Genomic DNA, 81,346 nt, shown 5'->3' with positions numbered 1-81,346 from the left:
TTGCTCAGCAGGCCGGCGTCGGCCACCAGCTTGTTGACCGCTTCGATGCAGGTGTTGAGGTTGTTCTTGATGGTGTTGAAGTCGCCGTTGTAGGAGTCGGTGATCTTCGGCGGAATGTCGCCCTTGGAGATGCGATCGACGTAGTTGGCCGCCACATTGAGGGGGCCGATGACGGCATCCAGGGTCTCATTGACGCCTTCAACGATGGCACGGAAATCGCCTTGGTGCTGGGTGGCGTCGGCGCGGGTGGCCAGGCGGCCATCCACAGCCGCCTTGGACAGTTTGGCGGCATCGTCAATCATCGACTTGATCGCCTTCTGCATGGCCTGGATGGCGCGGCTCAACTCACCGGTTTCATCCTTGGCCTCGGCATTCTTGAGATCGAAACCGAAGTTGCCCTTGGCCATCTGGTTGGCGGCCTGGAGAACTTCGCCCAGCGGCCGGGTGATGCTGCGGGTGATGAGGAAGCCCAGCAGCACGGCCAGTGCGGTCGCCACCGCCGCCAGGGCAATGAGCAGGTTGCGGGTGGATTCGACAATCTCCTCGGTTTCCTTGCCGGTCTGGGTCATCAGGTCGGTCTGGAAGGAAATTAGCTCGTTGGCGCTGTCCAGATAGGTGCTCTGCAGACGACGAATGTCTGTCAGCAGGTAATTGGTCGCGTCGTCCCGCTTGCCGGACTTGAGCAGCTCCTGGAACTTGTCCTGGGCCGTGATGTAGGCCGTGCGGGCGGCCTTGAGCTTGGCCAGTTTTTCCTTGCCGGCTTCGGTGGTGATGGTCTTTTCCAGCTTGCCCACATTGTCCAGGATCACCGTGCGTGCTTCCTGGAGGCGATCCAGTTCCTTGCGGGCTTCTTCGTCAGTTTTGACGAGCAGGGAGTTCCGCATGGCCCGGGCCACGATATTGACCTGATCGATGATGTTGTTGGCCCAGACCGTTTTTGGGAAGCGGTCATTGACCAGGGTTTTGACCTCCCCTTCGATGACCGATGCGCGGTTGATGCCGAGAATCGCCACTACCAGCAGGAAAATGGCCATAACGGCATAGCCGATTCCCAGTCTGACGCCGATTTTTAGGTTTTGCATCGTGACTCCCTCCAGGATTACTTTTCTATGTTGGGTTTTACTTGGGGTAACACTTGGGTTCAGGTCCCGGCCCGCAAGGGCAGGGCATAGCCGGTTTCTTGTTCTTCGTGTTGTGCGGAGTACTTCACCAGGGCCTGCACGTCGAGAATCAGGGCCACATCACCACTACCGAGGATGGTGGAGCCGCCGATGCCGCGCAGGTGCTTGAAAAGATTGCCCAGGGGCTTGATGACGGTCTGGAATTCCCCCAGCAGGGTATCCACGACGATCCCCGCCTTTTGTCCGGCGCATTTGATGACCACCACGTTTTCCCGCTTTGGCGGTTCGCCTGGAATCTCGAACAGGTCCCGCAGGCGGATGAAGGGCAGCACCTCGCCCCGCAGGTTGAGGTAATTCCGGTCCCCGGTGCCGGCGGCATGGGCCTGCAATTCCAGGCATTCCACCACCATGTCCAGGGGCACCACGTAGGCTGCCGGACCGGCCCCTACCAGGAAGCCGTCGATAATGGCCAGGGTGAGGGGCAGGCGGATGGCAAAGCGGGTGCCCTGGCCTTCCACCGAACTCACTTCCACCCGGCCGCGCAGGCTCTGGATGTTGCGCTTGACCACGTCCATGCCGACTCCCCGGCCCGACAGGTTGGAGACCTGGTCGGCGGTGGAGAAGCCCGGCTCGAAAATGAGGTTGGCGATTTCCTGGTCGGAGAGGTACTGGCCGGCCTGCACCAATCCCTTGTCCACGGCCTTCTTGAGGATTTTTTCCCGGTTCAGGCCGCCGCCGTCGTCTGCCACTTCGATGACGATGCTGCCGGAATCGTGGTAGGCGTTAAGCTCCAAGCGGCCGCGGGGATTCTTGCCATTGGCGGCGCGTACTTCGCCGGGCTCGATGCCGTGGTCCATGGCGTTGCGTACGAGGTGCATCAGGGGGTCGCCGATCTTTTCCACCACCGACTTGTCCAGTTCGGTGTCGGCACCGGAGATGGCCAGCTCGATTTCTTTGCCCAGTTCCTTGGAAACGTCTCGTACCACGCGCTGGAAGCGGTTGAAGGTTTCGCCGATCTGCACCATGCGCAGCTGCAGGGCCGAATCGCGAATCTGCTCCACCAGCCGGCTGAGCAGGGAGGTGGCTTCGGTCAGCTCACCCTGGCCGGAGCGGCTGGCCAGCAGGTTGGCGCTGGCCCCGGCAATCACCAGTTCGCCCACCAGATCGATGAGGCGATCCAGCTTGTCGGCCTGGATGCGGATCAGTCGGGCTTCAGCGGCCTTCTTGTCGGAAACCTGCTTCTGCTTGATGACAGCCGCTTCCACCAGCTCGGGCTGGACAACGCGCTGCTCCACCAGAATCTCGCCCAGGTGGGGCGGCGGCGGGCTGAGGGTGTCTGCTTCACCGTCGCTGGCCAGGGAGCTTTGCTGGGCCTGCAGGCCTTCATCCAGCTCGCTGGGGGTGAGGGCGCCGATTTTGACCAGGATTTCGCCCAGCCGCATGATGTTTTCCGGCAGGGCTTGCAGCAGGGTGACGTAGTCGGTCAGCTTGCTGTGGGGCGGCAGGATGTGCAGGCTGCATTCATCCCGCACGAAATCGAAGACGCCTTCGATGGCGGCTTTGTCCACATCGCTCTTGAACTTGATCTCGAAGCCCAGGTAGCAGGATTCCGGATCCATCTGCTCCGCATCGGGCATGGCATCCGGGAGGGTTTCGATATTGACGATCTGCCCCAGGGTGGCCAGGTAGCGCAGGAAGGACAGGGGGTCCATGCCGTTGCGCAGCACGTTCTGGCCAAAACGCAGGGAAATGTGCCAGGAATCGGTTTCCACTTCGCCGCCCCCGCTGGCGTGAACCTGGTCCACCTTGATGACCGGTGGCCGGGAATCTTCCGCACCGGCACCGGACTTGGCCGGTTCGTCCAGCCAGTCCCGCTGCAGCCGGGAAAGCAGGGAATCGCCCTCGGCCTTCAGGTCCGCATCGGGTTCGGGGGCGCCGGCTTCGAGCACGGAGAGCAGGTTGCCAATGTGGTCGCCGCATCCCAGAAGGACGGCAACCAGGTCGCTGCTGACGCTGATTTCGCCATTACGCAGCTTGTCCAGGGCGTTCTCCACCACGTGGGTGAAGGAGACGATGAAGTTGCATTCGATGACGCCGGCGCCCCCTTTGATGGTGTGGGCGGGACGGAAGACGGTATTGATCAGGTCGGCATCACCGGGGGAGGTTTCCAGCTGCAGTAGGGCCTCCTCCATGGCGGCCAGCTGCTCGCGGCTTTCCGTGACAAAGACCGAAGTGAGTTCGTCCATGATGTCTCCTTAGGCCTGTTCGCGGGCGGGAATGACCAGGGGGTCGCCGAAGCCGGCCGCCATGTTGAAGAAGTCCAGGACTTCCCGGACGGCGGGGCTGTGGGCGACGATGCGGGCCTTCTTGTTCTGCTGGGCCGCTTCCCGCTTGGTCAGCAGCAGCAGCTGGAAGCCGGCGGTATCGATTTCAGCCACGTGGGAGAGGTCGATTTCCAGCTCCTGGCACTCCTGGAGGGCTTCCATGAAGTTGGCCTTCTGGGCCAGGGCGTTGTAGATCGTCATGTCTTCCAGAATGGCAATGCGGTGGGTTCCGGTAGTCACGGCTGTCCCCTTTAGAAGAGTTCCACCTGGGGCAGGTCCGGTTCGGCGGTGCGGCCGGACTGGTGCAGGGCCTGATGGTGGGTGGTGCGTTGTTGTTTCATGACGTAGCGGCTGTAGAGCTCATCCAGATGCTCGGACAGCGGCTGGTAGTGGAAGTCGGGGTTCTCCACCTGAATCAGGCGGTCGGCCAGGGTGGCGGCGTGGGTTTGCAGCCGTTGCAGGGCGTCGATGGTGGTTTCCAGCTGCTGCCGGGTGACATCCTGGAACTGCACGCTGGCCACCGCATCCATGAACATCTGGGCCAGTTCCTGGCTGCTGGCCTGAATGGTACCGATCACCGTGCTCTGGTGCTGCATCACCTGTTCGTAGCTTTCGCCCAGGGTGGTGAGCTGGCTGGCGAACTGTTGCAGGGCGGCCCGTTCCCGGTCCAGGTTGCTGTGGGAGAGCTTCTCCTGGAACTGCTGCTCGATGGTGGCGGCAACGCCGACGATGCCCTGGTTGATCTTGGTTACGGCGGTCTCGGTTTCTGCCGAGAGCTTGCGCACTTCGTCGGCCACCACGGCAAAGCCGCGGCCTGCCTCGCCGGCTCGGGCTGCCTCGATGGCGGCATTGAGGGCCAGCAGGTTGGTCTGGCTGGCGATGCCCTTGATCAGCTGGGTCAGGGATTCGAGGGAGTGGGCTTCGTCCACCACCTGGGCAATGCGTGCCTGGTCGGTCTGGGCTTCCTGGATGCGGTTCTCGATGTATTGGCCCATTTCGACGATGAGCTTCTGGTTGTTGGCGATCCGGGTTTCGGACTCGTTCACCATCTGGCTCGATTCGCTGGAACTCTGGCTGACGAAATCGTTGAGGCGGGTGACTACGCCATCCACCGCCTGCAAACGCTCGGTGATCTGGTAGGCCGCCTGTTCGGTTTCCTGAATGATGCTGTGCAACTGGCCGCAGAGTACCTCGTTGTAGGCCGGAACGCCGGCCAGTTCCTTGGAAACTTCTTCCGCCACCGTCTGGTAGTTGTCGTTGGTGCTGGAGAAGGCCTCCTGGTTGCGGGCCAGGCCGAACATCATGTCCCGGTAGAAGGCGATGGACACCAGCCGCTGGGCCAGGTAGGCCACGACGACGATGATCACGGTTCCCACGGCGTCGCCGAAGGGCTGGGCGATATCGAAGGAGGCGAGGAACTCGTTATGGAACCAGTCGTGCAGGAAGAAGACCGTCAGGCCGGCCCCAAGCGCAACGATGGCGAAGACGAGGGTGGCTCGCCGCAGCAGTTGTCCGAAATCCATGGGATTAGCGCAGTACCAGTTTGATGGTGTTGAGCAGCTGATCGGCCGTAGCCGGCTTGACGATCCAGCCGGAGGCCCCTGCGGCCTTGGCTTCGGTCCGTTTTTCCTGCTGGGATTCGGTGGTCAGGAAGAGAATCGGCATGAATTTGTAGCTGGGCAGCTTGCGCACTTCCCGGATGAACTGGATGCCGTTCATGCCCGGCATGTTCAGATCGGTAATCAGCAGGTCGACTTTGACGCCAGCCTGGAATTTCTTCATCCCTTCTTCGGCATTCCCTGCCTTTTCAACGGCGTAGCCGGCTTTTGCGAGAATGTTGGAAATGGAGAGCAGGATAGTGGCGGAATCGTCCACCAGAAAAATGGTTTTCATGAAAGGCTGTTCCTCTGTTTTGGACTTTGTTTTGAATGATGGCGGATGGGTCGGGGGGCGGTCAATTCTTTCTATCGGCCAACCCCTTAATCCCCCATAAACGGCCAATAAATGCCAAATTTTTGGCAAAAAAGCCAGAAGTTTCCCTTTTTTTACGGGGAACTTCTGGCCTCAAGGGGCGTTCTCCCCAAATTGTCAGAGCGGGCGCTTGTCGATGACGCGCTTGGCCTTGCCGACCGAGCGTTCGATGCCGCCCACCTCAATGATGCGCACCTGGGTGGAAATGCCGATGTAGGACTTGATGTGGTGCTGCAGCTCATGGGCCACGTATTCCTTTTCCGCGGCCGTTGTGATGGCAAACTCTGGCTTTAGTTCCACATTCACCGTCATGGTATCCAGGTGGCCGTCCCGCGCCACTTCCAGCAGATAGTGGCCCGACAGCTTGGGCTGCTTGAGGATCAGCTCCTCGATCTGGCTGGGGAAGACGTTCACGCCGCGGATGATCAGCATGTCATCGGAGCGGCCGGTGATCTTGCCGATGCGGCGGAAACTGCGGGAAGTGGGGGCCAGCAGCCGGGTCAGGTCCCGGGTGCGGTAGCGGATCACCGGCAGGGCCTCCTTGGAAAGGGAGGTGAACACCAGTTCGCCCTGGCTGCCTTCGGGCAGCACTTCGCCGGTGCTGGGGTCGATGATTTCGGGGTAGAAGTGGTCTTCCCAGATCACCGGACCGTCCTTGGATTCGATGCACTCGTTGGCGACGCCCGGGCCCATGACTTCGGAGAGGCCGTAGATATCCACTGCGTCGATGCCCAGCAGGTTTTCGATTTCCTGGCGCATGCCGTCGGTCCACGGCTCGGCGCCGTGGATGCCGATCTTCAGGGAGGTGCCGCGGGGATCCAGGCCCTGACGCTTGAATTCATCGGCGATATTGAGCATGTAGGACGGCGTGCACATGATGATGCGCGGGGTGAAGTCGGTGATCAGCTGCACCTGCTTCTCGGTCTGCCCGCCGGACATGGGAATGACCGTGCAGCCCAGGGCCTCGGCTCCGTAGTGGGCGCCCAGGCCGCCGGTGAACAGGCCGTAGCCGTAGGCCACGTGGATGATGTCGCCGGGGCGGCCGCCTGCCGCGTAGATGGAGCGGGCCATCAGTTGGGCCCAGGTGGCGATGTCCTGCTGGGTGTAGCCCACCACGGTGGGTTTGCCGGTGGTGCCGCTGGAGGCGTGTACCCGCACCACCTGTTCCCGGGGCACGGCGAACATCTTGAAGGGGTAGTTGTCCCGCAGGTCCTGCTTGGTGGTGAAGGGAAATTTCTTCAGATCGTCGAGGCTGTTGAAGTCCTCGGGGCGGACACCGTGGGCGTCGAATTTGGCCCGGTAGTGGGGCACATTGTCGTATGCATGCTTCAGTGACCAGCGCAGACGCTCCACCTGGAGTGCGGTGATTTCGTCGCGGCTGGCGTTTTCGATGGCGTTGAGGCCGATCTTTGCTGCCGTCATTTTTTTATATTCCTTGTCATGGCCCCCTCCTCCCTACGGCTGGGGCAAGCCTCGCATTTTCCTGGATTTTTCCCCCTCACTCAATGCGTTCGGCAAGCTCCGGGCGTATAACGCTGCCCTGAATGCGGCAGGAGCGACCGCGGCAGAGGGCGATCAGCCGTTCCTCCTGGTTGCGCACTTCCATGTCATAGACCCCGAGGCGCCCGGCCTGGGCGCTTTCCCGGGCGGTGGCCGTGAGCATGTCGCCGGGGTGGGCCGGGGCGAGAAAGTCGATGTCGGCGCCGGCGGCCACGGTGCTGTGGTTGGCGCTGTTGCAGGCGTAGGCGAAGGCCATGTCGGCCAGGGTGAAAATTACCCCGCCGTGGCAGGTGCCGTGGGCATTGACCATGTCCGGGCGCACCGTCATACGTACCTGGGCGAAGCCCGGGGCGATCCGTTCCAGGATGATGCCGAGGGCTTGGCCGGCCCGGTCACCGGCGGCAATGGTCTGGCCGACAGCCTCGGCCATCGTTTGGGGAGTCAAGGCAGGCATGGGTTGGGGGACTCCGGAAAGGAAAGGTGAGGGGCGTCCTGACAATGGTGGGGGAGCATACCCGATATACTGCGCGGTCCATGTCGACACCCTCCGCACCTCTCTCATCGCCCGGTCTGGGCAGGGAAATCCGCCTCATTGCCGGCCAGGCCTGGCCCATTCTCGTCGCCCAGCTGGCCTCCATGGGCCTGATGCTGATCGACACGGCCCTGCTGGGCCATTTTGGCGCCGAGGATCTGGCCGCCGTGGCCATCGGCGGCGGTATCTATATTGCGGTGATCATGGGCTGTGCCGGCATTCTCCAGGCGGTGGCCCCGGTGGTGGCCCATCTGCAGGGCGCCGGGCGGCCGGCGGCAATCGCCCCGGCCCTGCAGCAGGCCTTCTGGGTGGCCCTGGCGCTGGCTTTGCCGGCCTGTCTGTTGTTGCTGTTTCCCGGCCCCATCCTGGCGCTGACCACCATGACGCCGGTGGTGGAGGCGAAAACCCGGGCCTATCTGGGCCTGCTGGCCTGGGGGCTGCCCCTGGTGCTGCTCTATCGCACCTTCTACGCCTTCGTGAATGCCCTGGGCCACTCCCGGCCCCTGATGCTGATTAGCCTGGTCACCACCTCCCTGCATCTGCCTTTGTCCTGGGCGCTGATCTACGGCCATCTCGGGGGCGAGCCCCTGGGGGTGGTGGGCACCGGGCTGTCCACCGTGGCCATCGTCGTGGTGGGCTTTCTCGGTGGTGTGCTGTATCTCGTGAATTCCCGGGCCCTGCGGCCCCTTGGCCTGTTCAGTCGCCTGCATCCGCCCCGCTGGGCTTTGCTGCGGGAGCAGCTGCATCTGGGGCTGCCCATGGGCTTTTCCAATCTGGTGGAAATCAGCGCCTTCACCCTCATTGCCCTGTTCATTGCCCGCCAGGGGGCGGAGGTGGTGGCCGGCCACCGCATCGTCGCCAGCCTGGCGGCCCTGCTGTACATGCTGCCCCTGGCCGTGGCCATCGCTACCCTGGCCCGGGTGGGGCGGGGCGCCGGTGCCCGGGATTGGGCAGCCGCCCGCCGGGCGGCGGGGGCGGGCATGGTGCTGGCTGCGGTGCTTTCCCTGGTGCTGGGCGGGCTCCTGTGGCTGACGGCGGAGCCGCTGGTGGCGGCCTATACCCGCGATGCCCGGGTGGCGGCGGTGGCCCTGGGGCTGATCGGTTATCTGGCGGCGTACCAATTGTTCGATGCCATTCAGACCCTGGCGGGCTTTTCCCTGCGGGGCTGCAAGGTGACTTTTTTGCCGATGCTGATCCATACCGTCAGCTTCTGGGGCGTCGGCCTCGGCGGTGGCTGGTGGCTGGCCTATGGCCCGCCGGCCATGGGCGTGGCGGGCTATTGGGCTGCGTCCACCGCCAGCCTGGTGCTGGCGGCGGTGTTGCTGGGCGGTTTGCTGTGGCGGGTACTGGCCGCCACCCGGCTGGAGAAGCAATAGGGGCGCGGACATGCCTGGAGATTGGCGTCCTGCGTGCCTCTCCGAGGTGGTGCGAGGAAGAATGGCGTCCCTATTGCCTTCCAGGGCAGTCTTTTGCGTCAGGTGCCGGAACGGGGGCGTTTATCCACCACCCGCTTGGCCTTGCCGCCTTCACCCCGGTCGATGCTGCCCACCGCTTCCACCCGTACCCGGGTAGAAATACCGATGTAGGACTTGATGTGGTGCTGCAGCTCCCGGGCGGCCATTTCCGAGACGTGGATGCCGGCGTTGGCGTGCTCGGGCTTCAGTTCGACGTGGATATCCAGCTTGTCCAGATGCCCTTCCCGCCACACTTCCAGCTGGTAGTGGGGCGAGAGCTGGGGCTGCTTCAGCACGAATTCCTCGATCTGGCTGGGGAAGACGTTGACGCCGCGGATGATCAGCATGTCGTCGGAACGGCCAGTGATCTTGCCGATGCGGCGGAAGCTGCGGGCCGTGGGCGGCAGCAGGGTGGTGAGGTCCCGGGTGCGGTAGCGCACCACCGGCATGCCTTCCTTGGTCAGGGAGGTGAATACCAGTTCGCCGTGGGCGCCGTCGGGTAGCACTTCGCCGCTGACGGGGTCGATGATTTCCGGGTAGAAGTGGTCTTCCCAGATGGTGGGGCCGTCCCGGGATTCGATACATTCGCTGGCCACGCCGGGGCCCATGACTTCAGAGAGGCCGTAGAGGTCCATGGCGGTGATGCCGAAGCGCCGCTCGATCTCCGCCCGCATGCTTTCGCCCCAGGGCTCGGCGCCGAAGAGGCCGATGCGCAGGCTGGAGCCGGCCAGGTTGAAGCCCTGGCGCTCGCATTCATCCGCGAGGTTGAGGGCGTAGGAGGGGGTGACCACCATCACCGTGGGCTTGAAATCGGCGATCAACTGCACCTGACGCTCGGTCTGGCCGCCGGAGACGGGCACCGCCGTGGCCCCCAGGCGCTCGACGCCATAATGGACGCCCAAGCCGCCGGTGAACAGGCCGTAACCGTGGGCCACATGGACGATATCTTCCGGCCCGGCGCCGGCGGCGCGCAGGGCCCGGGCCATGATGTCGGCCCAGCGGTCGATGTCGCCGGCGGTGTAGCCCACCACCGTGGGCTTGCCGGTGGTGCCGCTGGAGGCGTGGACCCGCACGATGTCCCGCATGGGCACGGCGAAAAGGCCGTAGGGATAGTTGTCCCGCAGGTCCTGCTTGCCGGTGAAGGGGAATTTGGCCAGGTCCGCCAGGGTCTTCAGGTCGTCCGGATGAACGCCGTGGGCCTCGAATTTGGCCCGGGTATGGGGTACCCGTTCATAGGCGTGGCGCAGGGTCTGTTGCAGGCGCTTGAGCTGCAGGGCGGCAATTTCATCCCGGCTGGCGCGGGCAATGCGTTCACCCTCCAGGGCGGCGGCAGGCTCCCGGTTCATGATTCTCTCCCTTGGTGTTTGTCGTTGTAATAATGCTCGGGGGATTGTGGGGGAGGGCGTAGCGGGGAGGCTTAATCTGGATCAAATGCGGGCCGGCGGCGGGCCTGGATTTGCACTCATAATTATGAATGCAAAACATCGAAGAGCCCTTTTTTCTTGTGTTAATATTGGCGGACTAACAATAAGATAGCGCTCCGCTGCTGTAATCCGTTTCTTAAAAGAATCCGGCCTCCCCATGCCACTTTCCCCCGCCCCCGTTGCCCGGCAACGCTTGCATGTCCGCAGCATCCAGCTTAGCGGCTTCAAGCGGGAGGATGGTTTGTGGGACGTGGAGGCGCGTCTCACCGACGTCAAGGACCAGGACTATCCGCTCTCTTCCGGGCTGCGCCCGGCCGGCGAGCCGGTGCACGACATGTGGATCCGGGTCACCATCGACCGGGATTTCAACATTCATGATGCCGAGGCCAAGACCGACGGTATGCCCTACGTGGGCCATTGTGACCAGATCAATACGGACTATCAGCGGCTGAAAGGCTTGAACCTGTTTCACGGCTTCCGCAGGGCGGTCAAGGAGCGTTTTGACGGTGTCAAAGGTTGCTCCCATCTGACCGAGCTGGTCATGGTGCTGCCGACGGCGGCGATCCAGACCTTTGCCAGTGAAATGAAAGATAACGAGGACCATGGCCCCAAGCCTTATCAGCTTGACCGCTGCCATGCCCTCGAATCCACTTCGGAAGTGGTCCAGCGCTATTACCCGCGCTGGTACCGCGGCCAGAAAATGGGGTAGGGGAGACACTCCTGCCTTTTGCTCGCAACTTCAACCAAGCAAGGAAAGCGCATGAAAATTCATGAATATCAGGGTAAGGAGATCCTGAGAAAGTTCGGCGTGACGACGCCGCGCGGCAAGCCTGCCTTCTCCGTCGACGAAGCTGTCAAGGTCGCCGAGGAACTGGGCGGCAAGGTGTGGGTCGTCAAGGCCCAGATTCACGCTGGTGGCCGCGGCAAGGGCGGCGGCGTGAAGGTCGCCAAGTCCCTGGATGAAGTGCGCCAATACGCCTCCCAGATCCTGGGCATGCAGCTCAAGACCCACCAGACCGGCCCCGAAGGCCAGAAGGTCAATCGCCTGCTGATTGAAGAAGGCGCCGACATCAAGAAGGAATACTACCTGGCCGTGCTGACCGACCGCGCGACCCAGAAGGTGGCTGTCATGGCTTCCTCCGAAGGTGGTATGGACATCGAAGAAGTGGCCCACGCCACTCCCGAGAAGATCCTCAAGGAATTCGTGGATCCCCTGGTTGGCATCACCGACCAGCAGACCCTGACTCTGGCCCAAGGCATCGGCGTTCCTGCCGACTCCGTGGCCAAGGCCCAGGCCGAGATCAAGAAGCTGTATCAGTGCTACATGGAAACCGATGCTTCCCTGGCGGAAATCAACCCGCTGATCCTGGAAGGCAACGGCAACATCAAGGCCCTGGACGCCAAGTTCAACTTCGACTCCAACGCCCTCTTCCGTCACCCCGAAATCGTCGAATACCGCGATCTGGATGAAGAAGACGCCGACGAAATCGAAGCCTCCAAGTTCGACCTGGCCTACATCTCCCTGGACGGCAACATCGGCTGTCTGGTGAACGGTGCCGGCCTGGCCATGGCCACCATGGACACCATCAAGCTGTTCGGCGCCGAGCCGGCCAACTTCCTGGACGTGGGCGGCGGTGCCACCACCGAGAAGGTCACCGAAGCTTTCAAGATCATGCTCAAGAACCCCAAGGTAAAGGGCATTCTGGTCAACATCTTCGGCGGCATCATGAAGTGCGACACCATCGCTACCGGCGTGGTGACCGCGGCCAAGGAAGTGAACCTGTCCGTGCCGCTGGTGGTCCGCATGAAGGGCACCAACGAAGACCTGGGCAAGCAGATCCTGAAGGATTCCGGTCTGCCGATCATTTCCGCCGATACCATGGCCGAAGCGGCCCAGAAGATCGTCGACGCGGTCAAGTAAGGAGTTATTGAATGTCCATCCTGATCAACAAAGACACCAAGGTCATCACCCAGGGCATCACCGGCAAGACCGGCCAGTTCCACACTGAAAAGTGCCAGGAATACGCCAACGGCAAGAACTGCTTCGTGGCTGGCGTGAACCCCAAGAAGGCTGGCGAAAAGATTTTCGACATCCCCATCTACGCCACCGTCAAGGAAGCTGCCCAGGATACCGGTGCCACCGTGTCCGTGATCTATGTGCCGCCCGCCGGCGCCGCTGCCGCGATCTGGGAAGCCGTTGAAGCCGACCTGGACCTGGCCATCTGCATCACCGAAGGCATTCCCGTGCGGGACATGCTGGAAGTGCGCAACAAGATGAAGGAAAAGGAAGCCAAGGGCGGCAAGAAGACCCTGCTGCTGGGCCCCAACTGCCCTGGCCTGATCACCCCCGATGAAATCAAGATCGGCATCATGCCCGGTCACATCCATCGCAAGGGTCGTATCGGCGTGGTTTCCCGCTCCGGTACCCTGACCTACGAAGCTGTTGCCCAGCTGACCGAAATCGGTCTGGGCCAGTCTTCCGCCGTCGGTATCGGTGGTGACCCCATCAACGGTCTGAAGCACATCGACGTCATGCGCATGTTCAATGACGATCCCGACACCGACGCCGTCATCATGATCGGCGAAATCGGCGGTCCCGATGAAGCCGAAGCTGCCCAGTGGTGCAAGGCCAACATGAAGAAGCCCATCGTCGGCTTCATCGCCGGTGTTACCGCTCCTCCCGGAAAGCGCATGGGCCATGCTGGCGCCCTGATTTCCGGCGGTGCCGATACCGCTGATGCCAAGCTCGCCATCATGGAAGAGTGTGGCTTTACCGTGACTCGCAACCCGTCCGAAATGGGTCGGCTGCTCAAGGGCCTGCTGAAGTAATTCAGCCGGGTACCTACAAAAAGGCGGGCTGCGGCCCGCCTTTTTCTTTTTTCTTCCCTCTTTCCCGGCGCTGCCGGCGGCTTCCTTGGGAAGCGCCTGGCAGGGCTGTACAATCCGCCCCCATGGCTCTCGAACTTACCTCCCCCGCATTCTGGCTGGCCGTTTTCCAGATCATCGCCATCGACGTGGTGCTTTCCGGCGACAACGCCGTGGTGATCGCCCTGGCCTGTCGCAACCTGCCTCCTGCCCAACGCAAGAAGGGCATTTTCTGGGGCGTCGCCGGCGCTGTCAGCCTGCGCGTTGCCCTGACCGCTTTTGCCGCCCTGGTGATGAATCTCCCCTGGCTGAAGCTGGTGGGCGGCCTGCTGCTGCTGTGGATTGGTGTCAAGCTGCTGTTGCCCGAGGAGGATGACGGCCACGACATCAACGCAGCCGACCACCTCTGGGGGGCGGTAAAGACCATCATCGTCGCCGACTTCGTCATGAGTCTGGACAACGTCATCGGTGTCGCCGGTGCGGCCCAGGGCAGCATGTTCCTGTTGCTCTTCGGCCTGGCCGTAAGCATTCCCCTCATCGTCTGGTCCAGCCAGCTGATCCTCAAACTGATGGAGCGCTGGCCTGTCGTAGTGACCCTCGGCGCGGCCCTGCTTGGTTTTGTCGCCGGGGAAATGATCGTTTCCGACCCCGGTCTGGCGGCCTTCGTCGCCGATGCTCCGGCCTGGCTGCCCAAGGCGGTTGGCCTGACCGGCGCTGTGCTGGTGGTGGCCATTGGCAAGGTACTGGAAGCCCGCCACCCGGCACCCGCCGACATTACCGTGGAGTAACGCATGGCCCTCTATCTCAGCGAAGACGACGTCAAAGCCGTATTGACGATGCCCCTGGCCCTGGAGGCGGTGACAGCCGCCCATCAGGAATTGTCCCGGGAAGGCGCTCAGGCGGCCCAAGACACGCCCCGGGCCCGTACCCGCCTGCCCCAGACGGCCCTGCACCTGCTACAGGGCGGGCTGCCGGGGTTGGGCATCCTGGGCTACAAGGCCTATACCAGCAACCGCAGCGGCAACCGTTTCAATGTTTTTCTTTTCGACGCCGCCAGCGGTGTTCTGCAGGCCGTGGTGTCGGCCGACTTTCTCGGCATGATGCGTACCGGTGCGGCTTCCGGCGTCGCCGCCAAGTGGCTGGCCCGGCCGGAATCCGAAGTGGCCGGCGTCTTCGGCACCGGCTGGCAGGCCCGGGGACACGTGGAGGCCATCTGCACGGCCCTGCCGCTGCGTCGCGTCCAGGTCTATGGCCGCAAGCGGGACAAGCTCGAGACTTTCTGCGCCGAGATGGGCGCACGTCTGCCTGGCGTAGAGATAGTCGCCGCAGAGACTCCTGAAACTACCGTACGGGGTGCCGATGTTATCGGTACTGTGACCACAGCAGCCCAGCCCGTATTCGAGGCAGACTGGCTGACCCCGGGTGTGCACATCAATGCCGCCGGCTCCAACGCCATCATCCGTCAGGAACTCTCCGAGGCCACGGTGCGTCGCTGCGACCTGGTGGTGGTGGATACCGTGGAAACAGCGCTGAAAGAGGCGGGGGATCTGCTGCCGCTGCTGGAAAAGGGCCGCCTTTCCGCCCGCCAGCTGGTGGAGCTGGGGGATGTGATGCTTGGGCGTCGCCCCGGACGCACCGGGCCGGAGCAGATTACCCTTTTTGAATCCCAGGGCCTGGCGGTCCAGGATCTGGCCCTGGCGGCCCGGGTGGTGGCCCTGGCTCAGGCGCGCGGGTTGGGTCAGGAGTTGCCGTTCGGCGCCTGAAAAGTGCCTTTGGCACCCGTGGCCAGCCGTGAGCGTGAAAAATGCCGCGTCCATAGGTCTCCGGGTGCCGCAGAATCCCATTTGACTGAGTTAATGCAGCACTGTAAGAATACGAAATACGCTGCTGATTAATGGACTTGCACAGACTTGTAGCCCCTCTCGCGGGATGGCAGGTTCGTGGATAGCCGGCCCCGGGGGGGATTTCCGGCGCGCCATAAAGACAAAAACTAATCAATTTGGCATTGGAGGCCTGCGCCATGCGCAACGCCGGATTCTGGAAAACCGACTGGTTCCTCGGCCTGGTACTGACGCTGGTGCTGCTGCTGGCAGGCAACGGGGACCTGCTGCAAAGCCTGGAGCGCAAGGCCTACGACATGGGTGTGACGGCCTCCAGTCGTCATCCTTCCGACCGGGTGGCGGTCATCGCCATCGACGATCAGAGCATCGCCAACATCGGCCGCTGGCCTTGGCCGCGGGATGTACATGGCAAGATCACCGACCTGCTGGCCGGCGCCAAGGCCAAGGTGATCGGTAATACCGTCTTCTTCTCCGAGCCCCAGATCGACCCGGGCTATGCCTACATCAGCAAGCTGCTGGAAATGTCCCGTCACGGCGGCTTGTCCCAGGAGGCTGCCGGGCTGGTGGAAGAGGCGGAGGTGGCCCTGAACACCGACCGCAAACTGGCCGAGAGCTACGGTGCCGCCCATAACGTGCTGCTCCCCATGCTGTTCCAGCTGGGCGACCCCCGCGGCCGGCCGGACCAGCCCCTGCCCGAGTTCGCCACCCGCAACCAGCTCACCCGCGTTGCTTCCCGAGGCGGTTTTGCCTTGCCGACGGCGGCGGTGCAACTGCCGGTCGCCGGTATCGGCGAGAAGGCCGCTGCCATCGGCCATCTCAATGCCAACGTGGATGTGGACGGCGGCATCCGTAGCGAACCACTGGTGCTTGGCTACTACGACCAGTTCTATCCCTCCCTTTCGCTCATGCTGGCGGCCCGCAGCCTTAATCTGACGCCGGCGGACATCCAGGTGGTGTTGGGAGAATCGGTGCAACTGGGCAAGCTGCGCATTCCCACCGACCCGGCCACCCAGATGCTGACCTTCTTCTATAAGGACGGCGAGGGCAAGCCGGCCTTCCCGGTGGATTCCTTCTACGACGTGCTGTCCGGCAAGATTCCCGCCAGCAAGTACCAGGACAAGATCGTCCTCATCGGTGCCACGGCGGCCGGTGTCGGGACCAGCCAGGTGACGCCGGTGTCACCGGCTATGCCGCCGGTGCTGACCCTGGCCCATTCCGTCTCCAGCATCCTGCAGGAGCATTTCTTCATTGCGCCGGCCTGGGGCTTCTGGGCCGAGAAGGGGGGGTTCCTGTTGGTGGCCCTTTACCTGATGCTGCTCCTTCCCCGCCTGTCTGCCGGTGTGGCAGCCCTGGCCACGGCCGTGCTGCTGGCCGTGCTGGTCGGCGCCCACTTCGGCCTGATGGTAGGGGCCGGGTTGTGGCTGCAGTTGATGGGGGCGGCGGTGCTGCTCCTGGTGGGGCACCTGTTGCTGACCACCAAGCGCTTCCTGGTGACCGAGCGGGGCAAGCAGAAATCCGATCTGGAGTCGGCCGAGTCTAACCGCATGCTGGGCCTGGCCTTCCAGGGGCAAGGCCAGCTGGACATGGCCTTCGACAAGCTGCGCAAATGCCCCCTTGATGACCAGTTGATGGAAAACCTCTACAACCTGGCCCTGGATTTCGAGCGCAAGCGCCAGTTCAACAAGGCGGAAGCAGTCTTCCGCTACATGGCGGACTACAACCCCAAGTTCCGGGATCTGGAACAGCGCCTCTCCCGGGCCAAGGCCATGTCGGAGACGGTGATGCTGGGGGGTAGCAATGGGCGCGGCAATGCCAGCACCCTGATCCTTGAAGGCGGCCAGGTGGAAAAACCGATGCTCGGCCGTTACCAGGTGGAAAAGGAGCTGGGCAAGGGCGCCATGGGGGTGGTCTATCAAGGGCGCGACCCGAAGATCAACCGGGTGGTCGCCATCAAGACCATGGCCCTCTCCCAGGAATTCGAGCCGGATGAACTGGCCGATGTGAAGGAGCGCTTCTTCCGGGAAGCGGAAACGGCCGGCCGCCTCAACCACCCGAATATCGTCACCATGTACGACGCCGGCGAAGAGCACGACCTCGCCTACATCGCCATGGAATTCCTCAAGGGCAAGGATCTGGTGCCCTACACCAAGCCGGATCATCTGCTGCCCCTGCCCCAGGCCGTGAGCATCGTGGCCCGTGTGGCGGAGGCACTGGACTACGCACACAAGAATCACGTGGTGCACCGGGATATCAAGCCGGCCAACGTCATGTACGAACCCGAGTCCGACCAGGTCAAGGTCACCGACTTTGGCATTGCCCGCATTACCGATTCTTCCCGTACCAAGACTGGCATGGTGCTTGGCACGCCTTCCTACATGTCGCCGGAACAACTGGCGGGCAAGAAGATTGACGGCCGTTCCGACCTTTTCTCCCTGGGCGTTACCCTGTACCAGCTGTGCTCCGGCAAGCTGCCGTTCCAGGGCGACTCCATGGCCCAGCTCATGTTCAAGATTGCCAACGAAGCCCAGCCCGACGTCCGCGAAGTGAATCCAGAAGTCCCGGTGGGAGTGGCTGAAGTCATCAATAAAGCCCTGGTGAAGGACGCCGATCAGCGTTACCAGACCGGGGCAGAAATGGCCCACGACCTGCGCGCCGCCCTTAGGGCCGGTGGTGGCGACGTGGATGTGACGCTCTGAGGGGGAGATACCGAGTGCATAAGAGCCTGAGCGACGTTCTGGAAATCGTCGTCAAGACCGACCCGGGCATGGTGCGGGGACACAACGAGGATGCAGTTTTCGCCAACCCCCACCTGGGCCTGGCCATCCTGGCCGACGGCATGGGCGGCTACAACGCCGGAGAAGTCGCCAGCGGCATGGCGACCACCCTGTTGTCTGCCGATATCGAGGAAGGGCTGGCGCTGAAAGGCGCCTGGGAGCTGGAGCCGGATGGCGAGCCCTACGCCAACGTGCTGTTGCGGGAGCGTATCGCCACCGCCAATTCCTCCATCTTCCATGCCGCCCAAAGCCAGCCCCAGTATTCCGGCATGGGCACGACCCTGGTGCTGGGGCTGTTCGCCGACGATCTGCTGACTGTTGCCCATATCGGCGATTCCCGACTCTACCGCCTGCGGGAGGGGGAATTCGTTCAGGTTACCCGTGATCACTCCCTGCTGCAGGAACAGATTGATAGCGGCATGTTGACGCCGGAGCAGGCCCGGCAGTCGATGAACAAGAACCTGGTGACCCGGGCCCTGGGGGTGGACCCCGAGGTGACGCCGGAGATCCGTTCCTACCCGGTGCAGGCCGGCGACCTCTTCCTTTTCTGTTCAGACGGCCTCAACGACATGGTCGAGGACGAGGAAATCGGCATGACCCTGCAAATGCTCTCCGCCAATCTGGAGCTGGCGGCAAACCAGCTCATCCAGATGGCCAACGACAACGGCGGCCGCGACAACGTGTCCGTCATCCTGGTCAAGGTAAAGCGCGAGTTCCCGGCCCCGAAGGGCTGGTGGTCCCGCTTCCTGGCCTGGCTGAAATAGAAATCTCGCGAAGGAATTGCATCATGGCAAAGCTGATCCTCTCCATGGACGGACTGGTCCTCAAGGAAATCCCGCTCACCAAGGAGCGGATGACCATCGGCCGCAAGCCCCACAACGACATCCAGATCGACAACCTGGCCATCAGCGGGGAACACGCAGCCCTGGTAACCATCCTCAATGACTCCTTCCTGGAAGACTTGAACAGCACCAACGGCACCCTGGTTAATGGCCAGCCCATCAAGAAGCACTTCCTGCAGAACGGCGATGTCATCGAGCTGGGCAAGTACAAGCTCAAGTACATCGGCGAGCTGCCTGCCGCCAAGGATGGTGCCGCCGATTTCGAGAAGACCATGGTGCTGCGCCCCGGTGCCATGCGCCCGCCGGAGCTGGCTGCCGCTCCCGATGTGCCGGCTGCGGCTCAGTCGTTTGGTGATACCCACGCCAACATGGTGGCAACGCCTGTGTCGCCTGCACCGGCTGCTGCCGCACCGATTCTTGGGGCCATTCAGATTCTTAGCGGCGCCAACGCCGGCAAGGAGCTGGAGTTGGTGAAAACCCTCACCACCCTGGGCAAGCCCGGTGTGCAGGTCGCGGTGATCACCCGTCGTCCCCATGGCTATTTCATCACCCATGTGGAAGGGGGGCAGTTCCCTGTCGTCAATGGCAAGACCCTGGATGCCCAGGCCCATCCCCTGGGGGACCATGACGTGATTGAAATCGCCGGGGTGAAGATGGAGTTCTTCCTCAAGAACTGACCCTCCGGGGCCTCAGTGACTGGCTTTATTCCGGGGGCGATTTGAAAAAACATCTTGTCAGGATTGCCCTCGGTCTGGGGCTGGTGCTGTTCATCCTGGGCCATGGGGCCCGCTTTTATCAGGTGGGACTGCTCTCCCACCTGGATGCCATCGTTTTCGATACCCGGCTGCGTCTGACCCAGCCCGGTGGTCAGGACGAGCGGATCGTCATCGTCGATATCGACGAAAAGAGCCTCTCCGAAGTCGGTCGCTGGCCCTGGGGGCGGGACAAGGTGGCCCGCCTGGTGGAGCAGCTGACCGACCATTACGGCGTCAAGTTGATCGGTTTCGACATCGTTTTCGCCGAGCCGGACGAGAGTTCCGGCCTCAAGGTGCTGGAGCGTATCGCCACCCGGGAATTGCGCGGTGACAGCGGTTTTCAGAATTCCCTGCAGTCCCTGCGCGGCTCCCTGGATTACGACCAGCGCTTTGCCGACACGCTGAAGGGGCGGCCTACCGTTCTCGGTTTCTACGTCTCCAATGTAGCCGGCGCCGAAACCATTGGCGCCTTGCCGCCGCCAGTGCTGCCGGCGGGCACCTTCAAAGGCAAGGACATCGCCTTCACCTCCTGGAGCGGTTATGGCGGCAACCTCAAGGCCTTCCAGGAAGCAGCAGCGGGGGGCGGTCATTTCAACCCCCTGGTGGATTTCGACGGTATTTCACGGCGTGTTCCCATGCTGGTGGAGCACGGTGGGCAATATTACGAATCCCTCTCCCTGGCCATGGTGCGACAGCTCCTGGCGGCCCCCAGCATCACCCCTGGCTATCCGGAGGACAGTCTGCTGTCCAGTCGCAGCTATACCGGCCTGGAGTGGCTGGACCTGGCAACCTCTCGCGGCATCCTGCGCATTCCGGTGGATGAAAATGTTGCCAGCCTGATTCCCTATCGCGGTGGTCAGGGGAGTTTTCCCTATCTCTCGGCGGCGGCTGTTCTGAATGGGCGGTTGCCCGTGGAGGCCCTGCGGGGCAAGATCGTTCTTGTTGGCACCACGGCCCCCGGCCTGCTCGACTTGCGGGCAACGCCCGTGGGCGCCGCCTATCCCGGGGTGGAAATCCATGCCAACCTGATTGCCGGTATGCTGGATGGTCAGCTCAAGCAGAAGCCCCCTTACGTGCTGGGGGCCGATGTGCTGCAGATCCTGCTGGCCGGCCTATTGTTGACCCTGCTGCTGCCGGTACTCTCTCCCTTGCGCGCTACCCTGCTGACGGCCGGAGTGCTGGCCTCCCTGGTCGGCCTCAACCTGGGCCTGTGGCAAGCCGGGCTGGCCATGCCTTTGGCGGGCGTGCTGCTGCTGGCGCTGGCCTTGTACGCCCTGAACATGTCCTGGGGCTATTTCGTCGAATCCCAGAGCAAGCGCCAGCTGACCGAGCTGTTCGGCCAGTATGTGCCGCCGGAGCTGGTGGACGAGATGGCGCGGGACCCGGAGCGCTACAGCATGGAGGGGCGGAACGAGGAACTGACCGTCCTCTTTTCCGACATCCGCGGCTTCACCACCATTTCCGAAGGCCTGGACCCGAAGGACCTAGCCCACCTCATCAACGAGTATCTGGGGGCGATGACGGCGGTGATCCGCCGGCATCGCGGCACCCTGGACAAGTACATCGGCGATGCCATCATGGCCTTCTGGGGCGCACCGGTGGCCGATCCCGAGCATGCCCGGCATGCCTTGCAGGCAGCCCTGGAAATGCAGGTGGAATTGCGTCGGTTGGATGCGCCTTTCGCCGCCAAAGGCTGGCCGCCCCTGCAGATCGGCATCGGCATCAACACCGGCATCATGACGGTGGGCGACATGGGCTCTCCCTTGCGCCAGGCCTATACAGTCATGGGGGATGCGGTTAACCTGGGTTCCCGGCTGGAAGGCATCACCAAGCAGTACGGTGTCGGCATCATCGTCGGCGAATCCACCCGCGGGGCGGTCAAGGATGCGGTTTTCCGCGAACTGGACCGGGTCCGGGTCAAGGGCAAGGACGAACCGGTGGCCATCTATGAACCCTTGGGCTTCAGCGGTGCCGTAACCAAGGAGACCCTGGATGCCCTGAAACTCTGGCACCAGGTGCTGCGTCTCTACCGGGCCCAGGACTGGGATCAGGCGGAGCTGCAGTTGATGAATCTCACCCGTCTGGCCCCGGAAGCCAAGCTCTACAAACTCTACGCCGAGCGCATCAACCATTTGCGCCAGCACCCGCCCGGTGAGGGCTGGGACGGCGTGACCACATTCGAAACCAAATAAGCGGCCGACAAATCATGAAAATCAGGGTTCTCGGTTGTAGCGGCGGTATCGGCGGCAGGCATCTGCGCACGACTTCCATTCTGGTGGACCACGACGTGCTGATCGATGCGGGCACCGGCGTGGCGGATCTCTCCCTGGCGGAACTGGGGGCGATCGATCATGTCTTCATCACCCATTCCCATCTCGACCACATTACCTGTCTGCCCCTCCTCATCGATACGGTGATGGACATGCGGGGCGGCCGGCCGGTGACGGTGCATGCCACCGATGCCACCCTTTCGATCCTCAAGACCCATATCTTCAATTGGTCGGTGTGGCCGGATTTCAGTCAGATTCCCAGCCCGGAGGCTCCCAGCCTGCGCTTCAAGACCCTGCGCCTGGGGCAGAAAATTGCCCTGGATGGCGGCCGCAGCATCACCGCCCTGCCAGCCGAGCACACCGTGCCGGCCGTGGGCTACCACCTGGATTCGGGGCGGACCAGCCTGGTGTTCACCGGCGACACCACCGTCAACGATGCGTTCTGGCCCAAGGTCAACAAGATCGCCAACCTGCGCTACCTCATCATTGAGACCGCTTTTTCCAACCGGGAGCGGCAACTGGCTATCGCCTCCAAGCACCTTTGTCCCAGCATGCTGGCCGAGGAGCTTGCCAAGCTGGCCCGCCCGGCGGATATCTTCATTACCCACCTGAAGCCCGGGCAGATCGAACTGACCATGCAGGAAATCGAGGAGTGCGTTGGCGACTTCAAACCCCGCATGTTGCAGAACAACCAGGTCTTCGAGTTGTGAGGCGGTCATGGGCAAGCTGAATGCCGAACTGTTGAGCCGCCTTTCTCCCCTGGAGAACCTGTCTGCAGAGCGCCTGGCCGAGTTGGCCAATTGCTGCCGCAGTGAGCGGGTGGCTCGGGGCGGTGACCCCCTGCGCCTGCACTCCAGTGCCGATCAGGCCATCTATCTGCTGCAGGGCGAACTGCAACTGCGTTATGGCGACGGTAGCAGTACCGTGCTGGTGGGCGGCACCGAAGCCGCGGCTTGGCCCCTGGCACGGCGGGAGCCCCTGCCGGTGGAGGTGGTGGCCATTACCGATGTGGACCTGGTTTATATCGACGATCAGCTCCTCGATATCCTGCTCACCTGGGACCAGCTGGCGGCGAATGCGACTGCCCTTCCGGTGGCTGGTACCGCCAAGGTGGATACAGAGGCCACCGACTGGCGCCTGATGTCCGGCGCCTTCAATGTCCAAGTACTGACCGCCAGCGCCCTGGCCCAATTGCCGCCGGCCCATATCGATGTGCTGTTGCAACGTTTTGCCCGCCAGCGGGTAGCGGCCGGCGAGGTGGTCATCCGCGAGGGGGATGCCGGTGATGCCTATTACCTGATCGAATCCGGCTGCGCCATTGTTACTCGGCGGGTGGCCGGCAGCGACATGCCCCTGGCCGAACTGCGCCCAGGAGATGCCTTCGGGGAGGAGGCGCTGGTGGCCAATGCGCGCCGCAATGCCTCGGTGACCATGAAGACCGCTGGGGTACTGTTGAAGCTGGGGCAGGCGGATTTCGACGCCCTGCTGCGGGCCCCCCTGCTCAAGGGCTTGCCCCTGGCGGAAGCCCGGCAGCGTATCGACGGTGGCGAGGCGGTCTGGCTGGATGTTCGCTACCCCGCCGAATTCCGCTACGACGGTTTGGCCGGGGCCCTCAACATTCCGGTCAATGAGATTCGCAACGCCTTCGGCGTGCTGGACCTCCAGCGCAAATACATTGTCTATTGCCAAAGCGGCCGGCGTAGCTCGGCTGCCGCATTTCTGCTGACCCAGCACGGCTATCAGGCCTGGTGGCTGGAAGGGGGGCTCTGGGGCTCCCAACTGCCGCAAACTAAGGATCAAGAATGATGACTGCCGCAACTGTTGGCGCCCATAGCGATAGTGCTTCCCAAGGGGATGTGGATAGCCGCCTGCTCTTTTTCAAAAATCTGCAGGCGGTCACCAACAAGATTCACGCCACCAGCAACATTGACGAGATCATGCTGGAGCTGTCCCAGGACATCTGCAACCTGTTCAACGCCGACCGCCTGACCATCTATGCCGTCAGCGAAGACAAGACCAGCATCGTCTCCAAGGTGAAGACTGGCCTCAATTCCTTTCGCGACCTGAAGCTGCCCATCGCCGAGCAGAGCGTGGCCGGCTACGTGGCGATGACGCGAAAGATGGCCAACATCTGCGACGTCTACGACGATGTGGAGCTGAAGGCCTATTCGCCGAAGATGAACTTCCTCCAGGAAGTGGACAAGCGCACCGGCTATCGCACCAAGCAAATGCTGGTGGTGCCGATCATCGACGCCCAGAGCGAACTGCTCGGCGTCGTGCAGATCATCAACAACAAGGCGGATGCGCCGTTCTCCTCCGTGGCCGAGGAGGGCGCCCACGGCCTGGCCCAGACCCTGGCCATTGCCTTTACCCAACGGCAGAAGCCGGTGCAGGGCGCGGTGCGCTCCAAATACGACTGCCTGGTGACCGATGCCGTGATTTCCGGTGCCGAGTTCGACCTGGCCCAGCGTTCGGCCCGGCGCAAGAGCCTGGATCTGGAAGAAGTCCTGGTGAAGGAATTCCAGGTCAAGCCGGCTGCCATCGGCCAAGCCCTGGCCAAGTTCTTCGGCGATCCCTACGAGCCCTTCAAGGCTGAGCGGGTCAAGCCCATCGACCTGCTGCGCAACCTGAAGCGGGACTATCTGGAATCCCAGCAATGGGTACCGGCTGAGGACACCAAGGAAGGGCTGGTCATCGTCGCCACCGACCCGGAGCGGGTGCGCAATTCCCGGGTGGTGAACAACATCTTCCCGAAGAGCAAGGTGGTCTACCGGGTGACCACCAACCGGGAATTCTCCCAGCTGCTGGATCAGTTCTACGGCGCTCTGGCCGATGTGGCCTCTGTTGGCGACCTCCTGTCCGACCTCGGCGAAGGGGAGGATGATGCCGGCGACATCATGTCGGACGATGTTTCCGCTGCCGCCGAGAACGAGCTGGTCAAGCTGGTGAACAAGATCATCATCGAGGCTTTCCAGCAGGGGGCCTCCGATATCCACATCGAGCCCCGTCCCGGCAAGGAAAAGACCCTGATCCGCTTCCGCAAGGACGGCTCCTTGGTCCCCTATATCGAGATTCCGGCCTCCTACCGCAATGCCCTGGTCGCCCGCCTGAAAATCATGTGCGATCTGGATATCTCGGAAAAGCGCAAACCCCAGGACGGCAAGATCAAGTTCAAGAAATTCGGCCCCCTGGATATCGAACTCCGGGTAGCCACCATCCCCACCGCCGGGGGCATGGAAGACGTGGTGATGCGTATACTGGCAGCCGGCGAGCCCATCCCCCTGGACAACCTGGGCCTGACGCCCCATAACCTGACGACGCTGAAGAGCATCATCAGCAAGCCCTATGGCCTGTTCTTTGTCTGCGGCCCCACCGGTTCCGGCAAGACCACCACCCTGCATTCCATCCTCAACTACATCAATACCCCGGACACCAAGATCTGGACGGCGGAAGATCCGGTGGAAATCACCCAGAGAGGGCTGCGCCAAGTTCAGGTGAACAAGAAGGCCGGGCTGGATTTCGCCACGGTGATGCGCTCGTTCCTGCGGGCTGACCCGGATGTGATCATGGTGGGGGAAATGCGCGATGCCGAAACCACGGGCATCGGTATCGAGGCCTCTCTCACCGGCCACCTGGTATTTGCCACCCTGCACACCAACAGCGCCCCGGAATCCATCATCCGCCTGCTGGATATGGGCATGGATCCTTTCAACTTTGCCGATGCCCTGCTCGGCATCCTGGCCCAGCGCCTGGCCAAGCGGCTGTGCAAGGACTGCAAGGAGGCGTATCAGCCGACCCCTGACGAAATCAAGCGCCTGCTGACGGAGTACAGCACCGAGCTGACCAATACGGAACGCTGGAAGCAGGACCCTCAGGGTTCCTTTGAGGCCATCTACAAGGATTGGGTGAGCCGCTATTCCAAGGACGGGAAATTCACCCTCTACCGGCCCAAGGGCTGTGCGACCTGCAACGATACCGGCTATAAAGGACGGGTGGGTCTGCATGAACTGATGGCAGGCACCGACGGTGCCAAGAAGCTGATCCAGGAACATGCGCGGGTTGCCGAACTGGTGGCCTGCGCCCTCAATGACGGTATGCGGACCCTGAAGATGGACGGTGTGGAAAAGGTCCTGCAGGGCATTACCGACATGAAGCAGGTGCACGCCGTCTGTATCAAATAGGAGAAGGGCCATGGATACCCTGGAGGACCTCTTCCGCCGACTGGAGCAGCTCAACGAGATCGGCGCGGCACTCTCCTACGAACGGAATCTGGATCGGCTTCTCGAGCGCATCCTGCTCGCCGCCAAGCAGATTACCCATGCCGATGGGGGGACCCTCTACCGGGTGACGGAAGACGGCCGCCACCTGCGCTTCGAGATTTTGCGCACGGATTCCCTGAAGATCGCCTTCGGCGGCAGCAGCGGTGAACCGCTGTCCTCCAAATTTCCTGACCTGCCTCTCTACAACGACCGGGGCGAGCCCAATAACTCCATGGTGGCGGCCTATAGCGCCCTCACCCTGGAGACGGTGAACATTGCAGATGCCTATACCGCAGAAGGGTTCGACTTTTCCGGTACCCGGGCATTCGATGCTCGTACCGGCTACCGTTCCCAGTCCTTCCTCACGGTTCCCATGAAGAACCATGAGAATGAAATCATCGGTGTCCTGCAGCTGATCAATGCCTTGGCGCCGGAGACCGGCACCGTCCGTGCTTTTTCTTACGCCGACCAGCGTCTGGCGGAGTCTCTGGCTTCCCAGGCGGCCATTGCTTTGACTAACCGCCAGTTGATTTCCCAGCTGGAAGGACTCTTCGAGTCCTTCATTCAGCTCATCAACATGGCCATTGACGAGAAGTCACCTTATACCGGTGGCCACTGCCAGCGGGTACCTGAGCTCACCATGATGCTGGCCGAGGCGGTGAATGCCACGGAGGATGGGCCGCTGGCCAGCTTTAGCATGACCGACAAGGACCGCTACGAGCTCAAGATTGCCGGTCTGCTGCACGATTGCGGCAAGGTGACCACTCCGGTCCACGTGGTGGACAAGGCCACCAAGCTACAGACCCTGTTTGATCGTATCCATCTGGTGGATACCCGCTTTGAAGTGCTCAAGCGGGATGCCGAAGTACGCTGTTGGCAGTCGGTAGCTGCGGGAAATGAGCGTCGAGCCGCCCAGGCTGACCTGGCCGAGGCGTTGGCCAGGATTGAAGCCGACCGGGATTTCATCCGGCGCTGCAACACCGGCGGCGAAGCCATGCAGCCGGAAGATCAGGAGCGGGTACGGCAAATTGCCCAGACTTACCGCTGGCGTGACGAAACCGGGCAGGAGGTGGATTTTCTCAGCGCAGACGAAGTGGAAAATCTCACCATCCGCGCCGGCACCCTGACCGCCACCGAGCGGGAGGTCATCAATCACCACATCGTCGCCACCATCCGCATGCTTGAAGCCCTGCCCTGGCCGAAACATCTCAAGAATGTTCCGGAATACGCCGGTGGCCACCATGAACGCATGGACGGCAAGGGCTACCCCAAGGGCCTGACCCGCGAGCAGATGAGCATCCAGGCCCGCATCATGGGCATCGCCGATATCTTCGAAGCCCTGACTGCCCGGGATCGTCCCTATAAGGAAGGAATGAAGCTATCCCAGGCCCTGGAAATTCTCGGCAAATTCCGGGACAACGGCCATATCGATCCCGACCTGTTCGAGGTTTTTATGACCCAGCAGGTCTATCTCAAGTACGCCCGAAAGTGTCTGGCACCGGCGCAGATTGATATTGAGAGGATGGAATAGGGTTTGACGATGGAGCGAAGTGACGCGGTATGACGGTCAACTGACAAAAAGTGTCAGTTGCAGAGGCTTTTAAAGTTATATAATTTCGCAATTAATTGATTTTGTGTTGTTTTATTTTCTGGCACGGAGTCTGCCTAGTAAAAGCCAAGCGTAATCCCACGCTTCGATTCAACCCCAAGGAGATTGCCATGCAAAACGTGCAAAAAGGTTTCACCCTGATCGAACTGATGGTCGTGGTTGCCATTATCGGTATCCTGGCTGCTGTCGCTCTGCCCGCCTATTCCGACTACCAGGCTAAGGCCAAGGTTGCTGCCGGTCTGGCAGAAATTTCCGCCGGTAAGACTGCCTTCGAAGGCCGCATCAATGACGGTCAAACCGTTGCGGGTCCTGCTGACATCGGTTTGTCTACCACCCCCACTGGAAACTGCACTATTGGTGCTTCTGCCACGACCATCACTTGCGCCCTGCTGAACGCCCCCACCCAAGTTAACGGCAAGATTCTGACCTGGACTCGTGATGCTACCACCGGTGTGTGGGCTTGCAGCTCCGACATCGCTGACAAGCCAAAATACGCGCCCAAGACCTGCCAAGGCTAATAGGGTCGTACTCTTAAAACCCCGCTTCGGCGGGGTTTTTTTCGTATATTTTTTGGGAAATACGCAGATGGGAGGTGATTCGCGCTGCTTGAAACTGTGCCTATTGAGTAGCGAAGCTGAAGGACCTACGATCAGACAAGTAACTCCGGCACCATGGCCACCCGCAAGACCGTCTGCGACTCTCCCTGCCGTACCCGGTTGCTGAACCACCAGACGGCCCCTTTCTTGATGCTCCAGTCGGATTCGCTACCGGAGAGGAGGAGGGAGGCCAGGCGGCCGAGGGCGGGTTGGTGGCCGATGATCAGGACGGCACCAGCGCCGTCGGGCCAGCCGGTGGCGGCGAGGAGGTCGGCGACCCCGGCCTCGGGTGCCAGCTTGCGGCTGGTTTCGAAGGGGAGTTCCAGTGCCTTGGCGGTTTGCTGGGTGCGTACTGCAGGGCTGGCAATGATGCGCAATTCCTTCGGCAGACGTTCGTGCAACCAAGCCGCCATTTGACGGGCCTGCTTCTCGCCCCGATGGGTGAGGCGGCGGGCCATGTCGTTTTCGCCGACTTCGGCTTCGGCGTGGCGCCAAAGAATCAGGTCCATGGATAGCTCCGGAAAAAGCTGCCTATCCTAGCGGTGCTGCTTTACAACTTTGTTGCGGCGAGGGGATTCCCAGGGCGGGAGGAGCGCCAGGAATTCATGGAGTTGTGGTGCCAGTACCGCTTGTAGCAGATCGCCACGGCCGGCCAGCCAGCCATGTACGAGACCTGGGCGGGCTGGCAGCATGGCGGTGATCAGTTCTCCGGCAGTGGCCAAGTCGTTGATGTAGCCGAGCGTTTCCTGCAGCTGGGCAAGGGCCTGCTGATAGCGTTGGGCTCGTCGGCTACCGGTGGGGGGGGCGAGAAACTCAATGGCGTAACGCAGCTTCTTGAAGGCCAGACGCAGCTGGTGCTGGCCCGCATCATCCAGGGTCGCCAGCGTTTTGGCCAGGCGCCTGGCTTGTTGGGCGCGGCGGCTCAGGCGACGGCTGGCGAAGTCCGGCAGGGTTTCGGTCTTCGGGCCGGGGGCGCCTTCCAGGGCGAAGAGTGCGGCAGTGAATTCAAGGATCAGTCGGGAATAGGCAGCACTGGCGAACGTTCGCTGGGCCAGTTGCTGGGCGGCCTTGCGGCGGCCCTCCGCCTGGCGGGCCAGACGGGCCGGCTCGATAGCCTGGGGGAAGGCCGCGACCAGAGGCGGCAGGGTGTCGTGGAGGAAAACATCCCAGTTGCGCGTTTCTCCGAGTATCTGGCCGAGCTGTCGCCAGGGAGGAGCCCAGGCGGCCAGGAATGCCGGGGGCAGGGCCGGGGCAAAGAGCTTGAAGAGGGAGCGCAGGCGGCGGATGGCGATGCGCGCCTGGTGCAGGTACTCGGGATGTTTCCCCGCCTGGGCGCCGGCTTCATTGGCCTGGAGGTGCTGCAGACAATTCAGGGCAGCGTCGCGAAACACCTCCCAGTGGGGCAGATAGGGCGGTTCTCCCTGGATCAGGCAGGTGGGGCGGGCTTTGACTGGCGGACTGGTACGGCCGGTGAACAGGGCATATCCCCGCTCGGCCTTGCTGGCGGCCACCGGGTGCAGGGCCTGCTTCGGCCCCAGGGCGGTAGCTAACTCCATGGCCAGGGCAAAGAGTGCGCTTTCCGGCCCCGACAACAATTCCAGCTCCAGTTCCGCGAGGGCCTCCTTCTTGCCCTGGCTCTGGATGGAGCCCCGATCCAGGGCGATTTCGACGCGGGTGCCCGGTGTCGGTTCGACGATCCAGGCCAGGCGGGTGAAATCGGTGGTGAAGGCCGCCTGCAGGCGTGGGGTACGCTTTTCCAGCCAGCGCCGCAGATCGGCATCATCCACATGGGCGAAATCGAAATGGCCGGGCGCTACCGGCGCTTCCCACTCATTACGACGGGCCAGGCCGCCGCTGGCCGGGTTGGCGGTCTTTACCGTCAGCAGCCAGTCCCAGCCCTTGCGGCGATGGCGCAGGGCCATGCGCCGGCCGAGCAATTCCAGGTCGGGCGTGTCGTAATAGGTATTGAGGAGGCGCTGGCGCTCAGGCGTGCTGCCGGCCAGCAGGGGGTGCTGCAACAGGCGGGCGGCCGCCCCGGGAGGCAGGCGCAGCTTGAGTTCGGTTTCGAGGGCCATGGTCCCCGGATTCTACACCGGGGATTTGACAGGGGAATGACCGGGAGCGCAGTGGAAAAGCAAGGCTTGCAAGCGCTGGTGCCGCCGAAGTGGCGGTGAGGCATGGTGCCTCTGGGGAATGCTTCGCCCGGGGTGGCCCGGGCCGAGTATCAGAGGTCGAAGGTACGCAGCTTTTCCACGTCGGGGATGTGAATCTTGCGGCCTTCCACCCGGATCAGGCCCCGTTCCGACAGTTCGTGCAGGATGCGTGAGAAGTGTTCCTGGGTGAGATTGAGGCGGGAGGCGATGATGCCCTTGTTGGTGGGCAGGTTGACGGTGGTTTCCTTGGGCAGGTTTTCTTCGTCCGGCAGATCCCGCAGCAGGTAGCCGATGATGCGCTGGCGGCCGGAGTGCAGGGAATAGGATTCCACGTCGGTGATGATCTGATGCAGGCGCATGGAGAGGCCGGCGATCATCTTGCGACCTAGCTTCGGGTCCCGCTCCAGCTCCTCGAATAGCACGGCCTTGGAAATGTGCAGCAGCTGGGAATCGGTGAGGGCCTGGGCGTAGACGATGTAGGGCTTGTCCATGAACATCAGGGCTTCGCCGAAGGTCTGGCCCTGGCCGAGGATTTCCACCACTTTTTCGCCGCCCTGGGCAGAAGTGAAGGCCAGCTTCACCTGACCATAGACCACCAGGTGCATGCCCTGGCAGATATCGCCCTTGTGGAACAGGATGTCGCCGCGGGCAGCGTGAATTTCCCGGGTGCCGCGGGCGATACGGGCAATTTCATCCGGAGCCAGTCCGTTGAACATGGGCACATAGGACAGCAGGGCGTCGATGTTCAAGTTACTGGTGGTCACGGAGGGTGCTCCTCAAGGGATCGAAAAATAGGCGCCATGGTCGCATTCCCCAGGTTTGCTGACAAGTCCGGCAAATCCCCGTTCCGCGTGGGGATTTCCACAGCTTGCAGAACATTGGGATTTTCTGTGCCGGTCGGCGGAGGCGAAAGGCAGGCCAGTTATAATCCCTTACCCCATTTGCAAGAACTGCCGCCATCAGCGGCTTCCTCCTCCAGCCATGAGCGAAACCGACCTCTCCCGCCTCCGTCTTGACCGTAGCGCCGCCCCCGCCGCATCGGCTCGGGCGTCCCGTTTTTCGCGCTTCCGTCGCCGGCCCTGGCTGATTGCCGCAGCGGCGGTGCTGGGTGGCGGCCTTCTGCTACTACCCTGGCTGAATCGTGAGGTGGAGGTGGAAACAGTTTCCGTCACCACGGCTTACCCCTACCAAGGAGCGACGCTGCTCAACGCCGCTGGCTACGTGGTGGCCAGCCGCAAGGCCTCGGTGGCCTCCAAGGCCACCGGCCGGCTGGAATGGCTGGGCGTGCTGGAAGGTAGTCGGGTCAAGGCCGGCGATATCCTGGCCCGGTTGGAAAACCGGGACGTCCAGGCCCAGGCCGACCAGGCCGGTGCCGGCGTGGTGTCCGCCCAGGCGGAATTGAAGGATGCCGCCGCCGCCCTGGAACGGGCGAAGGACCTGGCCCAGAAGAAATTCCTTTCCGGCGCCTCCCTCGATACCGCCCAGGCCCGCTTCGACAAGGCGCGGGCGGCCGTGGCCGTGGCTCGGGCCAATCAGCGGGCGGCGGAAGTGACCGTGGAACAGACCCTCATCCGCGCCCCCTTCGACGGTGTGGTGCTGACCAAGACCGCCAATATCGGTGACGTCATCACGCCCTTCTCCTCCGCCACCGAGAGCAAGGGCGCCGTGGTCACCATGGCCGACATGGAGAGCCTGGAAGTGGAGGCCGATGTGGCCGAATCCAACCTTTCCAAGATCAAGGTGGGGCAGCCCTGCGAGATCCAGCTGGATGCCTTCCCCGACCTGCGCTTCCGTGGCGAAGTCAGCCGCCTGGTGCCGACGGTGGATCGTTCCAAGGCCACGGTGCTGACCAAGGTTCGCTTTGTGGACCGGGACGAGCGCATCCTCCCTGAAATGAGCGCCAAAGTCGCTTTTCTCGAGAAAGCCATGGCCGATGGCGAGCGCCAGCCCCTCATCGCCGTGCATAAGGACGCCCTGGCCGCCGACGGCAAGCACCTTTTCCTCATTGAATCCGGCCGGGTGAAGCAGCTGGCGGTCACCGCCGGGCGCAAGATCAACGATCTGGTGGAAATCACCTCCGAGCCGCCCCTGGCGCCCGGCGCCAAGGTGGTGGCCCGGCCCGGCGAACGTCTGGGCGATGGCGCCAAGGTCAAGGTGGTAAGTAAGTGAGCGGCCCGGCCAGCGGCGGCGTGCCCCTCATCGTTCTCGACCGCCTGACCAAGACCTATCGCCGGGGCCAGCAGGTGGTGCCGGTGCTGGAAAGCATCAGTTTTGCCATCGATGCCGGCGAGTTCCTGGCGCTCATGGGGCCTTCCGGCTCCGGCAAGAGCACCCTGCTCAATCTCATTGCCGGGATTGACCGGCCCGACTCGGGCCATCTCACCGTGGCTGGCCAGGACATCGCCCATCTGCCCGAGGCGGAACTGGCCGCCTGGCGGGCCGACCACGTGGGCTTCATCTTCCAGTTCTACAACCTCATGCCGGTGCTGACCGCCCTGGAAAATGTGGAGCTGCCCCTGCTGCTGAAGAAACTGCCCAAGGCGGAACGGCGGGAACGGGCCGAACTGGCCCTCACCATGGTGGGCCTGGCGGATCGCCTGGACCACACCCCCAACGAGCTCTCCGGCGGCCAGCAACAGCGGGTGGCCATTGCCCGGGCGCTCATCACCGATCCCACCCTGATCGTCGCCGACGAACCGACCGGCGACCTGGATCGGGAATCGGCCACCGATATCCTGCACCTCCTGCAGCGCCTCAACGACGAGCTGGGAAAAACCATCGTCATGGTCACCCACGACCAGCGGGCAGCGGAATCGGCCCACGCCATCATGCATCTGGAAAAAGGCGAGCTCTCCACCCGCCAGGAAATCCGGCCCCGCAAAGTCTGAATCGCCATAACGCCGGAGTCTTAACCGCCCTGGACCGATGCCCTGGGAGGCAATAGGGACGGGCTTCTCCACCCGATACCTGGTGGCGAGGCCCGTCCCTATTGGTTTCCAGCCTTATGCCGGGGTGAGGGGGCGTCTAGCCCGCCACTTCCTTCAGTTTGCGGTACAGGGTATTGCGGCTGATGCCCAGGCGCCGCGCCGCTTCCGACATATTCCCTTGAGCCAGGGCCACAGCTCGCTGGATGGCCTGGTGGGAGAGCTGGCGCAGATTGTCCGGGGCGGGCATGGCCGCAGTGGTGTCCGCCGTTGTCTCGGCACCGCGCGCAGCCGCAGCCGAGGTCATGGCCGGGGCCCGTAGCTCCTCGGCCAGGTCGTCCGGCAAATGGCCCCAGTCGATGATTTCCTCCCCGTCATCCAGCAGGGCCGTGGCTGTGCGCAGGGCGTTGGCCAGCTGGCGCAGGTTGCCCGGCCAGGCATAGTCGGCGAAGGCCCGGGCGACCGCCGGGGCCAGGGCCAGCTGCTGTTGCGGTGCCATTTCCCGTAGCAGCCGGGCCACCAGGGCGGCGAAGTCGCTGCGCTCCCGCAGGGCCGGCAGGGTCAGGGTGAGGCCGTTGAGGCGGTAATACAGGTCGGCGCGGAAGCGGCCGGCCTCCACCTCCTGGCGCAGGGGGCGATGGGTGGCGCAGATGAGGGAAAAATCCACCGCTACCGGCTTGCCGCCGCCCAGGGGCGTCACCTCCCGTTCCTGCAACACCCGCAGCAGTCGGCTTTGCAGGGCCAGGGGCATGTCGCCGATCTCGTCCAGGAACAGGGTGCCGCCATGGGCTTCGCGCAGGCGGCCGGGGCTGCCTTCCTTGCGGGCGCCGGTGAAGGCGCCGGGGCTGTAGCCGAAGAGTTCGGCCTCGATCAGGTTTTCCGGTAGGGCCGCGCAGTTCACCGCGACAAAGGGCGCCTTCCGCCGCGGGCCGCAGTGGTGGATGGCCTGGGCCAGCAGTTCCTTGCCCACGCCGGATTCACCGTGCAGCAGCAGGGGAATGGGTTTGCCCGCCACCTTGCGGGCCTTGTCCAGGGCGGCTTTCAGGCGCAGGTCGCCGGTGTCCAGGCGGCCCAGGGCATCGTCTGCCGTCCGGGCGGAGGCGGGGGCGGTGTGGATAGCGGGGCGGGGGGTGCTGATGGCCGGCCGCCCTGCGTGAATCTGGGCGAACAGCCGCTCGCCCTTGCGGGTGTTGAGCAGGAGCGCCTGTTGTTGATGGCGGCGGCCCCAGTCCAGCAGGTCCTCGATGCGGCTGTCGAGCACCCGGCTGAGGGGCGTGGCGCCCAGATCGGCGGCCTGGAGCCCGAGGAGGTGGAGGGCGGCCCGGTTGGCGCCGATGATCCAGCCGTCTTCGGAGAGGGCCACCACGCCTTCGGCCACGGTGCCGATGCCTTCGGCCCGGGGATGCAGATGGAGCAGGGTGCCGCGCCGGTGGCGCGAGAGCAGCAGGCGGTTTTCGATCATCTGGGCGGCGGTGCGCACCAGGCCCTGGGTGTGGGGGTGGTGGCTGCGGTGGTCGCCGGAGATGTCCAGGGCGCCCAGGAGCTGGCCCTCGGGGGAGAGGATGGGGGCGGCGGCACAGGTGAGAAAGCCGTTGCGCTCGAGAAAGTGCTCGGCGCCGTGGATTTCCACCGCTGCGCCTTCGGCCAGGGCGGTGCCGATGGCGTTGGTGCCCCGGTGCTGCTCGTGCCAGGAGGCGCCGGGGGCCAGGGCCACCCGCTCGGCCTTGCCGAGAAAGTCCGGGTCGCCCAGGGCATGGACCAGCAGCCCCCGGTTGTCGGCCAGGATCACCATGCTGTGGGAGGCCTGGACCTGGGCGTAGAGGTATTCCATGACCGGCTGGGCGTGGGCAACGAATTCCTGGTGGCGCTCCAGGGCCTGGCGCAAATGCTGGTCGGAGAGGCGGGGCGTATCCGGGTTGCGGCCCACCGGGGCCAGGCCGGCGCCCTGACTGCGTTGCCAGGAACGGACGAGGCGCTCGTCCACCAGGCCCGGGGGAATCTCTCCCCGCTCGAGAAAGAGGCGCCGGGCCTGGCGCAGCAGGGGGCCGCCGGCATGGGGGTGCGGATGAATCATTTTGTCTCCTTCGCTCCGGCCTCTGGCGGGTCGGATGACTTGGTCCGGCGAGTATAGACCTCTGTAATCCGGCTGCAATGCTTTCCCCGGGATTCCCCGCCGGGGGCGGTCAACCTGTCCCGTTTTGGGACAGGTGTGGCGTGGCGGGACGTCCCGCCGGGTGGGGCGGTGCAGTCGGTGGCGGTGGGTGTTTGTTGTCAAATCAACGGGTTGCGTTGTTTTCTGGGGCCTGGCACGGCCCTTGATAAAGAGAAGCCGTGCTCCCTTCCTGGAGCCGAGTTTGATCCCCATAAAAACGCAAGGAGACACCATGATCTACGCAACCCCCGGCAGCGCTGGCGCCAAGCACCAATACAAGGCCCGTTACGACAACTTCATCGGCGGCAAGTGGGTGGCCCCGGTCAAGGGCCAGTACTTCGACGTCATCACCCCCATCACCGGCAAGCCCTACACCCAGGCTGCCCAGTCCGGCGCCGAGGATATCGAGCTGGCCCTGGATGCCGCCCACGCCGCCGCCGACAAGTGGGGCAAGACCTCCGCCACCGAACGCTCCAACATCCTGCTGAAGATCGCTGACCGCATTGAGGCCAACCTGGAAATGCTGGCCTACGTGGAGACGGTGGATAACGGCAAGGCCATCCGCGAAACCCTCAATGCCGACATTCCCCTGGCCGCCGATCACTTCCGCTACTTCGCCGGCTGTCTGCGCTCCCAGGAAGGCTCCATCAGCGAGATCGACGAAAACACCATCGCCTACCATTTCCACGAACCCCTGGGCGTGGTGGGCCAGATCATCCCCTGGAACTTCCCCATCCTCATGGCCGCCTGGAAGCTGGCCCCGGCCCTGGGCGCCGGCAACTGTGTGGTCTTGAAGCCCGCCGAATCCACCCCCATCAGCATCCTGGTGCTGGCCGAGCTGATCGCCGACCTGCTGCCCCCGGGTGTGCTCAACATCGTCAACGGCTACGGTCGCGACGCCGGCATGGCCCTGGCCTCCAGCAAGCGCATCGCCAAGATCGCCTTCACCGGCTCCACCGCCACCGGCCGGGTCATCGCCCAGGCCGCCGCCAACAGCCTCATTCCCGCCACCCTGGAACTGGGCGGCAAGTCCCCCAACATCTTCTTCGCCGACGTGGCCGATGCGGATGACGACTTCTTCGACAAGGCCATCGAAGGTCTGGTGCTGTTCGCCTTCAACCAGGGCGAAGTGTGCACCTGTCCCAGCCGCGCCCTGATCCACGAATCCATCTACGACCACTTCATGGAACGGGTGCTGGCCCGGGTCAAGGCCATCAAGCAGGGCAGCCCCCTGGATACCGACTCCATGATGGGCGCCCAGGCCTCCCAGATGCAGATGGACAAGATCCAGTCCTACCTCGCCATCGGCAAGGAAGAGGGCGCCCAATGCCTGATCGGCGGCGACCGCGCTCGTCTGCCGGGCGAGCTGGCCGAGGGCTACTACATCCAGCCGACGCTGTTCAAGGGCCACAACAAGATGCGCATCTTCCAGGAAGAAATCTTCGGCCCGGTGCTGGCCGTGACCACTTTCAAGACCGAAGCCGAAGCCCTGGAAATCGCCAACGACACGCCCTACGGCCTCGGCGCCGGGGTGTGGAGCCGGGACGGCAACACTGCCTACCGCATGGGCCGCGGCATCAAGGCCGGCCGGGTGTGGACCAACTGTTATCACGCCTACCCGGCCCATGCCACCTTCGGCGGCTACAAGGAATCGGGCATCGGCCGCGAGACCCACAAGATGATGCTGGATCACTACCAGCAGACCAAGAACCTGCTGGTGAGCTACAGCCCCAAGGCCCTGGGCTTCTTCTAAGCAGCGGCCACAGCATGGTCCTGGCGTCGTTGCGCCGCCTTGCCGTACGACAAGTACTGTCTGCGGCGGCACGCCTAGCCAGGACCGCTTCGCTCCATCCTGTGACCGCTCCTGGCGGTTAGCAGGAACGGTTGCCGACCCGGCCGTGCCGTCCGCTAGCGAGGCACGGCCGGGGCTGGCAGCAACGCAGTCGTAGTGGGATTGAAGTCTTGTTTCCTCCCCGGCGGGGGCGTGGCCTGGTGCGGGCTGCGCCCCTCTTTTTTGTCAGGCCGGGAGAACCTTTCGCCGCCGGAGTGGCTCTACTTGAGGCGACCCCAGCGGGTGTCGCCTCAATCCCATCCCTCCGCCCCATGCCTGCCCCCCTCTCTTTTCCCTTCGATAACACCTACGCCCGGGACCTGCCCGGCTTTGCCGTGCCCTGGCAGCCGGCCGCCGCCCCCGCACCCCGGCTGCTGCACTTCAACCCCAGCCTGGCCCGGGAACTGGGCCTGCCCCTGGCGGACGCCACGCCGGATGACCTGGCCGCCCTGTTCTCCGGCAACACCCTGCCCGAAGGCGCCAGCCCCATCGCCCAGGCCTACGCCGGCCACCAGTTCGGTCAGTTCTCGCCCCAGCTGGGCGATGGCCGGGCGCTGCTGCTGGGGGAGGTGATCGACGGCCAGGGGCGCCGCCGCGACATTGCCTTCAAGGGCTCGGGCCCCACGCCCTTCTCCCGCCGCGGTGATGGCAAGGCCGCGGTCGGCCCCATGCTGCGGGAGGTGCTGATCGGCGAAGCCATGCACGCCCTGGGCATTCCCACCACCCGGGCCTTGGCCGTGGTGGCCACCGGCGAGCAGGTGCGGCGGGAGCGCCCCCTGCCCGGCGCCATCCTCACCCGGGTGGCCGACAGCCACCTGCGGGTCGGCACCTTCGAGTTCTTCGCCGCCCACGCCGGCCCAGATCAGGTACGGCGCCTGGCCGACTACGCCATCGCCCGTCACTACCCGGAACTGGCAGGAGCGGATAACCCCTACTTGGAACTGCTGCGCGCCGTGGCCGCAAGGCAGTCCTCCCTGGTGGCCCAATGGATGGCCGTGGGCTTCATCCACGGCGTCATGAACACCGACAACATGAGCATCGCCGGGGAAACCATCGACTACGGCCCCTGCGCCTTCATGGAAGCCTACGACCCAGCCACCGTCTTCAGCGCCATCGACCGCCAGGGCCGCTACGCCTACCACCACCAGCCGGACATCGCCGCCTGGAATCTGGCCCGCTTCGCCGAAACCCTGCTGCCCCTCATCGACGACAACACAGAACGGGCCGTCGCCCGGGCCACCGCATCCATTCAGGTATTTTCCGAGCGTTATCGCCAACACTGGCTGAAGGAAATGGGCGCCAAACTGGGCCTGCCGCCCCTGACGGAAGCGGATGCCGCCCTGGCCGAAGACTGGCTGGAATTGCTCCAGGCCCAGTCCGTGGATTTCACCCTGGCCTGGCGTTATCTGGGAGAGGCCGCCGCAGGTGAAGAGGGGCGGCTAAGCAGTTTGTTCGCCGATGGCGCCGCCCTGGATGCTTGGCTGCAACGCTGGCGTCAGCACTGCGCCGCAGCGGACAGGGCGGGCGACGAGGCCGGAGCAAGTGGAACCACTCGGGCCACTCGGACCGCCGCCATGGCCCAGACCAATCCCTGGCTCATGCCCCGCAACCATCAGGTGGAGGCAGCCCTGGATGCCGCTGAACAAGGGGACCTGACTCCCTTCCACCGCCTGCTCGGCGCCCTGGCCGAGCCCTGCCGGGAACAGCCCCGCTATGCCGATCTGGCAGAACCGGCGCCCCGGGAATTCATGCGGACGTTTCAGACGTTTTGTGGGACGTGAGCGGACGCCCTGAGGAGCTTAAGCTCCCTTCGCACGTAGATAAAGAATTTTCTGATTTGATCCAGAGGCTTGGCGCTCTTCAATAGCAAATAGGTCTGTTTTGGCTTTTACTAAGTCAGATAGCTTTTTGTAGCCATAGAGTCGGGAGTCGAAGTCAGGCTGAAGCTTTGTTAGATAACTTCCAAAGGTTCCTAGGTGAGCCCAGCCGCTATCGTCAATAGACTGCTCTAGAGCTGTGAGGACAAATTGCTTAGGGAACTCTTGCCTGGAGTCAGAAGTTGCCTCGGATGATGGTTGGGAAGGAGGCATCTGCACATCAATGTCATGAGGGGGGTAATGTTCCGCAGGAGGAGAGGGACGTAGTACTTCAGTAAAGATGAATTTGTGACAAGCATTGCGGAATGCATCAGGGGTTTTCTTTTCCCCAAAACCCAGGACAGATAACCCTTCCTCACGTAATCTCATTGCTAGACCAGTGAAATCGCTATCACTAGTGACCAAGCAAAATCCGTCGAATTTTCGCGTATAGAGTAAATCCATCGCATCAATGATTAGAGTGCTGTCGGTAGCGTTTTTTCCTGTCGTATAAGCAAACTGTTGAACTGGTTTGATAGCGTATTTTTGCAATACCTTTTTCCAGGATGCGCTGGTTGAAGCTGTAAAATCTCCGTAAATTCGCTTCACCGTTGCTTCACCAAAACGAGCGATTTCAGCCAAAAGTCCTTCAATGACGACGGCTTGTGCGTTATCTGCGTCAATGAGGACTGCTAAGCGTAATGATGGCTCTTCAGTTTCAATTTTTGCAACGAGCCTGGGGGAGGTGGTCACGGTAAGTTCTCCGAGTACTGGATGATTTATGGCTATTTTACGGTGTCTGAAATATTCGGAAGTCATTATTCGCGACGGCGGTCTGAAAACTCTTTCCCCAAATTTATAATGACTCCCTCTCCCGGAGTCCCTCGTGCTTTTCATCCTCCTCAACCTCGTCGTTCGCAACGCTTTCCGGCACAAGCTGCGCACCTTGCTCACCCTGGTGGGGCTGACGGTGGCGGTGCTGGCGTTTGGCCTGCTGTCCACGGTGGTGGATGCCTGGTATGCGGGGGCGGAGGGGGCTTCCAATGCGCGGCTGGTGACGCGCAATGCGATTTCCCTGGTCTTTCCCTTGCCCCTGACCTACAAGCAGAAGATTCGCCAGATTGAAGGGGTGAAGGCCATTTCCACGGCCAACTGGTTCGGCGGCATTTACAAGGAGCCGAAGAACTTTTTCCCCCAGTTCGCGGTGGATGCCAACTATCTCGACCTCTACCCGGAATACCTGCTGGGGGACGATGAACGCACCGCCTTCGCCCGGGATCGCAAGGGGGCTATTGTCGGCAGCAAGCTGGCGGCCCAGTACGGCTTCAAGGTGGGGGACGTGGTGCAGTTGAAGGGCACCATCTTCCCGGGCACCTGGGAATTCGTCATCCGCGGCATCTACACCGGGCGGGAGGCCAAGACCGATGTTTCCCAGATGATTTTCCACTGGGAATACCTGAACGAAGTGGTGAAGGTGCGTTACCCGCGGCGGCAGAACCAGGTGGGGGTGTATGTGGTGGAGATCGCCGACCCCAACCGGGCGGCGGAGATTTCCCGGCTCATTGACGCGGAATTCCACAACAGCGCCGCCGAAACCCTGAGCGAGACGGAGAAGGCCTTCCAGCTCTCCTTCGTTTCCATGACTGAGGCCATCGTGGTGGCCATCCGCATCGTTTCCTACGTGGTCATCGCCATCATCCTGGCGGTGATGGCCAACACCATGGCCATGACGGTGCGGGAGCGCACCGCCGAATACGCCACCCTGAAGGCCCTGGGCTTTGGCCCGGGTTTTGTGCGGGGGCTGATCTTCGGCGAATCCGTGGCCATTACGCTGATCGGCGGCGGCCTGGGCATTGCCCTGACCTTCCCCGTGGCGGCGGCGTTTGCCCAGGCCATGGGCACCTTGTTCCCGATTTTCTTCGTCTCTGCCCACACGGTGCTGCTGCAGGCTGGCTGCGCTTTAGGGGTGGGGCTGATTGCCGCCTGGTTCCCCAGCCGCCGGGCCGCCCGCATCGCCATTGTGGAGGGGCTGCGCAGCGTGGCTTGAGGCGGGGTTGCAGCAAGGGAAATGAAAAAGGGCAGCCCGGGGGCTGCCCTTTTGTTTGCGGTGATGCCGTGCCGGCATCACCGCGAGGGCGTCGCGAGGGCGTCGCGAGGGCGTCGCGAGGGCGTCGCGTGGGACGTCGCGTGGGACGTCGCGTGGGACGTCGCGTGGGATGGGCGTGGGATGGGCGTGGGATGGGCGTGGGATGGGCGTGGGATGGGCGTGGGATGGGCGTGGGATGGCAGCGGGAGCCGCCCGGCCTCAGGCCCAGACGCCGGTGCGGCGGTCTTCCACCCGCTTGGCCTTGTGGGTGGCCCGGGGCAGGGTGTCCGGCGGCAGGATGGTCACCGCCGGCTGCACGCCGGTCACCGATTTGAGGTGCCGGGCAAAGCGCAGGGCCAGTTCTCCGTCGTCGCCCTGGAAGGCGGCGCTGCGCTCCACTTCCACCGTCAGATGGTCCAGGTGGTTGATGCGCTCGATGACCAGCTTGTATTCGCCGGTCAGGTCGTGGTCCTTGCGGGCGATGGCTTCCACGTCGCTTGGGAAGAGATTCACCCCCTTGATGATGATCATGTCGTCGAGCCGGCCATGGACGCCTTTGAGGCGGATGGAGGTGCGGCCGCAGGCGCAGGGGTCGGAGGTGAAGGAGACGATGTCGCCGGTGCGGAAGCGGATCATCGGCCGGGCGGTCTTCTTCAAGGTTGTCAGCACCATTTCGCCCCGTTCGCCTTCGGCTACCGGTTCGCCGGTTTCCGGGTCCAGCACTTCCACCAGGATGTGGTCTTCGGCCCAGTGCAGACCGTCCTTCTCCTCGCACATGCCGGCGCAGGAGCCGAAGATGTCGGAGAGCCCGTAATAGTCATAGACCGAGGCGCCCCAGAGATCTTCGATGCGCTTGCGGGTTTCGGGGATGGAGCCCCCGGGTTCGCCGGCCACGAAAATGCGCTTGATGGCCAGGTCCTTCTTCGGGTCGATACCTTCCTTGAGGGCAGTTTCCCCCAGATACCAGGCGTAGGAAGGCGTGGTCCAGATGGCGGTGGCCTGGAACTGGCGGGCGATGGTCAGCAGCCGCTCCGAAGGCACGGTGCCGGCGTGGATGGAGAGGGCGCCCAGCTTCTGGGCCCCCAGCACGCAGGGGCCGCCGACGAAGAGGGAGAAATTCAGGGAATGGCAGTAACGGTCTTCCGGGCGCAGGCCGGAGGACCAGAACTGGCGCGCCTCGTAGTCCATCCAGTCGTCGAAATCGGCAGCGGTGAAGGGGGAGGCGGTGGGTACGCCGGTGGAGCCGCTGGAGGCGGAAATGTAGACGATGTCCCGTTCCGGCACCGCCACCAGGTCGCCAAAGGGCGGTACGGCCAGCTGCCGTTCGCGGATGATCTGCTTGTCGATGAAGGGGAAGCGGCGCAGGTCTTCCAGGGTCTTCACCTGGTCCGGGTGCAGGCCGGCGGCATCCCAGGTAGCGCGGTAATAGGGCGAGCCCTCGTAGGCATGGTGCAGGTGGCGCTTCAGCAATTCCAGCTTGAGGGCCTCCCAATCTGCCCGGGGCTGGGTTTCCAGCTGCTCGTCCCAGTAGGGGGCATCGGAGGCCGGGGCCGTGCGGTGAGGCTGGCCATGGTGGGCGAGAGCAGCGGTGTGGGACGGGTGGGTTGCGCGAGAGGCGAGGGCGGCAAGGCTCATGATGGTGATGGTTCTCCGTAAAGCGTTGCCGTCCCCTTGGGCGGCAATCATTTTTTATAACTCTAAGGCCTTGCCGAGTCTCGTTTGATACCGCTTCTGTCTAAGCTTGTGCCCCACCGGCATAAGCCCGATGCCAGGCCCTTTGCGGGGCGGTGGGCGGCGGCGCCGGGTGGTGCTGAGCCAGCGGTTGGCGCTGCTATACTCGCCCGGTGCAAATCCCCCTCGCTTATTCCCTGCGCAATCTGGCCGCCCGCAAGCTGACCACCGCCCTCACCGCCGGCGGCATGGCCCTGGTGGTGTTCGTCTTCGCCACGGTGCTGATGTTGGATGCGGGCCTGAAAAAGACCCTGGTGGAGACGGGTATGCCCGACAACGTGGTGGTCATCCGCCGGGCCGCCGGCACCGAGGTGCAGAGCGGCGTCGAGCGGGTCCAGGCGGCCATCGTCGAAAGCCTGCCCCAGGTGGCCCTGGGGGCCGGGGGGCTGCGCCTGGTGTCGAAGGAGACGGTGGTGCTCATCTCCCTCAACAAGCGGGTGGCGGACGGGGCGCCGGCCAAGCCCGCCAACGTCATCATCCGGGGCCTTTCCCCGGTGGGGCTGGCGTTGCGGCCCCAGGTGAAATTGCTGGGGGGCCGCATGTTCCGCCCCGGCTCCAACGAAATCATCACCGGCCAGGCCATCGCCCAGCGTTTCAACGGCGCCGGCCTGGGGGAAACCCTGCGCTTCGGTGCCCGGGACTGGGTGGTGGTGGGGGTTTTCGATGCCGGCGGCAGCGGCTTCGATTCCGAGGTGTGGGGCGATGCGGATCAGCTGATGCAGGCCTTCCGCCGGCCGGTATTCTCTTCCCTCATCTTCCGCCTCAATGATCCCGGTGCCTTTGCCGCGGTCAAGGAAACCATCGAGAGCGATCCCCGCCTGACCCTGGAAGCCAAGCGGGAGGCCCAGTTCTACGCCGACCAGTCCGAAGCCCTGTCCAAGTTCATCAGCATCCTGGGCATCACCCTGTCGGTGATCTTCTCCATCGGCGCCATCATTGGCGCCATGATCACCATGTATGCCGCCGTGGCCAACCGCACGGGGGAGATCGGCACCCTGCGGGCCCTCGGCTTCAATCGCCGGGCCATTCTCGGCGCCTTCCTGGTGGAATCCCTGGGCCTGGCCCTGCTGGGCGGGCTGGTGGGCCTGGCCCTGGCCTCCACCCTGCAGTTCTTCACCATTTCCACCATGAACTGGCAGTCCTTCGCCGAGCTGGCCTTCACCTTCAGCCTGGATGGCGGCATCGTCATCAAGAGCCTGGTTTTTGCCCTGGTCATGGGCCTCCTGGGGGGCTTCCTGCCTGCCTTCCGGGCCGCCCGCATGAATATCGTCGAGGCCCTGCGCGCCGCCTGAACGGCCGGGCTTTATACTCAACCCAATTCCTTACGGAGAAACCCCATGGCAGCTCCTGCCGACACCGTCAGCATGGCCCTGTTCTGCGACTTCGAGAACATCGCCCTGGGCGTGCGTGACGCCCAATACGAAAAGTTCGACATCAAGCCGGTGCTGGAGCGCCTGCTGGTGAAAGGTTCCATCGTCGTCAAGAAGGCCTATTGCGACTGGGATCGTTACAAGACCTTCAAGGCCACCATGCACGAGGCCAATTTCGAGCTGATCGAAATTCCCCACGTGCGCCAATCCGGCAAGAACTCCGCCGACATCCGCCTGGTGGTGGATGCCCTGGACCTCTGCTACACCAAGTCCCATGTGGACACCTTCGTCATCATCTCCGGCGATTCCGACTTTTCTCCCCTGGTCTCCAAGCTGCGGGAGAACGCCAAGCATGTGATCGGCGTCGGTGTGAAGCAGTCCACCTCCGACCTGCTCATTGCCAACTGCGACGAGTTCATCTTCTACGACGATCTGGTGCGGGACCGGGAAGCCAAGCGGGCTGCCGCCAACCGCAAGGACCCGGCCAAGGAAGCGGCGCCCCGCCGTTCGCCAGAAGACGAGAAGAAGCGCAAGGACGACCAGGATGCCCGCCGCACCAAGGGCATCGAGCTGGCCATGGCCACCTTCGAGGATCTCATGGCCGAACGTAGCGACACCGAGAAGCTGTGGGCCTCGGTGCTGAAGGAAGCCATCAAGCGCCGCAACCCGGGATTCAACGAGTCCTACTACGGCTTCCGCGCCTTCGGCAATCTGCTGGAAGAAGCCCAGGGTCGGGGCCTGCTGGCCTTTGGCCGGGATGAAAAATCCGGTGCCTACGTGGCCCGCCCGGGCAGCCAGCCCCAGCCCGTGGTGCAGGCCTCAGCCCCTGCCCGGGAAGCGGCGGTACGAGATGAGGCCGTGCAGCCCGAAGCGGCCCGGGAATCGGTCGGGGAAGCTGCCGAAACACCGGCCCGGGAAGGCCGGGGCGACAAGCGTCGCCGTGGTCGCGGTCGCGATGGTGCCAGGGAGAATGGGGTGAAGGATGGACCGCGGTCGCAAGAGGCAGCCGTCGAGCCGGTCATTCCGGCCGCCCCAGCCACTGTGACTGCCGCACCCGGTGTCGTGGCGGCGGATGCATCGCCTGCTGTTGCTGCCGTGGCAGCCGGTGAGACCGCCGGCGCAGCTTCGGTCGTGGCCAAACCTGCTACCCGGGCGCCGTCCTCCGGTGCCCGTAGTGGCGCCCGTACCCGGGCTCGCAAGACCGCGGCAGCCCAGGAGATCGCCGCCGCCAAGAAGGCGCCGAGCAAGGCTGCGGCTGCTACGAAGGCTGAGCCCAAGGCCGAGTCCAAGGCTGAAACGAAGCCTGAAACCAAGACGGCACCCAAAGCAGCAGCGGCGCCTGTGGCCGAAGCCGCGGCCAAGCCCAAGGCCCGCCGCGCGCCAGCCAAGCGGGGCAGCAAGCCGGCAGCCAGCGAGAACTGAGCTTTGTAGCCAACAGGCGGCCGGATCGGCCCCCTGTCGGAGCCCGTCAGGCGCCTGCATGCCCGATGCCATTCGGGTGGTGCTACGGATGCTGCAATGGCTTACGCCGAAAAGAAAAAGCCGCGACGAGTCGCGGCTTTTTTTCTGGCAGCCCGCCTCCGTAGAGGTGGCTGCAGCGTCGGCAGGAGATCAGGCGGCCTGGGCCGGGATCTTGTTGCCGATGCGGGCGATGCGGTTCTGGGAATCCACGTAGATCAGCTGGGGCTCGTGCTTGGCCAGTTCCACTTCGGTGTAGCTGGCGAAGGTGGCAATGATCAGGATATCCCCGGGCGCGGCCTTGCGGGCAGCGGAACCGTTGACGGAAATGACGCCGGATCCACGTTCGGCCAGGATGGCGTAAGTGGTGAAGCGCTCGCCGTTGTTCACGTTCCAGATGTCGATCTGTTCGTATTCTTTGATGTTGGCCGCGTCCAGCAGGTCCTGGTCGATGGCACAGGAGCCTTCGTAATGCAGCTCCGAATGGGTGGTGGTCACCCGATGGAGCTTGGACTTGAGCATGGTTCTCTGCATGGCTTCACCCGTAGGCAAAAGGTAATGGGGAACGGCATTTTAACGGCTCAGGGCCGTCTGTCAACGCCAAGTTTTTGTCTTAAATCTCAAGATTATCAATGAGTCGCGTTGCTCCCAGGCGGGAGGCGGCGAGTACCACCAGGGGTACGTCGGCGCCGGAGGGAGGCTGCAGGTCGCTTTGCTGTCGCACCGCAACATAGTCCGTCTTCCAGCCCGCAGCGTCAAGGGCGGCGCTGGCGGCGGCCTCGAGGGCAGCGTAATCCCGGTTACCGGCACGGATGGCGTCCCGCAGCTGGTTCAACTCACGCTGCAGGCGGGGCGCTTCGGCCCGTTCGGCGGGGGTCAGGTAACCATTGCGGGAAGAGAGGGCCAGGCCATCCTCGGCCCGCACCGTCTCACCGCCCAGAATGCGGATGGGCAGGGCCAGCTGGCGGCCCATGTTGCGCAGGACCATGAGCTGCTGGTAGTCCTTCTTGCCGAAGAGGGCGGTGTCCGGCTGGACGATGTTGAACAGCTTCAGCACCACGGTGGCGACGCCGCGGAAGTGGCCGGGGCGGAATTCGCCCTCCAGCCAGTTCTGGATTTCCGGCGGCTCCACCTGGTAGGTCTGGGGCTCCGGATAGAGGTCGGCCTCGGTGGGGGCGAAAAGGACATCCACCCCGGCCGCTTCCAGCTTGGCGCAGTCGGCTTCGAAGGTACGGGGGTACTTGTCGAAATCTTCGTTGGGGCCGAACTGCAGGCGGTTCACGAAAATGCTGGCGACCACGGTCTGGCCGTACTGGCGAGCCTGGGTCATGAGGCTGATGTGGCCCTCATGCAGGTTGCCCATGGTGGGCACGAATACCACCTCGGGCTTGCCGGCAAGGGCGGCGCGCAGGTCGTCGACCCGGGAAATGATCTGCATGGCTGTTTCTCCTGAAGACCGGGCCGTACTTGGCGGTCCCGTGTCGTTGGGGTGACTCAGTAACAGTGTTCGGCGGCGGGGAAGGTACAGTCCTTCACCGCTGCCACATAGGCGGCGATGGCGGCGGCCACGGAGGGCTGGCCGACCATGAAATTCTTGACGAAACGGGCCTTGCGGCCGGGGGCGATGTCGAGCATGTCCTGCAGCACCAGCACCTGGCCGGAGCATTCGACGCTGGCGCCGATGCCGATGGTGGGAATGTGCAGCAGGGCGGTGACTTCGCCGGCCAGGGCCTGGGGAATGGCTTCCAGCACCACCATGCTGGCGCCGGCGGCCTGGATGGCCAGGGCGTCCGCCTTGACCTGGGCCGCGCCGGCCTCATCCTTGCCCTGGACCCGGTAGCCGCCCAGCTGGTGCACCGACTGGGGCGTCAGGCCGATGTGGCCGCAGACAGGAATGCCGCGATGGGTGAGGAAGCGCACGGTGTCGGCCATGTCCTCGCCGCCTTCGATCTTGACCATCTGGGCGCCGGCGGCCATTAGCTGCACGGCGTTGCGGAAGGCCAGTCCCGGGGTTTCCTGGTAGGTGCCGAAGGGCATGTCGGTGATGATCAGGGGGCGGTCACAGCCCCGGGCCACCATGGCGGTGTGATAGACCATGTCGGCCAGGGTCACCGGCAGGGTGGAATCGTGGCCCTGGACCACCATGCCCAGGGAATCGCCCACCAGCACGGTATCCACGCCGGCACTGTCGCACAGACGGGCGAAGCTGGCGTCGTAGCAGGTCAGCATGGCGATTTTCTCGCCGGCGGCCTTGAGCTTGGCCAGATCGGTGATGGTCAGACGGCGGGTGGTGGTATGGCTGGACATGGGTTCTTCTCCCCGATTCACATATTCCCGATGCCCACCCGGCCTGGTTCGGCCTGCCGGTGGGTGCTGTCGGCGGCCATCCCGGTCCGCCGAGGTGTTGCACCGAATGGGTGCAGTGGAGCGCCGCATTCTATCCCCAAACTGGCGGGAGGCAAGTGCCCGGCCGCAGCCTGCCCGGGCCGGTGGGGGGCGAGAGGGGCAGGGAGCGTCATGGTCGGGCGGCAGATCAAAAAAACGTGCCGGGTCGAGCCCGGCAGCGGAGCTATGGTACGGCAGGCGGCAGCCGATGACTAGGGGCCGCCGGGGCTCAATGTTCCATGCAGAGGATTTCCGGCGCACCTTCGCCGGCCAGGGCCATGCGTTCCAGGCAGGCCAGCACGTCGTCGGAGGCCACCTCCATGTGCTCCAGCAGGGCCACGCCACCGTCGAAGTCACCCAGGCGCAGGCGCTCCAGGGCTTCCTTGCCGCTCTTGTGCACATTGATGTGGGGCGTTTCCAGGGCCCGGTAGCCGTCCAGCTGGGAGAAGCATTCCCGGCCTTCGCCCTCGTAGTACCACTTGCCCAGGCGGCAGGCGGTGTGGGCGGCGAAGTCGTCGGGGCGCTTCTGGGAGGCGCCCATGAAGACCTTGTAGACCTCGAACTTGAAAACCAGGTGGTCCAGCTTGGCCAGTTCCGTAAAGCTGCGCAGGGCGGCGACGGCGACGGCGGTTTCGATGCCCTTGGAGAGGCCGATGATGTTGTCCAGATCCTCGGTGGCGCGCTGGCCCTGGTCGCTGGAGCTTTCCGCCTCCCGGGCCAGGGCGGAGATGCTGCCGTGGGCGGAAACCGTGTCGCGGCGGATGGCGCCCACCAGGCCGGAGATTTCGTTGGTGGCGGTGGCCGTGCGCTCGGCCAGCTTGCGGACTTCATCGGCCACCACGGCAAAACCGCGGCCTGCTTCCCCGGCCCGGGCTGCCTCGATGGCGGCGTTGAGGGCGAGGAGATTGGTCTGGTCGGCGATTTCCTTGATCAGGTTGAGGATGCTGCCGATTTTCTCGGTGCTGGCGTTGAGCCCGTCCACCTGGCCCATGGTGACCTGGGATTGCTGGGCGAGCAGTCCCAGGTTGGCGCTGATGTTGTGCATCTGCACCTGGCTGTCGGCGGTGATCTTGCCGGCCGTCACCGCAGATTCCTTCTCGGCCTTGAGGTGATTGGCCATGAGGGCCATGGTCTGCTGGGAATTGGCCAGGCTGCTGCCGAAGCGTTCCATGTTGTGCAGCAGCTTTTCCCAGCCCCGTGCCACGGCCTGGGCGGCCTGGCACTGGGTTTGTGCATTCTGCTGGTCGGTTTCGAGGCGGGCGACCTGTTGCCGCAAATTATCGTTTTCACTGCGCAGGCTGGCCAGGGAGGCCTCCAGATCACGCAGACGCTGGCTGTTTCCAAAGAGTGCCACTTGATTCGCTCCTACCCGCGAGGGGATTCGGTTTGCTGAAAAGTGGCGGCATCATATCCAAAAAGTCTTATATTCGAATATGAAATAAATCTCACCGGATTAGCTGCGGAAAATGAAATATACGGCCCCGAGCAGGCACAGCCCGGCCCACAGGTAATCCAGCTTGAGGGGCTGCTGCATGTAGAAGACCACGAAGGGTACGAAAATGGTCAGGGTGATGGCTTCCTGGAGGATTTTCAGCTGGGCCAGGGAGAGGTCGGTGTGGCCGATGCGATTGGCCGGTACCTGCAGCAGGTATTCGAAGAGGGCGATGCCCCAGGAGGCCAGGGCGGCGATCCACCAGGGCTTGTCTGCCAGGTTCTTGAGGTGGGCGTACCAGGCGAAGGTCATGAAGACGTTGGAGGCCGACAGCAGCAGCACCGTCTTCCACAGGACCGGCAGTTCACTCCACAGATTCATAGCTTCTCGATGCGCTGGTTAGCCACCGCCGGTAGCCAGGCGGCAACGCTGCCGCGACCCGGCAAGGCCAGGTCCGGAGCGATCTCCGCCAGGGGGACGAGGACAAAGGCCCGCAGGTGCAGGCGGGGGTGGGGCAGGGTCAGGTCCGGCGACGCCAGCACCGTCTCGCCGTGCAGCAGGAGGTCCAGGTCCAGGGTCCGGGGGGCGTTGCGATAGCTGCGGCTGCGGCCGAAGCGGGCCTCCACGGCGAACAGGCTTTGCAACAGGGCGTGGGGCGACAGGTTCGTCAGGACTTCGGCCACGGCATTGACGTAGTCCGGGCCGTCGGCGCCGATAGGGGCGGTACGGTAGAGGGACGAGGGGCGGACCCGGGCAATGCCTGGTTCGGCGCCCAGGGCCGCCAGGGCAGCCCGCAGCTGGGCCGCCGGGTCTTCCAGATTGGCGCCCAGGGCGATGAAGGCGCGATGCACCGCCGTTGCCTCAGGCGTCGGCAGCGGGGGCGCCGTTGGCCGGCTTCTTGCGGCGCCGGCGGCGCTTCTTGGCTTCGTCCTTGGGGGGCGGCAGCAGCAGGGTCTGGCGGGCGTCGCCATCGCTGTTGAGGAAGTTGCGCCACCAGTCGGCCAGTTCCTGGGGCACTTCGCCGGAGGCGGCGCGCAGCAGCAGGAAATCGTAGCCGGCCTTGAAACGGGGCTGCTCCAGCAGAGCATAGGGGCGCTTGCCGGAACGGGCTTCGAAACGAGGTTGCAGGGCCCAGATGTCCTTGATGTCGCCGGCGATGCGGCGGGTGATGGCGAGCTTCTCCGCCTGCACGTCCAGCACCTCGTCCATGGCGGCGAAGAGGGCGGGGATGGGGCGCTCGCCCTTGGCCTTGATCTTTTCCCATTGGCCCAGCACTTCATGCCAGAGCAGGGTGGCGAAGAGGAAGCCGGGGGAGGTGGGCTTGCCGGCCTGCACCCGCTCGTCGGTGTTGGCCAGGGCCAGCATGACGAAGCGTTCGCCCAGGGGCTGTTCCAGGATGACGTCGAGCAGGGGCAGCAGGCCGTGGTGCAGGCCTTCTTCCCGCAGTTGCTTGACGCAGCGCACGGCGTAGCCGGAGGTCAGCAGCTTGAGCATTTCATCGAAGAGGCGGGCCGGCGGCACGTTCTCGATGAGTTCGGACATTTCGCGGATGGGGCGGCGGGCGGTGGGGTCGATGGCCAGGCCCAGCTTGGCGCCGAGGCGCACGGCGCGCAACATGCGCACAGGGTCTTCCCGGTAGCGCACCTTGGGGTCGCCGATCATGCGCAGGGTCTTCTGCTTCAGGTCGGCCACGCCATGGTGGTAGTCGTGGATGGTTTCGTCCGCCGGGTCGTAGTACAGGGCGTTCACCGTGAAGTCGCGGCGCTCCGCATCCTCGGCCATGGAGCCAAAGACATTGTCCCGCAGTACCCGGCCATGTTCATCGGTGGGCGCATCGTCGGCATGGATGGCGCGGAAGGTGGTCACTTCCAGGGTTTCGGCCCCCATCATGACGTGCACGATCTGGAAGCGCCGGCCGATGATGCGGGAACGGCGGAAGCAGGCCCGCACCTGCTCCGGCGTGGCGTTGGTGGCCACGTCGAAGTCCTTGGGCGGAATGCCGGCCAGCAGGTCGCGTACCGCGCCGCCCACCACGTAGGCCTTGTAGCCGGCCTTCTGCAGGCCTTCGACGGTGCGCCGCGCGCCCGAACTGAGCTGTTCGCGGCGGACGCCGTGGTTCTTGACGGGAATGACGGCGGCGGCATCGTTGCCGCCCCGGGGGCTGCGGGGGGATGTCGCCGGCTTGGCGCCGAAGACCCGGGAAATCAGTTTGCGGATCATGGAGGGGGTTTGGGCAATCTGGCGGTCAGGCCGCCTGAAAAAACAAGGAATTATAGCGGCATGAGTGCATCAGCGCAGGCTGATGATCGGCCAGCCGCGCTTTTGCGCTTCGGCCTGCAATACCGGGTCCGGGTCCACCGCCACGGGGCGGCTGACCTTTTCCAGCAGCGGCAGGTCGTTGCGGGAGTCGCTGTAGAACCAGCTGTCGGCGAAGCAGCCCCAGCCCAGGCCCTGGGCTTCCAGCCATTCCTCGACCCGGGTGATCTTGCCGTCCTGGAAGGAAGGGGTGCCGCGCACGCCGCCGGTGAACTGGCCGTCCTTCTGCTCCGGGATGGTGGCGATGAGGTGGTGAATACCGAATTCCCGGGCCACCGGGCCGGTGACGAAGGCATTGGTGGCCGTCACCAGCAGCACCAGATCGCCCCGCGCCAGGTGTTCCTGCACCTTGGCCCGGGCCTTGGCGGTCATGATGGGGCGGATGTGGCGGGCCATGAACGCCTCGTGCCAGGCATCCAGCTGGGCGCGGGAGTGGCGGGCCAGGGGCTTCAGCTGGAAATCGAGGAATTCGTAGATGTCCAGGTTGCCGGCCTTGTACTGCTCGTAGAATTTTTCGTTCTGGGCGGCGTGGATTTCAGCGTCCAGGGCGCCCTGGCTGATGAGGAACTGGGCCCATTCGAAATCGCTGTCGCCAGCCAGCAGGGTGTTGTCGAGATCGAACAGGGCGAGGTTGAGGCTTGCAGAAGTCATGGTGCTTTCGGTGCCTGGGTTGCGATGGCCCCGTCCCCTGCGTGCTGCAGGACTTCCCGCAGCAGGGGCAAGGTGATGGGGCGCTGGTGTTCCAGGGAATAGCGGTCCAGGGCGGCCAGCAGGGCCGACAGGTTGCGCATGTCCCGGGAGCTGCGGTTCATCAGGTAGTTGAGGGCTTCCCGGGAGAGCTTGAGGCCCCGGTCCGCCGCCTGGGCGGAGAGGGCGGCCAGCTTTTCCGCATCGGAAAGGGGGCGCAGGCGGAAGATCAGGGCCGAGCCCAGACGGGTGCGCAGGTCTTCCCGTACCGCTAGGGCTGCCGGGGGCTGCTCCGCCGCCACCAGCAGCTTGCCCGGCAGGCCGTTTTCCACCGCCAGGCGCAGACGGTTGAAGTGGTTGAAGAGGGCGATCTGGCCAGCATCGGAGAGCGCCTGCACGTTGTCCACCGCCAGCCCGTCCGTCTCCGGGGGAATGGCCGCCAGGTCGGCGTCGGCGGCACCGTCCACATACAACAGGCCGGAGGCCTGGAGCAGGTGGCTCTTGCCGCTGCCCGCCTCGCCCCACAGCAGAAACAGGGGCTGGGCGCCGGAGAACCAGTCGGCCAGGGCCGCCAGGGCTTCTTCATTGCCGTCCGGCACGAAATTGGCCAGGGAGGGCGGGGATTCGGGCATCAGGTCCAGCAGCAGTTGGCGCATGGGGGAGCGCATGTCCTTAGGAATTCAGATAAAAAGAACTGGTCTTGTACTGGCGCTTCATTTCCCGCAGGCCCACCAGCAGGGCGGCGGAAGCCGGCAAAGCCATGAGGATGCCGAAAAAGCCGAAGAGCTGGCCGAAGGCCATGAGGGCGAAAATCACCGCCACCGGGTGCAGGCCGATGCGCTCTCCCACCAACCAGGGGGTGAGGGCGACGCTTTCGAGCAATTGTCCGCCGCCATAGACCACTGCCACGCCGATCAGCGGTGTCATGCCCTGGAATTGCAGCACGGCGGCCAGCAGGGCCAGGCCCAGGCCAAAGGCGAAGCCCACGTAGGGGATGAAAATGAGAAGGCCGGTGAGCAGGCCCACGGGCAGCGCGAATTCCAGACCGGCCAGCCACAGGCCCAGGCTGTAATAGACCGCCAGGAGCAGCATCACCGCCAGCTGGCCGCGCAGGAATTCTGCCAGCACCGCATCCACCTCGCCGGCCAGGCGCAGGGCGAGGGCATGGAAGCGGCGGGGGATCAGGTCTTCCACCCGGGCCAGCAGGCCGTCCCAGTCCTTCAGCAGGTAGAACATGACCACCGGCAGGAGCAGCAGGTTGGCGACGAAGGCCATCAGCAACAGGCCGCTACTGCCCAGGGTGGTCAGCACGTGGCCCAGTACCTGCTGGGCGGCCTCCTGGTTCTTGCGCAGCAGGGCATTGAAACTGGCCGGGTCGAGGGGCAGGTCGATACCGAAACGCTTTTGCAGCCACGGGTCCAGCTTGTTCTGCAACAGGGAGAGGGCGGCCGGTAGCCGGTCGGCGATGAGGGCGCTTTCCTTTTGCAGCAGGGGCACCAGGGTCAGGGCCAGCAGCACCAGGGCACCGATCAGGCCGAGGATCACCAGCAGGGCGGCCAGGGCCCGGGGGATGCGCCGCCGGGCCAGCCAGGCGGTGGCCGGGTTGCCGATGTACGCCAGGATCGCGGCCAGCAGGAAAGGCGTGAGAATCGGGGAAAGCCGCAACAGGAGCCACGCGCAGCCCCCGGCAAAGCCGAGCCAGAGCAGGGCTTGCAGGCGTTGGGTGAGGATGTCGGGCCGGAGGTCGGGCATTTGGGCTAAAATACGTGTTTTCAATCGCTTTTTGGCGCCCATTCTATCACCCGGGTGCCGCGCCTTCCCCACCATGAGCCAAGACACCAGCAAGACTTCCCTTTCCTATCGTGATGCCGGCGTGGACATCGATGCCGGCGACGAGCTCGTCGAGCGCATCAAGCCCTTCGCCAAGAAAACCATGCGCGAAGGCGTGTTGGCCGGTATCGGCGGCTTCGGCGCCCTCTTTGAAGTGCCGAAAAAGTACAAGGAGCCGGTGCTGGTTTCCGGTACCGACGGCGTGGGCACCAAGCTCAAGCTGGCCTTCCAGCTCAATCGCCATGACACCGTGGGTATCGACCTGGTGGCCATGAGCGTGAACGACATCCTGGTGCAGGGTGCCGAGCCCCTCTTCTTCCTCGACTATTTCGCCTGCGGCAAGCTGACCGTGGATGCGGCCGCCGACGTCATCAAGGGCATCGCCACCGGCTGCGAACAGGCTGGTTGCGCGCTTATCGGTGGCGAAACCGCCGAAATGCCCGGCATGTACCCGGATGGTGAATACGACCTGGCCGGCTTCGCCGTTGGTGCCGCCGAAAAGAGCAAGCTCATCGACGGCAAGTCCATCGTTCCCGGTGACGTCGTGCTGGGCCTGGGCTCCCATGGCGCCCATTCCAATGGTTACTCCCTGGTACGCAAGATCATCGAGCGTTCCGGTGCCGATCTCAATGCCAAGTTCGATGGCGACGCCACCCTGGCCGATGCCGTGATGGCGCCCACCCGCATCTACGTGAAGCCCCTGCTGGCCTTGCTGCAGACCCTGCCGGTCAAGGGCATGGCCCACATCACCGGCGGCGGCCTGACCGAGAACGTACCCCGGGTGCTGCCGGAAAATACCGTGGCCATCCTCGACAAGGCTGCCTGGCAGCGTCCCAAGCTGTTCGACTGGCTGCAGACCGAAGGCAACGTCAGCGATGACGAAATGCACCGCGTCTTCAACTGCGGTATCGGTATGGTGGTGGTGGTGGCCCAGGAACACGCCCGCCAGGCCATCCAGCTGTTGCAGGCTGCCGGCGAAAAGGTGTGGCAGATCGGCGACATTCGCGCCCGCCAGGGTGACGAAGCCCAGACCCAGGTGCGCTGAGCGGGTAACGCTGAGTTCATTCCTGCGGAAGCCCGGCTGATTGCCGCCGGGGCCTCCGCCAAGCAAAGGGGCCGTTTTTGCGGCCCCTTTGCTTTTGTCGGGCTGCCGGGTCCGGTGCCCACGGGACTTGCCCGGGCGCCAAAGCCCGGGCAAGCTATGACTTTCTCATAACAACAAACGACTTGGAGGTATGAAGTGAGTAAATCCGCTGTCATCGTTACCGGCCTGCTCCTGGCCGCCGGCCTGTCCGCCACCCCGGCCCTGGCTTCCGAAGACCTGGCCAAGGCCAAACTGTGCGTTGGCTGCCATCAGGTCAACGCCAAGGTGCTGGGCCCCAGCTACAAGGACGTGGCGCAGAAATACGCCGGCGTGAAGACGGCCGAAGCCGATCTGGCGAAGAAGATTCGTGGTGGTAGCAAGGGCGTCTGGGGCGGTGCCGAAATGCCCCCCAACCCCGCCATCTCCGAAGCCGATGCGGCCACCCTGGCCAAGTGGATTCTCAGCCTGAAGTGATGTCAGGCGGTTCCTGAACCGGCCCCGGGCCGGGACAGCAAAGAAAAAGCCGGCGTTGTATTTGCCGGCTTTTTCTTTTTCCCTTGCCTGCCTCAGCGGGCTGCAAGGTTGGGTGGCAGTACTTTAGCCGACCAGAATCAGATGCACCCGGTAAGGGCCGTGGGCACCGAGGGTTACGGTCTGCTCGATATCGGCGGTGCGGGAGGGGCCGGAAACGAAATTGGTGGCCCGGGGCGCTTCGCCCTTCTCGCTGCGCAGCAGGGCGAAGCCGTCTTCCATCAGGGGTACCACCCGCTCCACCGGCACCACGGCGATGTGGGTCTCGGGCAGCAGGCTGGTGGCTGCCGGCGTATCGGCGCCGGAAAGCAGCATCAGGGTGCCGGTATCGGCCACGGCACAGAAGGTGGAAGTGATGCCCACCAGATCGTCGCCCCGGGAGGGGCGGGCTTCCACGGCCAGACCGGCGGCAGCCCAGGGCTGGTCCGCCAGGGTGGGCCAACAGACGGCCCGGGTGGGCAATTGGCGGGAGATCAGATAGGCGGCCGCCGCTGCCGGCACCTCGGCCCAGGAGGCCACCCGCTCCACCGTGGAGGAAAGGGCCGTGGCCCGTTCGGTGAAGCGTTGCAGCACGCCTTCATGACTGTTGCGCCAGTCGCCCTGGGAGGCCGGCCCCCGAGGGGAAGCCTGCAGATGGGCAGCAACGGCGCTGGTATCGGCAGGGCCGCTGCGGCCGATGGAGGCGCGGATGCGGCCGAGGATCAGATCACGGGAACTCATCAGTGCAACTCCTTCTTGGCCCGGTACAGTTCCCGGAAGGTCTTGCCCGCCGGGGCCGGGAAGTCCCGCCCGTCGGTCCAGCCGCCGGCCAGGGGCAGGCGGTGGATCAGCTTTTCCTCGCCGCCCAGGCCTTTCAGGAAGCGGGCCGCAATGGCCGTGCCCAGGCCGTAGAGCCAGGGCTGGCTGGCGCTCCAGCCCCACAGCTTGAGGGCCAGGCGTTCCGTCCAGGGCCGCAGGCCGGCGTCCACCTGCATTTCCCGCTCCTTGCGCATCAGCTCCGGCAGGGGGATGCGCACCGGGCAGACGGCGCTGCATTGGCCGCAGCCGGTGGCGGTGTGGGGCAGTTCGTGGGCGTGTTCCATGCCGGCGTAGCTGGGGGTCAGCACCGAGCCCATGGGGCCGGGGTACACCCAGCCGTAGGCATGGCCACCGACGGCCTGGTACACCGGGCAGTGGTTCATGCAGGCACCGCAGCGGATGCAGCGCAGCATCTCCTTCAGTTCAGAGCCCAGCACCCGGGAGCGACCGTTATCGAGCAGGACGATGTGGAACTGCTCGGGGCCGTCGCTATCGCCGCTGCCGGCGACGCCGGTATTCATGGAGACGTAGTTGGTGATGGCCTGGCCCGTGGCGGAGCGGGGCAAGAGGCGCAGCAGCACCGACAGGTCCTCCAGGGTCGGCACCACCTTCTCGATGCCGGTGAGGGCTACGTGGATGCGCGGTACGGTGGTGCACAGGCGGCCGTTGCCCTCGTTGGTGACGATCACCGTGGAGCCGGTTTCGGCCACCAGGAAGTTGGCGCCGGAGATGCCCATGTCGGCTGAAAGGAAGTGGGGCCGCAGGATTTCCCGAGCCTCCCGGCACAGAGCGCCGATGTCGGTCTGGCGCGGCTTGTGATGCTTGGCGTGGAACAGCTCGGTGATCTGCTCCCGGGTCTTGTGGATCACCGGAGCGACGATATGGGAGGGTGGCTCGTGATCATTGATCTGGAGGATGTATTCCCCCAGATCGGTCTCGATGGGGGTGACGCCCGCCGCTTCCAGGGCGTCGTTGAGGCCGCACTCCTCGCTCACCATGGACTTGGACTTGACCACCTTCTTCACGCCGTTCTTGTGGGCGATGTCCACGATGATGGCGTTGGCCTCGGCCGCGTCCTTGGCCCAATGGACCTGGGCACCGCGGCGGGTGGCTTCCTGCTCGAAGCGCTCCAGCCACAGGTCCAGGTTCTCCAGGGCCCGGTTGCGGATGTCGCGGCCGGCATCGCGCAGGGCCTCGAAGTCGCCGTACTCGGCGGCTGCGGCGGCCCGGTTGGGCACGAATTTCACCTGCACCAGCTTCAGGGCCTTCTGCAGTTCCTGGTCGGCCAGCGCCTCCCGGGCCCGGGCCTTGAAGTCGTTGGAGTGAATTTCCATGGAGAACCTTTAAGGAATGAAGGCCCGGCAAGGCGCCGGGCCGGGTGCGGGATCAGTCCAGTTTGCCGGCCAGCACTTCGGCCACGTGCAGCACCTGGGTCTTGCGGTCGCCCTTGCGGCGCAGGCGGCCTTCGATATTGAGCAGGCAGCCCAGGTCGCCGCCGACGATGGCGTCGGCCCCGGTGGCGCAGGCGTTCTCGCACTTGTTGTCGGCCAGCTTGCTGGAAATGTCGCCGAACTTGAGGGAGAAGGTGCCGCCGAAGCCGCAGCAGGTCTCGGCCTCGCTCATTTCCTTGATTTCCACCTGGCCCATCTTGCCAAGGAGCTGGCGGGGCTGCTGCTTGATGCCCAGTTCCCGCAGGCCGGAACAGGAGTCGTGGTAGGTGATGCTGCCGGCGAAGTCGCCAGGTACGCTTTCCAGCTTGGCCACGTTCACCAGGAAGTCGGTCAGTTCATAGGTGCTGGCGGCGAGCTTTTTGGCCTTGACCAGCAGGGCCGGATCGTCCTTGCACAGTTCTTCGTAGTGGGCGCGGATCATGCCGGCGCAGGAGCCGGAGGGCAGCACCACGTATTCGTAGCCGGAAAATTCGTCGATGACCTTGCGCGCCAGGGTCAGGGCGGTGGCCCGATCGCCGGAGTTGTAGGCGGGCTGGCCGCAGCAGGTCTGGGTCTCCGGCACTTCCACGGTGCAGCCGGCGAGTTTCAGCAGCTTCAGGGCGGCGAAGGCCACGTTGGGCCGCATCAGGTCCGCCAGACAGGTGACAAACAGGGCAACGCGCATTGCGCTTCCTTCCATGCAAAAGTGGCGCCACGATAGCGCCAGCAACGGTTGAAAAAAATTGGGGAAATCCCTTCGGGGCTGCCTGGAGCCGCCCCGGCCGGTCGGGATCAGTCGCGCATCAGTAAAGCAGGATCAGGCCCCAGAGGGTGCCCGTGGCCAGCAGGCTGAGCAGCACGGCGGCGCTGCCCAGATCCTTGGCCCGTTTGGAAAGGTCGTGGCGCTCGGGGGAAACCCGGTCCACCACCGCCTCGACGGCGGAGTTGAGCAGTTCCACCACCAGCACCATGAGGATGCTGGCTACCAGCAGGGCCTTTTCCAGGCCAGTCTTGCCCAGGTAGAGGCCCAGGGGAATGGCCACCAGGGCCAGCAGCACTTCCTCGCGGAAAGCCGCTTCATGGCGCCAGGCGGCCCCCAGGCCGTCCCGGGAATAGCCCAGGGCGTTCCACAGCCGTTCCAGGCCGGTCTTGCCCTTGTAGGGAGAGGTCATGGCGGCTCCTTAACGCTTCAAGAGGGGTTTGAGGAAGCGGCCAGTATGGCTTTCCGCCACCTTCACCACCGCTTCCGGCGCGCCGCTGGCGATGATGCGGCCGCCACCGCCGCCGCCCTCGGGACCTAGGTCCACCAGCCAGTCGGCGGTCTTGATCACGTCCAGGTTGTGCTCGATGACCACCACGGTGTTGCCGTGGTCGGCCAGGCGGTGCAGCACCTTGAGGAGCAGCTCGATGTCGTGGAAGTGTAGGCCCGTGGTGGGCTCGTCCAGGATGTAGAGGGTGCGGCCGGTGTCGCGCTTGGACAGTTCCAGGGCCAGCTTGACCCGCTGGGCCTCGCCGCCGGAGAGGGTGGTGGCGCTCTGGCCCAGGGTGATGTAGGAGAGGCCCACATCCACCAGGGTCTGCAGCTTGCGGGCCACCACCGGCACCGGGTCGAAGAATTCCCGGGCCTGCTCCACGGTCATCTGCAGCACGTCGTAGATGGACTTGCCCTTGTAGTGCACTTCCAGGGTTTCCCGGTTGTAGCGTTTGCCGTGGCAGACGTCGCAGGGCACGTAGATGTCCGGCAGGAAGTGCATTTCCACCTTGATCACGCCGTCGCCCTGGCAGGCCTCGCAGCGGCCGCCCTTGACGTTGAAGGAGAAGCGGCCCGGGCCGTAGCCCCGGGAGCGGGCTTCCGGCACCCCGGCGAACAGCTCGCGGATGGGGGTGAGGAGGCCCGTGTAGGTGGCCGGGTTGGAACGGGGAGTGCGGCCGATGGGGCTCTGGTCTACGTTGATCACCTTGTCGAAGTGATCCAGGCCGATGATTTCCTCATGTTCCGCCGGCTCCGTGGTGGAACCGTAGAGATGGTGGGCCGCCGCCGCGTAGAGGGTGTCGTTGATGAGGGTGGATTTGCCCGAGCCGGAAACCCCGGTGATGCAGGTCATCAGGCCCACCGGCAGCTCCAGGGTGACCTCCTTGAGGTTGTTGCCCTTGGCGCCGATGACCTGGAGCTTTTTCTCCGGGTCGGTCTGACGGCGCTTTTTCGGCACCTCGATTTTCTTGCGCCCGGCCAGGTAGTCGCCGGTCATGGAAGCCGGATTGTCGGTGACCTGCTGGGGCGTGCCTTCGGCGACGATGGCACCGCCATGCACCCCGGCGCCGGGGCCGATGTCTACCACGTAGTCGGCAGTGCGGATGGCGTCCTCGTCGTGTTCCACCACGATCACCGTGTTACCGATGTCCCGCAGCTGGCGCAGGGTGGCCAGCAGGCGGTCGTTGTCGCGCTGGTGAAGGCCGATGGAAGGCTCGTCCAGCACGTACATGACGCCGGTGAGGCCGGAGCCGATCTGGCTGGCCAGGCGGATACGCTGGGCCTCGCCGCCGGAGAGGGTCTCGGCGGAGCGGTCCAGGGAGAGGTAATCCAGGCCCACGTTGATGAGGAACTGCAGGCGGGAGGTGATTTCCTTGAGGATTTTCTCCGCCACCTGGGCCTTGTGGCCGGTGAGTTCCAGCTGCTCGAAGTAGTCCCGGGCACCGGCCAGGGGCAGGTGGCTGATTTCGTGCAGGGTCTTGCTGCCCACCTTCACATGGCGCGCCTCTTCCCGCAGGCGGGTGCCTTCGCAGGTGGGGCAGGTGGTGTTGCTGATGTACTTGGCCAGTTCTTCGCGCACCGCCAGGGAGTCGGTTTCCTTGTAGCGCCGCTCCAGGTTGGGAATGATGCCTTCGAAGGCATGTTCCTTGACCACCAGCTTGCCCCGCTCGTTCATGTACTGGAAGGGCAGCATGTCGCTGCCGGAGCCGTACAGCACCAGCTTCTGCACCTTCTCGCTCAGTTCGTTGAAGGGCGTTTCCACGTCGAAATCGTAGAAGGCCGCCAGGGATTGGACCATCTGGAAATAGAACTGGTTGCGCTTGTCCCAGCCCCGGATGGCGCCGGCGGCCAGGGAGAGGTCCGGATGGGCCACCACCCGCTTCGGGTCGAAGAACTGGATCACCCCCAGGCCGTCGCACTTGGGGCAGGCGCCCATGGGGTTGTTGAAGGAGAACAGGCGCGGCTCCAGTTCCTGCAGGGCGTAGGAGCAGATGGGGCAGGCAAACTTGGCGGAGAAGAGGTGCTCTTGGTTGCTCTCCATCTCCAGGGCGATGGCCCGGCCGTCGGCGTGGCGCAGGGCGGTCTCGAAGGACTCGGCCAGGCGCTGGCGCATGTCTTCCCGCACCTTGAGGCGGTCCACCACCACGTCGATGTTGTGCTTCTGGGTCTTGTTCAGCTTGGGCAGGGCGTCGATCTCGTAGATCGTGCCGTCCACCCGCAGGCGCACGAAGCCCTGGGCCCGCAGTTCGGCGAAGAGGTCCAGCTGTTCACCCTTGCGGTTGGCCACCACCGGCGCCAGGATCATCAGCTTGGTCTCTTCCGGCAGGGCCAGCACGTGGTCCACCATCTGGGATACGGTCTGTGCCTCCAGGGGCTCGCCGTGTTCCGGGCAATAGGGGGTGCCGGCCCGGGCGTAGAGTAGGCGCAGGTAATCGTGGATTTCCGTTACCGTACCCACGGTGGAGCGGGGGTTGTGGCTGGTGGCCTTCTGTTCGATGGAAATGGCCGGGGAGAGGCCCTCGATCAGGTCCACGTCGGGCTTTTCCATCAGCTGCAGGAACTGGCGGGCGTAGGCCGAGAGGGATTCCACATAGCGGCGCTGGCCCTCGGCGTAGAGGGTGTCGAAAGCCAGGGAAGACTTGCCGGAGCCGGAGAGGCCAGTGATCACGATCAGCTTGTCCCGGGGCAGGTCCAGGCTGATGTTCTTGAGGTTATGGGTCCGCGCGCCGCGGATTTTGATTTCGTCCATGGGGGTGCTTTGCTCGATTGGAGGCAACCGGTAACTATACCCCCCTGGCTTGACGAAAGGGAGTTTCCCCCTGGGCGGGAAAGGTCTTTGCCGGGGGATTTGTGGCATCCCTTCCACTCGCCGGGGCGGTTGCCGGGCATGGGGGGTATGGGGCGTATCTCGGCCGCCACTCCAAACAAAACGGCGCCCCGCAGGGCGCCGTTTATCGTGCTGCCGGAAATTCCGGCGGCGAGCAGGCTCAGGCCATGGCTTCGTACAGCGGCAGGGTGAGGAACTCCGGGTAATCCGGGGTCAGGCTCATCTTGTCGAAGATCACGGCGGCCTGGTCGTAAGTGGCGGTGTCTTCGCCCTGGGCGGCAACGGTAGCCTTCACCTTGGCCAGTTCCTCGGCGATCATGGGGCGCACCATTTCCACGGTGACCTTGCGGCCATCGTCCAGGATGCCCTTGGGGGAGACCACCCACTGCCACACCTGGGAGCGGGAGATTTCGGCGGTGGCCGCATCTTCCATCAGGTTGTGGATGGGCACGCAGCCGTTGCCGGCCAGCCAGGAACCCAGGTAGTGGATGCCGACGTTGATGTTGTTGCGCAGGCCGGTTTCGGTGATGGGCTGCTCGGGCTGGAAGTTGAGCCAGTCCTTGGGACCGAAGGAGCCTTCCACCTGCTTTTCCCACTGGTTGGGCTTGTCGCCCAGGACCTTGACGAACTCTTCGTGGGCGATGGAGACCAGACCGGGGTGGGCCACCCAGCCGCCGTCGAAGCCGTCGCGGGCGTCGCGGGCCTTGTCGTGGCGGATGCCGGCCAGAGCCTTCTCATTGGCCACCGGGTCGTTCTTGATGGGGATCAGGGCGCTCATGCCGCCCATGGCGGGGGCGCCGCGCTTGTGGCAGGCCTGCACCAGGGCCAGGGCGTAGGAGCGCATGAAGGGCACTTCCATGGTGATGACGCCGCGTTGGGCCAGGCAGAAGTCCTTGTTCTTCTTGAACTTCTTGATGCAGGAGAAGATGTAGTCCCAACGGCCGGCGTTGAGGCCGGCAGAGTGGTTGCGCAGTTCGTAGAGGATTTCTTCCATCTCGAAGGTGGCGAGGATGGTTTCCACCAGCACGGTGGCCTTGATGGTCCCCTGGGGCAGGCCGATGTGATCCTGGGCCATGACGAAGATGTCGTTCCACAGGCGGGCTTCCAGATGGGATTCCATCTTCGGCAGGTAGTAGAAGGGGCCGGCACCGCGGGCGATCTGTTCCTTGGCGTTGTGGAAGAAAACCAGGGCGAAGTCGAAGATGCCGCCGGCGACGCGCTGGCCGTCCACGGTTACGTGCTTTTCATCCAGGTGCCAGCCCCGGGGGCGGATCTGCAGGGTGGCGATCTGGTCATTCAGCTTGTATTCCTTGCCGGCTTCGTTCTTGAAGGAGAGCTGGCGGCGGATGGCCTGGTAGAGGTTGACCTGACCCTGGATCTGGTTGTCCCAGTTGGGGGAGTTGGAATCCTCGAAGTCGGTCATGTAGGAATCAGCGCCGGAGTTGTAGGCGTTGATGATCATCTTGGCTTCGACGGGGCCGGTGATTTCGGTGCGGCGACGCTCCAGGGCCTTGGGCAGGGGTGCGATCTTCCAGTCGCCTTCGCGGATAGCCTTGGTTTCGGGCAGGAAGTCGGGCATTTCGCCGGCATCGATACGGGCCTGGCGGGCCACGCGGGCCTTCAGCAGTTCCTGGCGGCGGCCTTCAAAGGCGCGGTGCAGCTTGGCCACGAATTCCAGGGCTTCGGTGGTCAGGATGCTTTCGTACTGGGGCTGGATGGGGGCGGTGATTTGCACGCCGGCGGGCAGGTTCAGGCTCATGGTCTCTCCTCGTTTGAATCGTTGAAAGTGCGGAATGGTTGAAAGTGCGTAATCGGGGAAAACAGGAATTTCAGAAATAGGTTTTGACGAAGTAGATGATCGTCAGCACGGTGCCCACGGCCACCACCAGGCGGCGCAGCCACAGGGCCGGCAGGCGACGGGCCAGGGCGGCGCCGGCGTAGCCGCCGGCCATGGCGGTCACCAGCATCAGCAGCGTATGGGGCCAGCTGATGGCCCCGGCGATGATGAAGGTGAGGCCCGACACCGTGTAGTTGATTGCCGACAGCCAGTTCTTGATGGCGTTGAGCTCCTGCATGTCCTCCAGGCCCTGGATCGACAGGGCCGCGAGCATGAGGATGCCCTGGCCGGCACCGAAAAAGCCGCCGTAGATCGATACGGCGAGCTGAAAGAGGGTTCCGCCGACGCTCTTGCGGCCGGCTTCGGCATCGGTCTTCAGACCCAGGCGGGCCTTGCTCCAGGCCACCAGCTTCGAAACCTGGCCGGAAAAGGCGAAGAGCGCCGTGGCGGTGAGCAGCAGCCAGGGGATGAGCTTGGCGAAGGCGGCGTTGGAGGTGGCCAGCAGCAGCAGGCCGCCGGTGAGGCCGCCGATCAGGGCCACCACCGTGAGCAGGATGACCCAGGACTTGTGGCGCAGCAACTCCCGCCGGTAGGCCCAGGCGGAGGACAGGCTGGCGGGCCACAGGGCCACGGTGTTGCTGGCGTTGGCGGTGACTGGGGGCACGCCGGCGGCAAGCAGGGCGGGGAATGAAAAAAAGGTGCCGCCGCCGGCCATGGCATTCATGCCGCCAGCCAGGAAAGCGCCGCCGCCAACGAGAAAAATGGTGAGCAGGTCCATATCAGCCTTGGGCCTTGATGAAGGTCAGCACGTCGGTGAGTCGGTGGCCACTGGCTGTGGGCGTCACGCCCAACTGCTCCGGCGGCTGGCCGTTGCGGTTGATCCAGAAGGTGGTGAAGCCGAACCAGGTGGCGGCGCAGGCATCCCAGCTATTGGAGGAAACGAAGAGAATTTCCCGGCTCGGCAGGTCGAAGGCCTCCGGCGCCATCTGGTAAACCTCCGGGGCGGTCTTGAACTTCTGCACCATTTCCACCGAGAGGATGTAGTCGAAGAGGCCGCCCATGCCGCTGCTCTTCACGGCAATGTCGAGCATGGCCCGGGTGCCGTTGGAAAGAATGGCCAGGGGCAGGCCCAGGGTCTTCAGTTCCTTCAGGGCCGGCAGGTTCTCCGGGAAGGCGGAAAGGCAGGCATACTGGCTCATCAGACGGCCCCGCTCGTTGTCCTCGAGCTTGATGCCAAGGGAGGAGGCGGCGTAAACCAGGGCGTCCTGGGTCACTTCCCAGAAGGGCTTGTAGCGGTTGGAGAGGGTGCGAATGCGGGTGTATTCGAGCTGCTTGTCGCGCCACAGGGCGGTCAGCGCCACGCCCTTGCCCGGAAAGAACTGCTCGGCCAGGGCCCCGACGGAGTAAACGTCGAACAGGGTGCCGTAGGCATCGAAGGCAATCGCTTTGATCGGGCTGGGCGCAGTCATTTTTTCTCTGTCGGGCTGGGGTGGTGCCGGGCCGGGGAGTTTTTTCCCAGCCTGTGGATCGCAGTTTATTATTGCTCGAGGTAAAAGATAAGCTAGGATTGTGGCGAATGATCTTTTACTTTAAGTATCGAATTTCATGGATGCCTTCAAGCAGATTTCCGCCTTCGTCAATGTGGCCGGCAAGGGCAGCCTCTCCGCTGCAGCGGCCCTGGAAGGGGTTACCCCGGCCATCATCGGCCGCCGTCTGGATGCCCTGGAAGCCCGCCTGGGGGTGAAGCTGATGGTGCGCACCACGCGCAAGCTCTCCCTCACCTTCGAGGGCAGCGCCTTTCTTGAGGACTGCCAGCGCATCCTCAACGATCTCGCCAATGCCGAGGCCTCCGTCAGCCTGGGCGGGGTCAAGGCCAGCGGCCATCTCAAGGTGTCGGCTCCGGCCGGCTTCGGGCGCAAGCACGTGGCGCCCCTGGTGGCGGATTTCCTGGCGGGCAATCCGGAAGTGACGGTGAATCTGGATCTCACCGACCGCCTGGTGGATCTGGTCAATGAAGGCATCGATCTCTCGGTGCGCATCGGCGAGTTGGCGGATTCGAGTCTGGTCAGCCTCAAGCTGGGGGAAATGCGGCGGGTGGTGGTGGCCAGCCCGGCCTATCTGGAGCGGCAGGGCCGCCCCGCTGCGCTGGAGGACTTGAGCCGCCACAACTGTCTTTCCCTTGGCCAGCAGCGGGGCTGGACCTTCCGCCACCCGGAGCGGCCGGAGGAAAGCCTGGTGCTGAAAGTGGCGGGCACCCTGGAATGCAACGATGGTGCCGTGCTGCACGAATGGGCCCTGGCGGGCTACGGCCTGGCCTGGCGTTCGCTGTGGGAGGTGGGGGAGGATCTGGCAGCCGGGTGCCTCGTTTCCCTGCTCGATGAGTGGGCGGCGCCGCCGGTGGGTATCTACGCCGTCTTTCCCCAGCGCCGCCACTTGCCGCTACGGGTGCGGCTGTTCATCGATTTTCTGAAGAATACCTACGGCAACCCGGGGTACTGGCAGGCCTGACGCCGGCCTGAAAACCCGGAAGACTTGCCGGAGCCGGGGGCTTGGGGTGGAGGACTCGGGCAGCGGGGCGGCAGCGCTGGGGCCGGCGCTGGCCCCAGGTGCCTGGTTGGCCGGGGGGGGGCGGCCCCTTTCTCGCGCGGTTACCGCTTGCGGCCAGCAATGGCCCTGTCGGGGCCTATTGGGGCCTTGGGGCCTACTCCCAGCGCTTGCGGTAGGAGAAGGTGGGCAGCTTCCAGCCCCGCCAGATGGCGGAAAGGCGCAGGGAAAGGCCCAGGGCGAAACTGACCAGGGTGTTGGTTTCCGTATCCAGTCCGTAGTGGCGCAGCACCAGATACAGGCCGCACACCGCCAGGGAGACGCTGGCGTACAGCTCGTGGCGGAAGACCACCGGAACCTGGTTGCACAGCACGTCCCGCAGGATGCCGCCGAAAATGCCGGTGATCATGCCGGCCATGATCACCACCACCGTGGGGTAGCCCATGCCCAGGGCCACTTCGCAGCCGATCAGGGAAAAGGCGATGAGGCCCAGGGCGTCCAGTACCAGGAAGACCATTTTCAGATGGTGCATGTAGCGGGCCAGGATGGTGGTCAGCAGGCCGGCGGAAATCACTAGGTAGATGTAATCCGGGTGCTGGGTCCAGCCGATGGGGAAGTGGCCCAGCACCATGTCGCGGATGGTGCCGCCGCCCAGGGCGGTGACGAAGGCGATGAAGGCGACGCCGAAGATGTCCATGTTGCGCCGGCCGGCCGCCAGGGCGCCCGACATTGCTTCCGCCGTGATGGCGATGAGATAGATGGTGAGCAGCATCATGCACCTCCCAGGAGAGGCAGGAGGGGAGCCAATCCCCATGAGGGGGCGGCGGAGAGGCGCGTGGATGTTGGGTTCTGGCAGGGCATGGACGGAGATCCTTTACAGGTGCGCACCGGCGGGCAGGCCCCGGTCAACCGGGCCTGCATCGGTGGTGCCTCTCCCCCTGTCCTTGTACCTGAGAGTTTCGGTCCGGCGCCCCGCGGCGCCCGGCCTGCCCCTTCGGTGGGTTGCGCCGGGATACCGGCCAACCACTCTCCAGTCGGCTAACGTTGAAACCCGCGGTTCTGTGTGCCTGAGCGATTATGGGAGCTTGCGCCTTCGGCGGGGACGGCCCAGGTGCTGGGGGCGCCCCTCTCTCCCGCGGGAGCGGCGAATTATCCTGAGTTGGCAAGCACTTGGCAATGACCGAGCCCTGCTCGGGTGCTGAACGGGCTGGCCACTGGCCGTTGTAAATGGGGGGTGTGGAGCCGCCTGTCGCCGGGAGCGGTGGCCTGGGCGAGGTCAAGTCAGGTGGGGGGGGGCTAGGCCCGGGTGGGACAAGGGTGCGCGGCGGGCAGAAAGCCGGGCCGGGCTTTCCCCGTTGCGGCGGCAGGGGCAGAATGGGAGCCTTCCCAATTGCTCCCGGTCCAGGTATTCCATGTCTGCCCCCTTTTCGCTGCTGCGCTTTGAGGATCTGGATGCTGCCGTTGCGCCGGCCGGCCAGGCGCCAGCCGATGTGGTGCTGCTGCTCTGTGCCGCCTGGTGTGGCGTCTGTCGCGGCTTCGAGGCGGTGACCGGGGAAGCCGCCCAGGAGGCCGCCAAGGAAAGCGCCGGGGCCTGGGCCTGGATCGACATCGAGGATGCCGCCGATGCCCTGCCCAGCCTGGATGTGGAGACTTTTCCCACCCTCGCGGTGATCCGCCAGGGCGAACTGCGCTTCTTCGGCCCCATCCTGCCGGATGGCAATCTGCTCCGCCGTTCCGTCCAGGCCGCCATGGCCGGGGCTGGGCGGCCGGCACTACCGGAAGGCTTTTCCCGCGCAGAAGGTGCGGAGCTGTTGGCCCTGGCGGCTGCTGTCGCCCGTCGTCGCAGCGCCTAGGTCGGCTTGGCCTAGGGGCCTCGCCGCAGCAGGCGGGGCCACTTCAGCAGCCCGTTGGCCAGGGCCGTACCCAGCAACACCAGGGAACCGCCCAGCAGCAGGTGGCCCCCCAGTTTTTCCCCCAGCAGCAACACCCCCCACAGCACGCCGAACACCGGAATGAGGAAGGTCACCGACAGGGCGCCTAGCGGGCCCACCTCATGCACCAGCTTGAAATACAGCTGGTAGGCCCAGGCCGTGCACAGCACCGCCAGCCCCAACAGGGCGCCCCAGGCCAGCCCGCCGGGTGCATCCGGCAGGGGCTGGGTGACGGCCAGGGGCAGCACCAACAGGCTGGCGAAGACCATGCTGCCCTGGGTCGTGGCCAAGGGGCTGATCTTGCTGCCGTGGTGCCGGCTATAGACGCTGGCAAAAGCGTAGGAGGAAGGCGCCAGGGCGGCGGCCAGCATGGGCAGCCAGGCGTGGGTGCTGCCGCTGCTCTGCAATCCGTCCCAGGCCAGCACCGCCACTCCGCCGAGGCCCAGCAGCAGCCCTAGCACTGCGGTGGCGCGGATGGGCTGGCGTAACCACAGGGCACCGATCACGGCGGCGAAGAGGGGCGAGGTGGAATTGAGGATGGAGAGCAGGCCGGCCCCCAGGCTCTGGGCCGCGTAGGCGAAGAGGATGAAAGGCAGGGCTGAATTGCACAGGCCGATGATCAGGTACTGGCGCCAGTGCTGGCGGAAATTCAGGGCTTGCCGGCTCCACAGGGCGAAGAGGGTCAGACAGGCGGCGGCCAGGAGCACCCGCACCTCCACCGCCCAGAGCGTGCCGAAGGCCGGCACGGAAAGCCGCAGGAAGAGGAATGAGGCGCCCCAGATGGCGGCGAGCAGGAGCAGTCGGGCGAGGCTGGCGGCATTCATGGCCGGTAGGCGGTATAGAGAGCTTGAGAGGGGCCTGTGGCAGCCCCGGGAGCGTAAGTCACCCAGGGGGCGGAAAGCGGGCCAAAAAGGGGGGGCGAAAGGCCAAGGCGCCATTCTTGCCCGTGGCGGATTTCCCGTCATGCCCTTTTTTGTGACGGCACATAAAAAAAGCCGACACCTTGTGGGTGTCGGCCTGTTCCCCAAGCAAGAGGATAAGGGATGATGCAATTCGGTCGCCGTGCTGCGTTGGCACGGAGGCGGGAGACCCGGCTTGTGACCGGGGTCTCCCTGAGTTCCGGGATTAGTGGAACTGTTCTTCTTCGGTGGAGCCGGTCAGCGCCTTGACGGAGGAGGAACCGCCCTGGATCACGGTGGTCACGTCGTCGAAGTAGCCGGTACCCACTTCCTGCTGGTGGGAGACGAAGGTGTAGCCTTGTTCGCGAGCGGCGAATTCGGGCTCTTGCACCATTTCCACGTAGTGCTTCATGCCTTCGCCGCCGGCGTAGGCCTTGGCGAACTTGAAGGTGTTGTACCAATTGACGTGGATGCCGGCCAGGGTGATGAACTGGTACTTGTAACCCAAGGCGGACAGTTCTTCCTGGAAGGAAGCGATCTGGCTGTCGTTGAGGTTCTTCTTCCAGTTGAAGGAAGGAGAGCAGTTGTAGGACAGCAGCTTGCCGGGGCAGGCGGCCAGCACGGCCTGGGCGAATTCACGGGCGAAGCCGATGTCGGGCACGCCGGTTTCGCACCACACCAGATCGGCGTAGGGAGCGTAGGCAACGCCACGGGAGATGGACTGTTCCAGACCGTTCTTGACGCGGAAGAAGCCTTCCTGGGTACGTTCGCCGGTGAGGAAGGGCTTGTCGTTCTCGTCGTAGTCGGAGGTGATCAGGTTGGCAGCTTCGGCATCGGTACGAGCCAGGATCAGGGTCGGCACGCCCATCACGTCAGCGGCGAAACGAGCGGAGATCAGCTTTTCGCAGGCTTCACGGGTCGGCACCAGCACCTTGCCACCCATGTGGCCACACTTCTTGGCGGCAGCCAGTTGGTCTTCGAAGTGCACACCGGCGGCGCCGGCGGCGATCATGTTCTTCATCAGTTCGAAGGCGTTCAGCACGCCGCCGAAACCGGCTTCAGCGTCAGCCACGATGGGCAGGAAGTAGTCGATGAATTCCTTGTCGCCGGGGTTGATGCCGCGGGACCACTGGATTTCGTCAGCACGCTTGAAGGTGTTGTTGATGCGGCGAACCATGGTGGGGACGGAGTCGTAGGCATACAGGGACTGGTCCGGGTACATGGTTTCGGAGGTGTTGCCGTCGGCAGCAACCTGCCAGCCGGACAGATACACGGCTTCCAGGCCAGCCTTGGCCTGTTGCATGGCTTGACCGGCGGTGATGGCGCCGAAAGCATTCACGTAGCCCTTCTTGGCGCCGCCGTTGACCTTGTCCCAGAGGACCTTGGCGCCGCGCTGGGCAAGGGTGTATTCGGGTTGCAGGGAGCCGCGCAGACGAACCACGTCAGCAGCGGAGTAACCACGCTTGACGCCCTTCCAACGGGGGTTTTCAGCCCAGTCTTTTTCCAGGGCGGCGATTTGCTGTTCGCGAGTGCTCATGTTCGGTTCCTTAATAAATGGCGTTTGCGGTTGGTTCGGCGCCCGGTGTCGCAGTGACGTTTCCCGTGTGCCGATGGGAAAAAAGTATAGCGCTGTTTTTGCAGAGCAACACATGTCTTATATAAGACACAAGACAATATTTTTGTATTGCTTTTCAGTGAATTGCAATCAACATTCCGCAATATGAAACGATATTCGCGGCAGTGAAATGCAAAAGGTGGGCGCTGCAGGAAAAGTGCCGGCGTGTCTGGCTGGGAATTGGGGAAAACCCTGGGCAGGGGGTGGATGGCGGCTGGAGTGGTGCGATGAAGGGGAGCCGGAGCCGCAGGCGGGGGGAGGGCACCCAGTGGAGCCGCCGCAGGGCGGCTCCAGGGAAAACGGTGTTTGACGGGGCCTGGATCGGGTCCGCTTAAATCAGGGCCGTAGCAGAGACGATGACCCCGTCTTCGTCCACGTAGATCCATTCTTCAGGCTTGAAGGTGGCACCGCCAAAGGTAACGGCAATGTTCTGGTCGCCGACGCCTTTCTTGATGCTCTTCTGTGGGTGGGTATCCAGGGCACGCACGCCCAGGTCGATACGGTTGATTTCAGCGGAATCGCGGATGCAGCCGTAGACCACGATGCCTTCCCAGCCATTCTTCTGGGCCAGCACCGCCAGCTGGTCGCCCACCAGGGCGCAGCGCAGGGAGCCGCCGCCATCCACCACCAGCACCTTGCCCTGGCCAGGCTGACCCAGGGCCTCGCGCACCAGGGAGTTGTCCTCGAAAATCTTCAGGGTGTGGATACGGCCGGAGAAGCGGGGGCGGCCACCGTAGGCCTTGAACATGGGGGCGACGACCTGCAGGGTGTGGCCGATGGCGGCTTCATTGGCGTCACAAAGGTCCGGGGTGGCAAAAGTCATTTATTTGGTCTCCTGAGGTTGGGATGTAATGGGCAAGGGGCGATTCTAGGCAAAAAAAAGGCCATGCCGGAAGAGGCATGGCCTGGGTGGGGTTTGGCGCGTTGCGTGTTGGCTCAGGCGACGGCTTCTTCTTCCTTGGCGAACTGCAGCTTGACCTTGCCATCCTTGTCCACATCCACCGTCACCTTGCCACCATGGGAGAGGCGGCCAAACAGCAACTCGTCGGCCAGGGCTGCGCGGATGGTGTCCTGGATCAGGCGGGCCATGGGCCGGGCGCCCATGAGGGGATCGAAACCCTTCTCCGCCAGCATGTCCTTGAGGGTGTCGGTGAAGATGGCCTCTACCTTCTTTTCGTGGAGTTGCTCTTCCAGCTGCATGAGGAACTTGTCCACCACTCGCAGGATGATGTCGCGATCCAGCGCCTTGAAGGAAATGATGGCGTCGAGGCGGTTGCGGAATTCCGGCGTGAACAGGCGCTTGATTTCGATCAGCTCGTCGCCGGCCTCCTTGTTGGCAGTGAAGCCCATCACCGGCTTCTGCAAGTCGGCCGCGCCGGCGTTGGTGGTCATGATGATGACCACATTGCGGAAGTCCGTCTTGCGCCCATTGTTGTCAGTCAGGGTGCCGTGGTCCATCACCTGCAACAGGATGTTGTAGATGTCCGGGTGGGCCTTTTCGATCTCGTCCAGCAGCAGTACGCAGTAGGGCTTCTTGGTGACCGCTTCGGTCAGCAGGCCGCCCTGGTCGAAGCCCACGTAGCCCGGAGGGGCGCCGATGAGGCGGGAGACCGCGTGGCGCTCCATGTATTCGGACATGTCGAAGCGGGTCAGTTCCACCCCGAGGAAATAGGCCAGCTGCTTGGCCACTTCGGTCTTGCCGACGCCGGTGGGACCGGAGAAGAGGAAGGCGCCGATAGGCTTGCCCGGGTTGCCGAGGCCGGAACGGGCCATCTTGATGGCCTTGGCCAGGGCATCAATGGCAACGTCCTGGCCGAAAACGGTGGCCTTCAGGTCCCGGTCCAGATTGCGCAGGGCAGCCCGGTCGTCGGTGGACACATGGGTCGAGGGAATGCGCGCGATCTTGGCGACGATTTCCTCGATCTCCGGCTTGCCGATGACCTTTTTCTGCCGTGACTTGGGCAGGATGCGTTGGGCGGCACCGGCTTCGTCGATGACGTCAATGGCCTTGTCCGGCAGGTGGCGGTCGGTAATGAAGCGGGCCGCCAGTTCCACTGCCGAATTGATGGCGGCGCTGGAGTACTTGATGCCGTGGTGGGATTCAAAGCGGGTCTTGAGACCCTTGAGGATTTCCACCGTTTCCGCCACGGAAGGCTCGCTTACATCGATTTTCTGGAAGCGGCGGGAGAGGGCATGGTCCTTCTCGAAAATACCCCGGTACTCGGTGTAGGTGGTGGCGCCGATGCACTTCAGCTGACCACCGGACAGGGCCGGCTTGAGCAGGTTGGATGCATCCAGGGTGCCACCGGAAGCGGCGCCGGCGCCGATCAGGGTGTGGATTTCATCGATGAAAAGAATGGCATCCGGGTTTTCCTGCAGGGCCTTGAGCACCGCCTTGAGGCGCTGCTCGAAGTCGCCGCGGTATTTGGTGCCAGCCAGCAGGGCGCCCATGTCCAGGGCGTAAACATTGGCCTTGCCGAGGATCTCCGGTACATCGCCTTCAACCACGCGGCGGGCCAGGCCTTCGGCAATGGCCGTCTTGCCGACGCCAGCCTCGCCTACCAGCAGGGGGTTGTTCTTGCGGCGGCGGCAGAGGGTCTGGATGACCCGTTCCAACTCTTTGTCCCGGCCGATGAGCGGGTCAATCTTGCCTTGCAGGGCCAGGGCGTTGAGGTTGATGGTAAAGCTTTCCAGGGGGCCGGCTTCGTGGCGGGCCTCGCCCTCGGTGTCCTGCTCGGTCTCGGCCTTGGCAGGTTGCGGATTCTTGCTGATGCCGTGGGAAATGAAGTTGACCACATCCAGCCGGGTGACGCCCTGCTTCTGCAGGAAGAACACGGCGTGGGAATCCTTCTCGCCGAAGATGGCGACCAGCACATTGGCGCCGGTCACTTCTTTCTTGCCGGAGGACTGCACATGCAGGATGGCGCGCTGGATGACGCGCTGGAAGCCCAGGGTCGGCTGGGTGTCGATCTCGTCGTCACCGGCGACGGTGGGCGTATGCTCGTCGATGAAAGTCTGCAAATCCCGCCGCAGGTATTCGACATTGGCAGAGCAGGCGCGCAGGGCCTCGGCGGCAGAAGGATTGTCGAGCAGCGCCAGCAGCAGATGCTCGACGGTGATGAATTCATGCCGCTTCTGCCGGGCTTCGACGAAGGCCATGTGCAAGCTGACTTCAAGTTCCTGCGCGATCATTCAGTTTTCCTCCATGACGCACACCAGGGGGTGTTGGTGCTGGCGTGCAAATGCAACGACCTGATCCACTTTCGTGGCCGCGATATCCCGGGAGTAAACCCCGCAGAGTCCGCGACCCTCGTTATGGACTTTGAGCATGATTCGCGTCGCTTGTTCTCGATCTTTGGCAAAAAACTTCTGCAATACCTGAATAACGAAATCCATCGGAGTGAAATCGTCGTTCAAAAGCAGCACCTTATACAGGGGAGGGGGGGCAACCTTGGATCGCTGCTTTTCCAGGGTGACGTCGCCCTGGTGATTTTCGTGCTGTGTGGCCATGGGCTGATTCTAATCGGCTTTGAACATTCTGCAACAACATCGCCAATGGCTCGTGTTTACAGGCTTGGTGAGGCCTTTTTGCCCTCTCGGCGGCAAATGTAAAGGAGGGCTCCCGAAATTGCTTGACGTATGCAAACAACTTAGCGTACAAAGTCGGCTGTGTTTGGCTTCAAGTACTTGCCGGATTCATAAACGGTCCGGCGCCGCGCATGCAGATTCTTGACACCAAACATGCCCGTCGGGGAGTCAAAGCACATTAGTTCCCGTTTTACATAAAGATTTATTCAAGAAGGAAGTAGCACATATGGCAACTGGTACCGTCAAATGGTTTAACGACGCCAAGGGTTTTGGTTTCATTACCCCCGATGATGGCAGCGAAGATCTGTTCGCTCATTTCTCCGCCATCAACATGAATGGCTTCAAGACCCTGAAGGAAGGCGAGAAGGTCAGCTTCGACGTCACCCAAGGCCCCAAGGGCAAGCAAGCTTCCAACATCCAGAAGGCCTAAGCCTCACCGGATTTGTAGCAAGAAAAAGCCCGCCGGAAACGGCGGGCTTTTTTGTTTTTGTCATTCCGTTTTTTGCACTGCTCAGAATGAGGCTTCACCAGCGTAGTGCTGGTGCCAATCAATTTCAGGCAGCGCTGACCAGGGCCTCGTCGGTACGGCTGTCGCCCCGGTTGTCCTGCCACTGAGCCTGAATCCTGTCGCCGCTCTTGACGCCCTTGAGACGGAAGGTGAGGACCGGGTTCTTGGCTACCGAGGTATTCATCTGGCCGTTCACCATGGTTTTGCCATTGACCGCCAGGGAGAATGTCTGGATGAAATGAGGGGGTAGGTTGTTGCCGGTCTTCGGGTCCCGGCGCTGGCCGGTTTCCATGGGGTGTTGCAGGAGAATGCGGATTTCCGTCACCTCTCCCTGTTGTACGGCACGGATTTTCATCGCTTCAGCCATTGCTGTTCTCCTAGGCGCCGCAGCCGCCGATGGTGATGCCGATTTCCCGGGTGGCAATATAGGTCTTGCCCCCGGCCCTGACGACCGCCTTAATCCGGGTGGATTCGGCCAGCTTGAGTGGGACTTTCAGGTAAGGCACGACGCCCGGCGCCAGTTCGAAGCTGGTCGCCAGGGGGAAAGGGTTTTTCTCTGCGAATAGGGCGATGCTTTGGACCTGGGGCAGGCTGGTCAAAACCTCCACCGGAACGTTGCCACCGTTTTCTGCCACGTCGGCAGCGACGATCTGCACTTCCTTGCTGTCCGCTTGCGGCTGCAGGCCGTAAGCCTTGAAGGCATCGCCCAGGGTGGTGGCGGAAAAAGCGGCGTGATTCCAATCTGCGGCGAGGACCCGGCTGGGGTGCAACAGGCCGGCAGCAAGCAGGGTGGCGGCCAATCCGCAATGGCTGGCGCTTTTCAGAAAATGGCGGCGGATGGAATCCATCGGGGGCCTCATCGAAGAATGGGGAAGTAAATCGGGAATGGGATGGGGACCGGAGCGAAGTCCTGCCGCAAAGGGCTGGCGGCGAACATCTCACCTGGGGTCGTCTGGGGATAGTCGGCCTCAATCGGCCTGCCAGAGTCCGGATTTTCCGCCGGCCTTTTCCAGCAGGCGGATATTTTCGATCCGCATGCCCCGATCGGCGGCCTTGCACATGTCGTAGATGGTCAGCAGGGCGGCACTGACTGCCGTCAGTGCTTCCATTTCCACGCCGGTGCGGCCTGTGCATTGGGTAGTGGCCTGACAGTCGATGGCATGGGCGTCCGGGTCGAGGGTGAATTCCACTGCCACCCGGGTCAGGGCAATGGGATGGCAGAGGGGAATCAGGTCGGCGGTGCGCTTGGCGCCCTGGATCGCCGCGATGCGGGCAATGCCCAGCACATCGCCCTTCTTGGCACTGCCGCTCTGGATCAGCGCCAGGGTGGCCGGCGCCATGACGATGCGGCCAGCGGCGATGGCACGGCGCTGGGTTTCGGCCTTGTCGCCGACGTCCACCATGTGGGCCTGGCCGGCTGCGTCAAAATGGGTAAATTGTGTAAAGGTCGTTTCGGCGGACACGGCGTCAGGGAACGGGCAAGGGAAGCAGGGTATCATAGCACCATGAAATTGGCCCTGCGACTCCCGACTTTCGATCCCCGGCGCGTCCGGCGTGGCGTGTTTCTGACCTGTCTTGCCGCGCTCTGCTTGGGCACCCAGCCGCTGGTGCTGGCGGACGGCCTGCCCGACCTGGGAGACTCCGCCCAGGGTGATATTCCTCCCCAGCTGGAAAAGAAAGTGGGGGAGAGCATCCTCAACGAAATCCGCCTGCGGGACCCCCAATACCTCGACGACCCGGAAGTGGCCGCTTACGTGGACCAGTTGGGCCAGCGCCTGGTGGCCGCCAGTGCCGACCCGGGCTATGGTTTTACCTTCTTCGTCATGAAGGACGCCACCATCAACGCCTTCGCCACCTTCGGTGGCTATGTTGGCGTGAATAGTGGCCTGATTACCTCGGCCCAGAGCGAATCGGAGTTGGCCGGGGTGCTGGCTCACGAAATTTCCCACGTTACCCAGCATCACCTGGCCCGCGGCATTGCCAAGGAAAAGCAGAACTCCATGGTTTCCATGGCAGCCATGGCCCTGGCACTCCTCGCCGCCAGCAAGAATGCCGATGTGGCTACGGCGGCCATCGTCGGCTCCCAGGCCGCTTCCGTGCAATCCCAGTTGGCCTTCTCCCGGGACTTCGAGCGGGAAGCGGACCGGGTCGGCTTCCAGACCCTGGAAAAGGCCGGCCTCGATGTGCGCGGCATGGGGGACTTCTTCCAGCGCCTGCAGCAGGCCTCCCGGCTCTACGAGAATAACGCTCCCGCCTACATGCGCACCCACCCGCTGACGATCGAGCGGATTTCCGACATGCAGAACCGGGCCCAGAAAACCCCCTACAAGCAGGTGCCTGACAGCCAGGATTTTCATCTGGTACGGGGCAAGCTGCGGGCCCAGTTGGGAACCCCCAAGGAGGCGGTGGCCGACCTGGAGCACCTGTTGAAAGAGCGCAAGTTTGCGAACGAGGCAGGCATCCGCTTTGGCCTGGCTCATGCCCAGTTGCGAGCCCGCAATTTCCCGGCGGTCGAACAGGAAATTCAGGCCTTGCGCCGGCTCAAGGTCAATTCCCCGATGTTGGAGAACTTGGCTGCGGAAGTACGCACCGCCCAGGGCGATAGCGCCGGGGCTGCTGCCGTGTTCAAGGCCGCTCTGAAGAACACCCCCTTCGCCAAGGCCTTGATGTACGGCTACGTCGATGCCCTGTTGGCCGACCGGCGCCCGGCGGAGGCCCTGGCCTACCTGGATGCCCAGATGCAGCTCTACTCTAGCGATTACAAGCTGTGGGGCCTGAAGGCCAAGGTGGCTTCGGCCCTGGGGCGCCGTTTGCAGCAGCATCAGGCCCTGGCGGAACATTACGCCTTGCAGGGGCAACTGCTGCCGGCCATTGATCAGTTGCAGATGGCCCAGCGGGCCGGCGACGGCAACTTCTACGAGCTGTCTGTGGTGGATGCCCGCCTGCGCCAGTTGCGGGCCCAACAGGAAGAAGAGGCGCGGCAGCGGCGCTGAGTGCGTAGCCGCGCAGCACTGTGCGTCACCCCCTTTTCGAACCCGGCATCACACCCCGGCGCCGTGTCGCCAGTGGGGCTTGTTCATGGGCGGGTTGGCAAGCTGTGCCGGTGTGTCTACCATTGGCGGCAACTGTTATCCCTTCCGGCCCTGCCGCACCTCTAAGCCATGACCCACGATCGCGAACTCGACGTCAAAGGACTCAACTGTCCCCTGCCCATCCTGCGTACCAAGAAGGCCTTGGCTGAAATGCAGACCGGCCAGGTGCTGCGGGTACTGGCGACAGACCCGGGGGCCGTCAAGGATTTCCAGGCCTTTGCCAAACAGACGGGTAATGAACTGCTGGCCAGCGCCGAGGAAGAGCGAGTCTTCACCTTCCTCTTCAAGCGCAAGTAGGCCGGGCCTCCGCTGTCGGCTGCGTTTCGCCGCGGTTCTGTTTCTCCTCACCGCTTTCCCCTTCTTTCCATGCCCCTGCCTGCCGCCTTCGCCTTTCTTGAAGGCGAAGCGGGTGTTCGGCTTTGCACGGAGTTGCGCTCCTGCCGGCCTCTGCATTCCCCCGCTGACCTGACCCAGGCCCTGGCCGAGGCGGAGGCTGCTGCAGCCCAGGGGCTGTGGGCCGTCTGGGCCCTGGATTACGGCCTGGGCCACTGGCTGGTTGAGGCCCGGCAGGGCGCTCCCTCCCCAGTCTTTGGCGGAGAGGGCTCCCGGGGGCATCTCTGGCTGTTCCAGAAAGCATGCTTGCTGCCTGCCGATGCGGCCCAGGCTTGGCTTGATCGGCAACTTGGTGCCTTGCCGGCGGATGAGTGCGCTGCTGGCATCGCCGAACTACAGCCGGGCCGCACGGCCGAAGACTATGGCCGGGCTGTGCAACGTATCCGCGATTACATTGCCGCCGGTGATTGCTATCAGGTGAATTTCACCTTTCCCCTGACATTTCGCCATTACGGCCATCCTCTCGCCCTCTATGCCCGATTGCGCCAGCGCCAGCCGACGCCCCTGGGGGGGCTGCTACTGACGCCCCAGCGCCAGGTGCTTTCCCTTTCCCCGGAGTTGTTTGTCGAGGGCCGAGACGGCCTGCTGACCACCCGGCCGATGAAGGGCACGGCTCCCCGGGGCGGGGATCCGGCGGCTGATGCGGCGGCCCGGGCGGCCCTGGCCGCCTCCGCCAAGGATCGGGCGGAGAACCTGATGATTGTCGACCTGCTGCGTAATGATCTGGGGCGCCTGGCCGCCATCGGCTCGGTCCAGGTGCCGCGCCTGTTCGATATCGAAGCCTATCCAACGGTTTTCCAGATGACGTCCACCGTTACGGCCCGGGCGCCGCAGGCTACGCTGGGCGATGTCTTGGCGGCGCTGTTTCCCTGCGGTTCCATCACCGGGGCGCCCAAACTGCGGGCCATGGAAATCATCGATGAACTGGAGGCTACCCCCCGCGGGCTGTATACCGGCGCTCTGGGTGCAGTGTCGCCGGATGGCGACTTTCGCTTCAACGTGTCCATCCGCACCCTCGAACTGGATGGACAAGGCGGCGGCCAGCTTGGGGTGGGGAGTGGCATCGTCATCGATTCCGAACCCCAGGCCGAGTACCGGGAATGCCTGCTCAAGGCCCGCTTTCTCACCGATCTCGACCCGGGGTTCTCCCTCATCGAGACCCTGCGCCTTGAGAACGGGCACTTCCCCGATGGCCCCTTGCACTGCCGCCGCCTGGCGGAGTCGGCATCCGCCCTGGGGTTCGCCCACGACCCGGCCCGGGTGCAGGAAACCCTGACGGCCCTGGCTCTGGCCCATCCCGAGGGAGACTTCCGGGCCCGCCTGACCCTGAACAAGGCCGGTGATCTGGCAACGTTGCTTGTCCCCCTGGAGTTGATGCCGGGACCCTGGCAGGTCCATCTTTCTCCCCACCGGCTGGATTCCCGGCGCTACCTGTTGCGGCACAAAACCACGGCCCGCCAGTTGTACGATGTTGAGTTGCAGCGGGTCATGGCCCTGCCCGGGGGCTTTGATGCCCTGTTTCTTAACGAACGGGGCGAGGTCTGTGAAGGCGCCCGCAGCAATGTCTTTGCCCGCATCGGCGGTCAGTTGGTGACTCCCCCCCTGGCCTGTGGCCTGCTGCCGGGCATTCTGCGGCAACGCCTGTTGGCCTCCGGGGCCGCTGTGGAAGGCCTTCTGAGCCTTGAGGACCTGCAAGGGGCCGAGGCCCTGTTCATGGGCAATGCCTTGCGGGGCTTGATCCCCGTCGACCTCGTCATCTAAACGGAGAATTGCCGGCCTGTCGGGCCGGCGTGCCTGGGAGTGGGTGTTTGGCGATGCTTCAGGGGCTGGTGGCAACCACGGGCTGGCGCACGCAGGTTTCCAGCCCGTGGTTGCCGCCCTTGAATTCGGGTTGGTAGTAGAACTTGGTAAAGGATACCCGGCCGGCCCGGTTGCGGTTGAAGGTGGCCAGCCCAGTGCCGAAGTCCCGTGGCGTGGGGTCGGTGTTGGCAAAGTAGATGGCCATGTGCCGGCCCTGGAGTACGCCGTGCCCGGGGTAGGCCCCGTAGCCCGGTACTTCCAGCGTGAAGGTGTAGGCACTGTAGGACGAGCGGCTATGCGCCGGTACCCGTTGCAGGGTTACCGTGCCGGTGTAAGGCCCCTCTTGGGCATCTTCCCCCTTGCAGGCATAAACCCCGCTGTAGTCGATGGGCTTGGCGGAATTGCGGGCCTCGGCCGTGGCGCTCAGGAAAAGCGTGGCCAAGGCCAGCAGTATCGGGCGGTACAGGGCGGGGGGCATGGGGCATCCTTTCGGAGTAGAGGGCATGGACGGCGTTGCCATGGGTGACAGGGGCATCGCGGCCGGCAAGGGTTAGATAAAGCCTATGGCCGGCGCCAGTAAAAACGCCCTGGCGAACCAGGGCGTTGATTGAGGTGCAGACCGGGGGCTGGCCTCAAGCCTTGCTGAGCTTTTCCAGCTGCAGCTTGAGCTTGTCTACGGTGGCGCTGAAGTTGGCCAGGCGCTCCTTCTCCTGGGCCACTACCGCCTCCGGGGCCCGGGCGACGAAGCTCTCATTACCGAGCTTGGCGTTGGCTTTAGCAATTTCCCCTTCCAGGCGAGCGATTTCCTTGGTCAGGCGCTCCTTCTCGGCGGCCACATCGATCTCCACCTTGAGGACCAGGCGGAAATC

The 81,346-nt window shown here is 63.8% G+C and carries 73 protein-coding genes and 2 riboswitches (1 of these 75 running past the window's edge); of the genes, 30 read left to right on the top strand and 43 right to left on the bottom strand.

Annotation, left to right across the window (positions count from 1 at the left end):
- The 7 genes from AZSI13_RS17840 to paaI form a co-directional block, all read right to left on the bottom strand.
- Nucleotides 1-1,034, bottom strand: a 1,034-nt coding sequence (locus AZSI13_RS17840; RefSeq protein ID WP_235609598.1) for an MCP four helix bundle domain-containing protein, incomplete at its 3' end; no start/stop codon positions are given.
- 107 nt (nucleotides 1,035-1,141) lie between these two features.
- A complete protein-coding gene (locus tag AZSI13_RS02065; protein WP_109039520.1) occupies nucleotides 1,142-3,367 on the bottom strand; it encodes a chemotaxis protein CheA in 2,226 nt (741 codons plus the stop codon).
- A gap of 9 nt (nucleotides 3,368-3,376) precedes the next feature.
- Nucleotides 3,377-3,685 (bottom strand): lipid asymmetry maintenance protein MlaB, encoded by a 309-nt coding sequence (locus AZSI13_RS02060; RefSeq protein WP_235609597.1) that lies wholly within the window; start codon nucleotides 3,683-3,685, stop codon nucleotides 3,377-3,379.
- Nucleotides 3,686-3,696: 11 nt separating this feature from the next.
- A complete protein-coding gene (locus AZSI13_RS02055) occupies nucleotides 3,697-4,968 on the bottom strand; it encodes a methyl-accepting chemotaxis protein (RefSeq protein ID WP_109039519.1) in 1,272 nt (423 codons plus the stop codon).
- Nucleotides 4,969-4,972: 4 nt separating this feature from the next.
- Complete coding sequence (locus AZSI13_RS02050; protein ID WP_109039518.1) at nucleotides 4,973-5,338, bottom strand: response regulator; 366 nt, start codon at nucleotides 5,336-5,338, stop codon at nucleotides 4,973-4,975.
- Between the two features lie 195 nt (nucleotides 5,339-5,533).
- On the bottom strand, nucleotides 5,534-6,838 hold the full coding sequence (gene paaK, locus AZSI13_RS02045) for a phenylacetate--CoA ligase PaaK (RefSeq protein WP_109039517.1): 1,305 nt from the start codon (nucleotides 6,836-6,838) through the stop codon (nucleotides 5,534-5,536).
- Between the two features lie 76 nt (nucleotides 6,839-6,914).
- Nucleotides 6,915-7,370: a hydroxyphenylacetyl-CoA thioesterase PaaI gene (gene paaI / locus AZSI13_RS02040; protein ID WP_109039516.1), complete on the bottom strand. Its 456-nt coding sequence runs from the start codon at nucleotides 7,368-7,370 to the stop codon at nucleotides 6,915-6,917.
- Between the two features lie 80 nt (nucleotides 7,371-7,450).
- Between paaI and AZSI13_RS02035 the strand changes: the two genes are divergently transcribed.
- On the top strand, nucleotides 7,451-8,824 hold the full coding sequence (locus AZSI13_RS02035; protein ID WP_109039515.1) for an MATE family efflux transporter: 1,374 nt from the start codon (nucleotides 7,451-7,453) through the stop codon (nucleotides 8,822-8,824).
- A 98-nt stretch (nucleotides 8,825-8,922) separates the two neighbouring features.
- Here the strand turns inward: AZSI13_RS02035 and paaK (AZSI13_RS02030) are convergent, their stop codons facing one another.
- Nucleotides 8,923-10,248: a phenylacetate--CoA ligase PaaK gene (gene paaK / locus AZSI13_RS02030; protein WP_201262276.1), complete on the bottom strand. Its 1,326-nt coding sequence runs from the start codon at nucleotides 10,246-10,248 to the stop codon at nucleotides 8,923-8,925.
- Between the two features lie 235 nt (nucleotides 10,249-10,483).
- Between paaK (AZSI13_RS02030) and AZSI13_RS02025 the strand changes: the two genes are divergently transcribed.
- The 14 genes from AZSI13_RS02025 to AZSI13_RS01960 all read left to right on the top strand — a co-directional run bounded on the left by AZSI13_RS02025 (nucleotide 10,484) and on the right by AZSI13_RS01960 (nucleotide 28,059).
- Entirely contained in the window at nucleotides 10,484-11,035 is a 552-nt protein-coding gene (locus tag AZSI13_RS02025) for a DUF2889 domain-containing protein (RefSeq protein WP_109039513.1), read from the top strand.
- Nucleotides 11,036-11,086: 51 nt separating this feature from the next.
- Nucleotides 11,087-12,247 carry an ADP-forming succinate--CoA ligase subunit beta gene (sucC, locus tag AZSI13_RS02020; RefSeq protein ID WP_109039512.1) on the top strand — a complete coding sequence of 387 codons (1,161 nt, stop codon included), beginning with the start codon at nucleotides 11,087-11,089 and terminating at the stop codon, nucleotides 12,245-12,247.
- A gap of 11 nt (nucleotides 12,248-12,258) precedes the next feature.
- Entirely contained in the window at nucleotides 12,259-13,155 is an 897-nt protein-coding gene (gene sucD / locus AZSI13_RS02015) for a succinate--CoA ligase subunit alpha (RefSeq protein WP_109039511.1), read from the top strand.
- Nucleotides 13,156-13,277: 122 nt separating this feature from the next.
- The gene (locus tag AZSI13_RS02010) at nucleotides 13,278-13,979 is read left to right on the top strand and encodes a TerC family protein (protein WP_109039510.1); all 702 of its coding nucleotides are present in this window, start codon (nucleotides 13,278-13,280) and stop codon (nucleotides 13,977-13,979) included.
- Between the two features lie 3 nt (nucleotides 13,980-13,982).
- Nucleotides 13,983-14,954: an ornithine cyclodeaminase family protein gene (locus tag AZSI13_RS02005; protein ID WP_109039509.1), complete on the top strand. Its 972-nt coding sequence runs from the start codon at nucleotides 13,983-13,985 to the stop codon at nucleotides 14,952-14,954.
- Nucleotides 14,955-15,211: 257 nt separating this feature from the next.
- Nucleotides 15,212-17,728 carry a CHASE2 domain-containing serine/threonine-protein kinase gene (locus tag AZSI13_RS02000; RefSeq protein ID WP_109039508.1) on the top strand — a complete coding sequence of 839 codons (2,517 nt, stop codon included), beginning with the start codon at nucleotides 15,212-15,214 and terminating at the stop codon, nucleotides 17,726-17,728.
- 14 nt (nucleotides 17,729-17,742) lie between these two features.
- On the top strand, nucleotides 17,743-18,570 hold the full coding sequence (locus AZSI13_RS01995; protein ID WP_201262275.1) for a Stp1/IreP family PP2C-type Ser/Thr phosphatase: 828 nt from the start codon (nucleotides 17,743-17,745) through the stop codon (nucleotides 18,568-18,570).
- 23 nt (nucleotides 18,571-18,593) lie between these two features.
- Nucleotides 18,594-19,325 (top strand): FHA domain-containing protein, encoded by a 732-nt coding sequence (locus AZSI13_RS01990; protein WP_109039507.1) that lies wholly within the window; start codon nucleotides 18,594-18,596, stop codon nucleotides 19,323-19,325.
- 41 nt (nucleotides 19,326-19,366) lie between these two features.
- Entirely contained in the window at nucleotides 19,367-21,595 is a 2,229-nt protein-coding gene (locus AZSI13_RS01985) for a CHASE2 domain-containing protein (RefSeq protein WP_109039506.1), read from the top strand.
- 14 nt (nucleotides 21,596-21,609) lie between these two features.
- Nucleotides 21,610-22,383 (top strand): MBL fold metallo-hydrolase, encoded by a 774-nt coding sequence (locus tag AZSI13_RS01980; RefSeq protein ID WP_109039505.1) that lies wholly within the window; start codon nucleotides 21,610-21,612, stop codon nucleotides 22,381-22,383.
- 7 nt (nucleotides 22,384-22,390) lie between these two features.
- The gene (locus tag AZSI13_RS01975) at nucleotides 22,391-23,479 is read left to right on the top strand and encodes a cyclic nucleotide-binding domain-containing protein (protein WP_109039504.1); all 1,089 of its coding nucleotides are present in this window, start codon (nucleotides 22,391-22,393) and stop codon (nucleotides 23,477-23,479) included.
- Entirely contained in the window at nucleotides 23,479-25,854 is a 2,376-nt protein-coding gene (locus AZSI13_RS01970) for a GspE/PulE family protein (protein WP_109039503.1), read from the top strand. The genes AZSI13_RS01975 and AZSI13_RS01970 overlap by 1 nt, the downstream gene beginning before the upstream one ends.
- A 10-nt stretch (nucleotides 25,855-25,864) precedes the next feature.
- Nucleotides 25,865-27,463, top strand: coding sequence for an HD family phosphohydrolase (locus AZSI13_RS01965; RefSeq protein ID WP_109039502.1), 1,599 nt, complete (start codon nucleotides 25,865-25,867; stop codon nucleotides 27,461-27,463).
- 188 nt (nucleotides 27,464-27,651) lie between these two features.
- Nucleotides 27,652-28,059 (top strand): pilin, encoded by a 408-nt coding sequence (locus tag AZSI13_RS01960; protein WP_109039501.1) that lies wholly within the window; start codon nucleotides 27,652-27,654, stop codon nucleotides 28,057-28,059.
- Nucleotides 28,060-28,190: 131 nt separating this feature from the next.
- Here AZSI13_RS01960 and AZSI13_RS01955 read toward each other — a convergent pair whose 3' ends face one another.
- The 3 genes from AZSI13_RS01955 to AZSI13_RS01945 form a co-directional block, all read right to left on the bottom strand.
- On the bottom strand, nucleotides 28,191-28,646 hold the full coding sequence (locus tag AZSI13_RS01955) for a histidine phosphatase family protein (protein ID WP_109039500.1): 456 nt from the start codon (nucleotides 28,644-28,646) through the stop codon (nucleotides 28,191-28,193).
- A gap of 27 nt (nucleotides 28,647-28,673) precedes the next feature.
- Nucleotides 28,674-30,212, bottom strand: coding sequence for a CYTH and CHAD domain-containing protein (locus tag AZSI13_RS01950; protein ID WP_109039499.1), 1,539 nt, complete (start codon nucleotides 30,210-30,212; stop codon nucleotides 28,674-28,676).
- 149 nt (nucleotides 30,213-30,361) lie between these two features.
- Nucleotides 30,362-31,006 carry a Crp/Fnr family transcriptional regulator gene (locus AZSI13_RS01945; RefSeq protein ID WP_235609617.1) on the bottom strand — a complete coding sequence of 215 codons (645 nt, stop codon included), beginning with the start codon at nucleotides 31,004-31,006 and terminating at the stop codon, nucleotides 30,362-30,364.
- Between the two features lie 265 nt (nucleotides 31,007-31,271).
- On the opposite strand from AZSI13_RS01945, the gene AZSI13_RS01940 reads away from it, so the two are divergent.
- Together AZSI13_RS01940 and AZSI13_RS01935 are read left to right on the top strand one after the other, a co-directional pair.
- Nucleotides 31,272-32,459, top strand: a complete 1,188-nt coding sequence (locus AZSI13_RS01940) for an efflux RND transporter periplasmic adaptor subunit (RefSeq protein ID WP_109039497.1) — start codon at nucleotides 31,272-31,274, stop codon at nucleotides 32,457-32,459.
- On the top strand, nucleotides 32,456-33,178 hold the full coding sequence (locus AZSI13_RS01935; protein WP_235609596.1) for an ABC transporter ATP-binding protein: 723 nt from the start codon (nucleotides 32,456-32,458) through the stop codon (nucleotides 33,176-33,178). The genes AZSI13_RS01940 and AZSI13_RS01935 overlap by 4 nt, the downstream gene beginning before the upstream one ends.
- Nucleotides 33,179-33,314: 136 nt before the next feature.
- Here the strand turns inward: AZSI13_RS01935 and AZSI13_RS01930 are convergent, their stop codons facing one another.
- A complete protein-coding gene (locus tag AZSI13_RS01930) occupies nucleotides 33,315-35,288 on the bottom strand; it encodes a sigma-54-dependent Fis family transcriptional regulator (protein WP_109039496.1) in 1,974 nt (657 codons plus the stop codon).
- Between the two features lie 310 nt (nucleotides 35,289-35,598).
- Between AZSI13_RS01930 and adh the strand changes: the two genes are divergently transcribed.
- The gene (gene adh, locus AZSI13_RS01925; RefSeq protein WP_109039495.1) at nucleotides 35,599-37,119 is read left to right on the top strand and encodes an aldehyde dehydrogenase; all 1,521 of its coding nucleotides are present in this window, start codon (nucleotides 35,599-35,601) and stop codon (nucleotides 37,117-37,119) included.
- 350 nt (nucleotides 37,120-37,469) lie between these two features.
- The gene (locus AZSI13_RS01920; RefSeq protein WP_109039494.1) at nucleotides 37,470-38,978 is read left to right on the top strand and encodes a YdiU family protein; all 1,509 of its coding nucleotides are present in this window, start codon (nucleotides 37,470-37,472) and stop codon (nucleotides 38,976-38,978) included.
- Nucleotides 38,979-38,996: 18 nt separating this feature from the next.
- Here AZSI13_RS01920 and AZSI13_RS01915 read toward each other — a convergent pair whose 3' ends face one another.
- Nucleotides 38,997-39,806 carry an NYN domain-containing protein gene (locus AZSI13_RS01915; protein ID WP_235609595.1) on the bottom strand — a complete coding sequence of 270 codons (810 nt, stop codon included), beginning with the start codon at nucleotides 39,804-39,806 and terminating at the stop codon, nucleotides 38,997-38,999.
- A 133-nt stretch (nucleotides 39,807-39,939) separates the two neighbouring features.
- Between AZSI13_RS01915 and AZSI13_RS01910 the strand changes: the two genes are divergently transcribed.
- Nucleotides 39,940-41,100: an ABC transporter permease gene (locus AZSI13_RS01910; RefSeq protein WP_109039492.1), complete on the top strand. Its 1,161-nt coding sequence runs from the start codon at nucleotides 39,940-39,942 to the stop codon at nucleotides 41,098-41,100.
- A 258-nt stretch (nucleotides 41,101-41,358) separates the two neighbouring features.
- Here the strand turns inward: AZSI13_RS01910 and AZSI13_RS01905 are convergent, their stop codons facing one another.
- Complete coding sequence (locus AZSI13_RS01905; RefSeq protein ID WP_109039491.1) at nucleotides 41,359-42,774, bottom strand: phenylacetate--CoA ligase family protein; 1,416 nt, start codon at nucleotides 42,772-42,774, stop codon at nucleotides 41,359-41,361.
- 209 nt (nucleotides 42,775-42,983) lie between these two features.
- Here AZSI13_RS01905 and AZSI13_RS01900 point away from each other — a divergent pair, with 209 nt between their 5' ends.
- Both AZSI13_RS01900 and AZSI13_RS01895 read left to right on the top strand, forming a co-directional pair.
- Entirely contained in the window at nucleotides 42,984-44,162 is a 1,179-nt protein-coding gene (locus AZSI13_RS01900; protein ID WP_109039490.1) for an ABC transporter permease, read from the top strand.
- A 45-nt stretch (nucleotides 44,163-44,207) separates the two neighbouring features.
- Nucleotides 44,208-45,662: an NYN domain-containing protein gene (locus tag AZSI13_RS01895; protein WP_109039489.1), complete on the top strand. Its 1,455-nt coding sequence runs from the start codon at nucleotides 44,208-44,210 to the stop codon at nucleotides 45,660-45,662.
- 189 nt (nucleotides 45,663-45,851) lie between these two features.
- On the opposite strand, the gene panD is transcribed toward AZSI13_RS01895, so the two are convergent.
- From panD to AZSI13_RS01845, 10 genes are all read right to left on the bottom strand, one after another.
- Nucleotides 45,852-46,232, bottom strand: a complete 381-nt coding sequence (panD, locus tag AZSI13_RS01890) for an aspartate 1-decarboxylase (RefSeq protein ID WP_109039488.1) — start codon at nucleotides 46,230-46,232, stop codon at nucleotides 45,852-45,854.
- Nucleotides 46,233-46,311: 79 nt separating this feature from the next.
- Nucleotides 46,312-47,136, bottom strand: coding sequence for a pantoate--beta-alanine ligase (gene panC, locus AZSI13_RS01885; RefSeq protein WP_109039487.1), 825 nt, complete (start codon nucleotides 47,134-47,136; stop codon nucleotides 46,312-46,314).
- Nucleotides 47,137-47,192: 56 nt separating this feature from the next.
- On the bottom strand, nucleotides 47,193-48,005 hold the full coding sequence (panB, locus tag AZSI13_RS01880; protein ID WP_109039486.1) for a 3-methyl-2-oxobutanoate hydroxymethyltransferase: 813 nt from the start codon (nucleotides 48,003-48,005) through the stop codon (nucleotides 47,193-47,195).
- Nucleotides 48,006-48,312: 307 nt separating this feature from the next.
- Entirely contained in the window at nucleotides 48,313-49,437 is a 1,125-nt protein-coding gene (locus AZSI13_RS18285; RefSeq protein ID WP_109039485.1) for a methyl-accepting chemotaxis protein, read from the bottom strand.
- A 99-nt stretch (nucleotides 49,438-49,536) separates the two neighbouring features.
- On the bottom strand, nucleotides 49,537-49,896 hold the full coding sequence (locus AZSI13_RS01870; protein ID WP_109039484.1) for a DMT family protein: 360 nt from the start codon (nucleotides 49,894-49,896) through the stop codon (nucleotides 49,537-49,539).
- Nucleotides 49,893-50,366: a 2-amino-4-hydroxy-6-hydroxymethyldihydropteridine diphosphokinase gene (gene folK / locus AZSI13_RS01865; RefSeq protein WP_109039483.1), complete on the bottom strand. Its 474-nt coding sequence runs from the start codon at nucleotides 50,364-50,366 to the stop codon at nucleotides 49,893-49,895. The genes AZSI13_RS01870 and folK overlap by 4 nt, the downstream gene beginning before the upstream one ends.
- 10 nt (nucleotides 50,367-50,376) lie before the next feature.
- The gene (pcnB, locus tag AZSI13_RS01860; RefSeq protein ID WP_109039482.1) at nucleotides 50,377-51,735 is read right to left on the bottom strand and encodes a polynucleotide adenylyltransferase PcnB; all 1,359 of its coding nucleotides are present in this window, start codon (nucleotides 51,733-51,735) and stop codon (nucleotides 50,377-50,379) included.
- 69 nt (nucleotides 51,736-51,804) lie between these two features.
- Complete coding sequence (locus AZSI13_RS01855; protein ID WP_109039481.1) at nucleotides 51,805-52,482, bottom strand: HAD family phosphatase; 678 nt, start codon at nucleotides 52,480-52,482, stop codon at nucleotides 51,805-51,807.
- Nucleotides 52,479-53,174 (bottom strand): DnaA regulatory inactivator Hda, encoded by a 696-nt coding sequence (gene hda / locus AZSI13_RS01850; protein ID WP_235609594.1) that lies wholly within the window; start codon nucleotides 53,172-53,174, stop codon nucleotides 52,479-52,481. Before hda ends, AZSI13_RS01855 begins: the two co-directional genes overlap by 4 nt.
- 16 nt (nucleotides 53,175-53,190) lie before the next feature.
- A complete protein-coding gene (locus AZSI13_RS01845; RefSeq protein ID WP_235609593.1) occupies nucleotides 53,191-54,270 on the bottom strand; it encodes an AI-2E family transporter in 1,080 nt (359 codons plus the stop codon).
- Nucleotides 54,271-54,343: 73 nt separating this feature from the next.
- Between AZSI13_RS01845 and purM the strand changes: the two genes are divergently transcribed.
- Together purM and AZSI13_RS01835 are read left to right on the top strand one after the other, a co-directional pair.
- Nucleotides 54,344-55,393, top strand: coding sequence for a phosphoribosylformylglycinamidine cyclo-ligase (gene purM, locus AZSI13_RS01840; protein ID WP_109039478.1), 1,050 nt, complete (start codon nucleotides 54,344-54,346; stop codon nucleotides 55,391-55,393).
- Nucleotides 55,394-55,588: 195 nt separating this feature from the next.
- On the top strand, nucleotides 55,589-55,906 hold the full coding sequence (locus AZSI13_RS01835) for a c-type cytochrome (RefSeq protein WP_109039477.1): 318 nt from the start codon (nucleotides 55,589-55,591) through the stop codon (nucleotides 55,904-55,906).
- Nucleotides 55,907-56,029: 123 nt separating this feature from the next.
- Here the strand turns inward: AZSI13_RS01835 and AZSI13_RS01830 are convergent, their stop codons facing one another.
- The 8 genes from AZSI13_RS01830 to AZSI13_RS01795 form a co-directional block, all read right to left on the bottom strand.
- Complete coding sequence (locus AZSI13_RS01830; protein WP_109039476.1) at nucleotides 56,030-56,683, bottom strand: lactate utilization protein C; 654 nt, start codon at nucleotides 56,681-56,683, stop codon at nucleotides 56,030-56,032.
- Complete coding sequence (locus AZSI13_RS01825; RefSeq protein ID WP_109039475.1) at nucleotides 56,683-58,095, bottom strand: LutB/LldF family L-lactate oxidation iron-sulfur protein; 1,413 nt, start codon at nucleotides 58,093-58,095, stop codon at nucleotides 56,683-56,685. The genes AZSI13_RS01830 and AZSI13_RS01825 overlap by 1 nt, the downstream gene beginning before the upstream one ends.
- A gap of 52 nt (nucleotides 58,096-58,147) precedes the next feature.
- A complete protein-coding gene (locus AZSI13_RS01820) occupies nucleotides 58,148-58,876 on the bottom strand; it encodes a (Fe-S)-binding protein (RefSeq protein WP_109039474.1) in 729 nt (242 codons plus the stop codon).
- 118 nt (nucleotides 58,877-58,994) lie between these two features.
- Complete coding sequence (locus AZSI13_RS01815) at nucleotides 58,995-59,363, bottom strand: diacylglycerol kinase (RefSeq protein WP_109039473.1); 369 nt, start codon at nucleotides 59,361-59,363, stop codon at nucleotides 58,995-58,997.
- A 9-nt stretch (nucleotides 59,364-59,372) separates the two neighbouring features.
- Nucleotides 59,373-62,192 (bottom strand): excinuclease ABC subunit UvrA, encoded by a 2,820-nt coding sequence (gene uvrA, locus AZSI13_RS01810; RefSeq protein WP_109039472.1) that lies wholly within the window; start codon nucleotides 62,190-62,192, stop codon nucleotides 59,373-59,375.
- Between the two features lie 238 nt (nucleotides 62,193-62,430).
- Nucleotides 62,431-64,029, bottom strand: coding sequence for a malate synthase A (gene aceB, locus AZSI13_RS01805; protein ID WP_109039471.1), 1,599 nt, complete (start codon nucleotides 64,027-64,029; stop codon nucleotides 62,431-62,433).
- Nucleotides 64,030-64,099: 70 nt separating this feature from the next.
- Nucleotides 64,100-64,885 (bottom strand): sulfite exporter TauE/SafE family protein, encoded by a 786-nt coding sequence (locus AZSI13_RS01800; protein ID WP_109039470.1) that lies wholly within the window; start codon nucleotides 64,883-64,885, stop codon nucleotides 64,100-64,102.
- A 1-nt stretch (nucleotide 64,886) separates the two neighbouring features.
- A complete protein-coding gene (locus AZSI13_RS01795; protein ID WP_109039469.1) occupies nucleotides 64,887-65,576 on the bottom strand; it encodes a haloacid dehalogenase type II in 690 nt (229 codons plus the stop codon).
- A gap of 136 nt (nucleotides 65,577-65,712) precedes the next feature.
- On the opposite strand from AZSI13_RS01795, the gene AZSI13_RS01790 reads away from it, so the two are divergent.
- A complete protein-coding gene (locus AZSI13_RS01790) occupies nucleotides 65,713-66,615 on the top strand; it encodes a LysR family transcriptional regulator (RefSeq protein ID WP_109039468.1) in 903 nt (300 codons plus the stop codon).
- Nucleotides 66,616-66,808: 193 nt separating this feature from the next.
- Here the strand turns inward: AZSI13_RS01790 and AZSI13_RS01785 are convergent, their stop codons facing one another.
- Nucleotides 66,809-67,426: a trimeric intracellular cation channel family protein gene (locus AZSI13_RS01785; RefSeq protein ID WP_235609592.1), complete on the bottom strand. Its 618-nt coding sequence runs from the start codon at nucleotides 67,424-67,426 to the stop codon at nucleotides 66,809-66,811.
- Nucleotides 67,427-67,579: 153 nt separating this feature from the next.
- A riboswitch (glycine riboswitch) is annotated at nucleotides 67,580-67,695 on the bottom strand.
- A riboswitch (glycine riboswitch) is annotated at nucleotides 67,696-67,797 on the bottom strand.
- A gap of 266 nt (nucleotides 67,798-68,063) precedes the next feature.
- On the opposite strand from AZSI13_RS01785, the gene AZSI13_RS01780 reads away from it, so the two are divergent.
- Nucleotides 68,064-68,504 carry a thioredoxin domain-containing protein gene (locus AZSI13_RS01780; protein ID WP_109039466.1) on the top strand — a complete coding sequence of 147 codons (441 nt, stop codon included), beginning with the start codon at nucleotides 68,064-68,066 and terminating at the stop codon, nucleotides 68,502-68,504.
- Nucleotides 68,505-68,515: 11 nt separating this feature from the next.
- Here AZSI13_RS01780 and AZSI13_RS01775 read toward each other — a convergent pair whose 3' ends face one another.
- From AZSI13_RS01775 to clpS, 5 genes are all read right to left on the bottom strand, one after another.
- Nucleotides 68,516-69,406: a DMT family transporter gene (locus AZSI13_RS01775; RefSeq protein WP_109039465.1), complete on the bottom strand. Its 891-nt coding sequence runs from the start codon at nucleotides 69,404-69,406 to the stop codon at nucleotides 68,516-68,518.
- Nucleotides 69,407-69,707: 301 nt separating this feature from the next.
- A complete protein-coding gene (gene aceA / locus AZSI13_RS01770) occupies nucleotides 69,708-71,018 on the bottom strand; it encodes an isocitrate lyase (RefSeq protein ID WP_109039464.1) in 1,311 nt (436 codons plus the stop codon).
- Between the two features lie 409 nt (nucleotides 71,019-71,427).
- Nucleotides 71,428-71,919 carry a ribonuclease E activity regulator RraA gene (gene rraA, locus AZSI13_RS01765; RefSeq protein WP_109039463.1) on the bottom strand — a complete coding sequence of 164 codons (492 nt, stop codon included), beginning with the start codon at nucleotides 71,917-71,919 and terminating at the stop codon, nucleotides 71,428-71,430.
- A 113-nt stretch (nucleotides 71,920-72,032) separates the two neighbouring features.
- Complete coding sequence (gene clpA, locus AZSI13_RS01760; RefSeq protein ID WP_109039462.1) at nucleotides 72,033-74,288, bottom strand: ATP-dependent Clp protease ATP-binding subunit ClpA; 2,256 nt, start codon at nucleotides 74,286-74,288, stop codon at nucleotides 72,033-72,035.
- Nucleotides 74,289-74,606: an ATP-dependent Clp protease adapter ClpS gene (gene clpS, locus AZSI13_RS01755; protein ID WP_109039461.1), complete on the bottom strand. Its 318-nt coding sequence runs from the start codon at nucleotides 74,604-74,606 to the stop codon at nucleotides 74,289-74,291. It lies immediately after the preceding gene.
- A gap of 304 nt (nucleotides 74,607-74,910) precedes the next feature.
- On the opposite strand from clpS, the gene AZSI13_RS01750 reads away from it, so the two are divergent.
- On the top strand, nucleotides 74,911-75,114 hold the full coding sequence (locus tag AZSI13_RS01750) for a cold-shock protein (RefSeq protein ID WP_014235134.1): 204 nt from the start codon (nucleotides 74,911-74,913) through the stop codon (nucleotides 75,112-75,114).
- A 124-nt stretch (nucleotides 75,115-75,238) separates the two neighbouring features.
- On the opposite strand, the gene soxZ is transcribed toward AZSI13_RS01750, so the two are convergent.
- The 3 genes from soxZ to moaC form a co-directional block, all read right to left on the bottom strand.
- Nucleotides 75,239-75,559, bottom strand: coding sequence for a thiosulfate oxidation carrier complex protein SoxZ (soxZ, locus tag AZSI13_RS01745; RefSeq protein WP_109039460.1), 321 nt, complete (start codon nucleotides 75,557-75,559; stop codon nucleotides 75,239-75,241).
- A gap of 10 nt (nucleotides 75,560-75,569) precedes the next feature.
- Nucleotides 75,570-76,040, bottom strand: coding sequence for a thiosulfate oxidation carrier protein SoxY (gene soxY / locus AZSI13_RS01740; RefSeq protein WP_165833263.1), 471 nt, complete (start codon nucleotides 76,038-76,040; stop codon nucleotides 75,570-75,572).
- 120 nt (nucleotides 76,041-76,160) lie between these two features.
- The gene (gene moaC / locus AZSI13_RS01735) at nucleotides 76,161-76,655 is read right to left on the bottom strand and encodes a cyclic pyranopterin monophosphate synthase MoaC (protein WP_268807487.1); all 495 of its coding nucleotides are present in this window, start codon (nucleotides 76,653-76,655) and stop codon (nucleotides 76,161-76,163) included.
- Nucleotides 76,656-76,781: 126 nt separating this feature from the next.
- Between moaC and AZSI13_RS01730 the strand changes: the two genes are divergently transcribed.
- The 3 genes from AZSI13_RS01730 (at nucleotide 76,782) to pabB (ending at nucleotide 80,438) form a co-directional block, all read left to right on the top strand.
- Nucleotides 76,782-78,185, top strand: coding sequence for a M48 family metalloprotease (locus tag AZSI13_RS01730; RefSeq protein WP_235609591.1), 1,404 nt, complete (start codon nucleotides 76,782-76,784; stop codon nucleotides 78,183-78,185).
- A 168-nt stretch (nucleotides 78,186-78,353) separates the two neighbouring features.
- Nucleotides 78,354-78,581: a sulfurtransferase TusA family protein gene (locus AZSI13_RS01725; protein WP_109039456.1), complete on the top strand. Its 228-nt coding sequence runs from the start codon at nucleotides 78,354-78,356 to the stop codon at nucleotides 78,579-78,581.
- A gap of 69 nt (nucleotides 78,582-78,650) precedes the next feature.
- Nucleotides 78,651-80,438 (top strand): aminodeoxychorismate synthase component I, encoded by a 1,788-nt coding sequence (pabB, locus tag AZSI13_RS01720; protein WP_114149336.1) that lies wholly within the window; start codon nucleotides 78,651-78,653, stop codon nucleotides 80,436-80,438.
- Between the two features lie 58 nt (nucleotides 80,439-80,496).
- Here pabB and AZSI13_RS01715 read toward each other — a convergent pair whose 3' ends face one another.
- Both AZSI13_RS01715 and AZSI13_RS01710 read right to left on the bottom strand, forming a co-directional pair.
- Complete coding sequence (locus AZSI13_RS01715) at nucleotides 80,497-80,955, bottom strand: hypothetical protein (RefSeq protein WP_109039454.1); 459 nt, start codon at nucleotides 80,953-80,955, stop codon at nucleotides 80,497-80,499.
- A gap of 154 nt (nucleotides 80,956-81,109) precedes the next feature.
- Nucleotides 81,110-81,346 carry the end of a valine--tRNA ligase gene (locus AZSI13_RS01710; RefSeq protein WP_109039453.1) on the bottom strand. 2,601 nt of this gene lie beyond the right edge of the window, so only the last 237 of its 2,838 coding nucleotides appear in the window; its start codon lies beyond the right edge, outside the window; the stop codon is at nucleotides 81,110-81,112.

Origin of the sequence: Azospira sp. I13, assembly GCF_003112695.1 — a bacterium.
Lineage (GTDB): Bacteria > Pseudomonadota > Gammaproteobacteria > Burkholderiales > Rhodocyclaceae > Azospira.
The sequence above is the reverse complement of the archived record's forward strand: the minus strand, read 5'-3'. Positions and strand labels throughout refer to the sequence as shown.

Coding starts and splice junctions, on each gene's coding strand:
- AZSI13_RS02065 (WP_109039520.1), bottom strand. CDS start 3,367: ATGGACGAACTCACTTCGGTCTTTGTCACGGAAAGCCGCGAGCAGCTG.
- AZSI13_RS02055 (WP_109039519.1), bottom strand. CDS start 4,968: ATGGATTTCGGACAACTGCTGCGGCGAGCCACCCTCGTCTTCGCCATC.
- AZSI13_RS02050 (WP_109039518.1), bottom strand. CDS start 5,338: ATGAAAACCATTTTTCTGGTGGACGATTCCGCCACTATCCTGCTCTCC.
- paaK (WP_109039517.1), bottom strand. CDS start 6,838: ATGACGGCAGCAAAGATCGGCCTCAACGCCATCGAAAACGCCAGCCGC.
- paaI (WP_109039516.1), bottom strand. CDS start 7,370: ATGCCTGCCTTGACTCCCCAAACGATGGCCGAGGCTGTCGGCCAGACC.
- AZSI13_RS02035 (WP_109039515.1), top strand. CDS start 7,451: ATGTCGACACCCTCCGCACCTCTCTCATCGCCCGGTCTGGGCAGGGAA.
- paaK (WP_201262276.1), bottom strand. CDS start 10,248: ATGAACCGGGAGCCTGCCGCCGCCCTGGAGGGTGAACGCATTGCCCGC.
- AZSI13_RS02025 (WP_109039513.1), top strand. CDS start 10,484: ATGCCACTTTCCCCCGCCCCCGTTGCCCGGCAACGCTTGCATGTCCGC.
- sucC (WP_109039512.1), top strand. CDS start 11,087: ATGAAAATTCATGAATATCAGGGTAAGGAGATCCTGAGAAAGTTCGGC.
- sucD (WP_109039511.1), top strand. CDS start 12,259: ATGTCCATCCTGATCAACAAAGACACCAAGGTCATCACCCAGGGCATC.
- AZSI13_RS02010 (WP_109039510.1), top strand. CDS start 13,278: ATGGCTCTCGAACTTACCTCCCCCGCATTCTGGCTGGCCGTTTTCCAG.
- AZSI13_RS02005 (WP_109039509.1), top strand. CDS start 13,983: ATGGCCCTCTATCTCAGCGAAGACGACGTCAAAGCCGTATTGACGATG.
- AZSI13_RS02000 (WP_109039508.1), top strand. CDS start 15,212: ATGCGCAACGCCGGATTCTGGAAAACCGACTGGTTCCTCGGCCTGGTA.
- AZSI13_RS01990 (WP_109039507.1), top strand. CDS start 18,594: ATGGCAAAGCTGATCCTCTCCATGGACGGACTGGTCCTCAAGGAAATC.
- AZSI13_RS01980 (WP_109039505.1), top strand. CDS start 21,610: ATGAAAATCAGGGTTCTCGGTTGTAGCGGCGGTATCGGCGGCAGGCAT.
- AZSI13_RS01975 (WP_109039504.1), top strand. CDS start 22,391: ATGGGCAAGCTGAATGCCGAACTGTTGAGCCGCCTTTCTCCCCTGGAG.
- AZSI13_RS01970 (WP_109039503.1), top strand. CDS start 23,479: ATGACTGCCGCAACTGTTGGCGCCCATAGCGATAGTGCTTCCCAAGGG.
- AZSI13_RS01965 (WP_109039502.1), top strand. CDS start 25,865: ATGGATACCCTGGAGGACCTCTTCCGCCGACTGGAGCAGCTCAACGAG.
- AZSI13_RS01960 (WP_109039501.1), top strand. CDS start 27,652: ATGCAAAACGTGCAAAAAGGTTTCACCCTGATCGAACTGATGGTCGTG.
- AZSI13_RS01955 (WP_109039500.1), bottom strand. CDS start 28,646: ATGGACCTGATTCTTTGGCGCCACGCCGAAGCCGAAGTCGGCGAAAAC.
- AZSI13_RS01950 (WP_109039499.1), bottom strand. CDS start 30,212: ATGGCCCTCGAAACCGAACTCAAGCTGCGCCTGCCTCCCGGGGCGGCC.
- AZSI13_RS01945 (WP_235609617.1), bottom strand. CDS start 31,006: ATGTTCAACGGACTGGCTCCGGATGAAATTGCCCGTATCGCCCGCGGC.
- AZSI13_RS01940 (WP_109039497.1), top strand. CDS start 31,272: ATGAGCGAAACCGACCTCTCCCGCCTCCGTCTTGACCGTAGCGCCGCC.
- AZSI13_RS01930 (WP_109039496.1), bottom strand. CDS start 35,288: ATGATTCATCCGCACCCCCATGCCGGCGGCCCCCTGCTGCGCCAGGCC.
- adh (WP_109039495.1), top strand. CDS start 35,599: ATGATCTACGCAACCCCCGGCAGCGCTGGCGCCAAGCACCAATACAAG.
- AZSI13_RS01920 (WP_109039494.1), top strand. CDS start 37,470: ATGCCTGCCCCCCTCTCTTTTCCCTTCGATAACACCTACGCCCGGGAC.
- AZSI13_RS01905 (WP_109039491.1), bottom strand. CDS start 42,774: ATGAGCCTTGCCGCCCTCGCCTCTCGCGCAACCCACCCGTCCCACACC.
- AZSI13_RS01895 (WP_109039489.1), top strand. CDS start 44,208: ATGGCAGCTCCTGCCGACACCGTCAGCATGGCCCTGTTCTGCGACTTC.
- panD (WP_109039488.1), bottom strand. CDS start 46,232: ATGCAGAGAACCATGCTCAAGTCCAAGCTCCATCGGGTGACCACCACC.
- panC (WP_109039487.1), bottom strand. CDS start 47,136: ATGCAGATCATTTCCCGGGTCGACGACCTGCGCGCCGCCCTTGCCGGC.
- panB (WP_109039486.1), bottom strand. CDS start 48,005: ATGTCCAGCCATACCACCACCCGCCGTCTGACCATCACCGATCTGGCC.
- AZSI13_RS01870 (WP_109039484.1), bottom strand. CDS start 49,896: ATGAATCTGTGGAGTGAACTGCCGGTCCTGTGGAAGACGGTGCTGCTG.
- pcnB (WP_109039482.1), bottom strand. CDS start 51,735: ATGATCCGCAAACTGATTTCCCGGGTCTTCGGCGCCAAGCCGGCGACA.
- AZSI13_RS01855 (WP_109039481.1), bottom strand. CDS start 52,482: ATGACTTCTGCAAGCCTCAACCTCGCCCTGTTCGATCTCGACAACACC.
- hda (WP_235609594.1), bottom strand. CDS start 53,174: ATGCGCCAACTGCTGCTGGACCTGATGCCCGAATCCCCGCCCTCCCTG.
- AZSI13_RS01845 (WP_235609593.1), bottom strand. CDS start 54,270: ATGCCCGACCTCCGGCCCGACATCCTCACCCAACGCCTGCAAGCCCTG.
- purM (WP_109039478.1), top strand. CDS start 54,344: ATGAGCCAAGACACCAGCAAGACTTCCCTTTCCTATCGTGATGCCGGC.
- AZSI13_RS01830 (WP_109039476.1), bottom strand. CDS start 56,683: ATGAGTTCCCGTGATCTGATCCTCGGCCGCATCCGCGCCTCCATCGGC.
- AZSI13_RS01825 (WP_109039475.1), bottom strand. CDS start 58,095: ATGGAAATTCACTCCAACGACTTCAAGGCCCGGGCCCGGGAGGCGCTG.
- AZSI13_RS01820 (WP_109039474.1), bottom strand. CDS start 58,876: ATGCGCGTTGCCCTGTTTGTCACCTGTCTGGCGGACCTGATGCGGCCC.
- AZSI13_RS01815 (WP_109039473.1), bottom strand. CDS start 59,363: ATGACCTCTCCCTACAAGGGCAAGACCGGCCTGGAACGGCTGTGGAAC.
- uvrA (WP_109039472.1), bottom strand. CDS start 62,192: ATGGACGAAATCAAAATCCGCGGCGCGCGGACCCATAACCTCAAGAAC.
- aceB (WP_109039471.1), bottom strand. CDS start 64,029: ATGAGCCTGAACCTGCCCGCCGGCGTGCAAATCACCGCCCCCATCCAG.
- AZSI13_RS01800 (WP_109039470.1), bottom strand. CDS start 64,885: ATGGACCTGCTCACCATTTTTCTCGTTGGCGGCGGCGCTTTCCTGGCT.
- AZSI13_RS01795 (WP_109039469.1), bottom strand. CDS start 65,576: ATGACTGCGCCCAGCCCGATCAAAGCGATTGCCTTCGATGCCTACGGC.
- AZSI13_RS01790 (WP_109039468.1), top strand. CDS start 65,713: ATGGATGCCTTCAAGCAGATTTCCGCCTTCGTCAATGTGGCCGGCAAG.
- AZSI13_RS01785 (WP_235609592.1), bottom strand. CDS start 67,426: ATGATGCTGCTCACCATCTATCTCATCGCCATCACGGCGGAAGCAATG.
- AZSI13_RS01780 (WP_109039466.1), top strand. CDS start 68,064: ATGTCTGCCCCCTTTTCGCTGCTGCGCTTTGAGGATCTGGATGCTGCC.
- AZSI13_RS01775 (WP_109039465.1), bottom strand. CDS start 69,406: ATGAATGCCGCCAGCCTCGCCCGACTGCTCCTGCTCGCCGCCATCTGG.
- aceA (WP_109039464.1), bottom strand. CDS start 71,018: ATGAGCACTCGCGAACAGCAAATCGCCGCCCTGGAAAAAGACTGGGCT.
- rraA (WP_109039463.1), bottom strand. CDS start 71,919: ATGACTTTTGCCACCCCGGACCTTTGTGACGCCAATGAAGCCGCCATC.
- clpA (WP_109039462.1), bottom strand. CDS start 74,288: ATGATCGCGCAGGAACTTGAAGTCAGCTTGCACATGGCCTTCGTCGAA.
- clpS (WP_109039461.1), bottom strand. CDS start 74,606: ATGGCCACACAGCACGAAAATCACCAGGGCGACGTCACCCTGGAAAAG.
- AZSI13_RS01750 (WP_014235134.1), top strand. CDS start 74,911: ATGGCAACTGGTACCGTCAAATGGTTTAACGACGCCAAGGGTTTTGGT.
- soxZ (WP_109039460.1), bottom strand. CDS start 75,559: ATGGCTGAAGCGATGAAAATCCGTGCCGTACAACAGGGAGAGGTGACG.
- soxY (WP_165833263.1), bottom strand. CDS start 76,040: ATGGATTCCATCCGCCGCCATTTTCTGAAAAGCGCCAGCCATTGCGGA.
- AZSI13_RS01725 (WP_109039456.1), top strand. CDS start 78,354: ATGACCCACGATCGCGAACTCGACGTCAAAGGACTCAACTGTCCCCTG.
- pabB (WP_114149336.1), top strand. CDS start 78,651: ATGCCCCTGCCTGCCGCCTTCGCCTTTCTTGAAGGCGAAGCGGGTGTT.
- AZSI13_RS01715 (WP_109039454.1), bottom strand. CDS start 80,955: ATGCCCCCCGCCCTGTACCGCCCGATACTGCTGGCCTTGGCCACGCTT.